The organism is Kitasatospora sp. NPDC093550 (assembly GCF_044764985.1).
Lineage (GTDB): Bacteria > Actinomycetota > Actinomycetes > Streptomycetales > Streptomycetaceae > Kitasatospora.
Window position 1 is genome coordinate 57,672 of the sequence record NZ_JBIWJF010000001.1, and the last position, 115,343, is coordinate 173,014.

Genomic DNA, 115,343 nt, shown 5'->3' on the forward strand with positions numbered 1-115,343 from the left:
GGCGGGACCAGAAGATGACGAACTGCCCGGCCCGCAGATCCACGGACACGGCCCTCGACTCGTCCGGCCGCCAGTCCGGGTCGATCTGGAGCTCGCGGTAGTCGTAGCCGAAGAAGCCGCGCGGGACGCCGTTCTTCAGCAGGGAGACGTTGTGGTCCGGGTCGTAGCGCATCGGCTTGGTCTCGTCGTAGTGCATGGTGCGGTGCGTGCCGGGGATGAACTGCAGTCCGCCCATGTCGGCGGTGGCGTCGGTGAACGCGCACCACACGGTGAGGGAGCCGCCCGGGTCGGCGCCCGCGGGCCACTGGATCTGCGGCCGGCCGGAGGCGTTGGCGAAGGTCGCGGACTGGTGCCAGTCCGTGCCTTCGCTCCCCGGGTACTTGGGGAAGAAGTCCGAGCGCCAGCACAGGACGTCGGGGCCGAGCAGGGAGGCGACCCGGTCCACGATGCGCGGCTGGGTGATGTGGTCGGCGAGGAACGCGTTGTCGAGGTGCCGGTCGTAGTTGCACGGGCTCGTGGTGCCCGAGCCGTCGGTGGCGTTCCGGTACACCGCGTTGCTGTGGTCCGTGAGGTCCTGGCGGGTCCGGGCCCACTCCCGCGCGATCTCCTGGGGCTCGTAGAGCGTGAAGGGGCCCGCGTAACCCTTCCGGTCGAACTCCGCCACCTCGTCGGCGGTGAGTCGGAAGTCGTGCTGTCGAGCGGACATGTCTCTCCTCGGTCGTGGCCCGACCTCCGGGAGACCCGGCCCGAGCGCGGAACGGAAGGGGCCCACGTGCCCGGGGGCGCGTGGGCCTCTTCCGTTCCGCGACGGCCGGCTCGGAACGGCCCGTGGGGCCCGTGCCCGTCACCTCGGAGGTCGTCGCCGTGTGGTTCGCGTCAGCCCGTCACCGGGTCGGCCGCCGGCGCGGCCGGTCCGGCCGCTCGCGCCCCGTCGCCGGCGGGGGTCGCGGTCGGCGGGGCGAAGGCGCCCGGCCGGCGCAGCTCGTCGATCAGTTCGTCGACGCGCTGCCTGGTGAGGTGGCGCATCGCGTACAGGTGGACGTAGGTGCGGGCGACGCCGTCGACCCGCACGGTCTCGCAGGCCAGGGAGTAGCGGCGGACGATGTCCGGGTTCGGCCGGCGGAACCGTACGGTCAGCGCCTGCGGGCTGCGGGCCACCCACAGGTCCCGGCCCAGCTCCTCCTGCAGCGCGAGGAGCCGCCGGTGGGTGTGGGCGGCGAGGGCGTCGCACTCGGCCGCGGTCCGGGCCTGGTCGTCGTAGGAGTTGTGGGCCAGGTGGTCCCACATCAGCAGCGAGGAGAAGCCGTTGCGGGAGCCGGCGAAGGTGGTGTCGGCGGCACCGATGTACTCGGAGGCCCCGGGCGGGGCCATCTGCAGGCCGGTGCGGGTCATGAACACCCCGCACGCCCACGGCGTGCCCATCCACTTGTGGCCGCTCATGGTCAGTGAGTGCAGGTCGGAGAGCCGGAAGTCGAAGACCGGCGGTACCTGCTCCACCAGGCCCGCGTCCCGGGCCATCTCGAGGTAGGGCGTGTAGCCGGCGCCGAGGGCCCCGTCGACGTGCAGCCAGAATCCCGACCGGTCGTCGTGGTCGCCGTCCTCGTCGTCGTGGTGGAGGCGCCGGTTGTCCAGGCCGTACTCGGCGCAGATGCCGCGGACCGTGCGGGCGACCGCCTCGACGTCGTCGTACGCGCCCTTGAAGGTGGACCCGTAGTTGAGACTGACCAGGACCGGGTAGCCGCGGGCGGCGAAGAACCTCACCAGGACGGCGAGCCGGTCGACGTCGATGGCGCCGTCCTCGGTGGAGGGCACCTTCCGCGGCCAGGGGGTTCCCGGCGCGAGGGGGTTCTCGTCGGGGTAGCGCGTGGAGCCCAGGTCGTGGAAGGTGTCGATGCCCAGCGCCCGTACGGCCTTGGTCAGCGAGTAGTGGGTGTCCTCGGAGAAGAACGCCACCGGGTGGAAGGCGTTCGGGCCCTCGCCGCGGGGTGCCCGCTCGACACCGTCCCCGCCCGGCTCGCGGCGGTGGGCGCGCAGCGGCTTGCCCGACAGGTAGTCCCGCGCGTTCCACAGGCCGTACAGGTTGCCCTCGCTGGAGCCCATGGTCAGGACGTAGCCCCAGTACGACTCCGGATCCCGCGGGTCGTGCGGCCACTTCGCGTGCCACAGCGAGGCGAAGTAGTCCAGCACGGCCCGTTCGAGCACCTTGGAGTTGAGGGTGTACGAGCTGGACTGGTACGGGTCCCCGACGTTGTTGAGGTGCCGGTTGAGGTAGTGCCCCAGGCGTCGTTCGTAGTCGAGGTCGCTGGTGACCTGGTAGCCGGCGAAGTCGCGTGTCCGGGCGTCGATGTGACGGCGGAACAGTGACTCGGCCTCGGTGTACTGCTCCGCGTCCAGCCCGGTGGGCGGCAACTGGACCTTGTGGTGGGGGACTTCGGGAACGTCGAGGTAGGCGGCCCGGGGGTCGCTGGACGGCGGAGTGCCGTAGGGGCGGCCGCCGAGGACCCGAACGCCGCTGAAGGTCTTCTGCCAGGGGGTGTCTTCGGGGCCGAACGGTATGTCCGCGTGGATTTCGGCTTCACGAGCCATGGGATGCTGATCCTTTCACTGCGCGGCTCCCGGGTCGGGCCGCGGTCACGACGCGGTCCGGGAGAGGCTGCCGGAAGGGTCCTGGACCGGGACGGCGGACGGCGGCGTCGGCAGGGATCCGCCGCCCAGGCGCGCGTACCGGGCCGGGCGGGCCGAGCGCAGCCAGGAGGCGAAGGCGACGCCCCCGACGACGACGACCAGCAGGAGCCACGGCAGGGCGGTGACGACGGGATCGGTGGTCCCGGTCAGCACGTCGAAGTTCGACACCACCAGGACCGCCGCGGTGATCAGCCCCACGGCGCCCAGCCCTGGCGCGACGACGGTCTGCCAGCGCCCCTCGCGCCGGTTCCGGAAGTAGCCGATCACGGCCACCGAGGCCAGGGCCTGCAGCAGGATGATGCCCAGGGTGCCGAGGCCCAGCATGCTGGTCGACATGTTGACGTACGGGTCGAGGCCCGCGGCCGCGAACAGGGTGACCGTCACCGTGCTGAAGACGGACTGGATCACACTGGCCCGGTGCACGGAGCCGTGCCCCGTGTGCGTGGCGTTGAGGGCGGCCGGCAGCAGCCCGTCGCGGCTCAGGGCGTACATGTAGCGGTTGGCCGCGTTGTGCAGCGCCAGCCAGGACGCGAACAGGCTGGTGCACAGCAGGACCTGCATGGCCAGGGTGGCGGGGTGCCCGAGGTAGTCGTCGCTGAGCCGGAAGAACAGGTCGCCGAGGTGGTCCGTGGCTTCGGCGCGCACCCGCTCCGGCCCGATGGCTCCGACGGCGACCCAGCTGGTCAGGGCGTAGAACCCGGCGACGACCAGGACGGCGATGACGGTGGCGCGGGGCACGCTGCGGTGCGGTGACTTGGCCTCCTCGCCGTACAGGGCGGCCGATTCGAAGCCGAGGAAGGAGGCGAAGCCGAACATCACGGCGACGCCGAGCCCGGGGGCGAGGACCTCGTGGGGGGCGAAGGAGGCGGACGGCAGCGCCGCACCGCCGTGGCGGACCAGGACGGCGATGTTCAGCGCGACCAGGATGGCGATCTCGCACACCATGCAGACGGACAGGAGCCGGGCGCTGAGGTCGGCCTCCCGGTAGCCGAGCAGGGCGACCAGCAGCAGGCCGACTCCCGCCCACACCTGCCAGGGCAGGTTCAGCCCCTGGTCCGCGGCCACGCGTTGGGTGAAGTAGGCGAACGCGCCGAGCACGCCGACCGTGGCGGCGTTGTAGGCGAGCACCGCGAGCATGCCCGCCCCGGCCGCCACGCGGCGGCCGAGGCCGTGCGCGATGTGGGTGTAGAAGCCGCCCATGTGGCTGATCCGCCGTGCGATGGCGGCGTAGCCGGCGGAGAAGCACAGCAGGGTCAGGCCCGCGAAGATGAACATGGCCGGCACACCGGGACCCGTACCGATGGCGTAGGCGAGCGGGACGGTGAACACCATCGCGGCCAGGGGAGCGGCCGCGGCGATGATGATGAACACGATCTTCGGGGTGGTCAGCGTGCGCTCGAAGCGTTCGCTCCCCCCGGGCAGGGAAGTGCCGGTCATGAAGGTCTCCAGATGAGGGGCGACGGCCCGGAACCGAGCGGTGGATCACGCTCGTACGGGGGCGGGTGGGCGGAAGGGCCGGTGCGGCGGGTCGGCCGGAGGGTCTCGGGGCGTGCGGTCGCTCGACGGCCGGCCGGCCCCGAGCCGTGCGTGTCGGTGCCGGATCAGTGCCGGATCGCCACGGCGAAGGACAGATCCGCCCGGGTGTGGATCCGGACGGGCACCGATTCACCGCGGTACGTCGCGGTCAGCGCGCCCTCGGGCCCGCCGAGGCGGATCTGCCAGAACAGGAATTCCCCCAGCGTGCCGAGGGAGTTCATCGCCTTGAAGGCGGCCTCCTTGGCGGCGAACAGGTCGCGCGCGCTGTAGGGCCCGGCCGGGGCGAGCAGCAGGCGCCGCTCCTGGTCCCGCAGGATGAACGCGGCCATGCGCGGGGTGATGGCCGCGGGCTCGATGTCGACGCCGACCGCTTCGGCGCCGGGGACCACCACGGCGACCGCGAGCCGGTCGGTGTGGGAGATCGAACCGGCGAACCCCTGCGGGAAGAGCGGCCTGCCGTCCCGGCCCCGCGGCACCGTCCGCTCGGCCGAGCCGGCCGCCGCCAGTGCCGCGGCGGCCGCCCGGCGGCCGGCGGCGAACTGTTCGGCCGGCCCGTGGGGCGGTGCCACCCGCGATGTCTCCATGGACATCTGCGGTGCCACGCCCCGCGGACCGGCCGTCTCGACGATCACCGTGGAGCCCTCAGCCCCGCTGCGCCACGACGTGGCGGGCCAGTGAGTCGATCGAGCGCAGCACCTCGGGCCGGACGTCGTCCTGCCACTCGAAGCCGAACGCGTCCTCCATCACGACCAGCAGGGCGACCAGGGCGGTGGAGGGGACCCCGGCCTCGCGGAGCGAGACGGTGTCCTGCAGCCGGGCGACGAAGGAGGGGCCGCCGAACACGCCCTCCAGCAGCTCGCGGATCCGCTGCCGCACCTCCGCCGTCGTGTCAGGCATGGGCTTCCGATTCCTCGATGAACTTCCGCACGATGTCCTGGAAGCCCTCGATGTCGTCGAGGAAGGGCACGTGACCGGCCTTCGGCATGATCACGCAGCGGCCGTTGGGGAACAGCGCGGCCAGCTCGTGGCCCGCCGTCGGGCCGAGCAGGATGTCGTCGTCGCCCAGGGCGATCAGCGTCGGCGCCTGGATGCGGGTCAGCAGCTCGGAGCTGGGGTCGCCCTGCTGGGCCAGCGTCAGGCCGTTGTTGAGCTCCTCGGGCGTGGACATGGCCAGGAAGCTCTCCCGGAGGCCGAGGAAGCCCGGCACGCCGTACTCCTCGATCATCTGGGTGCTGACGAACTCGGGGTACATGTGGCTGAACAGCACGGGGATGTCGTGGCTGTTCAGCGTCTGCAGCCAGGCGCGCTGGAGCATCCGGTGCCGCCGCATCTGCGGGCCGACGACCGGTCCGGCCAGCACGAGGCCCCGGACCCGGTCCGGGTGGGCGAGGGCCACGTCACGGGCGAGCTGGGTGGAGGCCGAGGAGGCGAGCAGATAGGTGGAGTCGATCTCCAGGGCGTCGAGCAGTCCGATCAGGTCGGCGACGTGCTCCTCCCAGGTCGGCTCCTTCTCCAGGCGCGTGGAGCGGCCGTGGTTGCACAGGTCGTAGCTCACGACGCGGTGGTCCTTGGCGAGCTCGGCGGTGTAGTCCCGCCAGAACGGGGCGGTGAAGAAGAAGTTGTTGAGCGTGGTGATGGCGATGCCCTCACCGGTGGACTCGCTGTAGAGCTCGACGCCCTCCCTGGTGCGGATGAGCGGCGTGCCCTCGCGGTAGCTCAGGTCGTGGTAGTACGGGTCGTCCTGCACGGCGTCAGCTGACATGGTGTTCCGGCCTTTCGTTGGTGGTGACTGTTTCGGCGCCCGGGAGGACGCGTGCGAACGCGGCGACGACGTCGGCCGCGTGGACTTCCTCGGTGATCTCGCCGCAGGACCGGCCGCAGTACAGGGCCATCTCCTCGATGCGGCCGGTGGTCGCGTCGGTGGGCACGGCCGCGCTGAAGCGCGGCACCAGGTACGGCTTCCCCTCGACCACCGTCCTGCCGATGAACTTCGCGGGCAGGCCCGGGTCGGCGGTGACGGCCGTGGAGAGCACCCGGTGCCGTCGGCCCGGCCAGCCGATCTCGTAGACGTCGCTGATCACGGTGTCGGTCGCCGCCGCCGCGGTCACCGCCGACTTGAAGTCGGCGTGCGCCCGCGATTGGCGGGCGACGACGAAGGCGGTGCCGAGCAGCACCCCGTCGGCGCCGGCGGCCAGGGCCCGTACGGCCTCCTCGGGCGAGCCGATGCCGCCCGAGGCGACCAGGCAGGCGTCGGGCAGCAGCGCCCGCAGCGCGCCCACCAGGTCGTCGCGTCGCGACGTGCCGAGCAGGTGGCCGCCCGCCTCGGTGCCCTGGGCCACCACCACGGCGCCGCGCTCGGCCGCGTGGACGCCGTCCCGGACCGTACCGACCTGCACCACCAGCTGCCTGCCCGCCGCGGTGACCCGGTCGAACACCGCGTCCTCGGGCAGGCCGAAGAAGGACAGGTGCACGCGGGACGGTGTCTCGTCGAGCACCTGGGCCACCTGTCGGTCCAGCTCGTCGGGCCCGACCACCTCGGGGATCAGGTTCACGCCGACGGGCCGGTCGGTGCCGGAGACCAGCCGGGCGAGCACGGCCGACAGCGCGCTGCCGGCCAGCTTGTACCCGCCCACGCAGCCGGCGGCGCCCGCGTCGGACACCGCGCAGGCCAGCTCCGTGCCCGCGACCCCGCCCATGCCCGACTGGAGCAGGCTCACCCGCAGGCCGAGCACGCTTGCCGCGGAGCGCATCAGAGCAGGCTCTCGACCGCGGACGCGGCGGCGTCGGCGCTGCCGAAGCGCTCGGTCAGGACGTGCACCCAGCGCTCCAGGCCGAACGCGAGGCAGCTGGTGTGCGCCGTCTCCCCGCCGGCCAGGATGTCGCACCGCTCGCCGAAGAAGTTCCGGTGGTAGTTGACCGAGCCGATCGCCAGGCCGTTCACGACGAACTCCTCCTTGACCGGGAACAGCCGCTGCATCTTCGCCTTGCCGCTGTTCTTGTCGAAGAAGGGGTCGGTGGCGACCTCCAGGCGGAACTCCAGGCCGAGTTCGGCACACAGGGCGGTCACCGCGTCCTTGGCCCGGAGCAGGTGGTTCTTGGCCACCTCCTCCGACGCCACGCAGACGATCTCCCGCATGGAGAAGCCGAGCAACCGCTGCAGGCCCTCGTAGTGGGTCTCGTTGCGGAAGCAGGTGCCGACCGTCGTGCGCATCGTCCCCTCGGTGGGCAGCGCGGAGCCCGCCAGGTTGACGTAGATCGAGTAACAGGCCGCCGAGGGCAGCGCGAACGCGGTCGGCTCCATCACCTCGGCGGGGATCCGCTCCAGCGGCCGCTGCTCCTGCCGGAGCAGGCCGCCGAGGCGCTCGGGGTCGAGCCGGGTCGCCGCGAGGCCCAGGTGGGGGAAGTTGTCGTAGTAGTCGAAGCTGTCGAGGTTCTCGGTGCGCATCAGGAACGGGAACCGGAACTCCGGCGCGCTCCAGCCGTCGGCCATGTGGCGGAACACCGCGTCGATCGCCCGCAGCACCCGCAGCTGGCTGCCGTCGAGAACTCCCAGGCCGTTGTCGGTCACCGTGGTCATCAGGCTGCTTCCTTCGTGAAGAATCGGGCGTTCACCGCGCTGAGGGTGCGGAAGTCGTCGAGGTCCAGGTCCTCCGGGTCGATCGACTCCCCGGTCAGCTCTTCCAGCAGGAAGATGAACTCGACGAAGGCCAGCGAGTTGATGGCGCGGCTGTCGATCAGGTCCAGGTCGTCGGTGAGCCCGTCGAGCTTGGGGTTGCGGGCCGAGATGAACTCGCGCACCGCCTGCATGGGTTCGGTCGTCACTTGATCAGCTCCCTGCCGACGCCTGCCTTCGACAGGAACTTCCGGGTCCGCTTCAGTACCTGCTCGTGCGCCTCGACGCGGGCAGGGTGTTCCAGCGCCCGCCGCCGCAGCGCGAGGGCGTCGGGGATACCGGCGTCGCGGTAGGCGGCCGGGTTGTAGAGGGTGGCGATGCTGTACTGCAGGTAGCCCTCCAGGTACTCGGCGATCAGCGGCACCTCGGCCGGGTCGCGCTTGGCGACCTGGGCGAGCAGGTTGGTGAAGACCATCCGGCCGAAGGCGACGTGCCGGCTCTCGTCCTGGTGGTGCACGCGGTTGATCTCGCGGGCGATCCGCGGCAGCGACTCGTCGGTCGCCATGTGCGCGTTGTAGTAGTCGACGATCTCCTCGAAGATCAGGATGCGCGCGAACACGATCAGCTCGCGGGCCACCGAGGAGAGGTGCTCGACCGAGTCGGCCTTCAGCGCGGGCTGCGCCGGGTAGAGCCGGCCGCCGTAGCGCAGGCAGAACTGCGCGAAGAACCACATGTGCTCGTTCTCCTCACCGATGAAGTGGTGGAGGAATTCCGAGACGTCCGCGTAGGTCCGTTCGTGAATGCGCAGGACGACGTCGTTGAGCAGCTCACGGATGCCGTGGATGTTGAGGCTGAAGAAGTTGATCGCCTCGTACTTGGTGAGCGCGATCTGCTGTTCGCGGGTCAGCTCGTCCCACATCTCGGTGCCGGCCAGCGTGGTGAGGCTCTCGCTCATCCACGGCAGGCCCGCCTCGATGCTCTCGGGCCAGTCGAACATCGAATAGGGGTTGTAGTAGCCGGATTCGGCCAGGTTCTCCAGCCGTTGCAGATCCAGCACGACCGGCTCGATTTCACGTACCGCCATTTTCACTTGCCCTTCCGAACGCAGTGGTACAGGAGTTCAGATTCAGCTCAGCGACCGGACGTCCGCGCGCACCTCGACCGGCTTCCGGGAGCCGCACTCGTGGTGCCCGAAGGACGCGTTGCCGGAGGCCGTCGACGGGATCACCTTGTTGTAGACCGACCCGAGGCACAGCTCCTGGAAGGCGCCGGTGTCCGGCGACAGCCGGGCGGCCAGCTGGGCCTTGGCGATGTCGACGGTCCTGAGCGCGCCGTCGTCGTCCACGACCTCCACGCAGGCGTGCGGCAGGTCGAGGGCGCCGCCGAGCACGCCGCAGAACCAGCCCCGCTTCGCCTCGGCCTGGTACCCGGCCGCCCGGAACCGCTCGGCGAGCAGGAGGCTCGCGGCGATGCAGCTGGTCGCGCCCAGCGAGTGCACCAGCCGGTGGTCGGCCTGCATCGCGACGGGGATCATCTGCCAGCGGTAGCCGGAGTCGAGGTAGTCGCGGGTGATGCCGCGCAGCTGGGTGGAGACCAGGGGGGTCCGGGCGCCGAGGGTGGTGATCGTCGCCTCGTAGCGGGCCGATCCCGCGCTCGCCCGGGGTGCCTCTCCGCCGCTCTGGCGCCCGCCGAAGCGGGCGGCGTCGGGCGCGGCGAAGCGCCAGGGCGCCTCCCCCTCGCACTCGGTGCACTCCAGGGTGACCTTGAAGTCCCAGGACTTCTCGCGCAGCAGGTCGTCGACCGGGCGGCCGGCGAAGCGGAACAGCATGCGGAACGCGAGCTCCGGCTGGGTGTTCCCCCGGCCCGAGTACATCCCGAGGTTGTAGAGGTCGCTCACATCGAAGTGGCGCGTGCCCGACCGGAGTTCGAACGGCAGGCCCGCGTCGACCAGCCGGTCGATGTCCGCCGGACCGCACCTCAGCATTTCCTGCGCCGTCGATTCGGGCTGGGTCTTCTCGGAATACTCGGCGGGAATGAACTCGATGGATTTCGCCACCGTTTCCCAGGGTGTTTCGGGGGTGGCGGATTGACGCAGCACAGCCTGTTCCTCCAGGAAAAAGATCCGGCCGACGGCTCGGCGTGCGTTCACTTCCACAACGCCAAGGCAACGCGACTGAACCGACTTTAGCCGCCGGGGTTGCGCTGCGGAACGGTGCTTCCGCACGCCCGTTCATGCGTTTCGCACACCCGGACTGGAGAAATCAATGCGGGCCGTACCGGGGCGGGTGGATACCGGGAGAATGGCCGGGCGGCGCCGGGGAAATGCGCCGGCGGAGAAAGCCGGAAGGCCGGCGGTCGTTGTCGCAACGACCGCCGGCCTCGGGGAGCGGCAGGACTTCGTGGGGTGGGGTGCCGGTCGGGGCCGTCACCCGCCCGCGTACGCGTGGTCGGCCAGGTCGATTCCGGCGCCGTTCGCCAGGGGGACGCCGTCGAGGAACTGCTCGGGCAGGTCGAAGCCCTCGACGAGGGTGGTCATGTGGGGGGCGAGGTCGTCGAGCAGGGAGTCGGCCAGGAGCGGCAGTCGGCGGACGTGGTCGGCGCTGAGGTGGTCCTCGGCGAGGAGGTCGCCGGTGTGGGCGCCGAGCTGGTCGAGCAGGAAGAGCGTGCACAGCCGGTGGAGCAGGTACCGGGCCCGGGGGTCGACGGCCCGCTCCACCGCCGCCAGGAAGGCGTCGGCCGCGCGCAGCGCCGCGTGGGCGGAGACCATCTCCAACGCCGCCGAGGAGGCCTTGTTCCAGCGGGCGACCGAGCCGTCGGCCCGGTTGAGGCGCAGGGCGGTCTTGGCGCGGGACTGCCAGATCGCCTTGGCCCGGGCGAGCAGCGTCCGCAGGAAGACGAGGTCGGTCAGGTCGTCGTGGCCGGCCTCCGGGGCGGTCGAGGGGGCGGTCGTGGGGGCGTTCTCCTGGGGGCCGAGCAGGAGTTCCGCCGCGGCCTTGGTCCAGATCAGCAGGTTGTCGCCTTCGGCGGTGATCGTTCCCTCGATGTACGGGGCGTACTCGGAGAGGGCGTTGACGGCGAACAGCCCCTGGGCGCCGCAGCGTTCGCGGCACTCCGCGGCGATGGCGCGGGCCTGCCAGGTGATCCAGGCCTTGGCGACCGCCACCTGGCGCTCCGCGTCGGCCTGGTTCTCGGCGGTGTGCCGGGCCCACTCGGAGAGCGTCGAGCGGTGCAGGAAGGTCATGGCGTAGGCGGTGGCCGTGGAACGCAGCAGGCGACCGTGGTGCGTGCGGTGGGCGTTGACGGGGATGCGCTGGCCGGCCCTCGGCCCGGAGGTGTGGCGGTGCTGGCCGTAGCGGACGGCGATGCCCACGGCCGCCCGGGAGGCGCCGACGGCGGCGCCGCTCATGCAGAGCTTTCCGACGGTGACCCGGCCGATGGAGTGCAGGAAGCGCTTGCGGCGGCTGCCGAAGGCGCTGGTCAGGATGGCGTCCCGGCCGAGCCGGCCGTGGTCCGCTTCGAGCAGGGCCTCGCGCGGCAGCCGGACGTGGTGGAAGGCGGTGAGGCAGTGGTCGACGGGGGCGCCGGACCGGAACGGGAGCTCGCGCACCTCGACGCCCGGCAGCAGGCCGCGTTCGTCGCTCAGCGGCGTCAGGAACAGGAACACGCCCTCGTCCTGACCGTCGACCAGGAGACGGGCGGCGACCACCGCCGACTTGGGGCCGCCGACGGTACTGGTGTTGGGCATGAACTTCCGGGCGCCGGGGTGCGGGGTGTGGAGGACGAAGCCACCGCTCTCGCGGTCGAACTCGGCGGTGGTCTCCAGGCTCACGCTGTCGTTGCCGTGGTCGAGTTCGGTGCACAGGAAGGTGCCGATGCGGCGCATGGTGGTGAACTCGGACAAGTCCCGGCGGACATCGGGGTCGTGGTCCAGGAGGCTGCCCAGGAACAGGTTGTAGTGGATGCTCGCCACCGTGCACAGGCCGCCGCCGCCGTTCACGATCGCGGCCCACTCGTGCAGGCTCGCCAGCAGGGCGGGGTCCGTGGCGAGGCCCTCGACGTCGTCGACGGTGCTGTTCACCAGCCGTAGCCGTTCATAGGACTCGGCGACCTGTTCGGCGGGTGAGCGGTCGGCGTGGTGGCGGAAGGTCGGGCGGCTGATCAGCCGCCGCCATCTGCCGTGCACCCTCTCCCGCTCGCCGCCGTGGCCGAACAGCAGGCGGGCCAGTTCCCGGGCGGTCGCGGTGTCCGCGGCGTCCGCGGTGTCCGCGGCGTCCGCGGTGTCCGGTTCGGCGACGGATGAGGTGGTGAGAACGCGCAGGTCGTGCGGCGGGTTGCCGCCGACGGTACGGCGTGCGCGCTCGGGTGTGGCGCGGATGCCGGGCTCGGTTGCCACAAGGGCCATGGGATTCCCCCCGTTGACGCTGATCTTGGTCAGGGCAGCGGCCAAGAAGATACGAGGCGATCTCTTTTCCTCACAAGTAATGGAAACGTTATAATTTTGCCTGATCTTGCATGTCCGGCGGCCCCCGCAGTGCTATGGGGAGGCGGGTAAAGACGTGGCTGCGACGGCGCGGGGTGGCCGGCCGGACGGCGTGTCCTCGGCGAGCCCCCGCGTCCACCGGCGCCGGTGCGTCCGCGGCGGATCGGGGCCCCGGGCCGACCCTTCGGGCCGGAGCGGCACGGCGGGGGAAAAAATACGGACCGACCCGTCTTGTCCCAATGAAGGGCGCGGGTGAATTATGTACGCATCAGGGTGCGCACCGGCATCAGTTGTGAGGACTGGACGTCCACGGACGGTGGGTGGACGTGACGGTGGCGGGCCCTGGTTTTCCTTTTTTGCTAGAGCGCTTATCAAGCAACGCGGAGGTATGCCGTGGCGCTGCAGGAACGGGCCATCAGGACGAGGCGCGCGATTCTCGTCGCGGCTGCCGAAGTCTTCGCCGAGGTGGGATACGAGGCGGCGACGATTTCCGAGATCCTCCACCGGTCCAAGGTGGCCAAGGGGTCCTTGTACTTCCACTACGGATCGAAGGCCGAGCTGGCGCAGGCGGTCCTCGCCCAACAGCTCACGGCGATGCCGACTCCGCCCCCGCAGGAGCTGGTGCTCCAACAGGGCCTGGACGAGGCGTTCCTGCTCGCCCACATGCTGTCCATGGGAGACCCGGTGGCCCAGGGCAGCATCCGGCTGACGGTGGACCGCGGGGCCCCCAGCGGCGGTCTGGACCGGCGCGTGCCGATGCGCGGGTGGATCGAGCACAACGGCGACATCCTCGCCCGCGCCAAGGAGAACGGCGAACTGCTCCCGCACGTCGACGTGGCGGCCGCGGCCCGGATGTTCGCCGGGGCGTTCACGGGTGTGCAGATCCTGTCCGAAATCATGACCAATCACGCCGACCTCCCCGAGCGGGTGTCGGACCTGGAGCGCTCCCTGATGGCGGGCGTCGCGATTCCGACGGTGCTCGCGCAGCTCGACATGGCCCCCGATCGTGGGCTTCGCGTGTACGAGGCTGCACTGAAACTTCGCAAGGAGCGCGAGGCGGAGGAGGCGGCCCCGGCCGTCGCGTGCGCGGCCGACTAGGGTCTGTCCGGCGCGCGGGACGACGCGACGGTGCGGCCCGCTGGGGCGCACGATCCGCCCGCGGGCGGGGGAGCCCCGGCCCGCGGCCGGACCGCGCCCCGGGCCGAGGCGTGGTGACACGCAGGAACGACCAGGGGAGAGACGACGATGGAAGCCACTACCTGCCCGTACGCCCTCGATGTGACGGGGCGTGACCTGGCCGGAGAGGCGGCGGTGTTACGCGCCCAGGGCCCCGCCGTGCGGGTGGAACTGCCGGGAGGGGTCGTGGCCTGGGCCGTGGTCGGGCAGCGACAGGTCGAGCGACTGCTGACCGACCCGCGGGTGTCCAAGGACGCCCGCCGGCACTGGCCGGCGTTCATCCAGGGGAGGATCACCGAGGAGTGGCCGCTGTACCCCTGGGTGGCGAACGAGAACATGCTCTTCGCCTACGGGGACAGCCACTCCCGGCTGCGTCGGCTGGTCGCCGGGGCGTTCACCGCGCGGCGTTCCGAGAGGCTCCGGCCCCGGATCGCCGAGATCACCGCGGAACTCCTCGACGGGATCGCCGGTGCACCGGCCGGAACGCCGGTCGACCTGCGCAGCGCCTTCGCCGAGCTCCTGCCCATGCGGGTCATCTGCGAACTGTTCGGTGTCCCGCAGGGCGAGGCCACGGAAGCCCTGTGCGTCGCGCTGCACAAGGTCTTCAGCACCACCATCCCCGGGCGGGAGATCGAGGCGGCCCGGCTGCGGTCCTTCGCGCTGCTGGCGGAGCTGGTGGAGGCCAAGCGGGCCGAGCCCGGGAACGACCTGACCACGTCGCTGATCGAGGCGCGCGACCAGGAGGACCGGCTGAGCGAGGAGGAACTGCTCGGCACGCTCTTCCTCATGATCGCGGGTGGGCAGGACACCACCGCCGCGCTGATCACCAACGCCGTCGGCGCGCTGCTGAGCCACCCCGACCAGCTGGAGCACGTCCTCGCCGGCCGGGCGACCTGGCAGGACGTGTCCGACGAGACCATGCGGGTGCACACGCCCGGCGCGTACTCGCCGATGCGGTTCGCGGTGGAGGACATCGACCTGGACGGCGTGCTGATTCCCCAGGGGGATCCCATCCTGGTCTCGTTCGCGGCAGCCGGCCTGGACCCCGAGCGCTACGGCCCCGACGCCGATCGCTTCGACGTGTTGCGCCGGGACCGCGACCTGCTCGGGTTCGGGCACGGGGCGCACCGCTGCATGGGCGCTCCGCTCGCCGAACTGGAGGCGACCACCGCGGTCGCCGCCGTGTTCGAGCGCTTTCCCCGGCTCCGACTGGCCTGCTCCCCGGAGGAACTGCGGCCCATGCAGAGCTTCCTGATGAACGCCTACCGGGAGCTGCCGGTGGTCCTCTTCTAGACCGCGCCTGGTGCAGCCGCACCGATGAGGAGGTGTCCTCGTGCCCGACCGGGCATCAGGACACCTCCTCCTTCGCGTGTCGGACCCGGTGCGGTCGCCGGTTCGCTGAACCGGGGTCCGTCCGCCCGCCCGGCGGTGGGCATCGACCAGGGCGGGCGGGGTGGGACCCCGGAGTCGGGAGGGTGGGCGGCCGTGCGGCCCCTCGTTCGGACCCGGTCGGCACGTCCGTCCCGCCGCGTCACGCGGCCCGTCCGGCTCCCGGTGAAGACCCACCGGAATCTAACCCACGCCGTCGTCGCCCGTCCCGCGGCCGGGTGCGGGAATTCCTCACGAGCCGCGGTGCGGTCCTCCCGCGGCCGCGCCTGTTCGACTGTCCGGATCAGGCAGTTGAACACGTGTGCGCACCGCTGCCGGTGCCCGCTCGTCGGGGTGCCGGCGGGGTGCGGACGTCGACAGCGGACGGTCGGCGCTGTTAGTTTCAGAACGTGCTCGGAAATTCCGTGGAAGCGGTGCCGGAGCGCGGCCTTCTCGACCCGCCCCCGGTCGAGCCGGCCGCGCCGGCCCGAGCGGCGGAGGCCTCGCTGGACGCGGTGAATTCGGACCCGGCCACCGAGTTCCGCGAATCCTGATTTCGCCCAGGATTCGCTTTCCGCTCATCACACGAAGGAGGTCGGGGTCAAGGTCCCCCCCTGGGACACTTCCGGCGGCGGCGGCGGTTCTATGGACGACGCCACCGAACTGCCGCAGAATGACGGAAGGCGGTGACAAGACAGGGGGATCTGATATGGGAATCGATGTCTTGGTGTCCGATGAATTGCATCTTTCTCGTTTCTCACTCGCTGCATTACTGGAGCAGGAGGAGGAGATCCGAGTCGTCGGGTCCGTGGACAGCACCTTCGACGCGCTGGAGTTCGCCGAGCAGCACAAACCGGATGTGGTGATCATCAGCTTCGAGGGCGAGGACAGTGACGCGGTCGCCATGTCCGAGCGGATGGCGACCCTGGGATGCCGGAGCATCCTGCTGACCACCGCGGTGACCAGGCCGGTCGTGCGTCAGGCCTTCGCGGCCGGGATCGGCGGAGTGGTCGAACGGAGCATGCCTCCGCGCCAGTTCTTCGAGGCGATCCGACGCGTGCACCACGGCGAGCGCGTCTTCGACGCGGAGCTGACCGTCGCCGCCCTGAGCAACAGCGACTGTCCGCTGAGCAAGCGGGAGTTCGCCATCCTCGAGCGCGTCTCCTGCGGCGACACGGTGGCGGAGATCGCGGAGCGGATGCACCTGTCGCAGGGGACCGTGCGGAACTACCTCTCCTCGATGGTGGCGAAGCTGGGGGCGCGCAACCGGATCGACGCGCTGCGCATCGCCAGGGGCGCCCGCTGGATCTGAGGTCCGGAATCCGCCGGCTCGCCGGCCGGGACATTCCGATGAATTCGTGAACGACTCGACCGGACGGTCGGTTTGAGGACGTGCGGTGCCCGGTGACCACCTGGTGTGCGGTGGTCACCGGGCACGACTGCGTTCGGCGCGGACGTGTGCCACCGCCGACGAGCGCAGGGGCGGTCCGGAGAGGACCGCCCCTGATGGACCGCAGTCTGCGGTGCCCCCCACCCGCTCAGGAGGGGGTGGGAGCGTCGAGCCTCGCGCGGAGGCCGGCGACGGCGGCGGCGACGAACGGCCGGCTCCGCATGAGCCGGCAGTGGGCCGCGCCGATGCGTCCCGTCCGGACCAGGCCCTGCCGTTCGGCATCCGCTCCCACGGCCGGGAAGTGCGCCCCGTTGTCGTCACCGACGTCGGGCGTCTCGACCCAGACCCGTTCGGCGTCGACCAGGTAGGGGAAGCGACGCAGCTTGCGGCGCTGCTCGGGGACCAGCGATTCGGCGTAGTGCAGGAAGGAGTTGCGGTTGTGCCCGACGCCGAGCAGCAGGATGTGGGCGTCCAGGTCGTGCATGCGGTCGAACGGTGAGCCCGGGCCGACCGCGAAGGCCAGCGGCTGGATCCGGGTGATCTCCTTCGCATGTGCTCCCAGGGCCGCGACGGAGGCCTGGGGGTGCGAGCTGCGCAGCCGACCGGGCGTGGCCAGGACGGCGGTGGGCAGGGCGCCCATCGCGGTCGGGAAGTCGTCGTCGAAGAGGGGCACGGCCGCGCGGTCCGCCTCCACGCGCGGACCCGCCTCCGGCCCGGCGCCGGGGTGGGGGTCGCGGATCTCGCCGGTGAAGGTGGGCACGACCAGCGTCCCGTCCGGTCCGAGGTGCTCACGCAGGGCGGTCAGCAGCGTGTCGACGCCACCCGTGACGTGGCCGAAGGCCGACAGCGAGGAGTGGACGATGACCACGCCGCCGGCGGGCAGGCCCAGGTCGCGCAGGCCCGCCCGGAGGTCGTCGCGGGTGAGCGAGGGGGCGGACGGGTCGGTGGCGTTCACAGCGGTCATGCTGCGCTCCTTTCGAGGACGGGCTGGGCCGGCCGGGGAAGCGGGTTGCCGTCGAGTGGGTCGGGCTGGGCCGGAGGCAGGACGAACCCGGCCATTCCCGTGGTGACGACCGCCATGACCACCATCATGGTGAACATCGACTCGTCCAGCACACCGAGGGTCAGGCCGGCGTTGAGGATGACGAGTTCGGTCAGGCCGCGGGTGTTCATCAGGAAGCCGAGCCGGCCGGCGTCGCGCCGGGACAGGCCGATGAGCCGTCCGGAGCCGAACCCGGCGAGCAGCTTGCCCAGGCAGGCCACGCCCAGGATAGCGGCGAGTTCCCACAGGCCGCTGCCGCCGAGGCGGGTGATGTCGACCGACAGCCCGGTGGCGACGAAGAAGACGGGCACGAGCAGCGTGGTGATCTGGCGGACCGGCCGGTCGAGTTGCTCGCTCAGCGCGTGCGGCTGACGGGGCGTCGCCAGGCCGAAGGCGAAGGCGCCGAAGATCGGGTCGAGCCCGATGGCCGCGGCGGCCCAACTGGTGACCATGACGCCCGAGACGACCACGGGCAGGACGTACCCGGGCAGCTTGCCGTCGACGGGCCGCATCAGCAGGTTCAGCAGCGGCCTGACCACGAGGGCGAGGACGGCGGCGAGGAGGGCGGTCAGCGCGGCGACCTGGGCGAGCCGGCCGGGGCCGTGCGCCGCGGCGATGACCGAGACGAGGATGAGGAGGACCCAGGCGATGAGGTCCCCGGCCGCGGCGCTGGCCAGGGCGATCGATCCGACCCGTGAGCGGTGCAGCCCGCAGTCGGCGATGATCCTGGCCAGGACCGGGAACGCCGTCACGGCCATGGCCGCACCGACGAAGAGCAGGAACGGGAGCGAGGCCACGTGGTGGCCACCGACGGTGTCGTGGTTCGTGTAGAGCCAGAACGCCAGGGCGGCGCCGCCGAGGAAGGGCAGCGCGGTGGCCGACAGCGAGACGGCCAGCACCTGGCCGGACTGCCGGCCGATCTGCCGCAGGTCCATCTCGCGGCCGACGGCGAACATGAACAGCAGGATCCCCACCTGCGCGATCGCCGACAGGGAGGAACGCGTCGCCGCGGGGAACAGCAGGTGCGAGGGGTCGCCCGGCAGTCGGCCGAGCAGGCTCGGGCCCAGCGCGAGCCCGGCCACGATCTCCGCCACCACGGGGGGCTGGCGCAAGCGGCGCAGCAGCGGTTTGAGGAGGGCACCGAGCAGGAGGACGAGCGCCAGGTCGGCGAGGACGAGAGTGGCGGGATTCAGCATGGTTGGGTGTCTCCGGAATTCAGGTCCGTATGAGCCGGGCGTAGTCCGGCAGGCCGTTCCACTTGAACGGGGCCTCGACGGCCGGTCCCCGGGCGCCGACGTTGGTGTAGTCCCACAGGGGGATGACGGGGAGGTCCCGCAGGAGCACCGTCTGGGCCCGGGCGGCGAGTTCGTGCGCCCGGGCGGTGTCCGGCGCGCCGTGGACGGCGGCGAGCAGCCGGTCGAACTCCGGGCTGTCGTACCCGGTGTCGTTGGCCGCGCCGTCCCTGGCGAACAGGGGCTCCAGGAATCCGGTCAGCGAGGGGTGGTCGCCGCGCCAGCCCTTGCGGAACGCGCTGCCCAGCGTTCCCGCGAGCACGCGGTCGCGCACCTCCTTGAAGGTCGGCAGCGGCCGGCCGAGGACCGCGATGCCGAGCGCGGTCGAGATGTCCCGGGCGACGGCGTCGATCCACTCCCGGTGGCCGCCGTCCTCGTTGTAGGCGAGGGTGAGCGTGCCGGTCCACGGGGACAGGGCGTCCGCCTGCCGCCAGAGGGCGGCCGCGCGCTGCGGGTCGTGGCGCAGCACCTCGCCGCCGGGCAGGTCGGCGCGGAACCCCGGAAGGGTCCGGGCGGTGAAGTCCTGTGCGGGGTGGCGGGTTTCGTGGAAGAGCTCGCGGGTGATCCGTTCGCGGTCGATGGCGTGGGACAGCGCGGCCCGCCGCAGTCGTCCTTCCGCTCCGCCGAAGTGCGGCAGACCGTGCGGGACGGCCAGCGACTTGTTGAGGGCGATCGGCTGCTCCACCGCCCGCTCGCCCAGTTCCCGCCGGTACACGGCGAGTCTGCTGTCCGGGATGGCGTCGAGCACGTCGAGGCGGTGCTCCAGCAGGTCCGCGTAGGCCGTCTCCAGGTCCTGGTAGACGACGAAGGAGACGCCCTCGTTGAGGGCCGGGTTCGGGCCGCGGTACGACGGGTTGGGGACCAGGTCGATCCGTCCCGGGGCCGCGCCGTCCGCGAGCAGGTAGGGGCCGTTGCCGACGGGCCTGGCTCCGAAGGCGACGCGGTCGCCGGCGAAGAAGGCCGCCGGCAGGGGCTTGAAGGCGAGGAAGCCCAGGCCGGTGACGAAGTCGTTGCGGGGACGTCGCAGCCTGATGGTGAGGGTCAGGTCGTCCCGGGCCGCGAGGCCCGACATCGTGGTGGCGCGCGGCGGGTCGGCGGCGACGTCCTCGTAGCCGTCGATGGGGGCGTAGAACCCGCTCAGGAGCTGGCCGTTGGTGCTCAGCGCGCCGAAGTTCCACGCGTCGACGAAGCTGTGCGCCGTCACCGGGCTGCCGTCGGTGAAGGTCCAGCCGGGCTTCAGGGTGACGGTGAAGTGCTGGTTGTCGCGGGTGGACAGCGTGTCGGCGAGGGCCGGTACCGGGTGGCCGTCGCGGTCGTACTCGTACAGGCCGGTGAACAGCAGGTCGACGATGCGCCCGCCGTACCCCTCGACCGTGTCGGTGGGGATCAGCCCCCGCTGCGGTCGTCCGGTGTTCACCGTGATGGGTCCGCTTCCAAGCATGTGCTGGTTCCTCGGTGGCGTGTGGATGAGGGGCCGGGCCGGGGACGACCGCGGTCACGGGTCGACGCGCGGTCGGCGGGTGCCGGGGCCCGGACGGGGCGCGGTCGGCGGGTGCCGGGGCCCGGACGGGGCGCGGGTCAGGGCGTCACGACTCCGCGGCCGGTCAGGCGACACCCACCGCCTCGGTGAGTCCCCGTGCCGCGGTGCTGAGCAGGTGCTCCAGGTCGGCCTCGTCGGCGCCGCGGACCACCATGACGCCGTCGAAGTCGGCGGACGAGATCCGTCGCGCGGACTTGTCGCGGCGGTTGTAGGTCCGCTGGCGCAGCCGGGACGCCGCCGGGACGAGGCTGCGCGCGTACTCCGGCAGGTAGCCGGCCGGGACGGCGACCCATCCGACCAGACCGCCGTCGGGGCGCAGCCGCGCCGGATCGGGAAGGTCCCGTCCGAGGGTCGCGTCCAGGAGCAGGTCGAAGGTGTCCACGCCGAAGTAGGTGTCGAGCTGGTCGACGATGCCCAGGCCACCGGGGCGGGAGGCGACCTCGCACAGCACCGGGCCCCGCGGCGTGTCGAAGACCTCGCAGTGGAAGTAGCTGTGGATGCCGGGGGAGAGCAGGCCGAGCTCGCTCAGCACCCGCTCGGTGAACCCGCGCAGCCGTTCGGCCTGGGCCGAGCGCTGGTCGACCATCCGGCTCCACGTGGGGGAGGCGAAGTCGAGCATGTCCGAGCGGTGCCGGCTCACGGTCTGCAGGTAGACCCGGCCGTCCACGACCAGCCCGTCGACCTGGAAGATCTCCCCGTCGATGAACTCCTCGGCCTCCAGGTTCGCGGGGGTGTAGAAGTTCGGCTGCAGCCCCGCGCGCAGGACCTCCAGCAGTCCGGCCTCGTCATGGACCACCCGGGTGCCGACGGAGCCGCCGCCGCTGCGGGGCTTGACGATCAGGGGGTAGCCGAAGGCCTCGACGGCCTGGCGCAGGTCGACTCCGGTGCTCACCGGCATGAACCGGGGCACGGCTACGCCGGCGGCGGCCAGGACGCGCTTCATGACGACCTTGTCCCGGAAGGCGACCGCGGTCTCCAGACCCAGGCCGGGCAGGCCGTAGTGGGTGCGCAGGTGCGCCGCCCGCAGCACGTCCACCTCCGACAGCGCCACGATGGCGTCGCAGGGGCCCGATTCGATGATGCGGGCCGCCTCGTACTCCACGGAGCTGTCGACGTCGTACCTGTCGAACAGGCGGACCCGTTCGGGGGGCACGCCGTGCCCCCCGGAACGGACCCCGCTCTTCTCCGGATGGCACAGGAGCCACACCTGGTGGCTGTCCGCGAACCGCCGGTAGGAGAACTGCTCCAGCGGGTGCCGGCAGAGGCCGATGATGCTGCCCATCAGTGGTCCAGCTGCTTCGCGTAGGCGTAGTCGTCGGCGAAGGCGTCGAGCGACTTGGCGTACACCGGCGTCCGGTTGAGGACGGAGCTGATCCGGCGGCTGTACTCCTTGGCGGTGTCGTGCATCGAGTAGTACATGTCCCACCCCCACAGCCCGGCGAAGTAGCGGCCGCCGGACTCGAAGTGGATCTGCGGGAGGAACGTCGTCCACTCGAAGGCCTCCACCGGGGACCGCCGCGCGGGCGAGCCTCCGATGAGGTCGATGACGACGCTCCCGGCCGGCAGGTCCGTGCCGGTCTGTTCGGCGGTGAGGATGTACTCGGTGCTGCCGGGCGTCTCGGCGCCGTTGACGACCAGTCCGGCGCCGGCCAGCCGGTCCCGCAGTTCGGCCGGGACGGTCTGGTCGCGCCCGAGCACCGTGAACGGGATCTGCTCGGCCCGCAGGTGCTCGAAGGCGCCCATGGAGGTGTTGCCGTACCCGAGCACGAGGGTCGAGGGCGCGGCGCCGGCGTGCAGGCGCCGGTAGAGGTCGACCCCGTACTTGGCTCCGCCGATGCCGACCTCGCGGATCTGGCCGATCACCCGGGCCGGGCGTTCCCGCTCCTCCGTCAGCAGCGCCTCGGTGTCCCCGTGCTGCGCCGCGCCGTCGAGCCGCAGCTGGGTGGAGCCCGAGACCAGGCTGCTGCTACAGGCCATGACCGTGATGCGGGAGCTCGCCTCGACGGTGTCCGACTCCTCGTGCGCGCTGTAGGTGACGTGCAGCGGCTTGCGGCCGAAGCGCATCGCGGCGCGGAGCAGTCCGTTGAGGTACTGCTGGTCGGTGGAGGCGTGGACCTCCACCACGGGGTGGTCCCCCAGCAGCTCGGGCCGGGCGGCGGCGCCGGCCCGGAGGCCGGCCAGGTAGGCGCGCGTCAGCTGCTGCGGCTCCGAGACGGTCTCCATGCCGATCAGCCGGACCGCCTTCTCCTCCAGGAGGCGCCTGCGCTCCGGGAAGCAGTAGAGGTGGCCCATGGAGAACAGCGTCGTCCCCGGGGTCAGCCGGGCGATCTCGGCGGCGGACGGGCCCTTGAGCTTGACCACGAGGTCCTTGCCGGCGTAGCAGGACGGGTAGGGCTCGACCCGGGCCCCCTCCATCTCGTAGTGGACGTCGAGGTAGCCGATCCCCTCTCCCAGTCCCTGCTGGACGACCACGTCGTAGCCGCTGGCCAGGTAGGCGCGCACGTCCTGGGGGACCAGGGTGGCCCGCGGGTCCAGGCCGAGCGGGTTCTCCTCGCAGTCGCTCTCTTTGGCGAACAGAACGGTTGTCACGGCGGGGTCCTGTCAGTCGGTGTAGACGGCGGCGGTGGTCTCGTAGGTCTTCTCCTCGAGCCAGTCGCGGACGCTGGCGAAGGTGAGGTTGATGATGATGCGTTCGGCGCCTTCGGTCTGGATGGGGACGGTGCGGTGGAGGCTGGTGTCGGTCTTGAAGATGTAGGACTCGCCGGGGCCGTGGTGGTAGGTGCGGATGGTGCCTTCGGCGAGCTTCTGGTGGACGGCGGGGTTGTCCTTGTTCCAGGGGGTGTGGGGGCAGGACTGGAGCATGCCGCCGTGTTCGATGGCGGGGGCTTCGGCGATGAAGATGAAGGCGAATTCGTGGTCGCCCCAGTGCCATCCGTGGGTGTCGCCGACGCGGTTCTGGTGGGTGCCGGTGATGGCTTCGTCCTGGTAGGTGGCGTTGAGGAGGGGGCTGCCGACGACGGTGGAGAGGAGGGTGCGGAATTCGGTGGAGTGGTAGAGGGCGGTGAAGAGTTCGCTGTGTTCCTGGAAGAGGGAGTTGGGGAGGCTGCCGAGCTTGCGGGGGGTGTTGCCGGTGACGGGGACGGTGATGTCGATGCGGCGGGTGTTGAGGTCGGCGAGCTTGCGGGCCTCGTTGCGCAGGGCGGTGACGAGGTCGGTGGGGAGCAGGGCGGTGGTGCGGGCGTAGTGCTCGGCGGAGTACTGCATGCGGGCGGTTTCGAGGGCGGGGGTGGGGGTGGGGTCGTCGGTGAAGTAGCGGTCGACGCGGGTGATCCGGTCGGGGTGGACGTGGGGGGCGTGGGTGTTGCCGGCGGCCAGGAGGGCGCGGGCGGCTTGGCGGGTGGCGGTCACGGTGTCGACGGGGGTGTCGATGACGGTCATCGGGGTTGTCGCTTTCTGGGTGTGGCGGTGGGCCGCCGTGGGTTTCCGGGAATTCTCCGCTGAGGCGGGAATGGTGATTGCCGGGTGGTCCGGTCGGTGAATTCGGGACCGGGGGCAGGGTGTCCGGCGGGTGCGTCGCGGGCCTGCTGACGGGTCGGGCGGTGCGCGGCCGACGAAGGGACTCTAGGCGCGTGAAACAGCCCTTGGCAACCGTGGGAACCGGAAATCGAACGCTCCTGGATCATCATTTCCCGCGGCGTGGTGGAGAACTGAGGAATTCACGGACCGGCGTGAGGAATCCACTGTTCCGAGGCCGCTTCGGGAATACCGCGGCGTGCGGTCGTCCGAAGTCATTCGTCCGGGGTCATTCGTCCGGGGTCAGCAGGTGGGACAGGCGCTTGCGGGCGAAGTCGACGAAGTCGACGGCGGGCACCAGTTCGCACGGAGCCGATCCGATCACGCGGCGGCGGGTCAGTCCCAGTGCGGCGAACTCCGTGCCGATCAGGGGGAAGTAGGTGTCGTTGTCGTTGCCGACGTCGAGCGCCTCGCACCACACCCGCTCACCGTCGACCTCGTACGGGAAGCGGCGCAGCTTCTTCCGGTGCGCGGGCACCAGGGATTCCGCGTGGTGCAGGAAGGAGTTGCGGTTGTGCCCGACCCCGAGCAGCAGGATGGACCCGCCCAGCCGGTGGATCTCCCCGAAGGGCGAACCGCTCCCGAGGGCGTAGCCGAACGGCTGCCGGGCGCAGATCGCGCGCGCGTCCGGGCCGATGGCCGCCAGGGACGCCTGGGGGTGCCGGCTCCGGACCCGGTCCGGGTGCGCCAGCACGGCGCTGGGGATCGCTCCCATGACCGTCGGCAACGCGTCGTGGAAGAGCGGTACGGCCGCGCGCGCTTCGAGCGTCTCCGGGTCGTCGAAGGCGCGGCTGTCGGGGCAGGGGTCGGCGACCTGCCGGGTGTAGGTGGGCACGACGATCGTGCCGCTCGGGCCCACCGCCGCGAGCAGGGCCCGCACCACCGCGTCGGCCCCGCCGTCCACGTGCCCGAAGGCGGACAGCGACGAATGGATCATCAGGACGGACCCGGGCCGCACGCCCAGGGCCTCCAACTCGTCCCGCAGGGCCGTCTCGTCCAGGGGCGCGGCGGGTGGCGCGGTGTTCATCTCGTTGCCCTCGTCTTCTGTCGTCGCCGTTCAGCGCTTGGTGATGTGCGGGTAGTCGGGCAGGCCGTTCCACCGGATGCGGACCGACACGCCGTCGCCGCGGCAGCTGACGTTCAGGTAGTCCCAGAGCGGAATCACCGGAAGGTCGCGCAGCAGGGTGCTCTGTGCCTCGCCGATCAGCCGACGCGCCTCGGCACCGTCCGACGCCGAGGCGGCGGCGGACAGCAGCGCGTCGAAGGCGGGGCTGGCGTAACCGAAGTCGTTGGAGGCGGCGCCCCGGGTGAAGACCGGTTCGAGGAAGTCGAGCAGCGCCGGGAACTCGCCGCGCCAGCCCTTGCGGTAGGCGGCCCGCAGGGTCCCGGCCTCGGCCCGGTCGCGGATCTCCCTGAACGTGGGGTAGCCGGCGGCCGTGACCTCGATGCCCAGACTCGCCTCGATCTGCCGGGAAACGGCCGCCACCCACTCCTCGTGGCCGCTGTGGTCGTTGTACGCGATCGACAGGACGCCCTCCCACGCCGCGATGCGGTCGGCCTCCTCCCACAACGACCGGGCGGCCGCCGGGTCGTGGCCGAGCACCTCGCTGCCGGGCAGGTCGGCGTCGAAGCCGGGCAGCACCTGGGCGGTGAAGTCCCGGGCCGGCCGCCTGGTGCCGTGGAACACCTCCCGGGTGATGCGCTCGCGGTCGATCGAGAGCGAGACGGCCCGCCGGCGCAACCGGCCCTCCTCGCCGCCGAAGTGCGGAAGGCCCTGCGGGATCGCCAGCGACTTGTTGAGGGCGACCGGCCGCACGATCGCCCTGTCCCCGAGCTCGTCCAGGGCCCCGGGCAGGGCGTCGGCCGGGACGATGTCCAGGACGTCGAGGTTCCCGCGCCGGACGTCCGCGAAGGCGTCCGACAGGTTCGGGTAGGACACGAAGGTGATCCCGGCGTTGCGCGCCCGGTCGCTGCCCGGATATCCGGGAACGGCCTCCAGGTCGATCCGCGAGCCGTTCCGCCAGGGCGCGCCGCCGGCCGGCCGGTACGGTCCGTTGCCGATCGGCCGCTCCGCGAACGCCTCGGGCCCGCGCGCGAAGAAGGCCCGGGGCAACGGCCGGAACGGCAGCAGGGCCAGCCGGGCCGCGAAGTCCGCGCGCGGCCGCCGCAGGAGGACCGTGAAGGCCAGGTCGTCCTCGACGGTCAGGCCGGACATCGTCGAGCCGAGCGGCCGCCGCGCCGCCACGTCGGGGTAGCCGGCGATCGGCGCGAACGCCGTGCGCTGGGCCTGCCGGTTGGTGGACAGCGCGCCGAAGTTCCAGGCGTCCACGAAGCTGTGGGCGGTGACCGGCGTCCCGTCCGTGAACGTCCAGCCGGGACGCAGGGTGATCAGGAAGCGCCGGTTGTCCTCCGTGGTGACGGTGTCGGCCACCTCGGGCACCAGGACGCCGTCGGCGTCGTAGCGGTACAGCCCGGTGAAGAGCAGGTCGACGACGCGCCCGCCGTAGCCCTCGACCGTGTCGGTGGGGATCAGCCCGCGCTGGGGCTCGCCGCCGTTCACCGTGATGAAGCCCGGGCGCCGGGCCGGTTCCGCGGTCGGGTCAGACACGGACCGCCCCGACCTTCTGGGCGTGGGAGAAGTCCGCGAGGAAACGGTCGACGGAGACCGCGTAGTCGGCCTCGCCGAGCAGCACCGCCTTGATCATCGCACTGTAGGCGCACGCCGACTCGTGCATGGAGTGGTACATGTCCCACCCCCACAGTCCGGCGAAGTAGCGGCCGTTCGACTCGAAGTGGATGTCCGGGAGGAAGGTGGTCCACTGGAACGCCTCGACGGGGGACCGCTGCTGCGGGGAGCCGCCGATCAGGTCGATGACCACCGAGCGTTCGCGCAGGTGGAGGTCCACCTGTTCGTCGGTGAGGAGGAAGCCGCCGTCCTCGCGTTCCGCGCCGTTGACGACGAGCCCGGCCGTCCGCAGCCACCGCGGCAGCTCCTCCGGAGAGGTCTGCCGGCGCCCCAGGACGGTGAACTCGACACCGGCGCCGCACAGGTGGGCGAAGGCGCCCATCGCGACGTTCCCGTAGCCGAGGACGACGGCCCGCGGATCGGATCCCGCGTGCAGGCCGCGGTACAGGTCGATGCCGTACGTGGCGCCGCCGACCCCGACCTCCCTCAGCCGGCCGATCGCCCGCACGCTGCGCCGCAGCTCGTCGGCGTGCAGCCGGTCCGCGCGCGGGTCGGCTTCGGCGGAGGGCTCGTCGAGGTCGACGAGTTCACCGTCGGCGGTGTACAGGTAGGTGCCGGTCCGGGTGACGCTGAGCCCGGCGGCGGGGGCCGGTCCGGCGGCCGGTGCCGGGCTCCCCTCCAGCGGCCGGACCGTCACCGGGCGCCCGCCGAGCCGCATCAGCGCCCGCAGCAGCCCGTTGACGAAGTCCTGGTCGACCGAGCGGTCCAGGTGCACCTCGGTCGCGTCGGCGAGGAGCAGACGGTCGGCGCGGGCGCCGGCGCGCAGACCGGCGACGTACGGCGCGGTGGGCTCGGCGGGGCGCTTGATCGATTCCATCCCGATCAGCCGGACGCCCTTCGCGGCGAGCTGCCGCTCGCGCTCCGGGAAGCAGTACAGATGGCCCATCGAGAACAGCACCGTCCCGGGGGTGAGTTCGGCGATCTCGTCCGGGGCCGGCCCCTTGAGCCTCACCACGATGTCCTTGCCCGCGTAGCAACCCGGGAAGGACTCGACCCGCGCCCCCGCCCTCTCGTACTGGACGTCGAGGTAGCCGACTCCGCGGCCGATGCCCTGCTGGACGACGACGTCGAATCCGGCGGCCAGGTAGGCGCGCACGTCACCGGGGACCAGGGTCGCCCGCAGGTCGTGGCCCCCGGGGTTCTCCTCGCAGTCGGATTCCTTGCCGAACAGGATGGTTGTCACGCTCTGCTCCTCGTCGTGGGGTGGTTCTGGATGGTCCGGCGGTCGGGCCGGGCCGGGCGGGGCGGCGGCTCGGCGCTGCCGCCCCGCCCGGCTCAGGAGGAGACGGGTCCGGCCACCACGAGGCTGTCGCGGCACCACGCGTCGATGCGCCGGTACAGCTCGGCCGTCTCGGCCTCGTCCCCCACCTCGACCACGAACCGCCGCAGCACGTCCGCGCTGGACGAGGCCCCGGTGTAGACCTGGCCGAGCTTGGCCATGACGTCGCAGCTGACGACCCCGGGCAGCTCGCAGTCCACGCTCGCGCTCAGGAGCCGCCCCGTGGGCGCGCTCTCCAGGAAGAATCCGTAGCGCCCGCGGTCCCCGACGGTCCCGTCCGACATCGCCAGGACCTCCTCGCGCAGGCCGCACTGGAGGAGCGTGTGGGCGTGGAAGAGGTTGACGCCGGTGGCCAGTTCGTGGCACTGCCGGATGCCCCCGCCACCCGCCCGGGCGGCGATCTCGCAGAGGTACACCTCTCCGGTCGCGGTGACGAAGAACTCCGCGTGGAAGACGCCGTCCCCGGCGTCCGGGAGTGCCGCGACGGTGCGGGCGACCTGCTCGACCAGCAGCGCGGACAGCTCCGAGTCCGGCGCCAGCATGGTCGAGGTGAGCGGCTGGGAGCCCTGGTAGCCGAGCGTGCTGCCGCCGTACCGGGAGACGCGGACGGCGTGGACGCCACCCGCGACGGCGAGGCCGTCCACGTGGAACATGGTCCCGTCGACGAACCGCTGGACCAGCATCGGCGACGACAGCCCGAGCGGACGGGCGGCCAGCCAGTGACCCAGCTCCTCCTCGTTCCCCAGCACGTGCGTGTCCCGGGACCCGGAGCCGCCGACGGGCTTGACGACCACCGGCGTCCCGAGCCGCTCGGCCGCCCGCGCCACCTCGAAGGTCGAGGCCGCGACCACGAATTCGGGGACCGCCACGCCGCTCGCCGCGGCCCGGTACATCCGGTCCTTGAAGCGGTAGGCGTGTGCCGACTCCACGTCCTGGCCGGTCTTGACCCCCAGGAGCCCGCGCAGCTCCGCCGCGCAGACCAGGCCCTTCTCGTCCAGGCACACCACGTGGTCGACACCGAACCTGCGGTGCCACTCCAGGGCCGTCTCGACGGTCCTGCGGCTGTCGAAGACGTCGTCGATCCAGCGCCAGTCCTCGGCGCGTCCGACCGCCTCGGCGAAGGCGCCGGGATGGCGTTCGTTCGCGGCGTTCCGGGAGGCGATGAGCACGACTCGGAAGCGGTCCGCCAGCCAGTGCACCACGGGAATGGTCTCGAGGTCGTACCCCGTGAGCACGAGGACGGTTTCAGTGGCGGTCACGGCGGGGTCCTGTCAGTCGGTGTAGACGGCGGCGGTGGTCTCGTAGGTCTTCTCCTCGAGCCAGTCGCGGACGCTGGCGAAGGTGAGGTTGATGATGATGCGTTCGGCGCCTTCGGTCTGGATGGGGACGGTGCGGTGGAGGCTGGTGTCGGTCTTGAAGATGTAGGACTCGCCGGGGCCGTGGTGGTAGGTGCGGATGGTGCCTTCGGCGAGCTTCTGGTGGACGGCGGGGTTGTCCTTGTTCCAGGGGGTGTGGGGGCAGGACTGGAGCATGCCGCCGTGTTCGATGGCGGGGGCTTCGGCGATGAAGATGAAGGCGAATTCGTGGTCGCCCCAGTGCCATCCGTGGGTGTCGCCGACGCGGTTCTGGTGGGTGCCGGTGATGGCTTCGTCCTGGTAGGTGGCGTTGAGGAGGGGGCTGCCGACGACGGTGGAGAGGAGGGTGCGGAATTCGGTGGAGTGGTAGAGGGCGGTGAAGAGTTCGCTGTGTTCCTGGAAGAGGGAGTTGGGGAGGCTGCCGAGCTTGCGGGGGGTGTTGCCGGTGACGGGGACGGTGATGTCGATGCGGCGGGGGTTGAGGTCGGCGAGCTTGCGGGCCTCGTTGCGCAGGGCGGTGACGAGGTCGGTGGGGAGCAGGGCGGTGGTGCGGGCGTAGTGCTCGGCGGAGTACTGCATGCGGGCGGTTTCGAGGGCGGGGGTGGGGGTGGGGTCGTCGGTGAAGTAGCGGTCGACGCGGGTGATCCGGTCGGGGTGGACGTGGGGGGCGTGGGTGTTGCCGGCGGCCAGGAGGGCGCGGGCGGCTTGGCGGGTGGCGGTCACGGTGTCGACGGGGGTGTCGATGACGGTCATCGGGGTTGTCGCTTTCTGGGTGTGGCGGTGGGCCGCCGTGGGTTTCCGGGAATTCTCCGCTGAGGCGGGAATGGTGATTGCCGGGTGGTCCGGTCGGTGAATTCGGGACCGGGGGCAGGGTGTCCGGCGGGTGCGTCGCGGGCCTGCTGACGGGTCGGGCGGTGCGCGGCCGACGAAGGGACTCTAGGCGCGTGAAACAGCCCTTGGCAACCGTTGACACCCGAAGTCGAACGCTCCTAGGTTTCCGGAACGGTTGCCGGTCGGGCAGCCTGCGGCCGCGTCGAGTCGAATTTACTCCCACCATTTCCCAGGGCAGGAGTGGAGAGATGAAGAATTCACCATTACCCGTGAAGAATCCACCGTTTTACGGCTACCATGAGAACGCTTCGGGATCAGTGATCCTCACGTACCGCTGTCGGAAAATCGGGGTCCTGCGTTCGGCCGACCAGATCCGCACGTTCCGCTGGGAGCTGGCCGCATCGACGGACCGTCAACTGGTGATCGCGCACTGGGCGCGACTGCCCGGCTCCCAGACCCCCGGCTGACGGGCGCACCCGCACCGACCGTGCGGTCGCACCGTGACGCCGCCCTGCCGGACCCCGGATGCCCACTCGAAAGGTAGTCACCCATGCCCCCTTCCCAGAAGACGGACATCCTGCTGGTCGGCAGGTACCTGAAGGCCGTGGAGGCGCTCCAGGAGCGCGGCCGGCGCGTCGTCAACGTCGTGACGCCGGCCGACCTGGAGCGCCTGCGCCACGTGCCCCGGCACGACCTCGTCGTGGTGGCCGACGCGGGCAACGCCGAGGACGTCCTGGCCGGGCTCGCGCGCGAGGGGATGGACCCGCGCGACTTCGCCGCCGTCCACAGCATGCGGGAGTTCACCCTGGTGTGCGCCAGCCTGCTGGCCCACGTCGGCGGCGGTGCGGGCGTGCCCGTGCAGACCGCGGTCGCCCTGCGGGACAAGGCGGTCCAGAAGCACCTGGTACGACGGGCCGGGCTGCCCGCCGCGCGGTGCCGGGTGGTGGACCGGCCCGAGGACCTCCTGCGCGACGGGCGGCCGGGCCCGGAGTTCCCGCTGGTGGTCAAGCCGCTGGCCGGAGCCGGCACCCGGGACACGCACCTGGTGGCCGCACCGGACGAGCTGCCCGACCTGGCGTCCCGTCTGGGGCACGGCCCCTGGCTGGTCGAGGAGTTCGTGGCGGGTCGCGAACTGCACCTGGACGGGATCGTCCGGGACGGCCGGATCTCCTTCCTGGCCGTCTCCCGGTACCTGCGGAACGTCATCAGCATCAAGGAGGGCGCGGCGGTCGGGTCCGTCGCGCTCCACCCGAGCGCCAACCGGGCCCTCTACGACCGGGCCCGGTCCCTCGCCTCGGACGCGCTGGACGCCCTCGGCCTGCGGGACGGCATCTTCCACCTGGAGGCGTTCGAACAGCCCGACCGGCTGGTCTTCAGCGAGTGCGCCGGCCGGATCGGCGGCGGAGTCATCCGGGAGTGCCTGGCCGCCGCGGCCGGAGTGGACCTGCTGGAGGAGTGGGCCCAGGTCGTCCTCGGCCTGCCGGCCACCGGGAGCTCCTGGGCGCAGGAGTCCTACGGTTGGATCAACCTGGCCACTCCGTCGGGACCGTTGGTCCGGCTGCCCGGGCGCGAGGAGCTGCTCGCCCGTCCCGGCTGCGTGGCCGCCGGTGTCGACCACGACGCGGCCCGGGGACCACTGCCCCCGTCGTCCCAGAGCTCGAACCTGCGGCTGGGGTGGGCGCTGGTGGCCGGCCCCGACGAGCAGACGGTCGCACAGCGCCTCGGCGAGGTCTCGGCGTGGTTCCGGGCGGCCTGCACCGACCAGGCCGTGGTCGCCGCGTGAGCAGCGCTCCGTCCACCCCGCGCACCGGGTCCGCCCGCCGCCTCTCCCGGCTGCTGCCCGAGCCGGGGCCGGGACGCACGCTGTACTACGCCTCCCTGGTCAGCACCCTGGGGACGGGCATGTACCTCGCCAGCAGTGCCATCTTCCTCGTGAGCTGCGCGGGTCTGAGCGCGGCGTCGGTGGGGCTCGGTCTGACGCTGGGCGGCGGCGCGGGGCTCGTCGCCGGCATGCCCGTCGGTCGGCTGGCCGACCGGCGGGAACCGCGGAACCTCTTCATCGCGGTCGCCCTGCTCCAGGGCGCGGCCATGGTCGCCCTGCTCTTCGTGCACTCCCTCTGGGCGTTCGCCCTGGTGAGCGCGGTGACCGGGGCCGGGGGCACCGCGCAGAACGTCGCCCGCAACGTGCTCATCCGGGCCGCCGCACCCGAGGGCGCCAGCGTGCTCCGCGCCCACATCCGCTCGATCGCGAACGTGGGCATCACCGCCGGCGGTGCGGTGGCCGGCGTCGTGATCGCGTGGGGCGACAGCTCGCTCTACCCGGTCCTCGTCGTCGGCAACGCCGTCTCCTTCGTCGGGTGCGCCCTGCTGGGGGCCCGACTGCCCGCCACCCGGCGGGCCGTCACCGCCCAGGAGCCCACCGCGCGGACGCGGGGCTCGGGCGTCCTGCGCGACCGACCGTACCTGGCCGTCACCGCCAACGCGGCGGTGCTGATGTTCCAGGTCCCGGTGCTGCCGCTGATCCTGCCCCTGTGGGTCTACCAGCACACGTCGCTCCCGCACTGGCTGGTCGCGACCGCCATCCCGCTCAACACGGTCATGGTCGCGGCCCTGCAGGTCCGCCTCTCCCGGAAGGCCGGTGACAACCGGAGCGCGGCGGCGCTGATGCCTCGCGCCGGGGCGGCCTTCCTCGCCGCGTTCGCCCTCCTGGGGTTCATCGGCGGGGTGCCGGCGTGGGGCGGGGCCTGCCTGCTCGTCGCCGCGGTCGTGCTCTACACCCTGGGCGAGATCTGGCAGTCCATCGGCAGCTACGAGTTGAGCCTGAACCTGGCACCGCACCGGTCCCAGGGCGAGTACTTCGGGTTCTACACCACCGGGATGCAGGTGGGGCGGGTCGTCTCCTCCACCGTGGTCACCTTCCTCTGCCTGGGCCTCGGAACGGTCGGCTGGTGGCTGCTCGGCCTGCTCATGCTGGTCGCTTCGCTGCCCATGCCGGCGGTGGCCCGCCGAGCGGAGTCCGCCGTCCCCGCGGAGGCTCCCGGCACGGCGGGTGCCGCGACCTCCGGCGGGATCACCGGCGAGGTCGTGGGATCCACGGCGGGCTCGGACTGAACGGTTCGCGCGGGTGCGCGTGTTCAACCGTTCAGCACCGCCAGTTGAACACCCGCGCCGGCTGCCCGCCCCGGTCGAAGGATGACACCGAACAGGGGCACCGCTAATCTGAATTCCACCGAAAGGCCTTTCCGGTGACGGCGGCCCGGAAAGCGCGATCGACGCGGTTCACGGGGTGTCATTACGGTGCTCTGCCGCGCGGGGACGAATCCTTCTCGGGACGAATTCTTCTCGATGCGTTCGACGCCTATGCGTCGGCCGTGTGCGGCAGGCGCGGCGGATTCTCCGCCGGACGTTCGACCACATCGGATTCGCCCCCCCTCGCCGACTCCTGGAAAAGCGGAGTCGCGTTCACACTCCAGGGCACCGTCCTTCCCCCGAGGACGGTGCCCTGGCCGTATCAGTGGACGAGAAGTCGGATGACGGCCGCCAGGCCCACCAGGATGATGGTCGCGCGCAGCGCGGGCGGCGGGAGGCGCCGGCCGATGCGGGCGCCGAGCTGTCCGCCGAGGGTGGAGCCGACGGCGATCAGCCCGGCCGCGGCCCAGTCGACCTGCGAGACGAACAGGAAGAAGACGGCGGCGACGCCGTCGATGACGAAGGCCAGGACGTTCTTGGCGGCGTTGATCCGCTGCATGTCGTCGGTGAGCAGCATGCCCATCAGTGCCATCATCAGCACCCCCTGGGCCGCGCCGAAGTAGCCGCCGTAGATGCTGGTCAGGAAGATGCCGGCGATCAGGAGCGGCCCCTCGGTCGCGGCCCCGCCGTGGCCGTCGTCGCGGCGGGCGGCCGCCGCCCGGGCGATCCGGGGCTGGATCACCACCAGGACCAGGGCGAGCAGGATCAGGGTCGGCACGATCGTGGCGAAGGCCTGGCTGGGCAGGTTCACCAGCAGGTACGCGCCGATCACCCCGCCCACCAGGGCGGTGCAGCCGAGACGACGCAACCGCCGTCCCTGGCCGGCTAATTCGCGCCGGTAGCCGAGGGCGCCGCTGAGCGTGCCGGGGACCAGGCCGATGGTGTTGGACACGTTCGCGGTCACGGCCGGCACGCCGAAGGCGAGCAGGACCGGGAACGTGATCAGGGTGCCGGACCCGACGATCGTGTTGATCGTTCCGGCGCCGACTCCGGCGAGGAGAACGGCCACCGCCTCCCAAACTGACATCTGCCATCCCATCGCTCGGTCCTGTCGGCCTGTGCCGGGGTGATCATGCCGGAGGGGCCGCGGCGGAGCCAGTGTCGTTCGGTGGCACACGGGCGGCAGGCCTTCCGAGGGGAACGGGCCCGCGGTGACGTGGACTTGGCCACGGAGCGCGGCGCTTCACCCCCGCGTACCGGGGCTGGTCTGGACCGCCCGGTCGAAAATGGGCGGCCGCACTCCCGGGCAACCGATGCTGTCCCGAGCGGTGTCAGGGGCCGTCACAGCCGCCTGATCTCGGCAGTTCGCCGGTCGGCCGGGTGTCCACCGGTGTCGTACGCAGGCCTGTCGGGCAGTCCCGGGAGCCCCAGTTTTCACAAACTAGTCCGAGCAGTCGGTTTAGTTTGGTAGCGTCGGCGTGCTGGAGAACTCTGAACCGACCATGCCAGAGGAGAAGTTGATGCTCGGTGCGTCACGGGGAGACGCGATCACGTCGGCGCTCGGCACGTCCGGGAGGCCGACCACGGAGCGGGTCCCCATCGGTTCCCTGGTCGCGTCGGACTCCCCGAGGACGGCGGGGGAGAGCCCGGAGCACGCCGAGCTGCTGGCCGAGGTGCAGAGCCGGCTCCCCCCGATCGTCGTCCACCGGCCGACCATGCGGATCATCGACGGCATGCACCGGGTGCAGGCCGCCAGGCTGCGCGGAGAGGACTCCATCGAGGTCCGGTACGTCGGCGGTTCGGTCGAGGACGCTTTCGTCCTGGCCGTCCAGCTCAACTCCGAACACGGCATGCCGCTGTCGCGGCAGGACCGGGTCGCCGCGGCCGAGCGCATCATCCGCAGCCACGTTCACTGGTCGGACCGGCGCATCGCCGGCGCGACCGGTCTCTCCCCGGCCACGGTCGGCGCGCTGCGCCGGCGATCGACCGGCCGGGTCGACCAGGTGGGCGTCCGGACCGGACGCGACGGGCGCTCCCGCCCCGTCAACAGCGCGGCCGGCCGGCACCGTGCCGTCCAGGTCATCGCGGAGCGCCCGAACGCCTCGCTGCGCGAGATCGCCCAGGAGGCGGGGATCGCTCCGGCGACCGCCAGGGACGTCCGGCAGCGCATCCGCGACGGCAGGGACCCGGTGCCGCCGAAGTTGTACTCCGCTCCGCAGTGCGGCGGAGCGTCGAGCGAGCACGAGCTGCCCGCCCGGGTGCCGGTCCAGGCGGCCGACCGCGGCGTCCGCCCCCGCTCGGAGCCCACCGCGATCCCGGGCGGCGGACAGTTGGTGAACCTGCGCAAGGATCCCTCGCTCCGCTTCTCCGAGGCGGGTCGGGCACTGCTGCACCTGCTGGCGGCGAGCACGCTGGACGACGAGCGGCGGCGGTGGCTGATGGCCGCCGTGCCGCCGCACCGGTACGCCGACATCGCGCGGGTCGCCCGGGAGTGCGGAGAGCGCTGGCTGAGCTTCGCCGACGGACTGGAGCGGGGGAACGGCGCACGCCGGAGCGCTTCCTGACGCCACGCCCGACCGATCGGGCCGCGGGGTGGCGGTCCGTTCCCGCTCCTCGTCGGGGCCGCGCCGGGCCGGAGCCGGTCCGGCGCGGGCCCCGGCCGCTCCCCGTCCCCTGGTGATCGTTTTCGCCCCCGGTCCCCGCCGTGAACCGTCCGGGCTCATACACTTGGCGTGTCCACCGCACGACTTGATGATGTCGCGGGGGCCTCACCGGCCCGGCGGGGATCGTGACGCGAGGGGGCGGAGATGTCCACGGGTGCGGGCGGCGCACGCGGAGACGACGACATGTCGGCGCAGGACCGGTTCGAGCAGTGGCGGGAGGTCATCGGCAGGACCCGCGAGTGCGAGGCGACCAGCGCCCATGCCGCCGACTTCACGGGGCAGGTGCGACGCGTCGAGCTGGGCCCGGTGGCCCTGTTCGGATCGTCGTTCCAGTCGGCGCGGTTCCGGCGCGACGAGCGCATGGTGCGGCGCTCCGACGCCGAGCTGTACCACCTGACGCTGCTGACGAGCGGCTGCCAGGAGATCGGGCGCGGTGCCGACCAGCGGGAGACGTTCCGGCCGGGAGACCTGTCGTTCATCGACAGCTCGCATCCGTACGACTCGCTGGTCTACGGCGTCGGCCGCGCCGGCCGGGGGGAACCCCGGGTCGGCGGCGTGGGCGTCGACCTGCCCGCGGCGCTGCTGCCCGTCCGCCCGCAGCAGTTGCGCGACCTGCTCGGCCGCAGACTCAGCCGACGGGAGGGCCCGGGCGCGCTGCTCGGCGAGTTCCTCCTCGGCCTGGACCGCCAGGCCCCGAACCTGCGGCCGGCCGACGGGCCCCGGCTCGGAGCCGTCCTGGTCGACCTCGTGGCGGCCTGGCTCGCCCGGGAGCTCGACGCCGAGACCGCGCTGCCGTCGGAGACCCGTCGGCGGGTCCTGGTGGAGAACGTCCGGGCGTTCATCCGGCAGAACCTCCACGATCCCGACCTGACCCCCGCCACGGTCGCCGCCGCGCACCACGTCTCCGTCAGCTACCTGCATCGCCTCTTCACCCAGGAGGCCCGGGGCGAGACCGTCGCCGCGGCCATCCGCGCCCAGCGGCTGAGGAAGGCCCACCGCGAGCTGGCCGACCCCGCGCTGCGCGCCGTACCGATCCACGCCGTCGCCGCCCGCTGCGGCATCCCCCGGGCCGCCGAGTTCAGCCGGGCCTTCAAGAACGCGTACGGGCTCCCGCCCCGCGAGCACCGCCACCGGGCCCTGGCGGAGCCCGGTGGCGGGTAGTCGCGGAACGGGAGTCGGTGCCGCTGCGGCGGGGCGCGGGAGCTTGCGGGCCGCAGCGGCGCAGGGCCGTGGCTACGCCTTCAGCCGGGCCACCGCCTCCGCCAGGACGGGGAGTCGCTTGCAGAACGCGAACCGGACCTGGGTGCGGCCGGCCTCCGGGTCGTCGTGGAAGACCTGGTTCGGAATGCCCACGACGCCGCTCCCGGTGGCGAGTTCGCGGCAGAACGCCATCCCGTCGACGGCGCCGAGGCGGGCCGCGTCGGTGGTGACGAAGTAGGTGCCCTCCGGCCGGAACACCTCGAAGCCGGCGGCGGCCAGGCCCTCGCACAGCAGGTCGCGGCGGTGCCGGAAGTCCTCGCGGAACGCGGTGAAGTAGCTCTCGGGGAGGGCGAGCGCCTCGGCCACCGCGTACTGGAAGGGGCCGCCGCCGGCGAAGGTGAGGTACTGCTTGGCCGTCAGGACCGCGGTGACCAGCTCCGGCGGGGCGGTGACCCAGCCGACCTTCCAGCCCGTGAAGGAGAAGGTCTTGCCCGCCGAGGAGATCGAGACCGTCCGCTCGCGCATGCCGGGGAACGAGGCGAGCGGCAGGTGCTCGGTGTCCAGGGCCAGGTGCTCGTAGACCTCGTCGGTGACGACCAGCAGGTCGCGTTCGACGGCCAGTTCGGCGATGGCGGCGAGCTCCCCGCGGTTCAGCACCATGCCGGTCGGGTTGTGCGGCGAGTTCAACAGGAGGAGCCGGGTCCTCGGGGTGACGGCCGCCCGCAGGGCCGCGAGGTCCGGCCGGAAGGACGGCGCGCGGAGCGTGACGGGGACCCGGACGGCTCCGGCCATCGCGATGCAGGCCGCGTAGGAGTCGTAGTAGGGCTCGAAGGTGATCACTTCGTCGCCGGGTTCGAGCAGGGCGAGCATCGCGGCCGCGATGGCCTCGGTCGCGCCGGCGGTGATCAGGACCTCGGTGTCCGGGTCGTAGGAGAGCCCGTAGTGGCGCTGCCGGTGGCCGGAGACCGCCCGCCGCAGCTCCGGGACGCCCCGGGCCGGCGGGTACTGGTTGCCGCGCCCGTCGCGGATCGCCCGGACCGCGGCCTCGGCGATCTCGGCCGGGCCGTCGGTGTCGGGGAAGCCCTGGCCGAGGTTGATCGCCCCGGTGGCAGTGGCCAGGGCGGACATCTCAGCGAAGATCGAGGTGCCGATCCCGTCCAGCCGGCTGTTCAGTATCCGGCGGGGGCCTGCCGAGGTGGTTCCCGGGCCGGTCATGCGGTCGGCTCGCGGTCCGCCCTGGCGCAGACGGCCCAGGTGCGGTGCGGGATCCGGAGCACCTCGCCGGGGAAGGACTCGGCCAGGACCGCGGTGAGCCGCTCGGTGAACTCCGCGACCTTCTCCGGGGTGAGACTGGCCCCCACGCCGGCGCTGGCGCGGATCCGGCCGACCCAGTCCGCGGGCGTGTAGGGGACGTCCAGGTCGAAGGAGAAGGTCTCGATGCCGGTGAAGCCGGCCGAGGCCAGGTCGGTCAGCCAGCGCGGGTAGAGGCCGGTTCCGCCGCCCATGGTCCAGGCGGGGTTGAAGGCGGTGATGAGGTCCTCGGTCGCGGCCACCACGTTGCCGGGCAGCGGCAGCCAGTCGAAGTGCGGGATGGTGACCAGCCCGCCGGGGCGCAGCAGCCGGCGGATCTCGGCCGTCGCCCGCGGAGCGTCGAACCAGTGCCAGCACTGGCCGGCCGACACGACGTCGAAGCTGCCCGCGGGCAGGCCGGTCTCCTCGGCGGCGCCGACGTGGTAGTCGATCTCGACGCCGGCGGCGCGGTCGAGCTGCCGGGCCTGTTCGAGCAGCGGCGCGGCGGGGTCGAGGCCGGTGACCTCGGCCCCGGCGAGCGCGAACAGCCGGGCCAGGCTGCCGGTGCCGGTGCCGAGGTCGAGGATCGTCTGGCCCGGCAGCCCGATGCCGTACGGCTTCAGCCGGGTGATCAGCTCGGTCGGGAAGCCGGCCCGGTGGCGGCTGTAGTCCTCGGCGGTGCGGCCGAAGTCCGGATGGAAGTCCCGGGTCATGTGTTCCTCCCTGAGGGGTGTGACGGTGGGGCAGGTGAGGGCCGGCGCGGACCGGTTCCGGCCGGCGCGGGCCGGCTCAGGCCGGCTCGGGCTCCAGGGCCGGTGCCGCCGCCGGCCGGGTGCGCTCCGCCCAGCGGGCCACGGCGGGCGTGGCGAGACCGGCGGCGGCCAGCAGGACGGCCAACACCCCCCAGCCGAACCAACCATGATCGATAATCATAAACGTGGTGACGGCGGGCGTGACGGCGGTGCCGAGTTGCGAGGTGAGGCCGAACAGCCCCTGGTACTGGCCGTGGGCGTGCTCCGGTGCGAGCTCGTACGAGAGCGCCCAGGAGCCCGCGCTGTAGAGGAGTTCGCCGATGGTGTGGGCCACCACGCCCACCGCGAGGACCGCGACGGCGGCCACGGGGGACGGCCCGGATCCGAGGGTGAACAGGACGCAGCAGGCCGCGAGCCACAGCCCGGAACGCCGCATGGCCCGGGCGCCGCCCCGGACGTCCTCGGCGCCGCGGCTCACGGGTATCTGGCAGAACACCACCAGCACGGTGTTGACGAGCAGCAGGCCGGCGAAGACCGAGGTGGGTGCCTGGGTGCGCTCGGCGATCCAGATCGGCAGCGCCACGTTGAGGATGCCGGTGTTGGTGATCAGGACCGCGTTGAGGAGGCCGATCGCGGCGTACGGGCGGTCGCGCAGCACCGGCCAGCGGGCGCCCCGCGCCGCCCTGGGCGCGGCCGGCGGCGCGGTGAGGGCGAGCAGGATCAGGCCGGCCAGCACGAACATCGCACCGGCGCCGAGGAGTTCGGCGGTGTACCCGGCGGGGGTGTCGCTGCCGAGGGCGGCGCCGCCGACCAGGGTGCCGACGGAGAAGCCCACGTTGGTCGCCGAGCGCAGGTACGCGCGGGTGCGGACCCGGTCCGGGCCGGGGACCACGCCGGCCACCAGCGCCCCGCGCGCGGCGGCGGACCCGGACTCCGCCACGGCGACCAGCCCGGTCGCGACGAGGAGGCTGGTCAGCCCGCCGACCAGCGGGTAGCTCCAGAGCGCCACCCCCTGCAGCACGACGTACCAGATCGAGGCGGTCCGGGCGCCGATCACGTCCGCGAGCCGGCCCGCGGGGACGCTCGCCACCATGCCGGCCACGGCGGCGACGGTCAGTCCGAGGCCGACCCGGGCGGCCGGGATGTCGACGGAACGGGTGAAGTAGAGGACGGAGACGGTCACCACGGTGCCGTGGCCGATGCTCCTGGCCACCGTGCTCAGGGCCAGCACCCAGACCGTCCGGGACCATGGCAGCACCACCTGGAGAATTCGTGCCGATCTTCTCTGGAGTTCCATGAAGTCCTTTTTCTCCCGTTCACTGAAAAACTGTTCGTGCCGCCAAGCCAGGTGCGCTGGAAAATTTGTCTACCTTGCTCATTCCGGTCGCTGGTACCGTGTCCCGCGAGCGGGCCCGAGGTTTTCGGAGAACGCTCGCGAGGAAGTGATCCCGACATCTTCGGAGCCGCCCCCATGTCGTTCTCCCCTTCTGTTCTCCACATCGGCTGGATGAGCCGCGCGGTGGCGGCGCTGCTCCGGGCGGGCGCGCGGGTCACCTGCGCGGTGGCCCCCGGCGACGCCGCCGCGGCGCGGGCGGCGGGCGTCGCGACGGTGGTGGTCCCGGACCCGGCGAGCACCACCGGCGTCCTCGCCGGGCTGGCCCGCAACAGCCTTGCCATCAGCGACTTCGAGGCGGTCTGCAGCGGCCTCGAGTTCTGCCTGGAGAACGCGGCGGCCATCTCCGACCTCGGTGGTCTGGGCTCCCCCTCGCTCGGGCGGGTGCTCGGGATGCGGGACAAGTTCGTCCAGAAGCGGGCCGTCCGGGAGGCCGGGGTGCGCGCCGCGCGGTGCACCCTGGTCGACGATCCGGACGAGCTGGAATCGGCCTCGCCGGAATTCCCGCAGGTGCTCAAGCCGCTGGCCGGCGGCGGCGCCCGGAACACCTTCCTGATAACCGGCCCGGAAAGCCTCCGGGAAACGCTGGAAAAGGCCCGGGACGGCGGCAGCGGGCCGTGGCTCCTGGAGGAGTTCGTGCCCGGTGCGGAGTTCCAGGTGGACGGGGTGGTGTGCGCCGGGGAGATCCGTCTGCTGTCGGTGTCCCGATATGTGCAGAACCTCATCCAGGTGCACCGGGGCGGGATCGTGGCGCACATCGTCCTGCCCCCGCTCGACTTCCCCGAGCTCCACGCGCGCATCCGGGACGTGGCGGAGCGGGCGCTCAAGGCACTCGACTACCACGACGGCGTCTTCCACCTGGAGGTCTTCGAGCACGCGGAGGACGGGGAGATCGTCTTCGGTGAGTGCGGGGCACGCGTCGGCGGTGGCAGGACCGACGAGGTGGTCGAGCGCGCCTTCGGCGTGGACCTGCACGACGAGTGGGCCCGCGCGGCGCTCGGGCGCCCGTCCGCGCTCTCGCACGACGCGCCCTCCGGCGACGCGTCCTTCCGCGGGGCGGGCGCCGACGGGGACGAGCCCGTCCACCGGGCCGGGGTCGCCTTCGGCGGGGTGAACCTGCCCGCGAGGTCCGGTGTCATCGGCTCGGTGCCCTCCGTCGAGGAGGTGCTGGCCCGGCCCGGGGTGGAGTACGCGGAGGTCACCGCCGCCCCGGGCACCGTGGTGCCGGACGCGACCGCGGCCTCGTACGTCCGGGCCGGGGTCGCCGTGGTCTCGGGCGCGGACGACCGGGACGTGGAACGGCGCATCCGCGAGCTGACCGACTGGTTCCTCGGTGCGACCACCCTCGCGTCGGACGGGACGGCCGGGGTGAACGGGACCGCCGGGGTGAACGGGACCGCCGGGACGGACGGGGCGGCCCGGCGGGGGTGAGCAGGCGGCTCGCCCCCGGTGCCGCCGCGCCCGACGGCGCGGGGCGGTACCGGGGGCGAGCCGGTCGCCGGGCCGGCGCCGGTCATCGCGCCGACTCCCGGACCAGGCGGTCCATGATGAAGGGCAGGACGCCGCCCGCGCGCAGGTACTCCACCTCGCGGGCCGTCTCCACCGCGGCGGTCGCCTCGAACACGGCCGTCGAGCCGTCCCGGCGGCGCAGCCGGACCGTGACCGGGCCGTGCGGGCGGAGCGCGGACAGCCCGGCGAGGTCCAGTTCCTCCGAGCCGTCGATGGCGAGGGTCGCGCGGTTCTCGCCGTCCGGGAAGCGCAGCGGGAGCACGCCCATGCCCACCAGGTTGCTGCGGTGGATCCGCTCGAAGCCCTCCGCCAGCACCGCCCGGACACCGAGCAGGGCGGTTCCCTTGGCGGCCCAGTCGCGGGCGCTGCCGCAGCCGTACTCGCGTCCGGCGACGACCACCGTGGGGGTTCCGGCGGTCCGGTACCGCTCGGCCGCCCCGTGGACGGACAGCAGCTCCCCGCTGGGGTGGTGCCTGGTCCAGGGGCCCTCGCGGCCGTCCGCCATGGCGTTGCGCAGCCGGGGGTTGCCGAAGGTGCCGCGGAGCATCACGTGGTGGTTGCCCCGGCGGGCGCCGTAGCTGTTGAACTCCTCCTCGGGGACGCCGAGTCCGGACAGGTGGCGGCCCGCTTCCGAGTCGGGTGCGATGCCGCCGACCGGTGAGATGTGGTCGGTCGAGACGCTGTCGCCCAGCACGGCGAGCACCCGGGCGCCGGTCAGTTCGTCGGCGGCCGGGAAGCCGTGCCGCGGTTCGATGTACGGCGGTTCGAGGATGTAGCTCGACTCCTCGGGCCAGCGGTAGAGCTCGCCGGTGGGGGCGTCCAGCGCCTGCCAGCGCTCGTCGCCGACGAAGAGGTCCGCGTAGGCGGTCTCGAAGAGTTCGGGCCCCGAGGCCGCCCGGACGACCGCGGCGACCTCCGTCGGGTCGGGCCAGAGGTCGCGCAGGTGCACCTCGCGCCCGTCCGGCGCCACGGCGACCGGCTCCCGGGTCAGGTCGCGGTCGACGGTGCCGGCCAGCGCGTAGGCGACCACCAGACCGGGCGAGGCCAGGTAGGCGGCCCGGACCTGCGGGTGGACGCGGCCCTCGAAGTTCCGGTTGCCGCTGAGGACGGCGGCACCCGCGATGCCGTCCTCGGTGACGGCGCGCGCGGCCTGCGCGGTGAGCGGTCCGCTCATGCCGTGGCAGGTGGTGCAGCCGAACGCGACCACGTGGAAGCCCAGCCGTTCGAGCGGGGCGAGCAGTCCGGCCCGGCCGAGGTACTCGGGCACCGTGCGACTGCCCGGGGCGAGGCTGGTCTTGACCCACGGGGGCACCGTCAGCCCGAACTCCACGGCACGCCTGGCGATCAGGCCGGCGGTGACCATCGAGCCGGGGTGGGAGGTGTTGGTGCAGCTGGTCAGGGCGGCGATCAGCACCGAGCCGTCGACCGGCCCGGCGCTCCGCACGGCGTCCGTCGGCCGTTTGACGGCGCTCAGGCTCTCCGGGACGGCGGCCAGCGGCAGCCGCTGGTCGGGCCGGCTCGGGCCGGCCACGCAGGGTTCGGCGGCGCCGAGGTCGATCACCAGCTCCTCGGCGTAGCGCACGGCCGCCGAGTCGTCGCCGCGGTGGAACAGCCCCTGGGCGCGGCAGTACCGTTCCACCAGCGCGACCTGCTCGGCGGTGCGCCCGGTGGCCCGCAGGAAGCGCAGGGTCTCCTCGTCCACCGGGAAGAACGCGGTGGTGGCGCCGTAGTCGGGCGCCATGTTGGCGATGGTGGCGCGGTCGGGGACGGACAGGCTCGCCACGCCCGCGCCGACGAACTCGACGATCGCGCCCACCACGCCGTGGGCGCGCAGCAGTTGGGTGATCGTCAGGACCAGGTCGGTGGCGCTGGTCCCGGGACGGGGCCGCCCGGTCAGCCGGACGCCGACCACCCGGGGCGGCGCCATCAGGACCGGCTCGCCGAGCAGGACGGAGGTCGCCTCGATGCCGCCGACGCCCCAGCCGAACACGCCGACGCCGCCCACCATCGGGGTGTGCGAGTCGGTGCCGAGGACGGTGTCGGGCCGGGCGAGCGGCCGGCCGTCGGAGCCGGGGGCGGTGCGGACGACCTCGGAGAGCTTCTCCAGGTTGATCTGGTGGATGATGCCCTTGCCCGGTGGCACCACCCGCAGGTCGGCGAAGGCCTGCTCGGCCCAGCGCAGCACCGAGTAGCGCTCGCCGTTGCGGGCGTACTCCAGGTCGGTGTTGACCCGCAGCGCGCCGGGGGTGCCGGCCGCGTCCACCCGGACGGTGTGGTCCACCACGAGGTGCGCCGGCAGCACGGGGCTGATCCGGTCCACGGCCAGCCCGCGCCGGGCCGCGGCGGTACGCAGCGCCGCGAGGTCGAGCACCACCGGGACGCCGGAGAAGTCCTGCAGGACCACGCGCGCGGGCCGGAACGGCAGGTCGCCGGTGGGGCTGCCGTCGGCGCCCCAGCGGGCGACCCGGTGGACGAGGGCCGGATCGGCCTGCCCGGTGGCGGCCAGGTGGGCGGTGTTCTCCAGCAGGATCCGGGCGGTGTACGGCAGGGCGGCGAGGTCCACGCCGGCCGACGCCGCGAGTGCGGGCAGGCCGTAGTGGGTCGCCTCGGGCCCGGTACCCGGCAGGGCGCTCGGGAGGGGGCTCGTCAGGGCGCTCGGAGGCGGGCTCGGCAGCCGGTCGGCGGGAGGCTGGGTCATGGCAGCTGGCTCACGTGTCCTCTGGGTGGGCGGCGGTCGGTGGGGTGGCGCGGTGCTGTGCGGGTGGCGCGGTGGCGCGGTGGCGCGGTGGCACGGGGGCGCCGGGGGCGGGCGCGGGGGTGCACGGGTGCCGCTGGTGTCAGGTGCCGCTGGGGGAGCCCTCGGGCGCGGGCTCCAGCGACCCGAGCAGGGCCGTCTGGTCGAGCTTGCCGTTCGCGGTCCGGGGGAGGGCGTCGAGCCGGCGGACGGTCGGCGGCACCATGTAGTGCGGGAGCAGGTCGACCAGCGCCCGCTGGAGCCCGGCCGGTTCGGGGGCCGCCGCGTCACCCCGGTAGAACAGGGCCAGCCGGTCCCACCCGCCGTTCGCGCCGGGGACCGGGACGACCGCGCACTCCCGCAGTCCGGGCAGCCCGAGGGCGACCTGTTCGATCTCGGCCGGCTCGACGCGGTACCCGGAGATCTTGATCTGCCGGTCGGCCCGGCCGAGGTAGTGCAGGACGCCGTCCGCGTCCCGCCGGCCGAGGTCGCCGGTCCGGTAGAGCAGCGTCGCGGCGCCGTCGACGTCCGCGGTGACGAACTTCTCGGCGGTCGCCGCCGGATCGCCCAGGTAACCGAGGGCCAGTCCCTCGCCCGCGACGCAGATCTCGCCCGGCGCGCCGTCCGGGACGGGTGCGCCCCGGTCGAGCAGGACCACCGAGGTGCCGGGCACCGGCCGGCCGATCGGGATGCCCTCCGTCCCGGCCCAGTCCGCCGGGCGCACCGCCCGGGTGGTGACGAACACGCAGCTCTCCACCGGCCCGTAGCCGTTGACCAGCCGGATCTGCGGATGCCGTTCCTGGAAGGCGCGCACGTGCGGCACGGACAGCCGTTCACCGCCGGTCATGACCTGCCGGACCCCGTCGAAGCAGTCCACGTCCTCGTCGACGAAGAGGTTGAACAGCGAGGCGGTGAGCCACAGCGTGTCCACCCGGGCCGAGCCGACGAGTTCGCGCAGGTCGCCCGCGAAGAGGTAGTCGTCCTCGACGATCACGCAGGTGCCGCCGGTGGTGAGCGAGCCCCACAGCTCCAGCGCGAAGGCGTCCCAGGGCACCGGGGCGGCCTGGGCCATCACCCGGCCCCGGCCGAAGTCCGCGAAGGTGCGCCCCTCGAAGAGCCGGGTGGTGGCCCGGTGCGGCGACAGCACCCCCTTGGGCGTGCCGGTCGTCCCCGAGGTGAAGAACACCATGGCGACGTCGTCCGGGCTCACCGCCACGGGCCGCGGCCGGGCGCCGGACCGCGCCGCGGCGGACAGCCCCGGCTCAGGGGTCCAGAGCGGGACCTCCACCCCGGGCTGGGCGCGCTCGGCGACCAGCAGCGGGGCGTCCAGGGCGCCCACCACGGCGGCGACGCGCTCGGCCGGCCAGCGGTGGTCCAGCGCCGAGTACCCGGCGCCGCACTTGAGCACGGCCAGCAGCACGGCGACCAGTTCCGGCGAGCGCGGCAGCAGGACGGGCACCAGCCGGCCCGGGCCCACGCCGCGGGCCTGGAGGGCCGCGGCGTAGGCGTCGGCCGCGGCGTCCAGCTCCGCGTAGTCGATCCGCCGCCCCTTGACCACCAGCGCGACGGCGTCCGGCCGTTGCCAGGCCTGCCGGGTGACCGCCTGGTGGATCGTCCGCCGCGCCGGGCCGGGACGGGACCCGGCGACGGCGGAGTCGGCGGGGACCGCGGAGTCGGCGGAGACGGCGGGGACGGCGGAGTCGGTGGAGGGATCGGACATGGTGCCCACCTTCGAGGAGTCGGATCGGTTCGATCTGTTCGGTGACCGGACGTCAGCCGGTGAGCCATTCCAGCCAGGCGCCCAGCGTGAGCAGCGGGAACGCGAGCCCGGTGGCGGTGGCGTCCGCCGCGGCGATCCGGTCCGGCAGGGCGTCGAGGACGTCCGGCCGCAGGCCCGCGGCCACCAGCCGGTTGCGGTGCCGCACCAGGTCGGCCCGGACCCGGTCGACCCGCGGGCCGGTCAGCCAGGCGTCGACCGGGGCCCGGAACGGCTTCTTCACCTCGTCCCGGAAGTGCGGCAGTTCCGCGGCGTAGGCCCGGCGCAGCGGCACCTTGGTCTGGCCGTCGCGGACCAGGGCGTCGAACGGCAGGGACGCGGCGAGCGCGGGCAGCCCGCCGTGCAGGAACGGCGTGCGCCCCTCCACGCCCCGGGCCATCAGGAGGTGGTCGGCCCGGCGCAGCAGCGGTTCGAGGCTGTGCTCGTACTCGAACTCCCGGACCACGTCGCCCACCGGGCGGGCGGCGGCGGCCGGCAGCGCCTCGACCAGGGCGCTCCGGGCGCCGTCGTACGCGGACGCGCCGACCAGCGCGCGGAGCAGTCCGGCGCGCTCCGTGGGCAGGTAGAAGTCGGCGGCGCCGGCCACCGCGTCCAGGCCCAGGTAGCTGCGGTACCCGCCGAACACCTCGTCGGCGCCCTCGCCGACCAGCAGGACGACGATCCCGCTCTCCGCGGCCAGCCGGGCCAGGGCCGCGTACATGGGCACGCTGGTGAGCGCGGTCGGTTCACCGAGCGAGCGGACGGCGTCGGGGATGCCGTCGAGCAGGTCGTCCGGGCCGAAGCCGACCGACCGGTGCCGCCAGCTCTCCCAGGACCGCCCGGGCAGTCGCAGGGCGGCCAGGTCCCGGATGCCGTCGCCGTTGCCCCGCGGCAGCACGCTCACCGTGGACAGCTCGCGCACCCCGCGGCGGGCCAGCTCGGCGGCGAGCACGGTCGAGTCCAGGCCGCCGCTGAGCGCCAGGCCGAGCGGCCGGTCGGAGACCAGCACGCGGTCCACCGCGCGGGTGACGGCGGCGCGGATCGCCTCCGGTCCGGCCGGTCCGTCCCACCGGGCCGGCAGCGGCCCGGCGCAGCCGCCCGCGAGCTGCTGCACCCGGCCCTCCTTGAGCAGCAGCCGCGCGCCGGGCGCGACCGGTTCGATGCCCTCGAAGAAGGTGCCGCCGTCGACCACCCGGCCGAACAGCAGGAACTGGGTGACGGCCTCGGGCCGGACCGGGGTGGGGCCGAACAGGTCCAGCAGCGCCGGGAGTTCGGAGGCCACGGCGACCCCGTCCGGGTGCCGGCGCAGGTAGAGCGGCTTGATGCCGAGCGGGTCCCGGGTGACCTCGACGGCGCCGTCCGGGGTGCGGCGCAGCAGCGCGTACATCCCGTCCAGGTCGGCGGGCCCGTGCCCGTCCACCGCCTCGGCCTCGTCGAGGCCGCCCCGCGGGACGTCCACCCGGCTCCCGCCGGTCCACGCCCCCGGACCGACCGCGTACACCTCGCCGTTGAAGGCGAACGCGGTCGCGTCCGCGGGCGCGGAGAACGGCACGGACGCGGACGGGCGGCTGCGCACGCGCAGCCGGCACATGGCGACCGCCGAGCCGGCGTCACCGACCACCCCGTAGCCGTCCGGGCCGCGGTGCATCAGCTTCTCGACGGCCAGTGCGGCCAGGCGGTCGGCGGGCGGGCGCCCGGCCCCCGACGCTGCGGGGGCCAGGCACACACCGACGACTCCGCACACCGGTCAGGCGTCCTGTCGCGCGGGGCCGGCCTCGGCGGTGTACATCCGGGTCGCCGGAGCCTGGCCGAAGTCGGTCGAGGACAGCAGGCGCAGCGCCCGCTCGCCGACCGCCGCGCTCTCCACCAGCGCGACGATGTCCTCGTGGTCGAAGCGCTGCTCCTTGCCGCGGCCGCGGTACCACTGCAGCAGCAGCTCGGAGTCGATCTCGCCGTGCGGCAGCAGGGAGTCGGTGAGCACGTCCCCGGCCAGTGAGAAGTCGATGACCTTCGTCTCGGCGTCGTAGAAGCGCTCCAGCTCGCCGCGCTCCCGGCCGGTGGCGATCATGCGCTCGTCCATCGGGTAGAGCCCGAGCTTGATCGAGGCGCGGAGCTGCCCGCCGTCGGCGAGCAGGTCGAGCATGCCCTCGATGCCCTTGCGGGCCTCCGTCTCGGCGAACCGGTTCACCAGGCGGTCGTTCAGCACGAAGTCCTGGGTGCCGCGCAGGTGCTCCGGCGCCGGCCGGGTGATGTCGTGCTGGAGCACCTCGCAGGAGCCGGCCGGCAGGGCGGCCCGCAGGTCGGTGACCATGCGCTCGGAGAAGTCGAGGACGGTGACCACGGCGCCGTGCGCGATCAGGGCCTCGACCAGGTCCTTGGTGGAGGCGCCCACCACGGTGCAGCGCGCCCCGCGGGGGATGCCGGTGGTGAAGAGGGAGATCTCCTCGTCGCTCGGCTTGGCGGTGGTGCGGCCCGACTCCCAGAAGAGCGAACCGATGAGGTCCCAGGCGGACGACTTCTCGTTGACGGTCTGGCTGGTCATGCGTGGCTCCCGAGGGGGTCGAGCAGGCTGGAGTTGTAATCGCCGGCGAGGACGTGGTTGAGGTAGGTCCCGGCGCCGCCCACGACGCGGTAGCCGTGGGACACACCGGAGGGGATGAAGACGGAGGCGGGGCTCTCCACCGCGAAGACCCGGTCGCCGAGGGTCACTTCGACGGACAGGCCCTGGTAGCCCTCGTCCTCGCCGAGGAAGACGAACAGGCTGTCGCAGTGGTGGACGTGGGTGTCGACGTGGCCGCGGCCGTAGTCGTCGAGGTGCGGGATGCGTCGGGCGATGCAGTACTGCTCGGCGCCCGGCACGAAGCGGTTGTCGACGAGGACGAAGCGGTCGCCGGGGCCCTTGCGGTGGTAGCGGAGCTCGGTGGCCGAGATGATCTTCGGGTCGACGATCCAGTCGGCGGGCTCGCTCGACACACCGGTGGGCCGGGTGGTGCTGGAGCGCCCGAGCACGGACGGCTCCATCCACTCGTACGATCCCGGCTCGCGCTCGACGGCGGCGACGTGGAGCTTGGCGACGTGGTGGAAGATGTCGCGGCCGACCACGGGCCGGCGGTGGTCCGGCATCGAGCGCGAGTAGGCGCCGACCCGGCGGCTGAGCTCGGTCAGCACGGTCGCCTCGGCCAGCGGCCGGGTGCCGCGGTAGTGCAGGTTGACGGCGAGGGCGGCGTAGTCGGTGATGCCGGCCCGCTCGCCCAGGCCGTTGACCGAGGTGGAGATCCAGGTGGCGCCGGAGTCGACCGCGGCCAGCGCGTTGGCGAGCGCCAGGCCCCGGTCGTCGTGCAGGTGCACCTCCACGTCGGTGCCGGGACAGAGCCGCTTCAGGGTGGCGATCCGTTCCCTGACCTGGTGCGGCTCCAGGAGGCCCAGGGTGTCGGCGAAGCAGATCCGCTCGGCCCCGGCCTCGGCGGCGATGAGGTAGGCCTCGGTGAGCTCGCCCGGGTCGGTGCGGCTGCTGTCCTCGACCGTGAACCGGACCCGCAGGCCGAGCCCGCGGGCGTGCGAGACGGACTGCTCCACCCGGTCGAAGAGGTCCTTCAGGGTGCGTCCGGGCAGTCGGGACCGCCGCGTCACGTCGTTCACGCCGAGGAAGATGCCCACCCAGGCGGCGCCGGTCTTGGCGACGGCCTCGATGTCGGTCACCTCGGCGCGGGCGTGCGCCAGCACGGGGACGTCGCCGGCCGCCTCCACCACCGCGGAGACCCGCAGCAGTTCGTCGGGGCCGATGGCCGGGTGGCCGCACTCGATGGCGTCGACACCGGAGCGCACCAGCAGCGAGGCGACTTCGACGCTCTGGTCCCGGGTGAAGCGGCCGTGCGCCGACTGCATGCCCTCACGCAGGGTGCTGTCGATGATGTACGTCACAAGGTCTCCTGCAGATCGTCGGTGAGCCCGGGTCAGGCGGTGCCGAGAGCGGCGAGGTCGTCGAGCAGGAAGCTGTCCTTGGCGCGGAACTCCGGGTCCGAGGCGTCCGCGAAGACGACCACCATGCCGCGTCGGTCGTCCGGGGAGGTGTTGGCGGCGCTGCCGTGGGCGAAGAAGCGGTCCCACATCACGGCGTCGCCGGGGGACAGGTCGAACTGGACCGGCTCGCGCAGGCCGTCCTCGGCCACGTCGAGGCTGGCGTGCCAGCGGTAGTGCGGCCGGTCGCGGTGCGGGATGTGCCCGCCGGCGTGCGACGCGGGACAGCCGAACAGGCCTCCGTTGGCGGGCGAGACCGGGGTCAGCGCGTACCAGACGCTGAACGCCTTGGGGTAGGTGTACGTCCACAGCGCCTGGTCCTGGTGCAGCGCCACCTCGGTGCCGACCAGGGCGGGCTTGAGGAAGGCGGCGTGGAAGACGACGGCGGCCCGGTCGCCGACGACCTGCCGGGCGAGGTCGGTGGCACCCGTGCGGTTGAGGATCGGGCCCCAGACCTTCGGGTCGTTCCAGATCAGCCGGCGGAGCTTGCGCAGCCGGCGCACCCCGTCCGCCTCGTCGTACTCCGCCTCGTACCCGGGCGCCACGTCGTCCGCGGCGTCCAGGGCGTCGAAGAAGTCGACGGCCTGGCGGTGGTCGTCGGTGCCGAGCATGCCGGGGAGCAGGTGGTACCCGTCCCGGTGGTAGGAGTCGATGTCGATGGTGGGCATGTCGGGTCGGGATCCTGTCTGTGGAAGGGTCAGGAACGGGCGGACCGGAGGACCTCGCGCATGGGCAGGTCCGGTCGACGTGCGAGTGCCGCGATGGCGGCGGTGAAGGCTCCGGCGAACTCGCGGACGGTCTCGTCCGCGTACTCGGACCGGTAGTGCAGGGCGGTGAAGTGCAGCGTGGCGCCGTCCCGCAGCAGCCACATGTGCAGGCCCGGGGAGTCGGCCGTCTCCGGCAGGGCCACCGGCTCGACCACCAGGTCGCCGAGCCGCAGCGACCTGCCCCACAGCTCGTTGAACATGAAGTAGACGCCGGGCTCCTTGCGGAAGCCGCTGGGCACCTGGGGCCACATCGCGCGGCGGACGTACCAGGCCGGCATGTCGCCGTGCAGGGTGGCCGCGAGCGCCGTCTCCGTGACGAGGCCGACGAACCGGTCGAAGGGCAGGTCCAGGTCGACGTCGGTGGTCGGGAAGACGCCGTTGGCGAACCAGCCGACGGTGTCCTGGAACTCCGGCTCCAGCCGGTTGGCGGAGCTGGTGAGCAGGGTGACCCGGGAGCGCCCGGTCCGGTGGGCGACGAGGGCCTTCAGCGCGGCGATGGTGACGCAGTACGGCGTCGCCCTGAGCGTGCGGCAGACGGCGTCCAGCGCCTCGGTGACCTCGGCCGGCACCTCCAGGTGGAGGGCGGCCGGGTCGGACAGCCCCTCGTCGGCGCGGTAGCCGGGGAGGCGGGTGGCGATCGACGAGGGGTCGCTGCCGAGCCGGGACTTCCAGTAGTCGGCCACCTGGTCGACGCGGCCGCGCTCGTAGCGGTCCCACTGCCCCGCGGACCAGTCCGCGTAGCTGCCGGCCGCGGTGAGCTGCGGCTCCTCCCCGGCGAGCAGGGCGGCGTACGCGGCGCCGAGGTCGGCGGTGAGGACGTCCAGGGACCAGCCGTCCGCGCCCATGTGGTCGAAGACCAGCGCCAGGTGGGCGTCCTCGGGGCCGGACCGCACCAGGTGCGCCCGGACCAGCGGTCCGGCCGCCCGGTCGAAGGGCCGGCGGACCTCCAGGTCGAGGATCCGCAGGGCCTCCGCCGAGCGCTCCTCCTCGGGCAGGCGGCGGACGTCCTCCACGTACAGCTCGACGGGGGCGTCGGGCCGCACGTGCTGGCGGACGGTGCCGTCCTGCACCCGGAACGCCGTGCGCAGGGACGGGTGTCGAGTGATCAGCGCGTGGAGCGCGCCGTGCAGCGCCGTCAGGTCCAGCGGGCCGCGCAGCCGGTAGGCCACGTGGAACTGCAGGGCCGGCGCCTCCGGGTCGTCCAGGCTGGACAGCAGGGCCCACTCCTGGGCCATCGAGGCCCGGCCCTGGTGGTCGAACGCCGTGCCGGGGAGGTCTTCTGACGTGCGGTCGGCTCGACGCGCCTCGTCCACGCGGTCCGCGAGTTCGCGGACGGAGCCGGCGGTGAACACCGACCGGGCGGACACCCGGACCCCGAGCTGCTCGGCGGTCCGCTTGATCACCCGGAAGGCCAGCAGGCTGTTGCCGCCGAGGTCGAAGAAGTTGTCGGTGGGGGCGACGTCCCGGGTCTCCAGCACCTCGCGGTGGATCCGGAGCAGGGCGTCGAGGGTGGAGTCGGCGGGAGCGGGGGATTGATGCACTGTCACGGACGGGTCTCCAGCTTGGGGTTCCCGAATGCGGACCGGTAGAAGTCCGCAAGGAGTTCGACTGCGGAGTCCCGCAGGAATGACGTGTGTCCGCCCTCGGTCAGGACGCAGGAGAAGTATCCGGCGGTCCGCCGCGAGAGCATCCTGGTGCGCTCGCCCTCGGGGACGACCGTGCTTTCTCTGGCTATCACCGATAGCACGGGTATTCCGAGAAATCCGAGGACATCGATCAGATGGCTGTAATCATAATGCCATTTGAGGAAACTCGCCTCTGCCCATTCGTCGGCCTCGTAGCGCTCCATGAGCGGTTCGAAGGCCTGATCGAGGAGGGCGACGCTGGCAATCCTTTCAGGCCCCAGGCAAACACCGATCAAAGCCGCGACCAAGGCTCCGTAAGAATGTCCGACCACATGCACCGGACGGGGCAGGGAATCGGCGATCCGTTGCACATCCGCGGCGAAATCCAATGGCGAATAACCCCAGGCCGGAGCCGGGCTCGCGCCGTGCGCGCGAAGTGCCGGGTAGACCGCGACCGCGCCGGCCGGGCAGAGCGCGTCGCCGAGGGGGCGCAGCGCGGTCTTGTCGTCCCCGAAGCCGTGCAGCAGCAGCAGGGAGCCGGGGGCGGCGCCGCCGGAGGCGGTGCCGGGAACGCGGTCGAAGTCGAGCAGCCGGACGGATCCGATCGCCGCGAGCTCGGGCGGTGCGGCGGGTGGCGGTGCGGCGGGTGGTGTCGGTGCTTGCCGGGGGCGCTGGGGGGCGCCCGGGGTCATCCGAGCTGCGAGGTCGGTCGGCCGAGGCCGGGCGGAACCGTACCGGTCGGCCACACGCCGCCGCGGTAGGAGCCGGCCGCGGTCGCGCCGTACAGCGACGCGTACCCCTCGGGCAGCGCGGGGCTGCCGGGGAAGGCGAGCCAGAGCCGCAGCAGCAGGCGGCCGCGTCCGCCGCCGTCGCCGGTGAAGGCGGTGCGGGCGTGCAGGACGGAGAAGTTGTTGATCAGCTGCAGGTCGCCCTCGCGCAGCTCCATGTCGAGCGCGACGCCGGGGCGCCGGAGGATCTCGTCGACGGCGTCCATCGCGGCCAGCTGCCGCTCGGTGAGCCGGGGCGCGCTGTCGTGCCGCTGCGAACCGGTGATGAAGCGGCGCACGTAGCGCATCGCGAAGTCGCCGTCCGTCCGGCTGAACACCGGGATTCCCGACCACGGCTGCTCGCCGGGCTGCTCCTCGCCGCGCCGGTCGTTCGGGAAGGGCTCGTACAGCTCGGCGAGCAGTTCGGGGTGCTCGGCGAGCAGCAGGTCGTGCACCGTCCTGGACGAGGCGAGCCTGCTCAGGCCGCCGGAGCGGGCCGGGCGGATGCACAGCAGCCCGATGACGTCGGTGCGGTCGACGTGGAAGGGGAGTTCGGCGGAGCTCTCGTAGCCGCGCTGGACGGGGCTGGAGATGTCGGCGCCGCGGTCCTCGACCCGGCCGAGCAGATCGCCCTTGCCGCTCTGCGAGACCGGCCGGCCGAGCAGTAGTCCGAGCAGCCAGTACGCCGTCTCGGCCTCGCGCGGGTCCTCGCCGGTCACCGGGAACCCGGTGACCACGACGGCCCCGGGGCCGTCCAGCCGGGCGCGGAGTTCGGCGGCGAACGCGGTGCTGTGCGGCAGATCTGCCGGTCGTGGTGCCGCGAGGTCGGGCCCGCGGTTCGCGGCTATTTCGGCGCGGGCCGCGCCGACGAGTTCGGCGGCTGCTTCGGGCGGTAACGGTAGCCGCCAGAGCCCTTCGTCCTTCGCGAGGGATTCCCCCCACCAGCCGTCGCCACATGCACGGGGTTGGTCCATTGCTGCCCCCAATACTGATGAAATTTATCGTCGGATTTGCGTGGTGATTCCGAGAAAAATAATCGACTCAGTTCGTGACATCGCTGCGGCTCGACACTAGGTCGGGCCCATCGAGGCGTCTATGTGACGTACGTCACTCGCTCGGAGTCAGCCATCCGTGGCCCGATCCCGGTGGATCATGTCTTGACCGCGTCAATCGCAAGATCTACCGTGGAACGCGAAAGGCGCCTCCCGAGCTTGGAGTTGCTCCGGTAGGAGCGCCGCTTTGCGGGAGTCACCGGGGGGTTGATGTGTTCTGCTCCAGACCCGGGCGCCGGCTGCCCACGAACGACTCGGTCCGGCCCGCGGGCCGTTGAATTCCGCCGAGTCGGGCCCCGCAGCGGGCCGTGCCGGCAGGGCGCTCCCGGGCGGTGGTCACCACCGCACCCCCACGACCCGTCTCCGGGCCGTCGTCCCCGGACGCCGCCCGGCCCCGCTCGGTCCCGCTCCGCTCCGCCTGTCAGCGCCGTCCGGTCGCCGATACCCCAGGAGAAGCATGTCCCGCCGCCTGTTCACCTCGGAGTGCGTGACCGAGGGCCACCCCGACAAGATCGCCGACCGGATCGGCGACACCGTCCTCGACGACGGCCCGTTCCGCTCCTCGCTCACCTGGGAGGACGGTGCCGTCCTCGCCGTGGACCAGCGCGCGCTGCCGCAGGAGCACCGGGTGCTGCGGCTGGAGACCGTCGACCAACTGATCGACGCCATCCGCTCCCTGGCCGTGCGCGGCGCCCCCGCCATCGGTCTGGCCGGGGCGCTCGGCGTGGCGCTGTCGGCGCACCGGCACCGCACCGGGGCCGACGGTGCGGTGGACGAGACGGCGGTGCGGGCCGACAGCGCCCGGATCGCCTCGGCCCGGCCCACCGCCGTCCACCTGGCCCGGGCCGTCGAGCGGGCGCTCGCCCGGCTCGCCGAGGGGCCCGAGGCCGTCCTGCGGGAGGCCGTGGCGATGCAGGCCGAGGACGCCGCCGTGAACCGGGCGGCCGTGCGGAGGGCCGCCGACCTGGTGGTGGCGCTCACCCCGGACCGGCCGCTGCGGATCCTCACCCACTGCAACACCGGCCGGCTGGCCACCGCTGCGGTCGGCACCGCCCTCGGCACGATCCTCGAACTCGCCGCCCGCGGACGGGTCTCCGACGTGCTGGTGGACGAGACCCGCCCGCTGCTGCAGGGTTCGCGCCTGACCGCGTGGGAGCTCGGCGAGGCCGGGGTGCCGTACCGGGTGTGCGTGGACTCGGCGGCGGCCGCCGCGATGTCCCGCGGGCTGGTGGACTGCGTGCTGGTGGGCGCGGACCGGATCGCCGCCAACGGCGACACCGCCAACAAGATCGGGACGTACGGCCTGGCCGTGGCGGCCGCCCGGCACGGCATCCCCTTCGTGGTGGTCGCCCCCGAGTCGACCTGGGACCGCGAGCTGCCCGACGGCAGCGGCATCCGTATAGAGGAGAGGGAGGCGGCGGAGGTCACCGCCGTCGCCGGCGCGCCGGTCGCCCCGGCCGGCGCGGCCGTCTTCAACCCCGCCTTCGACGTCACGCCGGCCGAGCTGATCACCGCCGTCGTCTCGGACCGGCAGGTCTTCCGGCCGGCGGCCACCCCGGCCACCCCGGCCACCCCGGCCACGGCGGGTGGGCCTCGGCCGGTGGGCGAACTGGGCGAACTGGGCGAACGCGTCACGGAGTTGCTCACCTCCTTCGCCGACCACCCGAAGCCCGGGATCGTCTTCCGGGACCTGGCCGGCGTCTACGCCGAGCCGGGCCTGGTCGGGCGGATCGCGGACGGGATCGCCGAGGCCTTCGCCGGGCGGTTCGACTCCGTCCTCGCCATCGAGTCCCGCGGCTTCGTGCTCGGCGCGGCACTCGCCGCCAGGACCGGGGCGCCGCTCGTCCTGGCCCGCAAGCCGGGCAAGCTCCCCGGCCCGGTCCACCGGGCCTCCTACAGCCTGGAGTACGGCGAGGACCTGCTGGAGCTGCAGAAGGGCGCCGTCCGGCCCGGCGAGCGGGTGCTCTGCGTGGACGACGTGCTCGCCACCGGGGGCACCCTCGCGGCCGCGACCGCCCTCGTCACCGACGCGGGCGCCGAGGTGGCCGGGCTGGCCGCGGTGGTCGAACTGCTCGGCCTCGGCGGAGCGCAACGGCTGTCCGCCCACCGCCTGCTGACCCTGAGCCGGGTGCCCGCGTGACCGCCCCCGCCGCGACCGCGGCCGCCTCCGACACCGAGCGCGCGACCACGGGAAGCCGGCTCGCCGAGCTCTCCCGCGACCTCTACCGGCGCGGCTGGATGCCCGGCACCGCCGGGAACATCTCCGCCCTGCTCCCCGGCGACCGCCGCGCCCTGATCACCGCCAGCGGGCGGGACAAGGGCGAACTGACCGCCGACGACATGGTCCTGGTGCACGCGGACAGCGGCCGGCCGCTCGCCCCGGGGGCCCTGCGCCCCTCCGCCGAGACCTCGATCCACGCCGCCGTCTACCGGACCACCGGCGCCGGAGCCGTGATCCACGTCCACGCGCCGTACGCCACCGCGACGGCCAGCCGGTACCGCGGCGACCGGGTCCGCCCGCTGCGGCTCGAACACTTCGAGCTGCTGAAGGGGCTCGGACTGGCCGACCCCGCCGGGACCGACCTGCCGGTGTTCCCCAACTGGCCGGACGTGGGCCGGATCGCCGACGACGTCGCGGACCACCTGGCCCGCACCCCGCAGGCCCCGCCCGGACTGCTCATCGCCCACCACGGCATCACCGCCTGGGGGCGCGACCTCGCCGAGGCCCGCAACCGGCTGGAGTGCCTGGAGGCGATCTGCCAGCTCCTGGTGCTCGGCACCGAGCCCGCCGGCCCGGCCACCCACGACCCCGCCGGCCCGGCCACCACCGACCCGATCGGGCGGGCCGCCACCGACCCCGCCGGCCGGGCCACCACCGACCCCGCCGAGGAGAACAGCCGATGACCCTGCTCCAGATCATGCCCGAGCACGCGCCCGGGGACGTCCTGCTGCGCACCGGCGACGAACACCGGATCGCCGCGGCGCTGCGGGAGTGCGGTGTCGAGTTCCGCCGGTGGGGCCTGCGGCGCGCGCTCACCGGCACCGACTCCGCCGAGGACGTCCTCGCGCTCTACCGCGCCGAGGTGGACGAGCTGTGCGCCCGCGAGGGGCTGCGGGTCGTGGACGTGGCCCGGCTCCTGCCCGAGCCGGGGCCGGAGTGGGAGGAGAAGGCGCGCCAGGCCCGCTCGACGTTCCTGGCGGAGCACCGGCACGCCGAGGACGAGGTGCGCTTCTTCGCCCACGGCGCGGGCTGCTTCTACCTCCACGTGGACGGCAAGGTGTACGCGGTGGTCTGCACGGCGGGCGACCTGCTCTCGGTGCCGGCCGGCACCCGCCACTGGTTCGACATGGGCGGCCGCCCGGAGTTCGCCGCCGTCCGCTTCTTCAAGGAGAAGGACGGCTGGGTGGGCGACTTCACCGGCGACACCATCGCCTCCCGGTTCCCGGACCTCGACGCGCTGCTGGCGGCGGACGCGTGATCACGGCCACCGCGCGGGCGGCCGTCCTCGACATCGAGGGCACCACCGGCTCCGCCGCGCACGTGTACGAGGTGCTGTTCCCGTACGCCCGGGTCCGGCTCGCGGACTGGTTCGCGAGCCACCGCGACGACCCGCGCCACGGCGAACTCCTCGCCGAGGTGGGCGAGGCGACCGGCACCGCCGTGGACGAGGCGGGGGCGGTCGCCGCGCTGACGGCCTGGGCCGACGCCGACGTCAAGGCCGCCCCGCTCAAGCGCCTCCAGGGGCTGATCTGGTCCGAGGGCTTCGCCGACGGCACCCTCACCGGCCACGTCTACCCGGACGTGCCACCGGCCCTGCTCCGCTGGCGGGCCGCCGGCATCGACTGCTACGTCTACTCCTCGGGCTCGGTGACCGCCCAGCGGGACTGGTTCGGCCGCAGCAACGAGGGGGACCTGTCCGGACTGCTGCGCGGCCACTTCGACCTGGCCAACGCGGGAGCCAAGACCGAGGCGGCCTCGTACCGGAGCATCACCCGGGCCATCGGCACGCCGCCGCACCTCACCGTCTTCCTCAGCGACCGCGTCGGCGAGCTCGACGCGGCCGCCGCCGCGGGCTGGCGGACGGTGGCGGTGCGCCGCCCCGAGGACCCGAGCACGCCGATGGGCGAACACCCGCTGGTGAGCGCCCTGGACCAGATCCGGCTGACCGCCCCCGCACCGGATCCCGTACCCGCCCCCGCACCGGCCGGGCCGACCGGCCCGGGCTCACCGACTCCCCGAGACGAGGACTCCCGCTCATGACCACACCAGCCGACCAGGTGGCCGAGATCGCGGTGATCGGTGGCAGTGGGTTCTACCGACTGCTCGAAGGCGCCGAGGAGATCAAGGTCAGCACGCCGTACGGCGACCCCTCGGAGACCGTCTCCGTCGGGACGGTGGCCGGCCGCAAGGTCGCCTTCCTGCCCCGCCACGGCCGGGGCCACGCCCTGCCCCCGCACCGGATCAACTACCGCGCCAACCTCTGGGCCCTGCGCTCGCTCGGCGTCCGCCGGGTGCTCGCCCCCTGCGCCGTCGGCTCGCTGCGGCGCGAGCTGGGCCCGGGCAGCATCGTGGTGCCCGACCAGCTGGTGGACCGCACCTCGGGGCGGGTCCAGACCTTCTACGAGGAAGGCGCGGTGCACGTCTCCTTCGCCGACCCGTACTGCGCCGAGGGCCGGGCCGCCGTCATCGGGGCGGCCGCCACGACCGGCGACGCCGTCACGGACGGCGGCACGATGGTGGTGATCGAGGGCCCCCGCTTCTCCACCCGCGCCGAATCCCGGTGGTACGCCTCGGCCGGCTGGTCGCTGGTCAACATGACGGGCCACCCGGAAGCCGTCCTCGCGCGCGAACTCGCGCTCTGCTACACCTCGGTGGCCCTGGTGACCGACCTCGACGCCGGGATCGACGCCACCGAGAGCGTCGACCAGGAGGAGGTCTTCAAGGTCTTCGCCCGGCACACCGAACGCCTGCGCGCGCTGGTCCTGGAAGCGGTGGCCGGCCTCCCCGCGGAGCGGAACTGTCCCTGCTCCGGCGTCCTCGACGGAGTGACGCTGCCCTTCGAACTTCCGTAACGCCCCAGGGCCCGTCCGGCGAGCGACCGCCGGACGGGCCCTCGGGCGTGTCCCGCGGAGCCTTGCCCACCCGCGCGCCCGGCGCGCACCGAACGACAGGGAGACAGATGCCGAACTCCAGGACAGCGGGGCTCTGGCGGTCGATGGTGCCGGAGCCGGGACCGGTCCGGCCGCTCGCCGTCGCCGCGCTCACCAGCCGGGCCGGCCGCGGCCTCTTCACCACGGTGCTGCCGCTCTACCTGACCCGGGTGGTCGGCCTGCCGGCCTCCCAGGTCGGCATCGGTCTGACGCTCGCCTCGCTGGTGGGCCTCGCCGCCGGGATACCGGCGGGCTACCTGTCCGACGTCCTCGGCCCGCGCGGGCTGCGGGCCGTCGCGCGGGTCGCCGAGGCGCTGCTGCTCTGCGGCTACGTGCTGTTCGACAGCTTCGCCGGATTCCTGGTGGTGGCCTGCCTGGTGACGCTCTTCGAGTCCTCCGGCCTCGCCGCCGAGGGCGCGCTGATCGCCGGATCCGCGAAGCCCGAGCAGCGGGTGCACACCCGCGCCTACCTCCGGGCGGTCAACAACGCCGGCTGGACGCTGGGCGCCTTCATCGCGGGCGGCGCCCTGCTGGCCGACAGCCGGCGGGCGTACCTGGTGGTGGTGCTGGTCGCCGCCGGGTGCTACCTGGTCTCCGCGGCGGCGACCATGAGGGTGCCGGCCGTCCCGCCGGTGCCGCGGACGAAGGACGGCCCGCGCTGGGTCGTCCTGCGCGACCGCCCGTTCGTCCTGCTGACCATGCTCAACGCGGTGCTCGGCATGAACCTGGGCCTGTTCACCGTGGCCGTGCCGCTCTTCATGACCACCCGCACCCACGTGCCGGTGGCGCTGTACTCGGTGCTCGTCCTGATCAACACGGTCGCGGCCACGGTCTTCCAGGTCCGCGCCAGCAAGGGCTCCGACACCGTGCCCGGAGCCGCCCGGGCCCAGCTGCGCGCCGGGATCCTGCTGGCCGGCTGCTGCGTGCTGTTCGCCCTCGCCGACGGGCGGGGCTCGTGGCTCGCCGCCGCGCTGCTGCTGGCCGGCGCCGCGGTGCACGTGGCGGGGGAGCTGTACCAGTCGGCCGGTGCCTGGGGGCTGTCCTTCGAACTGGCCCCGGAGCACGCGGTCGGCCAGTACCAGGGGATGTACGGGGTCGGCCGCGACCTCGGGCAGATCCTCACCCCGGTGGTCGCCACCGCCGCGATGGTCAGCTGGGGCTGGGCCGGGTGCCTGCTGCTCGGCGCGATGTTCCTGGCGGCGGGAGTCGCCGTGCCGCCCGCGGCCCGCTGGGCCGAACGCCGGACGGCCCGGATCGCGGCCCCGCAGGAGGCCGCCGTCTGACCGCCCGTGGCCCCGCCCGCGACCGCGCCCGCCCGTGATCGTGCCGCACGCGACCGCGCCCGCCCGCGACCGTGCCGCTCGTGACCGCGCCCGCCCGTGACCGTTCCCCTCCGGCGAAGTGAGAGTCGATGGCTGTCGTACTGTCAGTTTCGGGAAGTCCCTCGTCACACTCCCGCACCACCGGACTGCTGCGCCACGCGGACGCGGTGCTGGCCGCCCGGGGGCACACCGTCCTCCCGCTGGACGTCCGCGACCTGCCCGCCGACGCGCTGTTCGGCACCGACCCGGGCCACCCCGAACTGGCCCGGGCCGCCCGGCTGTTCGAGCTGGCGGACGCCGTGGTGATCGCCACCCCGGTCTACAAGGCGGCGTACTCGGGGCTGCTGAAGTGCCTGCTGGACCACCTCCCGCAGCACGCCCTCACGGGGAAGACCGTCCTGCCGCTGGCCACCGGGGGGTCGACCGCGCACGTCCTCGCCATCGACTACGCGCTGCGCCCGGTGCTGTCCTCGATGGGGGCGTTCCACGTCGTCCAGGGCTGGTTCGTCCTGGACCGCTGCATCACCGTCGACGAGCGGGCGGGCGTGACGGTCGAGGACGCGGCCGAGGCCGGGCTGCGGGAGGTGCTCGACCGCTTCTGCGCGGCGCTCGGCGGCCGGGTGCTGTCGCCGGCCGCCCCGGCCGATGCCCGCTGACCGCGGCGTGTGCCGCCCGCGATGTCCGCGGCACACGCCGTCGGTCGGCCGGTCAGCCGGCCGGGGCCGGGGTGGTGCCGGGGGCGTTCTCCGGCCCCGGCACCGGCCCCGACTCCGGAGCCGGCTCGACGCTCGCCGCGAACCAGTCCACCAAGTCCTGCAGGAGGAGGGACAGTTCCTCCTCGTCCGCCGCCGAGACCACCGCGTGTCCGGCCCGGGTCTGGGGAGCGGCGCCGACCTCGTTGCGCAGGCCCTCGTCCAGGGCGCAGAACACCACACCGGGACGGGCCATGACCTCCTCGCGGGCCGGCATCGCCCGGAGCGCCCCGGGCGGAGCCGGCAGGCACACCGCGCCGAACACGACGCCGTCCGGGTAGCCGGGCTCGGCGGTCAGGGCGGCCGGCCGGCCGAGCACCATGCGGGCCCACTCGTCCCGCAGGTTGACGCGGAAGGCGTGCTGGAAGAGGTCGTCGATCCACAGGCCGCCCACCCGGGCCGCGCACTCGCCGAACACGACGCTCCCGTCGGGGGCCTGGAAGGCTTCGAGGTGGAACACCCCGTCCTGGTACTCCAGGGCCTTCAACGCCGTGGCGGCGAGGGAACGCATCGACCGGTAGAGCTCCGGGTGCCGGTCGGGCCGGACGGCCGAGCTGCCGACCAGGCCGCCGTCGTGCATCCCGAGGACGTTCTGCAGGTACCGCGACACGCCCAGGACCAGCACCTCGCCGTCGCGCACCAGACCGTCGACGTGGAACTCCGTGCCGCGGACGAACTCCTCCAGCAGCCACGGGCCGCCGCCCGACGCGGACGCCTCTTCCAGGCATTCGCGGAGGTGATCGGGGCCGAGCGTGACGAAGGTGTGGTGCTGACCCTTTCCGTCGATCGGCTTGAGTACCCGGGGGAATTCCAGTGAATCGAAATCCAGGACCCCGGAGGAATCCACCGTCTCGCACGCGGCGGTCGCCACGCCCGCTCCCCGGACTTTCCGCTTCTGAATGAACTTGTCGCGCATGCCGAGCGATTTCACCGCAGCGCCACGGCTGAAACCGTAAAGGTCGGAAATGGCCGCGGCCGGCACGACGCAGAACTCCAGGACGCTGCAGACCGCGTCGAATTCACCGACCGGGACCTCGGCGCGCTCCAGGCCGCCGAGGATGGCCGATACGTTCGTCGGGTCGGTCACGGCGACCGTCGACACGCCTGCTGCCTGGGCTTTTGCGATGTCTCCAGGGGCCACGGCGCAGGTGACGCGCGCCCCGGCGCGGGTCAGTGCGGCCACCGCGCGGGGCATCCAGCCGATGTGGAGAACATGGGGGAGCTGCTTCATCGATATGCTCCAGAGTTCGGGAGAAACGCCTTCGCGGCGAAATTCCGATTGCCCGGTGGATGCTAACAGCCGGTCTTGTGGCGCGCCATCGCAAGCAATCGAAAAAATGCGAGTGACCCACGCCACACGGGGCTCCGGTATTGTCCGCTCGGCTTCTTGGGTAGCTTTGCCATCGCCGCCCGGGGAGGCGGCCGGCGGGTCCGGTGGATCCGGCGGATCCGGTGGGCCGATTGCCCGCCGAGGCCGGCCGCATTTCGAGGCCCGGTGGAACGAAGCCCGGTGGACGAGGCTCGGCAGAACAGCCTCCGAAGCCCCGGCATTCCAGGCCCGCGCGGCCGCATCCGACACCGCGCCACCGCATCGACAGGAGGACTTCGTGCCCACGGAACACGATCAGGACCCCGGTCCCACGCTCGGTGAGGTGCTGGGCTCGTTCCGGCCGGCCGGTCCGCCCGGAGCCGAGGTCCGCGACCGGCGCCGGCGGCTGGCGGACTTCGTCCGGGCCGCCGAACCGCGGGTCCACCGGGCGCCGGCGGCGGACCGGGAGCGGATGCGCCGGCTCCTGGGGTGGGACGACGAGTCGCTGCACCGGTTCGTCTCCTCCCCGATGGTCGTGCACACCTCGACCCACGCCAGCCTGAACGCCTACGCCCCGATGCTGGCGTTCCCCTGGTACGCGCTGCGGCTGATCAGCCGGGCGACCGGTGCCGCCGACGGCGGTACCCACCTGCGCACGCTGCTGACGCACAACAACGTCACCGACCACCGCTGGAAGCCCAACTCCTGGTGGCGCTGCGACCGCAACGGCCGGCTGGTGCGCACCCAGGTGCTCAGCCAGCGGCCGCGGTTCCGGCACCAGATCCTGCTGACCCAGCCCGTCCCGGAGATCACCGCGGACGACCTGGCCCCGACGGACGTCGAGGCGCTCGACCTCGCCCGCCACGCCACCAACTTCGCCTACTTCGCGATGATCTACCGGATCTCGCTGGAGCGGCAGCTCGGGCTGCACGTCCCGGGCGGGACCGTCGAGGTGCCCATCGACATGATGAACACCTTCTCGCTCACCACCGGCGACTACGACGGCTGGGTCGACGCCCTCTACGACGGCGGCCACGGCCTGCGCGGCATCGGCGCGGACAACAAGCTGCGGGACCTGCCGCGCGAGAGCGCCGCCGCGCTGGCCCCGCCCGAGGCGCTGGACCCGCGCTCGACGCTCATCTGCCCCAACTACATGAACCTCGGCCACTCCTACCGGATGTCCGTGAGCGCGACCATCGGCGCCGACCGGATGACCTCGTACGAGGCGGAGATGGGCGAGGTGCTGTCCCGGTTCTTCGGGGCGCTCGGCGAGGAGTTCGACCGTCCGCAGTTCCTGGGCGTCTCCCGCACCGAGATCGACCGGCTCGCCCCCCTGCCCGACCGGCTCGTGGCGGACCTCGCGGACCTGGGCGGCCAGCCGTCCTTCCCGCTCTACGCGGCGGCCTACGGGGAGCGCCTGGTGCCCGCGCTCGACGCGGCCCTGGAGCTCCCGGTGGGGAGCGTCGCGACGATCAGCGCGCGCACCGCGGGGGACCGGGCACTCGCCTGAACCCGCGCGCCGCCGCGGGCCACCGGGAGCCGCCCCGGGCCACCGTGGGCCACCGTCCGCCACGCACCGAGTCCCCATCGAGTACCCATCGATCGAGAGGAAGCACCGCAGTGACCAGTCTTGACCAGCACGGCGTCGTCATCCGCCGCAGCGAGCTGACGTTCACCGAGGAGGACGGCTGCCGGGTGAGCCGCCCGGTCGGCCCGCACGTGGACGCCCGCTTCGTCTCCGTCGACATCGTGCGCATCCCGCGCGGTGCCAGCTGGAAGCCGGAGGTCTACCGGCAGGAGGAGACCACCGCCATCGTGTTCGAGGGCACCGGCTCGGCCCAGGTGGGCGACGGGACCAGCCCGATGACCAAGGGCTCGACGGCCTACGCGCCGACCGGCCGGCAGCTCACCTTCACCGCCGAGAGCGACGAGCTGACCGTGTACTTCTGGCGGGCGGTGCTGCCCGAGGGCAGCCCCCGCGGCTCCGACCCGAAGCTCTTCAACACCGTGTACGACACCTCGAAGGGCATCCACAAGTTCGCCGGCACCGGCGAGATCGCGCCGGTGGACAACGAGCGGCGCGCCTACATGAACTTCCCGCACTGGCCCGGCAACGGCTGCGCCTACCTGTGCATCAACAGCGGCATGGGCGCTCCGGGCAACACCTTCAACATCCACGCCCACCCGGGCGCCGAGGACGCGCTGTTCGCCCTGGAGGGGAGCGGACAGTTCTTCCTCGGCGACCGGTGGCTCGACATGGAGCCCGGCGACGGCGTCTTCGCCCGCGCGGGCGCCCTGCACGGCACCCGCAACCCCGACCGGCCGGGCGCTCCCGAGCTGTTCGTCTCCGTCGGCGGGCCGGTCCCGTACGACCGGGACCTCTACCGTGCGGCGGGCCTGTCGCCCGAGCTCGTCTAGGACCCGTGCCCCCCGTGCCACCCGGGGCGGGCCAGGACGGTCTTCCCTGCCCTGCCCCGCCCCGGTCCGCCGGGGTGACGGTCCGTCGATCGAGCTGAGACGCAAGGCGAACCACCACCGGAACCAGAGAACAGACCCAGAGAACAGACCCAGAGAGAAGGTGCGTCCGATGCCCGTGGTCACCGTGGACTGGTGGAGCGGCGGCAAGCAGGAGAGCCGGCGCGAACTCGTCGAGGAGGTCACCGCGACCGTGTCCAGGATCGCCGGCTGCCCGCAGGACGCGGTCACCGTGATCATCCGCGACGTGGAGCAGAGCCACTGGGGCAAGGGCGGCCGACTCGCCTCGGACAACTGACAGTTCGACGTGACGCACGGCGACCGCCGGAGCGTCGGAAAGGCACAACGATGGCCGTTTCTGAACAGGTCGGTGCGATCGTCCGAGCGGCGGACCTCACCTTCCGCCCGGAGGCCGGGTGCTCGGTGGCGACCGCGGTCGGCCCGGACCTCGGCGCGAGCATCATCCGGCTCGACGTCGTCCGGGTCCCCGCGGGCGGACGGTGGGAGCCGGCGGAGTCGGCGGACGAGGAGAACGTCGTCGTCGTGTTCACCGGCTCCGGCGAGGCGCGCTCCGGTGAGGCCGGGGCGCGGGTGGCCAGGGCCGACGCGGTCTACGCCCCCACCGGCGAGCGGTACGCCCTCGCCGCGGCGGACACCGACGGTCTGACCGCCTACGTCTGGCGCACCCGACTGCTGCCCGGCCGCGCGCACGGGTCGCGGCCCGCCCGCTTCAGCAACCTGTGGCGCACCGACACCCAGCTGCGGGGCTTCGGCGGCACCGGCCAGGTGGCCGCGTCCGACCGGACCGCGACGATGAACTTCCTGTTCTGGCCGGGCACCGGCACCCCCCAACTCTGCCTGCACTGCGGAGTGATGCAGCCCGGCGAGTACTTCAACGTGCACGTCCACCCCGAGAGCGAGGAGGCGTTCATCGCCTTCGAAGGGAAGGGGCAGATGTACCTGGCCGACCGCTGGATCGACGTCTCGCCCGGGGACGCGCTGTTCGCGCCCCCCGGCGTCCCGCACGGCACCCGGCACGACGACGAGGACCCGGCCGCCGCCCGGTTCGCCACCTGCGGCGGCCCGACCCCCTTCGACCCGGTCCTCTACCAGCGCGCCGGAGTCCCGGCGCGGGTGAGGTGAGGCGCCGGTGTGCAGGATCTTCGGACACTTCGACGCCCGGGTCACCCCGCACGAGCTGAGGACCGTCTCCGCCGCCCAGCGCCACGGCGGGCCGGACAGCCAGGCCCGGGCGGTCGGCCCCGGCTGGGCGCTCGGCATCAACCGGCTGGCCATCATGGACCCGGTCGGCGGGCGGCAGCCGTACCGCCTCGGCGAGCACATCACCGTGGTGTTCAACGGCGAGATCTACAACCACGCCGAGCTGCGCCGGCGGCTGGTGGCCCGCGGCCACCGGATCGCCGACGACTGCGACGGCTCCGTCCTGCCCGCGCTCTACGCCGAGTACGGACCGGCCTTCACCGACCACCTCGACGGCATGTACGCCATCGCCGTGATGGACCTGCGCCAGGAGCCGACGCTCCTGCTGGCCACCGACGACCTCGGCATGAAGCCCCTCTACTACCAGTGGGACGCGTACCGCAGACAGCTGCACTTCTCCTCCGAACTGCCGGCGCTGCTCGCCTTCCGCGACGTGCGGGCCGCCGTCTGGGAGCCCGGCCTCGACGAGTACCTGTCGACGAAGACCCCGTTCGGCGAGCAGACCATGTTCGACGGGATCCAGGTGCTGCCGCCGGCGGCCACCGTGCGGGTCAACCGCTCGGGCGGGTTGCGGATCCACCGGCGGTCCGTCCCGGCGGACCCGGAGCCGTCCACCGGCCCGGGGACGAGCACCGACCCGGCGGCCGCCGCCGAGCGGGTGCGCGCCCTGCTGCGCGAGGAGACGCAGCGGCTGCTGCTCGCCGACGTCCCGGTGGCGGCGATCACCAGCGGCGGGCTGGACTCCAGCCTGGTCTCGGCGCTGGCCGCCGAGGCGGCCGACGCCCTGCACAGCTTCAACATCGCCTACACCGGCCGGTGGCCCGGCGACGAGCGGCACTTCGCCCGTGAGGTCGCTGTGCGCAACGGCACCCGCCACCACCAGGTGGAGATCGACCCGGAGACCTTCCCCGACCTGCTGCCCGACGTGGTCTGGCACCTCGGCCAGCCCAACGCCGACCCGATCACGCTCAGCACCTACGCGCTGTTCGCCGCGGTGCGCGACGCGGGCTTCACCGTGGCGCTCACCGGCGACGCCGCCGACGAGCTCTTCGGCGGCTACGACCGGATCCGCGCGGCCGTGGAGACCCCGGCCGGCGAGGACTGGATCACCGGGTACGTCGACGCCCTCGCGGCGGTGCCGGCCGCGCTGCGCGGCGAGCTGTACACCGCCGAGTACCGCCACTACGTCGCGGCCCGGGGGCCGGCCTCCGAGCGGATCGCCGGTGAACTGGCCGCCTCGGGCAGCGGAAGGATGGAGGCCCTGACCGCCTTCGAGGTCGGCCGGCGGCTGCCCGCCTACCACCTGCGGCGGGTCGACCACCTCAGCATGTCCGCCTCCGTGGAGGTGCGGCTGCCGTTCTGCCAGCCCTCGGTCCAGCGGTACGCCAGGTCGCTCCCGGCGGGCCTGAAGATCGCTCCCGGCCGGGGCAAGGACGTGCTGTACCGCGCCGCCGACGGACTGCTCCCCCGGTCGGTGCTCGACCGGCCGAAGCAGCCGTTCACCCTGCCGATCACCGCCATGATCGCGCCCGGCGGGGCCCTGTACGGCTTCGCCAGGGACGTCCTGTCCCCGGCCGCCCTGCGCTGCCAGGGACTGGTCGAACCGGCCCGGGTGGACCGGCTGTTCGACGAGCAGGCCACCCGGCCCTCGGACCGGTCCGCGCTGGCGCTGTGGTCCCTGATGATCCACCAGCTGTGGATCGAGCAGTTCTGCGCGGCCCCCGGACGGAAGGCGGACGAAGCGCCCGCCCTCCCCGGCGACGGGACGGCCGCGTGATCGGGTACATCGCCCAGGCGGACGGCGCGCCGTGTCCGACCCTGGTGCTCGACGCCGCCGAGCTGCGCGGGGCCTTGCCGTCCGGGGCCCACCTGCCCGGGACCGACCTGCCCGGGGCCGGGGCCGAGGCCGAACTGCGGGCGGCGCTCACCGGGGTACGGGAGTGGCTGGTGGCGACCGGGCGCGCCGACGTGCTCAAGATCGCCGTCGTGGCGCCGTCCCCGCACCCGCTGTTCGACCTGGACTACCGCTTCGTGCAGTGCCTGCCGGACCGGCTGGACGCGTTCGACTTCCAGGGCAGCTGCGGCCACTCGATCCTCGCCAGCCTGGTCGTCGCCCACGCCCGCCGGTGGCTGCCGCCCCCGGCGCCGGGCGACCGGGTCCGGTTGCGGATCCTCAACAACGGGGACCAGATCGTCTGCGAGGTCGACGAGTCGCGGCGCCAGGGCGGCAGCTTCACCATGTACTTCGTCCAGCCGCCGGGGCGTAGCACGAGCCGGGTCCTGATGACCGGCCGTCCGGTCGACCGGCTGACCACCCCCTCCGGCGGGTACGAGGCCTCCCTGGTGTCCCTCGGCAACCCCTACGTCTTCGTCGACGCGAAGGAACTGGGGATCGGATCGCAGCGCGAGCTGTTCGAGGCGGGCGACGAGGTCTTCGACGAGCTGCTGCGGATCCGCCGCTCGGCCTCGGCCCTGCTGGGCCTGCCGGACACCAGCGTCTTCCCCAAGGTCGCGATGGTGGGGGCCTACGGTCCCGGCCTGCTGAGCGCCCGCGCCATCAGCGTGCCGCGCTGGCACCCGACGCTGGCGCTGACCGGCATCACCTGCCTGGCCGCCGCGGTGACGGCCGCCGGCACCGTGCCGGCCCGGCTCTACGAGGAGACCGGGGGACGCCCGCCGCAGGTCGGGATCGCCACGCCCGGAGGCGGCGCCAGTGCGACCGCCAGGGTCGAGGACTCGCCGCGGGGGCCGGTCCTGCCGTGGGTGAGCGTGAGCCGGAAGCAGGCTCGGATCCGGTCCGGTCCGCTGGCGATCGCGCCGCCCGGCGGCGGGGACGACGCCGCGACCACGACGAGGAGACTGAACGGTGCCCTTCACTGAAGCCATGACCCGCGCGGACGCCGCGTCCCGACCCGACGACCGGGAGGCGCTGCGCGAACGGTACGCGCCGCTGTACCGGACGCTGGAGGCCGAGGCGGCCGCCGCGGACACCGCCGGCGAACTGCCCGAGCGGGTGCTCGACGCGCTGCGCTCGTCCGGGATCCTGGGCGCGGCCGTCCCGCGCGAGTACGGCGGCCAGGGCGGCGACGCCGTCCTGACCAACCGGCTGGTCGAGCAGGTGGCCGGCCTCGACCCCTCCGTCTCGATCATCCTGTTCCAGCACTTCGCGGTCAGCGCCCGGATCACCGAGTGGGGGACGCCCGCCCAGCGCGCCCGTTACCTGCCCCGGCTCGCCGACGGCTCCTGGCTCGCCGCCTCCGCGTGGAGCGAGAGCGGCGCCGGCGCCGACAAGCGCAACATCGCGACCAAGGCCGTCCGGGTCGCGGACGGCTGGATCCTCGACGGCGCCAAGGCCTTCACCACCGGCGCGGGCCTGGCGCAGGTCTACCTGGTCCTCGCCCAGTCGTCCGAGCCGGGTGCCGGAGACCTGGTGTACGGCAGCGACGGGCAGAGCTTCTACCTCGTCGAGGCCGACAACCCCGGACTGGCCGCGGACACCAGCCTGGACCTGGTCGGCATGCGCGCCTCCGCCACCGGCTTCATCGAACTGCGCGGCTGCGCGGTGCCCGAGGACGCCCTGCTGGGCCCGGTCGGGAAGGCGGCGACGATCATCGCCGGCGTGCGCGAGTCGGGAGCCACCCTGGGTGCCGTCGCGGTCGGCATCGCCGACGCCGTCTACCGGATGGCGCTCGCCAAGGCCCGTCAACAACGCCTGACGGAGCAGCCGTTGACCCGGCACCGGCTGTCCGACCTGTCCGCCCAGGTGGAGAGCGCCCGGGCGATCGTCGAGGCCGCGGGCCGGCGGGAGGGGCCGGACCCCGGCCTCACCACGCTGCGCAGCAAGGTGGTGGCCTCGACCCTGGCCGAGGAGATCTGCCTGCAGGTGCAGCGCTACCTCGGCAGCGCCGGCTTCGTCGCGGGCCACCCGGTCAACCGGCTGGCCCGGGACGTCCGGGCGGTCTGCCTGATGGGCCCGACCAATGACCTCTGCCGTCAGTTGATCTCCGTGGAGCAGCCCTCATGACCGAACACGACGTCCCGTACGACCTGGTGATCCGCGGCGGCCGGCTGGTCACCCCCGAAGGGGTCCGGCCGGGCACCGTCGCGGTGCGCGGCGGCCGGATCGGCGCGCTGCTGCCGGCGGACGCCCCGGTGACCGCCACCGCGACCATCGACGCGGCCGGCCGGCACGTGCTGCCCGGGGTGATCGACTCCCACGTCCACTTCCGCACCCCCGGGCTCACCCACAAGGAGGACTGGGCGCACGGCAGCCGGGCGGCGGCCGCGGGCGGCGTCACCACCGTGATCGACATGCCCAACACCCAGCCGCCGATGCACGATCCGAAGGACGCCTGGGCCAAGGCGGCGCTCATCGAGGGCACGTCCCTGGTGGACTACCGCTTCCACATGGGCGTGGGCGCGGACACCGTGGACGCCCTGGTCGACCTCGACCCGCGGGTGGCGACCTCCGTCAAGGTGTTCATGGCCGGCCACCACACCGCGCCGCACGTCATCCACGACCCGGCGGTGCTCGCCAAGGTCTTCGAGGTCGCGGCCGCCGGCGGACTGCGGGTGGTCCTGCACGCCGAGGACGGCGGTCTGTTCGACCTCCTCGACGGCTACCTCCCCAGCCCCACCAGCTACCGCGCCTACGAGCCCGCGCGCCCGCGCACCGGCGGGATCGTCGCCGTCGCCCGGGTCATCGAACTGGTCCGCGCGTACGGCACCGCGGCGCACGTCCTGCACACCTCCTCGGCGGAGGAGTGCGACCTGCTGATGGCCGCCCGGGAGGCCGGCCTGCCGGTCACCTTCGAGGCCACGCCCCACCACCTGTCCTTCACCCGCAACGACATCACCCGCCTCGGCGCCCGCATCCGGCTCAGCCCCGCCATCCGCGAGGAGCGCGACCGGGAACGGCTGTGGGAGGCGCTCATCCAGGACGGACTCGCGACCCTCGGCAGCGACCACGCCCCGCACACCGTCGAGGAGAAGACCAGGCCCCCGGCGGACGCGCCGCCCGGACTGCCCGGCGTGCAGGAACTGCTGCCCGCCGTCTTCACCGGGATGCGGCAGCGCTGGCCCGACCGCCCGGTCGACGACCTGCTGACCCAGCTCACCCGGTTGGCCAGCGCCCGCCCGGCCGAACTCTTCGGCCTGGGGCGCAGCAAGGGCCGCATCGAGGTCGGGTACGACGCCGACCTGGTCGTCTTCGACGCCGACGCGACCTGGTTCATGACGGCCGACGACGTCCGGTCCAAGTGCGGCTGGTCGGCCTACGAGGGCGCCACCCTGGTCGGCCGCCCGGAGACCACGATCCGCCGCGGCGAGGTCATCTGGGACCGCCGCACGGGCGAGTTCGGCACCCCGGACGGCCGCTGGCTCACCGGCGACGGGCACTAGCGGCGCCGGGCAGAAGGCGCGGCGGGGGGAGCGGGCCCGCCCGGCGCGCGACCCCCGCTCCCGGGCGGCCGGTCGCCCGCCCGGGAGCGCGCCGGACACGCCTCAGGACTCCAGGTAGCGCAGCACCGCCAGGATCCGGCGGCTGTAGCCGGTGGTCTGGCTCAGCTCCAGCTTGTCGAAGACGGCGTTCAGGTTCTTCTCCACCGAGCTCAGCGAGATGTGCAGCTTCTGCGCGATGGCGGCGTTGGTGTGCCCTTGCGCGAGTGCCTCCAGCACGGTGCGCTCGCGCGGGGTGAGCCGGGCCAGTGGATCGCCGTGCGCGGTGCGGAGGACCAGTCGGCGGACGACCTCCGGGTCGATCGCCGCGCCGCCCGCGTGGATCCGCTCCAGCGCGTCGAGGAACTCCTCGACCTGGGCCACCCGGTCCTTGAGCAGGTAGCCGACCCGCTCGGCGCCGGCCGCGAGCAGTTCGGCCGCGTAGTGGCGTTCGACGTACTGCGAGAGCACCAGCACGCCCACCTCCGGCCGGCGTTGGCGGATCGCCACGGCGGCCCGCAGCCCCTCGTCGGTGTGGGTCGGGGGCATCCGGACGTCGACGACCACGGCGTCCGGCTTCCGTTCCTCGACCTCCTGGAGGAGCGTCGCCGCGTCGCCGAGCGCGGCCAGGACCTCGTGGCCCTCCTCGACGAGCAGCCTGACCAGCCCCTCCCGCAGCAGGGTCGAGTCCTCGGCGAGGATCACGCGCACGGGATCTCCGCGGTGATGGTGGTCGGTCCCCCGACGGGGCTGTCGACGTGCAGGACGCCGTCCAGCGCGGCCACCCGGCTGGACAGCCCGGACAGTCCGCCGCCGGACGGGTCGGCGCCGCCGGTGCCGTCGTCCTCGACCCGGACGGTGAGCAGGGCGCCGTCGAGCGTCACCCGCACCGAGACGGCCGAGGCGGAGGAGTGCTTGGCGGCGTTGGTCACGGCCTCGGAGACGACGAAGTAGGCGGCCGTCTCCACGCTCTCGGGCAGCGGCCCGCGGACCTCGAACCGTGTCCGCAGCGGGATGCCGCACCGCTCGGCCACCCCGCCCAGGGCCTCCTCGAGGCCGAGGCTGTCCAGCGCCGAGGGGTAGACCCGCCAGGCCACCTCGCGCAGTTCGGTCAGCACGCCCCGGGACTCCTCGTGGGCCTGCCGCAGGAGCGCGCCCGCCTGCTCGGGGTCCCGGCCCCGGCGGGCCCGGCCCAGCAGCATGCCCAGGGCCACCAGGCGCTGCTGGACGCCGTCGTGCAGATCGCGTTCGATGCGCCGGCGCTCCGCGTCCACGGCCCGCACCACCGCGGCCCGGCTGGTGGCCAGTTCGTCGATCCTCCGCTGCAGCAGCTCCTGCTCGGAGGGGCCGAAGCACTCGCGGGCGATCCGGGCGTCCAGGGCGGCCAGCGAGCACAGGCCCTGCACGTCGAGGAAGAGCAGGACGCCGCCCAGCAGCGCCTGGGTGAGCAGTTGCTCCCAGCCGAGGGTTCCCCGGACCGCCCCGCCGACCGTCAGTCCTGCCAGCACGGCGCCGAAACCGAGCAGCCCGGTGACGACACCGCAGAGCAGTCCCGTGGAGCAGCGGAGCGCGAGGTAGCGCAGGAGCTTCCGGTCGGACGCCTGGTAGTGCTCGGGGAACCGGTCGCCGAAGAAGGCGGAGCGCCGGGTCCGTTCCAGGGCCGTCAGCCCGCGCGCCCCGGTCATCAGGGCGCCGAGGGCGCGCTGCCGACTGCGCGGCCGCAGCAGGAAGGGGCCGAGGACGGTACCGGCGAGGAGGAGGTACAGCGCACCGAACAGGGCGGTCAGGAAGCCGATCAGACTGCCGGTCAGGCGGCTGATCGGTCTGCCCGCGGCCCGGCGCGGCCAGGGCGTCAGGTGGTGGGCTGGGGGTCCCGCCGGATCTCCGCGCACGAAGCCCGAGCCTAGTGTCGCCGTACCGCCCGGGCAAGATCGCCGGGGCCGCGGCGGTCCCGGCCGCCGCCCTCGGGCAGGGCGGCCCCGGTGGCGAACTGTGCTGCCGCCGGGGCCGGTTGCGTTACGGGAAACCGTAACGGGGACGGCGGTTGACCGCATGGTGGCGGCCCGGTGGGCCCTCCTAGCGTGAACGTCATGATCGCAACCTTGGCCTCCGCGTCGCTCTCGACCGCCGCCTCCACCGCCTCCGCCGCCGCTGCCTCCACCGCCTTCACCGCGGCCGCTGCCTCCGCTTCCGGCGAGCCCGCCGGTGGCATCGCCGGCTGGGCCGTCGACGTCATGGGCACCCTCGGCGCCGCGGGTGCCGGCCTGACCAACCTGGTGGACACCGTTCTGCCGTTCATCCCCAGTGAGATCATCCTCCCGGTCGCCGGATTCGCGGCCGGGCAGGGCGAGCTGAGCCTGCCGGCCGTCATCGTCTGGACCACGATCGGTTCGATCGTCGGCTCCTGGATCGTGTACGCCGCCGGAGCCCTGCTGGGCCGCGACCGGACCCGCGCGCTCGCCGCCCGCGTCCCGCTCGTCAAGGCGCACGAGATCGACCGGGCCGAAGCGTGGTTCGAACGGCACGGCCGCAAGGCGGTGCTGATCGCCCGCATGGTGCCGGTGGTGCGCAGCCTCATCTCCGTACCGGCGGGGATCCAGCGCATGCCCCTGGCGGCCTTCACCGCCATGACCGCCGTCGGCAGCCTGGTGTGGAACACGGTGTTCGTGCTGCTGGGGTACTGGCTGGGCGACAACTGGCACCTGGTGGAGGAGTACGGGGGCTGGGTGTCGAAGGGCGTCGTGGCGGTGGCGCTGCTGGTCGTCGGCCGCTGGTTCCTGGTGCGGCTGCGCCGTCGGCCGGGCGCCCGGCACCGCGGCTGAGGCCCGTGCGGCCCCGCGGACCGGAGGGGCGCGAGCCGACTCACGGTGCGTCAGCCACGGCGGGGCGTACCGGAACTGACACTTGCGCGCCACGCGTGGAGCCCATAGCGTGGCGATACATCGGACCGATACATCGGGCCGATACATTCAACCGACGCACCGCCACATGACCCGCCGATTCGGCGACCGGAGCACTGGCGCAGCGGTTGCGTACGAGTCGGGCGTGGCCGAGCGCGGCGCGCGAACCGGCCCGTACCCGGGCGCAGTGTGATCGAGCCCCCCGTCGGTGACGGCGCGCCGGCGCGGTATCACCTCTGGAGACTGGGATGAACGTGGAGACAACGAAGCACCACATCGAGCCCGCCACCGGCCGGCTGGGCGTTCTGACCGTGGGTCTCGGCGCCGTGGCGTCGACCTTCATCGCCGGCGTCGAGCTGATCCGGCGCGGCCTCGCGGAGCCCGTCGGTTCGCTCACGCAGATGGGGACCATCCGCCTCGGCAAGCGGACCGAGGACCGGTCCCCGCTCGTCCGCGAGTTCGTGCCGCTGGCGGGCGTCGACCAGCTGGTCTTCGGCGCCTGGGACCCGATCTCCGACACCGCCTACGAAGCCGCGCTGAAGTGCGGCGTGCTCGACCGCTACAACCACATCGAGCCGATCGCGGCCCAGCTCAAGGAGATCGAGCCGATGCCGGCCGTCTTCGACCAGCACTACGTGCGGCTGCTCGAGGGCACCAACGTCAAGACCGGGGCGACCAAGCGCGAGCTCGCCGAGGCCGTCCGCCAGGACATCCGCGCCTTCAAGGCCGCGAACGACTGCGACCGGCTGGTGGTGATCTGGTGCGCGTCCACCGAGATCTACATCGAGCCCGGTGCGGCCCACGAGACCGTCGCCGCCCTCGAAGCCGCGATGGACGCGAACGACGAGAGCGTCCCGCCGTCGATGATCTACGCGTACGCGGCGCTCAAGGAGGGCGTGCCCTTCATCAACGGCGCGCCCAACCTCACCACCGACGTCCCGGCGATGACCGAACTCGCCCAGGAGACCGGCGTCCCCGTCGCGGGCAAGGACTTCAAGTCGGGGCAGACCCTGCTGAAGACCGTGCTGGCCCCGATGCTGAAGGCCCGCATGCTGGGGCTGGCCGGCTGGTACTCGACCAACATCCTCGGCAACCGCGACGGCGAGGTGCTGGAGGACCCGGACAGCTTCAAGAGCAAGGAGAAGACCAAGCTGGGCGTGCTGGAGCACATCCTGCAGCCGGGCCTCTACCCCGAGCTCTACGGGGACTTCCACCACAAGGTGCGGATCAACTACTACCCGCCCCGCGGTGACAACAAGGAGGGCTGGGACAACATCGACATCTTCGGCTGGCTCGGCTACCCGATGCAGATCAAGGTCGACTTCCTGTGCCGGGACTCCATCCTGGCCGCCCCCCTGGCCCTCGACCTGGTCCTCTTCATGGACCTGGCCCAGCGCGCGGGCCTCAGCGGCGTCCAGGAGTGGCTGTCCTTCTACTTCAAGAGCCCGCAGCACGCCCCCGCCGTCTACCCCGAGCACGACCTGTTCATCCAGCAGACCAAGCTGAAGAACACCCTCCGCTGGCTGATGGGCGAGGAGCAGATCACCCACCTGGGCATGGAGTACTACCAGGACTGACCCGGCCCGCCCCGCGCCCGCCGCCCCGCGCCCGCCGCCCATCGCCGACGGCCCGCCGCCGACGGCCCGCCGCCCGCCGCCTCCGGGGTGGCGGGCCCCGGCGTGTCCGGCGGGGAAGCCTCTCGGACTTGAGCTGAACACGCCTGATGCGCACCGTTCATGACGTCGCATCAACTGCGGGAACGTCGGGGCGGTGACCCGTGGATGCCGATACCCTCTACTCCTGTCACGGAAGGTCGGCGGCGTGGGCGGGAGAGACGTGGCGAGCGACCTGGCGGCGTTCCGCCGCATGGAACGGTACCTCCGGGGGGCAGCGGCCCAGGCCGACTTCCTGCTCGACCTGTCCAACGTGGTGCGCGCGACCGAACTCGGCGGCGCCGGCGAGCGGTCGCTGGAACGGCTGCGCCTGGTCCTCGCCGCGCTCCGGGAGTGGACCGGGGACCGCGAGGTCACCGTCCACGCGATCGCCGACGACAGCCTGATGCGCCCCGACCGGGACCGCGACTTCCCCGACCCCGCCGAGGGGGCGCTGCTGCGCGCGTGGCGGGACCGCGGACTGATCGCCGCGATCGCCAAGGCCGACCCGGACCTGCTCGACCACGCGAAGGTGCTCGGCACCAGGGTCATCAGCGCCGACCTCTTCCGCGGCCACCGGGGCGAGCACCCGTGGATCCAGGGCGACCGCGAGCACTTCCTGGAGCCGCTGCGCGGCCCGGACGGCTCCGTCCGGCTGGTGCCGCGGGACATGCGGGTGTTCGCCGACCGGGAGGTCTCGCGGGAGCGGGAGCGCGACGGCCTCAAGGCGCGGAACCTGCTGGACTTCCGTGGTCGCCCCCGCTCGGAGGTGCTGGAACGGTCCTGGCGTTGCCCGCGGACGCCCTGCAACCCCAGCCCGGCGCTGCGCTCCGGCAAGGTGGTCTGCCGCGTCCACGGCACCCTGCTGACCGACCTCGGCCCGCGCCGCCCCCGGCTGCAGCTCAAGATCCTGGTCGACGGTGTCTGCCGGGCCTGGGAGAACCTGACCGAGGACGACGGCCGGGAGTTCACCCTCGGGCGGGCCCACCTCGCGCGGATCGAGGAGCGGCACCTCTCCGACGACCGCCGGGGCCGGGTCAGCCGGCAGCACCTGGTCCTGCTCTCCAGCCGGGGCTCCCTCAAGGTCCTGGACACCAGCTCCGCGCACAGCCGGATCCGGACCCTGCGGCCCGGGCAGGAGCCCACGCCGTGGGTGCCGCTGCCACGCCCCGACCAGCCGGCGGGTGGCGCCGGGACGGGAAGCCGGGGGCCGGGCGGTGTGCGGCCGGAGGGCGCGGGGCCGGAGCGCCGGCTCCGGGGGTTCGGTCCCGACGACGAGATCGAGCTCGTCCCGGGGGTGGTCCTGCGGCGCAGCGGCCAGCGCTGGCCGGGGGAGCGGGACGAGGGCGTACGGGCGAAGCCGCCGCGGCGGCCGCGGGGCGGCGACGAGCTGACCAGCCTGGGCTGAGGCCGGGGCGGGAGTCGTCCGGACCGGCGCGGGCGTCACGGTGGTACGGGCGTCGCGGGGCTACGGGCGTCGTGGTGGGTACGGCTGGTGGGTGGGCAGGCCGTCGAACTGCCGTACGGGAGCGCGGGCTGATCCCGCGGCGCGCCGGGGCGGCAGTGGATGGCCGGTGGATCGGTGAGGGAGTCGAGTTGGAGCCACTGCGGGACGACGATCCCGAGATGATCGGTCCGTACCGGCTGTTCGCCCTGCTGGGCCGGGGCGGCTGGGGGAGCGTCTACTTCGCCCGGCGCCCGTTCGGCCGCGGGGTGGCGCTCAAGACGATCCTGCCCGAGCACCTGGCCGCCGACCCGGTGGGCTTCCGCCGCCGGTTCGCGCACGAGGTCGAGATGGTCAGCGCGGTCGACAGCCCCTACACCGCCCAGGTGGTGGACGCCGACACCCAGGCCGCCAGGCCCTGGATCGCCGCCCGCTACATCCGCGGCGTCGACCTGGCGGAGGCGCTCGACCACTGCGGGACGCCGTTGCCCCAGCGGACCTGGCGAGTGCTGGCGACCGGTCTGGCCGACGCGCTGCGCAGCATCCACGCGGCGGAGCTGGTGCACCGCGACCTCAAGCTGGCGAACATCCTGCTGGCCGGCGACGGCCCGTACGTCATCGACTTCGGGATCGCCCGGAACCTCGCCCCCGACGGCATCACGCTGACCGGCTCCGGCGTCGCGCCCCGCACCGCCACCTTCTCCTCGCCCGAGCAGCTCCGGGACGATCCGGCCGGGCCGGCCAGCGACGTCTTCGCGCTCGGCGTGGTGCTGGCCTACGCGGGACTGAACCGGCATCCGTTCGGGCCCGGCTCGGTGGCCCAGATCCAGTCGGGCATCCTGGACGGACGCCACCGGCTGGGCGGGCTGTCGGCCGTCATGAAGCGGATCGTCCTGCCCTGCCTGGACCCCGTGCCGGAGAACCGGCCCACGCCCGTGGAACTCGCCGGGATGCTGCCGCCGAGCGTCTCCCCGAAGGAGGAGGAGTGGCTGCCGCCGGGCCTGCGGAGCGTGATCGCCGGACTGTCGGACCTCGCCGTGGACCTCGAAGAGCCGATGCGGGAGCGGCGCCCCGGCCCGCCGCCGTCGGACCGCCCCGAGCCCGGACGCGCCGCCGCCCTCGTGACCACCGCGCCGCCCAGACGGCCGGCCGAGGGGGGCGACCTCCCGCCCGCGGTACCCGCGCGGTCGGTCCACGAGGCGACGACCCAGCCGCCGCCGAAGGGCCGTCCGGTCGCGCAGGACTCGCCGCAGGCCGGGCAGCAGGCGCCGCCCCCGTCGGCGTCCGTGCCCGTGCCCGTGCCAGCGGCCGCACCAGCGCCCGTGCCCGCGTCCGCGTCCGCACCGAAGGCCGGGGCCGCGTCCGCACCGAAGGCCGGGGCCGCCAAGGCGGCCAAGGGCCTGCCCGGTGCCCGGTACCGGGCCGCCGCGGAGGCCGGGGACCCCGCTGCCATGCGCGAGGTGGCCGTCGCGTACCGGGCCGTCCAGGACTGGCCGCAAGCGCTGTCCTGGTCGCTCCGAGCGGCGGAAGCGGGCAATCCGACCGGCGCGCTGGAGGCGGCGCTGCTGATCGAGCGGCGCTTCCCCGAGGCGTCGGAGCGCCTTCCCGCCCTCTACCGCCAGGCGGCCGGAGCCGGGGAGATCTACGCGATGATGCGCCTGGGCGCGCTGCTGGAGGGGAGCCCGGGCGGCCTGGCCGAGGCCCTCGACTGGTACGAGCAGGCCGCCGCGCGTCACCACCAGAAGGCGCCCGAGGCAGTGGCGCGCGTGCGCGCCGAGCTGGACCGGCTCCGCAAGCCGGAGCCCGCGCCCGAGCCGACCCCCGAGCCGGCGTCCGAGCCCGGGCCCGAGCCCGAGGACGAGGACGCGGCGCTGATCCGCAGGCACGAGGGCGCCGCCCGTGAAGGCGACGTCAAGTCCATGCTCGCGCTGGCGAGTTGGCACATGGGGGAGAAGCGCGCACAGGAGGGCCTCGCCTGGTACCGGCGTGCCGCGGAGGCCGGGCACGTCCACGCCATGGTGGTGACGGCCCAGTGGCTGGCCAAGGAACCCGGGAAGCAGGCGGAGGCCGTTGGGTGGTTCCGCCGGGCTGCGGCCGCCGGAAGCGCCGACGGGATGTTCGGGCTCGGGCGTTCGCTCAAGCACCAGGGCAACGTTCCGGTGGCGTTGCTCCACTTCCGCCAGGCCGCCGCCCAGGGACACCTGTTCGCGATGACGGAGGCGGCGGAGATCCTGGAAGGCATGGGCCAGCGTCAGGAGGCGCTGGAGTGGTACCAACGGGCCGCGGAGAAGCGGCACCCCAAGGCCGCTGCAGAGGCGGACCGCCTCCGCGCGGAGCTGTCGGCGGTGGACGCCGCCGCACCGCCGCCCGTGTCGGTCAAGCAGGCCGCGAAGGGGGCAGCCGTCAAGCCTGAGCCGGTCAAGCAGACCGCGAAGGCGGCCGCGGGGCGGGCGGTGCCGACGCCGACCGAGCCGGACGCGGGGGTGCGGATCACCCCCGCGACCTTGCGGGCCGCGGCGGCGGCGCACGAGCGGGCCGGCCGTCCGTCCGACGCCCTGCAGTCCCTGCTCCGGGCCGAACGGCTCGGCGACCTCACCGTCAAACGGGACATCGCCCGGCTCTACCTCGTCCTGCGCGACCAGCACAAGCGTCCCGTCGACCGCAAGCCGTTCCAGAAGCAGGCCGTGCGGAAGTACGCCGAGCTGGCCGAGGCCGGGGACGTCGAGGCGATGTTCACCCTGGTGGGGCTGGACACCGCGAACTCCCTCGCCTGGCGGCTGCGGGCCGCCGAGGCGGGCAGCACCCGGGCGATGCGGGACGTCGCGCGGGTCCAGTTGAAGGCGGGGACGGAGGAGCACGTCGAGGCCGCGCTGTCGTGGCTGACACGGGCCGCCGAGGCCGGCGACACCGAGGCGATGCTGGAGGGGGCCCGGCTGTTCGAGCGGCGCGGAGCGTACGGGGACGCCGTCGCCTGGTACCGCTGGGCGGCGGAGAACGGCGTGGAGAGCGGCGGAAAGGCGGCCGCGCGGGTGACGGCCGAGCACCCGGTGGCGGTCGCGGGATACCGGGTGACGACGCGGCTGGAGCGCCTGCGCAGCTGGGGACGCGCCATCTTCGAGTGACGGAGCCGGTCCGCCGCCCCGCGGCCACGCACCGGAGGGGACGAGCCGGGGAAGCCGGGCGGGCGAGGCTGCGCGCGGGAGGCCGTGCGCGCGAGGCCTGCGCGCTCTTATGACAACGGCATTGACGTGTGGCGGGGGCGCCGGTTTCATGGCTCGCACTTCCCGCCCGTGCCCGGCACTTCGGCGCGGGCGTTCCCCCACATGTGCACCCCCACGACCAAGGCGGTGATCCGTTGGCATCGACGGTGAAGGACACGGGCAGCGGTCCGAGAGCGAACGCGAGCGGGACCGGCGGCGGCATGCGGAAGTCGATCGGGCTGCTGGACGGCGTGGCGATCGCGGCATCGAGCACGGCCGCCACCAGCAGCATCGGGATCGGCCTGGGCCTGATGGCCGGGGTGGTCGGGCTGCACCTGCCGGCGATCATGCTGCTGGCGTTCCTGCCGGTGCTCGCGATCGCGGGCGGCTACGGGCGGCTGAACGCCGTGGAGCCGGACGCCGGCAGCAGTTACCGGTGGGTCGGGCGCACGCTCAGCCCGTGGCTGGGCTTCCTCACCGGGTGGGTGAACACGGTCGGCACGGTGGTGTTCATGGCGTACACCACGACCGTCACCGGCTCGTCGATCGTCCAGCTGCTCGACGAGGCGCACGTGCGCAGCGTGGCCGGACTGCGGCTGGACGCCGACGCGACGGTCCAGTGCACCCTGATCGGCCTGGTGGTCCTGGTCGGCGCCGCGCTGGTCGCGGTGCGCGGGCTGGACCTGGCGGCCCGGCTGCAGAAGGCGCTGCTGGTGTTCGAGTACGTGGTGCTGCTGGGCTTCTGCGGGTACGGGCTGTTCGCCGGCGACCAGCCGTTCTCGCTCCAGTGGTTCAACCCCTTCGACATCCCCTCCTTCGACGCCCTCGCGCAGGGCATGGTGCTGGCGGTGTTCTGCTACTGGGGCTTCGAATCGGTGTTCAGCGTCGGCGAGGAGGTGCGCGACCCGCGCGACGCCTCCCGGGGCGGCGTGATCGCCCTGGTGGTGATGCTGCTGCTGTTCCTGCTCGCCGGCACCGCCTTCCAACGGGTGCTGCCGATCGACGAGTTGGCCGACAACGGCGCGCACGGGCTGACCTACTTCGGCACCAGGCTCGCCCACCAGCCGCTCGCCGCACTGCCGTTGATCGCGCTGATGTTCTCCGCGGTGGCCTCGCTGCAGTCCTCGGTGATCCCGACCGCCCGCGGGACGTACGCGATGGGACGCGACCGGGTGCTCGGCCCGGTCTGGACCCGGCTGCACCCCCGGCACGCCACACCCGCCGTCGGCACCCTGCTGATCACCGGCATCGCCGTCGCGCTGGCGCTGGCCTCGATCGCCATCCCGACCGTCAACGACCTGATCTCGGCCGCGGTCAACGCGATCGGCATCATCGTCGCGCTCTACTACGCCCTGACCGCGATCGCCGCCGCCGTACGGTTCCGCGGGCTGCTGCGCACCGACCTGGCGCAGGGGCTGCGCGCCGTGGTCGGGCCGCTGCTGGGCGCGGCGGCACTGCTCGCCGTCGGCGGCTACCTGGTCTGGGACTTCTACGACTCCGCCGACCACTTCGAACTCTCCGCCGACAACGGGTGGTTCGAGCTGACCGTGGTGACGCTGATGATCGTCACCGGGCTGCCGTCGGCGGCCTGGGCCCGCTGGCGGCGGCGCGCGCCGTACTTCCTGGGAGAGGAGGGCCGCGACGTGGACGACTGAGGAGAGGGATCAACGTCCTTGCCGTGCCTAGCGGTTCACCAGAACAGAACGGAGCACCACCCATGACCGAGGCCGATCTGGTCTTCACCCGCGGACCCGTCCACACCGGCGACGCCGCCCGCACCCGGGCGAGCAGCCTGGCGGTCGTCGGCGAGCGCATCGCCGCCGTCGGACACGACGAGGTACGGGAGTTGATCGGGCCGGGGACGGAGGTCGTGGACCTCACCGGCAAGCTGCTGCTGCCCGGGTTCCAGGACGCGCACATCCACGCGGTTTTCGGCGGAACGGAGTTGGCGGTCTGCGACCTCACCGGGACGGTCGGCGTCGCCGACTACCTGGAGCGGATCCGGGCGTACGCGGAGGCGAACCCCGGGCAGGAGTGGATCACCGGCAGCGGATGGTCGATGGAGAGCTTCGACGGCGGCCTGCCCACCCGGCAGCTGCTCGACTCCGTCGTCCCCGACCGCCCGGTCTACCTGACCAACCGGGACCACCACGGCGCCTGGGCCAACACCCGGGCGCTGGCACTCGCCGGCCTCACCCGGGACACCCCCGACCCGGCCGACGGGCGGATCGAGCGCGAGGCCGACGGCACCCCGAGCGGCACGCTCCAGGAGGGCGCCACCGCACTCGTCGCGCGCCTCCTGCCGCCCTCCACCGCCGCCGACCGGCTGGACGGGCTGCTGCGCGCCCAGCGGCTGCTGCACTCGCTCGGCATCACCGGCTGGCAGGACGCGCTGCTCGGCGAGTTCAACGGCCAGCCGGACCCGTCCGACGCCTACCTGGCCGCGGCGCGCTCCGGCGCGCTGACCGCCCGGGTGACCGGCGCGCTCTGGTGGCAGCGCGACCGGGGCGCCGAGCAGATCCCCGAACTGGTCCGGCGGCGCGAGGAGTTGAGCCACGGGCGGTTCCGGGCCGGCTCGGTGAAGATCATGCAGGACGGCATCGCCGAGAACTTCACCGCCGCGATGACCAGCCCCTACCTGGACGGCTGCGGCTGCGCCACCGCCAACTCCGGCCTCAGCTTCGTCGATCCGACGGCGTTGCGCGGCTACGTCACCGAACTGGACGCGCTCGGCTTCCAGGTGCACTTCCACGCGCTCGGCGACCGGGCCGTCCGCGAGGCGCTGGACGCCGTCGAGGCCGCCCGCGCCGCCAACGGACGGCGCGGCGCCCGGCACCACCTGGCCCACCTCCAGGTGGTCCACCCGGACGACCTGGCCCGCTTCGCGCGGCTCGGCGCGATCGCCAACATCCAGCCGCTCTGGGCCGCCCACGAACCGCAGATGGACGAGCTCACCATCCCCTTCCTCGGCCCCGAACGCGCCGCCTGGCAGTACCCGTTCGGCGCCCTGCAGCGGGCGGGCGCCACCCTGGCGGCGGGCAGTGACTGGCCGGTCAGCAGCCCCGACCCGCTGGCGGGCCTGCACGTGGCGGTCAACCGGATGGAGCCGGAGGCCACCGACGGGCGGGTCTTCCTGCCCGAGCAGCGGCTCGACCTGGGCTCCGCGATCGCCGCGTACACGGCCGGGTCGGCGCACGTGAACGGGCACGACGACGCGGGAGTGCTGGCGGTGGGTCACCTCGCCGACCTGGTCGTGCTCGACCGGGACATCCTCACCGGGCCGCCGGAGGGGATCGCCCTGGCCCGGGTGCTGCGGACGTACGTGGGCGGGGAGTTGGTGCACGCGGCGGACTGATCCGGGGGGCGGGGGCGGGCGAGGGCGGGGGCGAGCGCCGGCCGGGACGGCTCGGTTCACGCCGCCCCCGTGCCCGCTCCCGGTCCCGCTCCCGCCGCCGTCCCCGTCCGCAGGCGGGGGCGGTTCAGTCCTCGCGGCTCCCGTTCCCGCTCCCGTTCCCGCCGTCCCCGCCCACCGCCCGCAAGCGGGCCTCCGCCGCGTCGAGGAGGAGGTCCAGGGCGTACGGGTAGCCGCTGCGGCGCATGTCGGCGGTGAGGAGGTCGGCGGTGGCGGCGATGTGCGGGTGGGTGGCGGCGTCGAGGCGGGCGTAGGAGGCCTGCCAGACCGCCCGGTCGGCGGACGCCGCGGGGCCCGGGAGGGCGAGGGCGGCGGCGTCCAGGGCGGCGAAGCCGAGGCTCTGGTCGACGAAGGCGTGGTAGATGCGGACGGCCTCCGGGTCCGGGAAGCCGGCCGTACGCAGGATGCCGAGGATCGCCTCGACGGCGGCGGTCTCGTGGGTGCGCCCGGTGGTGCGGTGGGCGGCGAGCAGGGCGGCCTGCGGGTGGGCCTGGTAGGCGGCGTGGATGCGCAGCCCGATCTCCCGCAGGTCGGCCCGCCAGTCGCCGGTGCACCGCCGGCCCTGCTGGGCGCGGCCGATGAGCTCATCGGCGATCGCGAGCAGCAGGTCGTCGGTGCTGTGGAAGTAGCGGTAGACCGCGCTCGGGTCGGCGCCGAGCGCGGCCCCGAGCCGCCGTACGGTGAGCGCCTCGGCGCCGTGCTGCCCGATCAGCCGCAGGGCGGTGTCGACGATCAGCTCGGCGGAGAGGACCACGCCCTGCTTGGTCGGGCGCCGCCGCCTCCGCTGCGGCTCGGGCACTACGCGGTCGGTCATGCCCGCCAGGCTAGGACAACGGGGTTGACGTGGAGAAGGGGTCGCGTCGGGGAGTGTTCGGACCACCCGGCGCGGCCGGCGGTGCCGGTCCGCCGCCCCCGTCGCTCGTGACCCCTGACCGAACAGGACGGTTCCGCCGGGGGTGCAGGGATCCCGTGAGCGCTTCGCGCGGTTCGGGCGGCTTGTGCGACCGCCCGTGCAGGCCGGTGTTCGGGGCCGGGAGGGGGGCGCAGCTGCCGGTATGCCGTCCGGCGATCTTCGGACTGTATGACGGGGTATCGGGGGACCGCGATCACCGTCGACCGGCTGGGCGTCCTGCCGCGCGCCCTGGTCTTCCTCGGCGAGGTGGTCCGCTCCGGCGGTACCCGCTACGCGGCCGCGCTGCCCGAACCGCTGCCGGGCCCGGCCGCCGCGGTGGCGCGCGGCTGGCTGGAGTCGGCGGCGACGGTGGTCGGCGACGCGACCGGGGACCGGTACGTCAAGAACTTCGGCCTCACGGACCTGGTCGGAGCCACCGGCTCGGCGGGCTCCGGCGGCCGCTACTACTTCGTCCTCCGCGCCGGCCCCACCCCGGGCCGCGCCGCCATCACCCTGCACAACCCCCACCACTCCGCCTCCGGGTCGGGCGGCACCGACCAGGACGAGCGCCACTTCACCGTCGACGTGCGCTGAGCGGGGGCCGGGGCCCCGTCCGGCGCGGAGTCGGCCCGGGCCCGGGGCGGATGCGCGGTGGGCCGGGCGGGGTCGGGCCCCAGGGGGCGGGGGCGGCGCGCTGAGGGTCGGGTGGGGCCCGGTGGGGCCCGGTGGGGCCGGGTGGGTGAGGCGGGTTTGGGCGGGGGGCTGCCACGGAACGACTTCCCGCCGTAGCGGCAGCGGCACCGGCTTGTGCCCGAACCGAGGGGTGGCATGGCGACCGAAGGTTCCCCGGAGGCTCCCCGACAGGCGCGGGCGCTGGTCCTCGCGCGCAATCCGAAGCTGTGGCTGTTCCCGAGCGTGCTGTGCGGTCTGCTGGCCGTGGTGCTCTCACTGCTCTACATGGGCGGCATCGTCAACCCGAACGGGCACCTGCACCGGCTGCCCATCGCGTTGGTGAACGCGGATCAGGGCGCGCCGCCGCCCGGGCAGCCGGCGAACCTCGGCACGCAGCTGACCGGCGCGATCGTGGCCGGCACGCCCGACAGCACCGTGGACTGGCGGCAGGTGGACGAGGCCGGGCTGCGCGAACAGCTCGCCTCCGGCAAGGTCTACGGGGCGCTGCTCGTCCCCAAGGACTTCACCGCCTCCGTCACCGCGCTGGCCACCGGCGGGGCCACCGAACGGCCGACCGTGACCGTGCTGACCAACCCCGGCCTGGGCAGCCTCGGCTCCTCGCTGGCCGCGCAGATCTCCCAGAACGCCGTTCGCCAGGCCTCCCAGGCGGCCGGCCGGCAGCTGCTGGCCGCCGTCCCGGCCGGGACCACCCCCGGCCCGGACACCGGCGCCACCGCACGGCTGCTGCTCGCCGACCCGATCGCCGTCCTCACCCAGGTCGGCCACCCGATCGGCAGCCACAGCGGCCTGGGCCTGAGCGCCTTCTACTTCAGCCTGCTGGCCGTCCTGACCGGCTTCATCGGCGGAAACATCATCCACAACGGCGTCGACGGCGCGCTCGGCTACAGCGACAGCGAGATCGGCCCCTGGCACACCCGCCGCCCGACCGTCCCGATCAACCGCACCCAGACCCTCCTGCTGAAGATGATCATGACGGCCGGGATCATGCTGCTCACCACCTCCCTGGTGATGCTCGGCACGGTCGGCATCCTCGGCATGGACGCCCCGCACCAGGCGATGCTCTGGCTCTTCACCTACTGCGCCAGCCTCGCCGTCGGCCTCGGGGTGCAGGCGATCAACGCCGCCTTCGGCGGGATCGGGCAGCTGGTGTCGATGTTCGTCTTCATCGCGCTCGCGCTGCCCTCCTCCGGCGCGACCGTCCCCCTGCAGGCGGTGCCCGGCTTCTACCGCTTCCTGAGCGTCTTCGAGCCGATGCGCCAGCTCAGCGACGGCATCCGGGCGATCCTCTACTTCGACGCCCGGGGCGATGCCGGGCTGGCCCGCGGCTGGGTCATGATCGCGATCGGTGCGACGCTGGCCCTGGCGTTCGGCTTCGCGATGACCCGCTACTACGACCGCAAGGGTCTGCACCGCTGGACACCCCAGCCGACGGACTGAGCATGAGAGTTGCTCATGGCATGAGGTCTCCTCGTGCCATGAGGCTTCTTCATGGCATGAGGGCTCTTCATGGCATGGGAGTCGCTCATGCATGAGCGACTCTCATGCCTTGGTCACGGTCACCCTGAGGTGCTTCATGATCGGCTGGTCGCTCTGCGTGCTGTAGTCGCCGATCGCGCAGAGCACGTTCAGCTCCGGCATGTACCCGGCCGCGCAGCCGCGCGGGATGTCGTACGGGACGGCCAGGTAGCCGGTCACCGAGCGGGTGCTGCCGTCCCGGGCGGTGCTGGTGACGTCCACCCGGTCGAACTCGGAGATGCCGCGCTCGCGCATGTCGTCCTTGTTCAGGAAGACCAGGGTGCGCAGGTTCCTGATGCCCCGGTAGCGGTCGTCGTCCGAGTAGATGGTGGTGTTCCACTGGTCGTGCGAGCGCATCGTGCCGAGCGCCAGGGTGCCCGGCTCGGGGACGACGTCGGGCAGCGGGGCGGTGGAGAACTCGGCCTTCCCGGAGTCGGTCAGGAAGACCAGTTCGCGGGCCGGCTGCTTGATCCGGAAGCCCAGCGGCAGCCGCACCCGCCGGTTGAAGTCCTCGAAGCCGTCCAGGACCCGGGCCATGGTGTCGCGGATCCGGTCGTAGTCCTCGATGTACCACTCCCAGGGGGTGGGGCTGTCCGGCAGCGCCGCGCGGGCCATCCCGGCGATGATCGCGGGTTCGGAGAGCAGGTGTGACGAGGCGGGTTTCTTCATGCCGGTGGAGAGGTGAACCATGCTCATGGAGTCCTCGACCGAGGTGGACTGCACCCCGGCGCGCTGGTGGTCCTTCTCGGTGCGGCCCAGGCACGGCAGGATCAGCGCCGCGCGGCCGTGCACCAGGTGGCTGCGGTTGAGCTTGGTGCTCACCTGGACGGTCAGCTCGCAGGCACGCAGGGCCTCGTAGGTGTAGGGCGAGTCCGGGGCGGCCAGCGCGAAGTTGCCGCCCATGCCGACGAAGACGGTGACCTCGCCGCGCCGCATCGCCTCGATGGTGCCGACGGTGTCCAGCCCGTGCGCGCGCGGCGGCTCGATCCCGCACACCTCGGCGAGCCGGTCCAGGAACTCCGCGGCGGGCCGGTGGTCGATGCCGCAGGTGCGGTTGCCCTGGACGTTGCTGTGCCCGCGCACGGGGGAGGGGCCGGCGCCCTCCCGGCCCAGGTTGCCGCGCAGCAGCAGGAGGTTGACGATCTCCCGGACGGTGTCCACGCCGTGCTCGTGCTGCGTGACGCCCAGGCACCAGCTGAAGATCGAGCGGTCGGCGTCGCGGTAGATCCGCGCGGCCTTGAGGATGTCCGCCCGGTCGAGGCCGCTCTGGCGCTCGATCTCCGCCCACGGGGTGGCCGCGCAGACGTCCCGGTAGGCCTCGAACCCGGTGGTGTGGCGGTCGACGAACAGCCGGTCCAGCGCCCCGTCGTCGGTCGCGGACTGCTCCAGGACGGCCTTCGCCATGCCGCGCAGCAGCGCCATGTCGCCGCCGATCCTCGGCTGGAGGTTCAGCGTGCTGGTGCGGGTGGACTTCGCCAGCGCCATGTCGGTGAAGTCGTGCGGGATGATCGTCCGGGTCGCCGCCGCCTCGACCAGCGGGTTGACGTGCACGATCTGCGCGCCGCGCCGGTACGCCTCGGCGAGCGAGGTGAGCATCCGGGGCGCGTTGGAGGCCGCGTTGACGCCCAGGATGAACAGCGCGTCGGTGACCTCCCAGTCCTTGAGGTCGACCGTGCCCTTGCCGGTGCCGAGCGAGGCCTGCAGGGCCCGGCCGCTCGCCTCGTGGCACATGTTGGAGCAGTCGGGCAGGTTGTTGGTGCCCAGCTCGCGGGCCATCAGCTGGTAGAGGAAGGTCGCCTCGTTGCCGAGCCGGCCGGAGGTGTAGAACGCGGCCCGGTTCGGGTCGTCCAGTCCGCGCAGCGTCCGGCCGACCAGCGCGAAGGCGTCCTTCCAGGAGATCGGCACGTAGTGGTCGGTGGCGGCGTCGTAGACCATCGGCTCGGTGAGCCGGCCCTGGTCCTCCAGCGCGAAGTCGCTCCAGTCGGACAGCTCGGTCACCGAGTGGGCGGCGAAGAACTCGCGGCCGACCCGCTTGCGGGTCATCTCCCAGGTGACGTGCTTGATGCCGTTCTCGCAGATGTCCAGGTGCAGGCCCTTGGTGTCGTCGGGCCAGGCGCAGCCGGGGCAGTCGAAGCCGCCGTCCTCGTGGTTCATCCGCATGACCGCCCGCGGCCCGTCCAGGTACGCGCCCTCGCGGGCCAGGAAGCGGGTCACGCTCTTGGCCGCGCCCCAGCCCGCGGCGGGGTGGTGGTACGGCCGGAACCGCGGCGCCCCGGCGGGGGAGGGGCCGACCTCCGGTTCGCGCCCGGGCCCGTCGGCCGGGGCGGGCGTGGGGGTGCCGGTGGCGGTCGGTTCGGCGTCGGTGGGGGTCGCGGCGTCGTCGGAGGTGGTCACGGGGCTCGCCTTCCGTCGCCCGGGGCGGGGCTCGGCGGGGAGTACGGAGCCCGGCGGACACCCGGCGTTGGGTCGAGGCTACGTCCGCCGGTCGGGCCCCGCCCGTCGAGCTGCCCGCGCGTCGAGGTGCCCGCCCGTCGAGGTGCCCGCCCGTCCGGCGGCCCGGAGCCGGGCGGGCCCTGCCGCGGCGGCCCGGGCGTGGCTACCCCACCGGAAGGCCGCCGAGGGCGGCGGCGAGGTCGGTGCGCCGGGCGACCTCCAGCAGCGCGCGGGCCATCACCGAGCCCGGCTCCCGGGCGGCGGTCACCAGCCCGATCGGGGCGCTGTGCGCCGGCTCCACCAGCGGTACGGCCCGCATCCCGCGCGGGACCCCGAACACGTGCAGCCACGCGTACGGCACGATGCTCGCCCAGTGCCCGGTCCGCACGTGGGCGAAGAGCGAGGCCACCGAATCCGTCTCGACCCTCGGCGTCGGCGCCAGCCCGAGACCCGCGAACACCTCGTCCAGCACCCGCCGGCCCTGCATGCCCGCGTGCAGCAGGCACAGCGGCAGCCGGGACGCCTCCGCCCAGGTCGCCCCCGGGTGGCGGGCCGGCTCGTCGGCGAGGCTGGTCAGCAGGACGTACCGCTCCTCGTACAGCGGAAACGTGCGCAGGTCGCCGGCGTCCGGCCCGGGCAGGTAGGTGATGCCCGCGTCGATCTCGAAGTTCCGCACCTGACGCAGGAGTTCCTCGAAGCGCAGGTTGGTGGACAGCTCCACGGTGACCAACGGGTGCGCGGCGCACAGCGGCCCGGTGAGCAGTGGCACCGCGCCCGAGGCGGTCGGCACCGAGCCGATCCGCAGCCGTCCGCTCAGACCGGTCCGCAGCGCGTCCACCTCGTCCCGCAGGGCGTCCCGGTCGGCCAGGATGCGCTGCGCCCACCGCACGATCCGCTCACCCTCGGGCGTCAGGCCCTCGTAGGCGCGGCCGCGCCGGACCAGCAGCACCTTCAGCTCGTCCTCCAGCTTGCGGACGGCCTCCGAGAGGGCGGGCTGGGAGACGTGGCAGACCTGGGCGGCGCGGGCGAAGTGGCGTTCCCGGGCGAGGGCGACGAGGTATTCGAGCTGGCGGAACTGCATCTACTCGGTCCGTCGGGCGGGAGTGGGGGAGGGGGCGGGGGCGGGGGCGTCCAGGGTGGGCGCGGCCCGGTCGGCCGTCTCCCGGCCGGCCGGTTCCGTGTCGATGCGGTCGGTGCGGGTGTAGACGTTCATCGAGTCGCCGCGCAGGAATCCGACCAGGGTCAGGCCGGTCTCCTCGGCCAGGTCCACCGCCAGCGACGAGGGTGCGGAGACCGCCGCGAGCACCGGGACGCCCGCCATCACGGCCTTCTGGACCAGCTCGAAGGAGGCCCGGCCGCTGACCATCAGCACCGTGCCGCGGGCCGGCAACAGGCCCTCGCGCAGGGCGTGGCCGACCACCTTGTCCACGGCGTTGTGCCGGCCGACGTCCTCGCGCAGGCAGAGCAGCCGGCCGTCCGCGTCGAACAGGCCCGCGGCGTGCAGGCCGCCGGTGCTGTCGAAGACCTTCTGGGCGGCACGCAGCCGGTCGGGCAGGGCGGACAGCAGTCCGGGGGTGACGCGCAGCCCGTCCTCGGCGACGCTCCAGGGCGCGGTGGTGCGCACCGCGTCCAGGCTGGCCTTGCCGCACAGGCCGCAGGAGGAGGTGGTGTAGAAGTTGCGCTCCAGCGAGGCGTCCGGCGCGGGCACACCGGGGGCGAGGACGACGTCGACGACGTTGTAGGTGTTGCCGCCGTCGGCGGTGGCGCCCGCGCAGTAGCGGATGCCCGCCACCTGGTGGGCGGCGTGCAGCACGCCCTCGCTGACCAGGAAGCCGGCCGCCAGGTCGAAGTCGTTGCCCGGGGTGCGCATGGTCACCGTCAGCGGGCGTCCGCCGACCCGGATCTCCATCGGCTCCTCCGCGGCCAGGGTGTCGGGGCGGTACGAGGGCGTGCCCTGGCGCAGGCGCAGCACTCTGCGTGGAACGGTCACTCGGCCCATGGTGGTCGGCTCCTCGGCGGGATCGTGGCGGACTGCGGACTGCGGACTGCGGACTGCGGACTGCGGACTGCGGACTGCGGACTGCGGTGTGCGGACCGCGGTGCGCGCCGTGTCGTGGACGACGTCGTCTATGGCGTCGTCTACGGCGTCGTCGCGGACTCTACGGATGAATCCTCGCTCGTCCGGTGGCCGGGTGCGCCGCGCGGTCCGGTTCGGGCAGGTGACGGCGGCTGTGCGCGGCCGTGACGCCCAGGCAGCACAGGCCCACCGCGGCCATGCCGGTGAGCAGCACCGGGTAGGAGGCGTGGCCGGCCGTGCCGGCGAGCAGCAGCGGGGTGAGGAAGCCGGTGGAGGTGGTGCTCTGGTAGAGCGAGGCGGCGCTCGGGCCGGTGGTGGTGCTCGGGCCGGTACGGGTGTTCGGGCCGGTGGTGGTGCGGGCGGGGCCGGTGGGCGTGCGGGTCAGCCGTTCCACCTCGTGCAGGCCCGCGCCGAGCGTCAGCCCGTACCCGGTGCCGAGGACGAGGGCGGCCGCGACCACCAGGGCCACCGAGTCCCGCTCGGCGGCGAGGGCGCCGACCAGCAGCCCGGCGATCACGGTGGCCATCGCGGTGAGGGTGGCCCGGGCGCTGTCGCGGTCGTCCAGCCGGGCCGCGAAGGGCTGGGCGAGCACGCCCATGGCCAGGGTCAGTGCCGCCACCAGGCCGCCGAACAGCGGCGCGAAGCCGGGCACCCGGTCGGCGACCAGCGGGGGCAGGACGACGTACGCCACGGTCGCGGAGCCCAGGACGGCGGGGCTGGCGGGCAGCACGACGTAGCGGAAGCGGGGGTGCCGGACGGCCGCGCGGTGCTCCTCGCCCTGGCCGGCCGGCACCCCGTGGCCCCGCCCGCCCGGCATCCCGTCGCGTACCCCGTCGCGCGCTCCCTCGCGCCGCCCCGCGGCGTGCTCGGGGCGGGGGCCCGGAGCGGTCTCCGCGAGGTGCCGGGTGGCCCGGAGGACCAGCAGGCAGCACAGGGCGTGGGCGAGCGCGGGCAGGGTCGTCGGGCCCGGCAGCCACTCGGCGAGCACCCCCGAGGCCAGTGCGCCCGCCGAGAACCCGACCCCGGTGGCGTACATCGCGCGGCGGGCCGAGGCCGCGGGCGGTACGGACGGTCCGGACAGCTCCCGGAGCCAGGTCGCCCCGGCCAGGAAGACCAGTCCGGCGGCGAACCCGGTGGCCAGCCGGGCGGCGTACACGGCCGGCTGGTCCGGTACGGCCAGGACGGCGCTCGCGGCGGCGGACAGCACCAGCGCGCCGCGCACCACCCGCCGACGGCCGTACCGGTCGGCGGCGGGGCGGCCCACCAGCAGGCCGGGGACCAGCCCGACCAGGTAGACGGAGAACATCGCCGCCAGCGACAGCGCCGACCAGTCGGTGCGCGCCCGGTAGACGGTGGCCAGGGCGGTGAACTGGTTCGCCCCCCAGGCGGCGACGGCCACGGCGGCCGCCGCCGGAAGCCAAGGGGTGGCCGGGGGTGCCCCGGGGGAATTCCCCACGCCCGCGGTGCCGGAACGCGTGCGTGGGAATTCCCCGTCGTCGATTCCGTGGGAGGTGGCCTCGCCGCCGGGATTCTTGTCGCCGCCGGCCGGGCCGTCGATGGTGCTCATGTGCTGCTCGGCCCCTGTTCAGGGTTGCCCGGATCTCTCCCCACCAGTGTGTTGTCCGAGGCCGCGGCGCGTCAAAGAGGCCATTCCTGTGACGTGATAGGCGGCGCCTTTCGACGCTCCTGAAATGGCGAAGGGAACGGCTGGGGAAAGGGCTGGGGAAAGGGCTGGGGAATGGCGGATGGAGTGGCTGTGGAATGCCGGAACGAAGGGTGGACCGGATTTCCCGGAAGAGCGATCGGGATCGGGAATTCCGGCCTAGTCCGTCGTCCGCCCCACCGACAGCACGACCGCGCTGGTCGCGCCGCCCGGCGTCTCGTAGTCCACCCTCTCCCCGGCGTGGCGCCCGAGCAGCGCCTTCCCGAGCGGGCTGTCCGCGGTCACCAGGGTCAGTTCGCGCTCCTCGGCGAGCTCCGCGATCTCGACGGTCTCCTCCTCGCCGTCCGCGAACCGCACCGTGACGGTGGACCCCACTCCCACCACCTCCGTCGACGGCGCCCCGGCGACGGACGCCTCCCGCAGCCGTCCCTCCAGCTCGGCGATCCGCCGGTCCAGCCGGGTCACCTCGGACGCCCGCTGCAACTCGTCCGCCGCGTCCGCGCGGTCCCCCACCGGCTCCACCCCGCGCAGCGTCGCGGCCACCTCCCCCCGATCCGCGCGCAGCTGCGCCAGTTCCTCCTGCACCGCGCGCAGGCCCTCGGCACTGATGGGTTCGGGACCGCCGGTCATGCCTGCTCCCGGGTTGCTCGTCGAACACGTGAACCGTCGAACACGTGGACACCGGACGCTCCCATTACCCCACCGCCCCGGACCCCGGGCAACTCCTCCCGCCGTCGCCGACGTTGCCGCCGCCGCCTTCGCCGCCTTCGCCGCCTTCGCCGCCTTCGTCAGCCGAGGAGGACGTCGGCCCGTCCGTGCTCGGCCGGCTGCCGCGGCACGACCGGGTCGAGGAATCCGCTCGGCGCTCCGTGCCACGAGACGGAGAGCGCCTCGCGCGCCCGGGTGCAGGCCACGAAGAGCAGGTTCAGCTCGCCGTTGAGGTCCTCCTGGTGCTGCTGCGGGTCGACGTCCACCGGGGTGATCGCGGTGCGCATGGGCACCACGCCGTCGCTCACGCCCGCGACGGCGACGCAGCGGAACTCCAGCCCCTTCATCCGGTGCATGGTCCCGATCCGCACGCCGGGGGCGGGCGCGTTGCCGAGCAGGCAGGCGGGTGTCCCGGCCCGCTCCAGTGCCTGGGCGATGTCGCGGCCGAACTGGACGGTCCGGGCGGCGACGCCGATGTCCTCCGGGCTCACGCCCGAGGCGGTCCACTCCGCGACCCGGGCGACGACCGCCCGGATCTCCTCGGACCTGTCGGCGTGCCCGTGCGTCTCGGGGTGCGCGCCGTGCAGGGTCGAGTGGTAGCCCGCGAGGGACTCCTCCCCGCCGTCCATGTCGTCCGGGCGCTCGCCGGTGAGCAGGGACGCCGACCAGCTGAGGATCTCCTGCGTGGTGCGGTAGTTGATCCGCAGGCGGGAGGACCGCCCGACCACCTGGATGCCGAGCGAGCGCAGCGAGACCTTGTTGCCGTAGATCCGCTGGTGCGGGTCGCCGGCGAGGAACAGGTCGTCCGGCCCGGGCGCGACGAGCGCCCGCAGGAACCGCCACTGCGCGGGGTGCAGGTCCTGGGCCTCGTCGATCACGACGTGCCGGAACGGGCGCTCCCCCCGGTCGTCGAGCGCCCGCGCGGCCTTCGCGCAGACCTGCAGGAACGTCCACTCCCCGGCCTGCCGCAGCTCCTCCTCGAACGCCGCCACCGCGCGCCACAGTTGGGCCTTCTTCAGCGGGCCGAGCGCGGTGCCCCGGCCGGAGCGCGACGCCCGCAGGTACTGCTCCGGGCCCTCGATCGCCTGGGCCAGGACGACCTGGCGCCACTCCTGGTCGAGGAAGACGTCGGTGAAGTCGACCCCGAGCCGGCGGGCGACCCGACCCCAACGGGCCAGGACGGCACGCTGGTTGAAGAGGATCTTCAGCGGAGCGCCGCCGCGCGAACGGCGCAGGACCTCGTTGGCCAGCGCGTCCACGGTGACCACCCGGACCTTCGCCCGGATCCGCTCGTCCGTGACGAGCAGGGCCAGGCAGCGCTCCAGCTCCGCCGCCAGGTCCTTGGTGTAGGTGGTGAGCAGCACCGAGCCGTCGGGGGCGTCCGGCGGCAGCCGGCGCGCCAGGTGGTACGTCCGGTGCAGGGCCACCACGGTCTTGCCGGTCCCCGGGCCGCCGGTGACGCGGGCCGGTCCGTTGTACGACTCCCGGTGGGCGATCCGGTACTGGGCCGGGTGCAGGAAGATCCGCCAGGCGTCGAACGGGCGCTCCAGGATCTCCGCCAGCTCCTCGGGGCAGGACACCAGGGCGACCCGGCCGCGTGCGCGGGCCATCGCCGAGACCAGCCCGTCCGCGGGCTGCGCGGCGCTCACCGGCGCCGCCGCCCGCGCGTACGCCTGGACGATCTCGCGGTCGATCTCGGCCGGCTCCATGCCGCTGGCCAGGCCGATCAGGACGTCGAACTGCTGCTCCGGCAGCACCCGGTGGAGCGCTTCGAGGTGGGCTTCGTCAGGCAGCAGCCGGATGATCGGCAGGATCTCCTCGTCGATGCCCAGGCTGCGCAGGACCTTGTCGGACCGGTCGGCGAACAGCCGCCGGGGCTCGTCGGACGCCCGCGTCCGCAGCGACTCGGTCGCCCGTTCCAGCGCGACGTCGTTGCGTATCTCGACGCCCTGCGTCGCGGCGTTGACCGAGGCCCGGTGCTTGGACGCCCAGTCGTTCGCCTTGTCGTGCGGGAGGACCTTCAGCAGCAGGTAGCCGTCACCCCGGTCGGCCTTGAGGACGACGCCGCGCCAGAAGTCGGTGATCCGGATGGTCCGGATCCGGGCGTCCCGCTGGTGCGTCAGCTTCTCCAGGTGCGCGCCGGCGTGCGTGGCCCCGGTGAACTTCTCGAAGGTCTCGAAGACCCTCCGCTGCACCGACTTCTCCAGGCCCGCGAACTCCATCAGGAAGTCCCGGTGCATCCCCAGCGTCGCCACCCAGGCCCCCTCGTGCATCCGTCCGCTCGCGCAGTGCGATCACTGTACTGGCCCCGGTGATCACTCCGGGCGCGAACGGACGACGGGCGCACGCGCCCTCCCGGGACCGGTCGGCGGCCCACCGGCGCGGGCTGCCGACCGGTCCCGCGGGTGGGCCCCGGGTGGGCCCGCGGGTCGGCTGCGAGTGGGTGCGGCCGCGGGTCCGGAGGGTGGCGGTGATCACCTTTGCGGACGGGGCGGCGGGGGAAAGCGCAGGTCGGCGGGGCGGGGGAGACGGGGGAGGGTGGGACCGGCCGTTGGGGCGCGGGCGGGCGAAGCTACCATGTGGGCAACACCCTCAGCTCGAAAGATGGACTTGTGACTGTCAACGACGACGTGTTCACGGACTGGAAGAACCGCGAGGAGATCGCGGAGTCGATGATCCCGATCATCGGGCGGCTGCACCGGGAGCGGGACGTCACCGTCCTGTGCCACAGCCGTTCCCTGGTGAACAAGTCGGTGGTCAGCATCCTCAAGACGCACCGCTTCGCCCGGCAGATAGCCGGCGAGGAGCTCTCGGTCACCGAGACGATGCCGTTCCTGAGCGCGCTCACCGCCCTGGACCTCGGCCCCTCGCAGATCGACATCGGCATGCTGGCCGCCACGTACAAGGCGGACGACCGCGGACTGTCGGTGGAGGAGTTCACCGCCCAGGCCGTCGCGGGTGCCACCGGTGAGAACAAGCTGGAGCGCCGTTCCGCCCAGGACGTCGTGCTGTACGGGTTCGGCCGCATCGGCCGGCTGGTGGCGCGGCTGCTGATCGAGAAGGCCTCGGCCAACGGTCTGCGGCTGAAGGCCATCGTCGTGCGCAACGGCGGCGGCGACGACCTGGTCAAGCGCGCCTCGCTGCTGCGCCGTGACTCCATCCACGGCCAGTTCCAGGGCACCATCACCGTCGACGAGGCGAACAACAAGATCGTCGTCAACGGCAACGAGATCACGGTGATCTACTCCGACGACCCGACCAAGGTCGACTACACGGAGTACGGGATCAAGGACGCGATCCTGATCGACAACACCGGCAAGTGGCGTGACCGCGAGGGCCTGTCCAAGCACCTGCGCCCCGGCATCGCCAAGGTCGTGCTGACCGCCCCGGGCAAGGGCGACGTCCCGAACATCGTGCACGGCGTCAACCACGACATGATCAAGCCGGACGAGCAGATCATCTCCTGCGCCTCCTGCACCACCAACGCCATCGTCCCGCCGCTGAAGGCGATGGAGGACGAGTACGGCGTGGTCCGCGGCCACGTGGAGACCGTCCACTCGTTCACCAACGACCAGAACCTGCTGGACAACTACCACAAGGCCGACCGTCGCGGCCGCTCGGCGCCGCTGAACATGGTCATCACCGAGACCGGTGCCGCCTCGGCCGTCGCCAAGGCCCTGCCGGACCTCAAGGCGAGGATCACCGGCAGCTCGATCCGCGTGCCCGTGCCGGACGTCTCCATCGCGATCCTCAACCTGCAGCTCAAGCGGGAGACCAACCGCGAGGACGTCCTGGAGTACCTGCGCAACGTCTCGCTGACCTCGCCGCTGAAGCGCCAGATCGACTTCATCGACTCGCCCGACGCGGTCTCCAGCGACTTCATCGGCTCGCGCCACGCCTCGATCGTGGACGCCGGCGCGACCAAGGTCGAGGGCGACAACGCGATCCTGTACCTGTGGTACGACAACGAGTTCGGCTACTCGTGCCAGGTCGTCCGGGTCGTGCAGTACATCTCGGGTGTCGAGTACCCGACCTACCCGGCTCCGGCGGTCTGATCCGTCGAAGGGCTCAGGCGGCGGGGCGGTGACCATGGCGGTCGCCGCCCCGTCGGCGTTCCGGGGCTTCCGGGGCTTCCGGGGTGTTCCGGGGTGTTCCGGGGCTTCCGGGGACGTCCCGGGGCGGTAGCGTGCGGGGCGGGCCGGGGTGTCGGGCCCAGCGCTTCGGGCTCCGGGCTCAAGGCGTAGGGCTTCGGGCGGCGGGAGGGGTGGGGCGGATGGCGGAGGGGTGGCCGACGGTCGAGCTGGACCCGGTGCGACGGCTGCGGGTGATGGCGGCCGCCGGGTCCGGGCGTCCGCTGTTCGCCGAGCGGCGGCTCGCGGCCGGCTTCGAGGAGGTGTGGTCGGTCGCCGGTGACCTGTCCGGTGAACTGCCCGGGCTGATCAGCGGGTTGCGGTCCTTCGAGGTCAGGGACCGGGACGACGGCTCGGGCAGGTCGGAGGGGCTCGCGGTGAGCGTCCTCGGGCACCGGGAGCGGTTCGAGATCGTGCTGCGCAGCGGCTGGTGCCTGATGCGGAGCCGGGTGCTGCTCGGCGGGATGGCCGCCGTGCCGGACGGCGAGGGGACGCGCTTCGCCCTGCTCGCCGCGCTGCGGGTGCCCGGTGCGGGCCCCGCGCAGCGCTTCTTCGGCGGGCTCGTCGACCGGCGCGGCGAGGTGCTGCTGGACCGGTTGGAACGGCGGATCGGATCAGCGGCGGACCGGCGCGGCGAATAGCCGGCGGACGGCGGCGGCGACCTCCTCGGGCCGCTCGTGCGGCAGGAAGTGTCCGCAGCCGGGCAGGACTTCGGCCGTCAGGCGGTCGGCCGGGGCGCCCGCGGTGGAGAGCAGCGCCGGGTGGATCACCGGGTCCAGCGCGCCGCCGAGCAGGTGGGTGGGGACGGTCAGCCGACGGTGCCGGAACCGGCCGAGGGCCAGCCGCGGGATGTCCCGGACGACGAAGCCCCAGTGCAGCCGCTCGGCGGCGTAGGCGGCCTCGGGCGTGCTGCCCGCGGTCACGTACGAGGCCAACTCCTCGGCGGGCCAGGGGGTTTCGGTGGACGGTACACCGCGGCGCAGCAACTGGGCGAGCAGGCCCGGGTAGCGCCGGACGACCCGGCGGCCGACGCCCGGGTACTCCAACAGCGCGGTGTACCAGAACCGCCAGGCCGTACCGAGCAGGGCGCGTTGCCTCGGCCACGGGTGGGTCATGTTGAGTGCGAGCAGGCCGGTGAACCGCTCGGGTGCGCGCAGCGCCAGCTCGAAGCCCGTCCAGGCGCCCCAGTCGTGGCCGACCAGACCGACCCGGTCGAGGCCGAGCCGGTCGAGGGCGGCGAGGACGAGGCGGGCCCGGTCCTCGGTCGTGTAGCCGCTGCCGCGGGGGGCCTGCGACCAGCCGAAGCCGGGCAGGTCGAGGCAGAGCAGGCGGAACTCGCCGCTGAGGAGCGGGAGGAGGTGGCGCCAGGCGTACCAGTGCTGGGGGAAGCCGTGCAGGAGGAGGAGCGGGGTGGGGCGGGCGGTGCCGGTGCCGGTGCCGGTGTCGGCGCCGCGGCCGACCCCGGGACCGGTTTCGGCGAGGTGGAGGCGGATGCCGTCGGCGTCGAGGTCGTGGTGGCGCACTCCGGGCACGGCGGGCAGGGCGGGCGCGGCCGGTCGGGCGGGCAGGGGGTGGGTCATCGGGGTCTCCCTCCTGGGGGTGGTCTCAGGAGGGGAGAGGGCGGAGGAGCGCGTCGCAATCCCCGGGATCCCGGATTCTCTCCGGGTTCAGCGGGATTCGGCGTCCCATGCGGCGCGGAAGCCGTGGCGGGCGCGGAAGAGTCGTGAACGGACGGTGCCCAGCGGGAGTTCGAGGATCTCGGAGACGGACTTCTCGTCCAGGCCCTCGACGTGACGCAGGGTCAGGACGGCGCGGTGGTCGGGCGGGAGTCGTTCCAGGACGTCCCGGATGTCGGTGGCCAACTCCGGGTCGTGGACGTCGGGTCGGTCGGGGTCGGCTTCGGGGCGGGGGGAGCGACGGGTGGCGAAGCGCACGGCCTCGCGGGCGGCGATGGCCCGGGCCCAGCCGAACAGGGCTTCCGGCTCGCGCAGTTGGCGCAGGTTCCGGACGATCGCGATCATCGCCTCCTGGGCGGCGTCCGGCGCGTCCTGCAGGGCGATCGGGGCGCAGACCCGGCCCACGTACGGCATGAGCAGGCTCAGCAGCTCGTCGAGTGCGAGGGCGTCGCCCTGCTGGGCGGCCCGGACCAGTGGGATGAGGTCCGGTGGCCGACTGTCCGCACCTGTCATGTCGTCCCCCCGTCGGTGGTCGTCGCCCCGGGGGGACGGTACTGGATGGGCGGGTGGGGCGTGGCGGCGGGCGCGGGTGGTCGGGCGAGGCCGGGGTCGGGTGGAGGTGAGGGCGGGGGTGAGGGAGGGCACCGGGCGCGGGGGCCGGAGGTGGGGGTGGCAGTGGGTGGCGGCGGACCTGCGGCTATGTTGAGTGGTCACTGACAGCCGGAGGGAGCGGGCGATGGGGATGGGTGGTCGGCGGAAGGCCGCCGCGGTGGCGGCGGGCGTGCTGATGGCGGTGCTGGCCGGGTGCTCGTCCGGGGGCTCGAAGAGCGCCGCGGGTACGGCGTCGGGGGCGGCCCCGGGAGCGGCCTCGGGAGCGCCGAGCGCGGCTGCGGCGAGTACGGCCGCCGGTAGCGCCGGGGCCTCCGCGCCCGGGACGGCGGCCGCGTCCCCGGCCGGGTCCGGGGCGGCCTCGGCACCCGCGCCCGCCGCCCCCGTCGCGGCGCCCACCGCGGACCTGGAGGCGGCGCTGCTGGACGACAAGCTGGTCGCCCAGGTGCTGCCGGACGCCAAGGTCATGACCGGGTGGGAGGAGGAGAAGCGCAAGGTCGACACGGCCGACCACACCGTCACCTGCACCGCCGCCACCTCCTGCGCGGGCAAGCCGCTCAGCGCGTCGGTCCGCTACTCCTCGGGCGACGTGGTCACCCGCTTCATCGTGGAGACCCTGCCCAGCCGGGACGCGGCCAAGAAGCGGCTGGCGGAGACCTACGCCTCGTACGCCGCCGGACCGTTCAAGAAGATCGACACCCCGGCGCTGGGCAGTGAGAGCCAGGCCTTCCAGGGGCCGTTGGCCGAGGGTGAGGGTGTCGGGATCGTGACGCGCTCGGGCACCGTGGTGGCGAGCGTGACCACCGAGGGCGGTCCGGTGGACGTGGCCGCGACGCGCCGGTTCGCGGTGATGCTCGTCCAGCGGGTCGAGCAGGCGCAGGCGGGCAAGACGCCGGACGCCGGGCTCGGTTTGCGCTGAGGACCGGGCTCGGGCGCCGGATGGGCTGAGGACCGGCCTCGGGCGCCGGGCGGGCGGACGGCGGTGGGGCGGACGGCGGTGGGGCGGACGGCGGTGGGGCGGACGGCGATGGGGCGGACGCCCCGCCCGTCAGGGGTGGCTCGGCTCGTGCGGGCCGGGCGCGAACCAGCCGTCCACCGCGCAGTGGGCCACCCGCCAGCCCGGCAGCGGACCGTCCGGGCCGGTCAGCCCGGCGCAGGCGTCGGCCAGGGCGGCCTCGGCGGTGAACAGGTGGTCGGCGAGAGTGAAGACCACCCCGTCCACGGTGCCGGGGCCGACCAGGATCCGGGCGTGTTCGAGCCGGACCGGGCCGCGCAGCCCGCGCTCCAGCCCGTCCCGTACGGCCTCGGGGGCGGGTTGGGCCGGCGGTGCCGGTCGGGCCGGTCGAGTCGGCGGGGCCGGTCGGGCCGGACGGGTGGGCGGGGCCGGCCGGGGCGGTCGGGTCGGCTGGTGCGCGCTCCGGGCATCGTCGGGAGCGCGCAGGTGGAAGCGGATGGCGTGCACGGTTCCCAGACTGACGGATCGTCGGCCCGCGCAGGGCCGCGGACGGTGGCAGATCGCTGTCAGGCAGCAAGATGTCACCCCCCGCACCTCTCCGTGCCGGTGCCCCTCGCGTCGCTGACCGGGGAGGGCGCTGGGCTGGGCAAACGGATGTCAGTCGAGCGTGATATGTACTCATCTCGGGTGGCCGTGGTGCGGCCATGCGAAAGATGCCGATGACGTTCGAGGGGGCCGACACATGCCGCTGTTCCGACGCCGCCCAGGCGGGGAGGGCGCGCAGGACCGGGCGGGCCGGCGCGGGTTCGGGTTCGGCCGGCGGTCGGCCGGCTCGGCCGGGGCGTCCGGAGCGGTCCGCGGTGCCGAGCCGCGGCTCGACCCGGCCCTCGGGGACGAGGCCGTACGCCTGGTGCTCGGACACGCCGCGGCCGGGGACTGGGCCGCGCTTCGCCCCGCCCTGGCCGCCGTCGAGGACGGCGCCGAACTGACCCACCTCGCCGGGGCGATAGCCGACGTGCCCGGGGTCGAGGAGTGGACGGCCCGGGTCCTCGCCGAGGCCCCGGACGACACGGTGGCGCTGCTGGTGTCCGGTGCCCGGCAGGTCACCTGGGCCTGGGAGGCACGCACCGGCGCCCGGGCCAAGCACGTCGGCGAGGAGCAGTGGAAGCTGTTCCACCAGCGACTGGAGGCGGCCGAGGAGCAGCTGCTGGAGGTGGCCGAGCGCGAGCCGTCCTGGCTCGCCCCCTGGTACTTCCTGCAGATCAGCGCCCGCGGTGCCTCGCTCGGCCGGGAGATCGCCGACTGCCGCTTCGAGGCCGCCGTCCGTCGCGCCCCCGGCCACCCGGGCACGCACCGGCAGCGGTTGCAGCAGCTGTGCGCCAAGTGGGGCGGCTCGCACGAGGAGATGCACGCGTTCGCCCGCTCGGCGATGCTGGCCGAGCCCGAGGGCGGCCACCTCGGCGAGCTGGTGGCGGTCGCGCACCTGGAGCACTGGCTGGACCTCCCGGACGGCGAGGACCACGCCTACCTGACCAGCCCGACCGTCCTGGCCGAGCTGCAGGAGGCCGCCTTCCGTTCCGTACTGCACCCCGACTTCGTCCCGGTGCGCGGCTGGCAGGGCGCCTTCAACACCTTCGCGATGGCCTTCTCGCTCGCCGACCAGCGCAAGACCGCCCGCCTGCTGTTCGACGCGCTGGACGGGGTCGTCACCGAATCGCCCTGGCACTACCTCGCGGGGGATCCGGTCAAGGTCTTCCGGGTCCACCGCGACCGCTGCGCCGTCTCGTGACGCGCACCGTGTCCGCGGCGCGCACCGTTTCCGCGACGCACGCCGTGCCAGCGGTGCACGCCGTGTCCGCGGTGCCGACCGCGGACTGACGCCAAGCCGTCCCCGGCGCGGAGCCGCGCCCCGTCGAACCAACCCGCCCCGCGATCGAAAGAGCCTCCGGTGTCCCCAACCGACAACCCGACGAGCGCGCACACCTTCCAGGTGGACCTGCGCGGCCTGGTGGACCTGCTCTCCCACCACCTCTACTCCAGCCCGCGGGTCTACCTGCGCGAGCTGCTGCAGAACGCGGTGGACGCGATCTCCGCCCGCCGCGCCCTCGACCCCGACGCGCCGGCCCGGATCACCGTCCGCGCCGACGGGGACCTGTCCGTCACCGACACCGGCGTCGGCCTGACCGAGAAGGACGTCCACACCTTCCTCGCCACCATCGGCCGCAGCTCCAAGCGCGACGCCGACGGCCGGCTGGACGGCGCCGGGCTGGCCGCGGCCCGTGGCGACTTCATCGGCCAGTTCGGCATCGGCCTGCTCGCCTGCTTCGTGGTCGCCGACGAGATCACCGTGGTCACCCGCTCCGCCGCCACCCCGGACGCCCCGGTCATCGAGTGGCGCGGCAGTTCGGACGGCAGCTACACCATCCGCACCCTGCCCGCCGAGGCCAAGCCCGAGCCGGGCACCACCGTCACCCTCGCCCCGCGCGCCGACGCCGTCGAGTGGACCCGCCCCGGCCGGGTGCTCACCCTCGCCCGGGACTTCGGCAGCCTGCTGCGCCACGACGTCACCGTGATCGACGCGGGAGGCACCGAGCACCGGGTCAACCGCACCCCGCCGTGGGCCGAGCGGCACGCCTCCCCGCTGGCCAAGCGCGACGCGCTCGCCGAGTACTGCCGCTCCGCCTTCGACTTCACCCCGCTCGACACCATCGAGCTGGACCTGCCGCTGGTCGGCCTGCGCGGCGTCGCGTACGTGCTGCCGGACGCGGCCCCGCCCTCCCGCCGCAACGGCCACCGGGTGCACCTCAAGGGCATGCTGCTCTCCGACCAGGCCGACGAACTGCTGCCGGACTGGGCGTTCTTCGTCCGCTGCGTCGTCGACACCGACGGCCTGCGCCCGACCGCCTCCCGCGAGGGCCTGTACGCCGACGAGACGCTGGCCGCCGTCCGCGACGCCCTCGGCGCCCGGATCCGCGACTGGCTGACCGGCCTGTCCGCGAGCGACCCGGCGCTGCTGCACCGCTTCCTCTCCGTCCACCACCTGGCGGTCAAGGAACTCGCGCGCTACGACGACGAGTTGCTGCGGATGATGCTGCCCTGGCTGCCGTTCGAGACCACCGACGGCAACGTCACCCTGGACGAGTTCGCCCGCAGCCACCCGGTGGTGCTGGTGACCCGCACGGTCGAGGAGTTCCGCCAGGTCGCCCCGATCGCCGGTGCGGCCGGCCTCGGGGTGGTCAACGGCGGCTACACCTACGACCGCGACCTGGTGCACCGGCTGCCCGAGATCCGCCCCGGCGTCTCGGTCTCCGACCTCGACCCGGGCACCGTCACCGCGCACCTGGACACCGTCGACCCGGCCGCCGAACTGGCCGCGAACGCCTTCCTGGCGATCGCCCGCGAGGTGGTCGGCCGGTTCGACTGCGACGTCGCCCTGCGCAGCTTCCACCCGACCAACGCGCCCGCCCTGCTGCTCGACAACCGGGAGGCCCGGCACGAGCGTACCCGCGCCCAACTCGCCGACGAGGCGGACGGGTTGTGGGCGGACATCCTCGGCTCGCTGCGCGCCGAGGTGCCCCGCGCCCAGCTGGTGCTCAACCACCTCAACCCGCTGGTGCGCCGCGCCGCGACGGTGACCGACCGCGAGCTGGCCGTCACGGCCGTCGAGGCGCTGTACGGGCAGGCCGTGCTGATGACCCGCCGCCCGCTCAAGGCCAGCGAATCCGCCCTGCTCAACCGGTCGTTCATCAGCCTGCTGGACCACGCGATGCTCGGCCACGAGGCGGCCGGGGCGGGCGCGGCCGGCGGCGTGGGCGGGAATGGCGGGGCGGGCGGCGGCGTGGGCGGGAACGGCGGGGCGGGCGGGAACGGCGGTGCGGGCGGCTCGGGTCGTGACGGCTCTGGTCAGGGCGGCGGCCCGGGTCGTGACGACTCAGGTCGTGGTGGCTCCGACGATGCGAAGGAGGTCTGACGGTGCTGGACACCCCCGACGCGGTGATGGCCGCGCTGCACGAGAACGACTCCCGTCCGTACGGCCGCACCCGGACCGTCACCGCCGAGGAACTCGTCGACGCCGCCGAGCAGTTCGAGGAAACCAGGGTCCGCTCGATGGCCCTCCTGGAGCTGATGGAGGCCTACGAGTACGACGGCGAGAGCAACAAGAACCCGGTCGTCTTCGCCCGGCTGCTCAAGCTCTGGGACCAGGACCCGGACGGCTTCGGCGACTGGGCCCGCCACCAGGTGTTCTGGCGCTTCAAGTGGGTGGCCGCCTCGCTGCGCGACAACCCGGACGTGCCGCTGACCGCCGTCGAGCGCTGGCTCACCGAGCTGCGCGACCGCTACCGCGCGGCCGGCTTCGGCCTCCAGCCGTACTACGCCGAGCGCTACCACCTGGCCCACCACACCGGCACCGGCGTCCAGGACGCCTACGAGCTGTGGGCGGCCCGCCCGCGTTCCGAGATGAGCGACTGCCACGCCTGCGAGACCCGGGCCCGCGCCCAGCACCTCCTCGACCTCGGCGACGACGCCCGGGCGCTGGAGGTGCTGGCCCCGGTGCTGGGCGGCCGCAGCACCTGCGAGCTGGAGCCCTACGTCAGCCAGTCCGTCGCCCTGCTGCCGCTGCTGCGCCAGGGCCGGCTCGACGAGGCCCGCTCCGGACACCTGACCGGTTACCGCTTCGCGCGCGGCAAGTCCTCGATGCTGACCTCCGTCGCCCGGCACATCGAGTTCTGCGCCCTGTCCGGCAACGAGCCGCGCGGCCTGGAACTCCTCGCCGAGAACCGCGACCTGTTCGCGGTCACCGGCGAGGCCCGCGGCCGGCTGGACTTCCTGACCGGCATCGAGGTGCTGATCGCCGGGTTGGCCCGGGCCGGCCACGGCGGACTCGCGGTCAGCGGCCCGGCGGGCACCACCTGGACGGTGGACACCCTGCTCGCCCACCTGCGCGCCGAGGCGGACGCGCTGGCCGCCCGTTTCGACGCGCGCAACGGCACCGACGCGGTCAGTGCCGCCCGGCGCGCCCGGCTGTCCGTCGAGCCGCCGCTGGCCGAGCCGCTGGCCCTGGGCGTGCGCGCCGCCGTGGCGCCCGAGCTGTCCGGCGCCGCCCCGGCCGTCGCGCCCGCGCCGCGTAGGGCGGTCGAGGCGGAGCCGGAGGACTTCACCGCCCTGGTGGTCCGGGCCCGCGAGCTGGAGCTGCTCGGGCACCCGGACTCCGACCGGCTCTGGAAGCGGGTCGCCGAACGCGCCGCCGCCCCGGACTTCGTCCACCCCGAGGGCACGGCGGTCGGCAGCCCCGAGCGGCTGCGCGCCGAACTCGCCGAGCAGCGCGCCCACGAGGCGCTGCAGCGCGAGCAGCACGCCGAGGGCAAGGCTCGGCTGCTGGCCGCGGCCGAGTTGTTCGAGGCGGCGGGGATGCCGGGGGCGGCGCTGATGGTCCGCACCCGTACGCTGATCTCCGACCTCGACGAGGGGGCGGAGGGCGCGGACGGCGCCGAGAACGCCGAGAACGCCGAGAACGCCGAGAACGCCGAGAACGCCGAGGGTGCGGGCGGTGCGGGCGGTGGCGCGGGCAAGGCGGCCGACTGGGTGGCGCTCGACGCGGCGCTGGCCCGGGCCGAGGAGCTGCGGGCGGCGGGCGAGCTGACCGACGACGACTACCTGATCGTGTTGCAGACCCGCGCCTACGCCGCCCACCACGACCTGGTCGAGGCGCTGCCCGAGCCCTCCGCCGAGACCGCCGGGCGCTTCGAGGCGGCGGTCGGCGGCTACCACCGGACCGCCGTCGAGCTGGGCTCCGCCCGACGGGCCGCGACGTCGCGGCAGTACACCGCCGACGCCGCGGCCCGGCAGGGTCGCCTGGCCGAGGCGGCCGCCGAACTGCGCGAAGTCCTCGCCCAGTTGGACGCGGCCGAGCTGCCCTGGCACACCCCGCGGGTGCTCGGTCTGCTGGGCCAGGTGCTGCTGCAGAGCGGCGAGCCGGGCCAGGCCGTCGAGGTGTTCCACCGGGCGCTGGCCGAGGCCGTGCGCTGGGGCGACGACTCCTACCCGTACGCGCCGACGTACATGATGCTCGGCCACTCCTGCCTGCAGTCGGGCGACCTCGGCGGCGCGGTCCGCGCGCTGTCGGAGGCGGCCGCGCGCTACGACCGCAAGGGCGCGGAGGCCGCCGAGGAGGCCGCCCGGGTGCGGCTGCAGCTGGCCGACGTGCTGCGCGACACCGGTCGGGCGACGGACGCGGTCGCCGTCCTGGAGTCGGTGCTGCTGGACGCGTCGGCGGCCCGGCTGGACGTGCGGATGCTCGCGCAGACCCGGCTGGACCTCGCCCGGGGCCTGGCCGAACTGGAGGAGTACCGGGACGCGGCCGAGGAGTACCTGCGGCTGGCCGACCTGGTGGCCGACTGGGAGGACCAGGAGACCCACACCATGGTCGCCTGCGAGGCCACCCTGGCGCTCGCCCAGGCGGGCCGTCGGGACGCCGCCGAGGCGGCCCTCGCCCGGGCCCGCGAGGCCCACGGCAAGGCGCCGCAGGTCGATCAACTGGCCGCAACGCTCAGGGAGTTGGCCCGGATCACGATGCGGGCGGAGGGTGCGGAGGGGCTGGCCGGCGCGCTGGCCCTGCTGACCGAGGCCGACGAGGTCGGCGCGACCGCGGAGGAGCGCGGACAGGAATACAACTCCTGGTACCTGCGCGGTGGTTCGCACTACGAGCGGGCGCGCTGTCTGGCCGTCGCCGAGCGGTACGAGGAGGCGCTGTCCGAGGTCGAACGGGCGATCGCGGTGTACGAGCAGGGCGGTGAACGGGCGGAGGCGCCGCGGGCGGAGTCCGTCCGGCTGGCCGCGCTGATCGAGGGCAGTGACCTCGGCCGCACCGGGGCGGCGGTGGCCCGGCTGTCGGCCGGAATCGCCCGCTGCGAAGCCGCCGGGCTGCCGGAGGCGGCGGAGGTGCTGGCGGAGCTGCGGGAGCGGTTCGCGGCGTCGGGGTGACGTCGTGGCGTCGTGACGCCGTCGCGTCTTGCGCCGTGAAGGCGTGAAGGCGTGGCGTCGTGGCGTCGTGATGTCGGGGTTCGTGACGCCGTGACTCGTTGGGCGGTGCGGCAGTGAGGCGGGCTCCCGGGGCGTGTGCCCCGGGAGCCCTGCCGTGCTCGGGTCGGTCAGCAGGGGCCGTCGTCGGCCCAGACGCCCCACTGGCCGCTGGCGGTCGGCACCTCGTTCAGCGTCCACCACTTGGCGTGGTAGTTGTGCCCGTTGTACGAGACCTTGTTGCCGGCGGTGTAGGTGGTGCCCGCGTTCCAGGCCGGGGCGGTGCAGGTGCCCGGGCTGGTCGGCGGCGTGGTCGGCGGCGTCGTGGGGGGAGTGGTCGGCGGGGTCGCCCCGGCGAACTTCACGGTGTACTTGGTGAAGTCCCAGTCGTTCTGCGCCACGCTGGAGCAGGAGCCGGACAGCCCCGGGTCGACCGGGCCCTGGCACTGCCGGTCCCGGTTGACCGACCAGTAGGTGTACCGGGCCAGGCCGTGCGCGGTGGCGAAGTCCAGCACCGTCTGGAAGTCGGCCTGGCGGAAGTACTCGGCGGCGTCGGTGCGCCCGTTCATCATCGACACGCCCTCGTGGGCGTACGCGGTGGCCTCGCTCCAGCCGAAGGTGGTCTGCAGGATCCGGTTGAACTTCACCAGGGCATCGGTCTGGGCCGCCGCGCCGTTGAAGCCGCCGTCGAACGGCATGATGGAGTAGTTGTTCGGCGTGAAGCCCTGCGACTTGGCCTCGTTGAGCATCTGAGTGCCGAACCAGCCGGTGCCCGCGTTGGTGCCGGCGGTGGTGATGGAGACGTACAGGCCCGGGTTGTTCTGCTGGAGGATCCGTGCGGCGCCGATCTCGTTGTGGATGGCCGCGGTGTTCTCGTACTCGGGCTCCTCCAGGTCGAAGTCGATCGCCTTGAGCTGGTACTTGGTGATCACCTTCTGGTAGCCGGCGGCGGTCGCCTCCGGCGTGCCGCAGACCTGGCCGAGCTTGGTGCCGCCGTACCCGCCGACCGAGACCGAGACGTCCCCGCCCTTGCCGCGGACGGTCTGGATGACGTTCGGCATGGTGGTGTCGGTGTCGATCGAGGAGGTGCCGCCCCAGGCGGGGGAGCAATTGTTGCCCTGGGCCAGGATGAACGCGAGTTGGAAGGCCTTCTGGCCGGTGGCGTCCATGACGGTGGCGGCGTCCGGGGGACTGTTGTCCTCGGGCATGAGGTACGGCGCCGAGGCGTACCAGTTGCTGCCCAGGCCGGCGGTGCTGGTGACCGCGCTGTCCGTGGTGGCCGCGCTGTTCGCGGCGGCGGAGCCGGTGCCGGCCAGGGCGGCCCGGTGGGAACGGCGGCGGTGCCCGGGGGCGGGGTGTGAGGTGCTGCCGCCCGCGGTGGCCGTGGCGGATGCGGTGGGTGGGACGTGTGTGGTTGCGCGTTCCATCGGAGGCCTTCCAGGAAACGGCGGTGGGGGAAGTGCCCGTTCGCGCCGGAGGTGGGGGTGGCGCGATGGCAGGCCGAACTGCCCGGGGGCGTCGGGTGGTTGCCGCAGGCTCCCACTGGTATAGACCTGTCCCGGAGGGCGGGTCAAGACCCGGCGGAGGGCGAGTGTGAACCGCCGGGAACAGGAGCCTGTTGTTCCGGATTCCGATCCGTTGACGGCTTTCGAAGTTGGTCTAGACAAGCTCTCGAACGGTCGGTTAGCTTTTCGAACCGCGAGATCTCGTGAGTAAGTGCACAGCCTCTCCAATCCACCCTCCCGAGGAGGAAAAATGGTTCAGGCGGTTCTCAACCTGGTCGACCGCGTGGTTTCCGGCGGCCGCAAGGCGAATGTCGCGGACGCGTACTGCGCCTGCCCGGCCGGCACCACCACGCACTGCAGCGGCGAAAACCTGTACGTCACGGAGTGCTGCTCCTGGAACTGTGCGGTCAAGCCGTCCTGTGTCACCTACGTCATCGTCGGCGGCTGCTGACCCGTCCCGGTTCGCCGACCGAACCGGCCGGCTGACACACGGCCGCCGGTGCCCCCGCCCTGCGTCGGCGGGGGCACCGGCGGAGGGGGATCCATGACCGCATACCTGTTGCTCGGCTGCCGCGCCGTGATCGCGGTGGTGTTCGCCACGTCCGCCCTCGCCAAGCTCCGCGCGCGCCGCGACTTCGCCTCCGCGCTGCGGGTGATGGCCGTCCTGCCGCCCCGGCTGACGGGCCTGGCGGTGGTCGGCGTACCCGCCGCCGAGGCTGCCCTGGCCCTGCTGGCCTGGGCACCCGGACCCATAGCGACCTGGGCCTTCTTCGCGAGTGGCGGCCTGATCGCGCTGTTCACCGCCGTCCTGGTCCGGCTCCTGCGGCGGGGCGCCGACGTCTCCTGCTCCTGCTTCGGCGCCTCCGGCGTGCCCGTGAGCAAGGCTCATGTGGGACGCAACCTGGTCCTGATGGCCGTCGTCGGTGCGGGCCTGGCGGCGAGCGCCGCGCCCGACCCCGGTGGCCTGGGGGCGGCCGGGGCGGCCGTGGCGCTGCTCGCCGCCGCGTTCGCCAGCGCGCTGATCATCGCCACCGACACGCTCGTCGAACTCTTCACGGCGGCGCGCTGAACGGTGCCGTGCTGAACGGTGCCGTGCTGAACGGTGTGGCGCTGGAGGTGTGGCGCTGAACGGTGCCGCGCGGCCCGGCCCACCCCCACGGGACCCCCTTTTTTACCGGAAACCGCCGGAAATTCCTCCCGGTACCCGATCGAACCCAGGAACGAGGCGCGGAATCGCCATGGCCATGCTTTTCATCGTCATTATCGGCTGTCTTTCCCTGTTCAATCTGGTGTTGACGCTCGCACTCGCGCGGAAAATCAACACGCGTGGTTCCGCACACGGTTCTCCGGCGTCGTTCGGAAACATCAGGACGGGCGTCTCGGTTCCCGACAACCGGATTCCGGACGGTGCGCCGGTGCCGGAATTCCGGGCGCCCACCGCGGGGGGCGAGGTCACCAGGGCGGACCTGGTCGGGGCGCCGGCGGTGGTCGGCTTCTTCTCCGGGACGTGCGGGCCGTGCCTGGAGCAGGCACCCGACTTCGTCAAGGCGGTCACCGGCTACCCGGGCGGGCGCGAGCGGGTCCTCGCCGTCGTCAAGGGCAGCGGCCCGGTGGTCACCGAACTGCGCACGCTGCTGGAGCCGGTGGCCCGGGTGTCGGTGGAGACCTCCGGAGCCGGGACCGACTCCACCGCCGAGGCGTTCGGGATCGTGCGCTGGCCCAGCTACGTCTCGGTCGACGCCGACGGCCGGATCACCCATCACCTGGTCCCGGGTGAGCTCGTCATCCCGACCGCCGCGCGATGAGTGCGGCTCATCCTCCGGGCGCGCGGGGTGCGGCGGGCCCTGGCTCCGGTCCTGGCTTCGGCCCTGGCTCCGGTCCCGCTCGTGGTCGGGGCCCCGGTGCTGTCCGCGGTGCCGGTCCCGGGCGTGGCCCGGTGACACCCGGCGCCGGGCGGGCACTGCGCTCGGCGGTCGCCGCGTGCGCGCTCGCCTGGCGGGCCGGCCGGACCACGCTGCTGCTCTCGCTGCTCTGCGGCCTGGTCGCCGGTCTGCTGCCCGCCGCCACCGCCCTGCTGGTGAGCCGCCTGTTCGACGCGCTCACCGGAACCGCGAACGGTCCCACCACCGGGACCTGCGTCCTGCTGGTCGCGGCGAGCCTGGGCATGGCCCTGGCCCCCGCGCTCGGCGAGTACACCCGGGCGCGCTCCAGCCGGGCGATCCGCCTGCGGGTGCAGGAGGAGCTGTTCGACGCCGTCAACCGGCTGCCCGGCCTGCGGCCCTTCGAGGACCCGCAGTTCCAGGACCGGCTCCGCCTCGCCCAGCAGGCCGGCGGCGTCGCCCCCGACATCCTGGTCGGCGCCGCCTTCGGCAGCCTCCAGGCACTGCTCACCGTCATCGGCTTCCTCGGCACGGTCTTCGTCGTCAACCCGCTGCTCGGCGCGCTCACCCTGCTGCTGACGCTGCCCCTGGTACGGGCACAGCTCGCGGCCGGACGCCGCCGGGCCGCCGTCCTGGGCGCGACCATGTCCCGCAACCGGCGCCAGTCCTTCTACAGCAGCCTGGTCTCCGACGTCGACGCGGTGAAGGAGATCCGGCTGTTCGGTCTGCAGGACTTCCTGCGCGGGCGCGCCCGGCACGAACTGCGGGCGGTCTGCGGCGCCGAGGAGCGCACCGACCGGCAGAACCTCGCCCGCCGGCTGCCCGCCTCACTGCTCGGCGTCGCCGTCTACGCGCTCGGCCTGGTGTGGGCGGTACGGGCCGCCAGGCACGGCGAACTCTCCCTCGGCCAGGTCTCGGTCTGCCTGGCCGCCGTGGCCGGCATCCAGACCGGGGTGGGACAGCTCGCGGCCGGCGGCGCCTCCGCGTACCAGGCCGCGCTCACCTTCGACCACTACCGCACGCTCGGCGAGGCCCCGCCCGACCTCGCCCCGGCCACCGACCCGCGCCCACCCGCCGCGCTGCGCGGCACCATCGAGTTCCAGGACGTCTGGTTCCGCTACCACCCCGACGCGCCGTGGATCCTGCGCGGCGTCGACCTCACCCTGCGGGCCGACTCCGTCACCGCCCTGGTCGGCCTCAACGGTGCGGGCAAGAGCACCCTGGTCAAACTGCTCTGCCGGCTCTACGACCCGGACCGGGGCCGGGTGCTGTGGGACGGCGTCGACATCCGCGAGTTCCCGCCCGACGAGTACCGGCAGCGGATCGGCGTCGTCTTCCAGGACTACTGCCGCTACGACCTCACCGCCGGGGAGAACATCGGCCTCGGCCGCCTCGCCCACCTCGACGACCGGGCCCGGATCGCCGACGCCGCCCGCGCGGCCGGCATCCACGACCGGGTCCAGCGGCTGGACGGCGGCTACGGGGCCCTGCTCAGCCGGATCTTCCTGCCCGAGGGCGTCACCGAGGCGGGCTGGGGCCACTCGCTGTCCGGCGGGGAGTGGCAACGCCTCGCCGTGGCCCGGGCGTTCATGCGCGGCGACGCCGACCTGATGATCCTGGACGAACCCAGTGCGGGCCTCGACGCCGCCGCCGAACAGGAACTCCACGAGAACCTGCGGGAGTTGCGCCGGGGTGCCACCAGCCTGGTCATCTCCCACCGGCTCAGCGCCGTCCGGGACGCCGACCGGATCGTCGTCCTCGGCGCCGGCCGGGTGGTCGAGGAGGGCACGCACGACGCGCTGATGGCCCTCGGCGGCCGCTACGCGGACCTGTTCACGCTGCAGGCGTCCGGCTACCAGGACGCGGTGGTGGACGCGGTGGTGTCGGGACGGACGGGGTCGTGAGGCGGGGCAGTGCAGCGGGGACCGGGAGCGGGACCGGGAGCGGGGCCGGGACCGGGGCCGGTCCCGGGGCGGGCGTTGGTGGTTGGGGGGCGGTCCGGTCGGTCCGTTGAGTGGGGAAGGCGCGGGGACGGGGATGGAGACGGTGACGGTGACGGGGATGTTGCTGGCGGTGGGCGGTGCGGGACTGGTGACCCTGGTGGGCCTCGCCGGGCTGCTGCGGGTGGCGCTGTCGGTGGTCGAGGTCTCGGGGCCGAGCATGACTCCGGCCCTGCGGCCCGGGCAGCGGGTGCTGGTGCTGCGTCGCGGCCTGGCCCGGCTGCGCGCGGGCCGGATCGTGGTGGTCGCGCCGGACGGCCTCGCCGCGGCCGGCGGTGGCCCGCTTCGACGGCGGCCGGGTCGGCTGTTGGTGAAGCGTCTGGCGGCGCTGCCCGGCGACCCCGTCCCGCCGCCCGTTCGCCCGGTCGTCGCGGGCGGGACGGTGCCGGGCGGGCACGTGGTGCTGCTCGGTGACAATCCGGAGTTCAGTACGGACTCCCGGATGTGGGGCGCCGTTCCGGCGCGCAGCGTCGTGGGCGTGGTGCTCGACGGCGTCCGGCTGCGGGGCTGAGCGGGCGCCGGCCCTGGCGCCGGACCGGGCGCCCGCTCGGGCGCCGCACCCGCCGCCGCACCCGCCGCCGGCCCCGCAGCGGACTTGCGGTGGGCCTTGCGGTGGGTCCGGCCCGGTCAGGGGCGTACGAGTCCCGGGGGTGCCGGGACGGGCCCGGCGGCCTTCAGGGTGCGCAGGACGGGGGC

At 73.5% G+C, this 115,343-nt stretch carries 95 protein-coding genes (2 of these 95 cut by a window edge); 44 read left to right on the plus strand and 51 right to left on the minus strand.

Going from position 1 to position 115,343, the window contains the following annotated elements; genetic code table 11:
• From ACIRD3_RS00240 to ACIRD3_RS00295, 12 genes are all read right to left on the minus strand, one after another.
• Positions 1–706: the 5' portion of a chlorinating enzyme gene (locus tag ACIRD3_RS00240; RefSeq protein WP_402209253.1), read on the minus strand. 260 nt of this gene lie to the left of the window's left edge; only the first 706 of its 966 coding nucleotides appear in the window; it begins with the start codon at positions 704–706; the stop codon falls past the left edge of the window.
• Between the two features lie 170 nt (positions 707–876).
• On the minus strand, positions 877–2,586 hold the full coding sequence (locus ACIRD3_RS00245; RefSeq protein ID WP_402209255.1) for a pyridoxal-dependent decarboxylase: 1,710 nt from the start codon (positions 2,584–2,586) through the stop codon (positions 877–879).
• A 45-nt stretch (positions 2,587–2,631) separates the two neighbouring features.
• Complete coding sequence (locus ACIRD3_RS00250; RefSeq protein ID WP_402209257.1) at positions 2,632–4,122, minus strand: APC family permease; 1,491 nt, start codon at positions 4,120–4,122, stop codon at positions 2,632–2,634.
• A gap of 164 nt (positions 4,123–4,286) precedes the next feature.
• On the minus strand, positions 4,287–4,790 hold the full coding sequence (locus ACIRD3_RS00255; protein WP_402209259.1) for a 4'-phosphopantetheinyl transferase superfamily protein: 504 nt from the start codon (positions 4,788–4,790) through the stop codon (positions 4,287–4,289).
• A gap of 73 nt (positions 4,791–4,863) precedes the next feature.
• On the minus strand, positions 4,864–5,118 hold the full coding sequence (locus ACIRD3_RS00260) for a hypothetical protein (RefSeq protein ID WP_402209261.1): 255 nt from the start codon (positions 5,116–5,118) through the stop codon (positions 4,864–4,866).
• On the minus strand, positions 5,111–5,983 hold the full coding sequence (locus ACIRD3_RS00265; RefSeq protein WP_402209263.1) for an alpha/beta fold hydrolase: 873 nt from the start codon (positions 5,981–5,983) through the stop codon (positions 5,111–5,113). Before ACIRD3_RS00265 ends, ACIRD3_RS00260 begins: the two co-directional genes overlap by 8 nt.
• Complete coding sequence (locus tag ACIRD3_RS00270; RefSeq protein WP_402209265.1) at positions 5,973–6,971, minus strand: NAD(P)H-dependent flavin oxidoreductase; 999 nt, start codon at positions 6,969–6,971, stop codon at positions 5,973–5,975. Before ACIRD3_RS00270 ends, ACIRD3_RS00265 begins: the two co-directional genes overlap by 11 nt.
• On the minus strand, positions 6,971–7,798 hold the full coding sequence (locus ACIRD3_RS00275) for a hypothetical protein (RefSeq protein WP_402209267.1): 828 nt from the start codon (positions 7,796–7,798) through the stop codon (positions 6,971–6,973). Before ACIRD3_RS00275 ends, ACIRD3_RS00270 begins: the two co-directional genes overlap by 1 nt.
• Positions 7,798–8,043, minus strand: coding sequence for an acyl carrier protein (locus ACIRD3_RS00280; RefSeq protein WP_402209269.1), 246 nt, complete (start codon positions 8,041–8,043; stop codon positions 7,798–7,800). Before ACIRD3_RS00280 ends, ACIRD3_RS00275 begins: the two co-directional genes overlap by 1 nt.
• Positions 8,040–8,918 (minus strand): diiron oxygenase, encoded by an 879-nt coding sequence (locus ACIRD3_RS00285; RefSeq protein WP_402209271.1) that lies wholly within the window; start codon positions 8,916–8,918, stop codon positions 8,040–8,042. The genes ACIRD3_RS00280 and ACIRD3_RS00285 overlap by 4 nt, the downstream gene beginning before the upstream one ends.
• 42 nt (positions 8,919–8,960) lie before the next feature.
• Positions 8,961–9,890 carry a hypothetical protein gene (locus ACIRD3_RS00290; protein WP_402209273.1) on the minus strand — a complete coding sequence of 310 codons (930 nt, stop codon included), beginning with the start codon at positions 9,888–9,890 and terminating at the stop codon, positions 8,961–8,963.
• 369 nt (positions 9,891–10,259) lie between these two features.
• The gene (locus ACIRD3_RS00295) at positions 10,260–12,227 is read right to left on the minus strand and encodes an acyl-CoA dehydrogenase (RefSeq protein ID WP_402209275.1); all 1,968 of its coding nucleotides are present in this window, start codon (positions 12,225–12,227) and stop codon (positions 10,260–10,262) included.
• A gap of 480 nt (positions 12,228–12,707) precedes the next feature.
• On the opposite strand from ACIRD3_RS00295, the gene ACIRD3_RS00300 reads away from it, so the two are divergent.
• The 4 genes from ACIRD3_RS00300 to ACIRD3_RS00315 all read left to right on the plus strand — a co-directional run bounded on the left by ACIRD3_RS00300 (position 12,708) and on the right by ACIRD3_RS00315 (position 16,170).
• Positions 12,708–13,412 carry a ScbR family autoregulator-binding transcription factor gene (locus ACIRD3_RS00300; protein ID WP_402209277.1) on the plus strand — a complete coding sequence of 235 codons (705 nt, stop codon included), beginning with the start codon at positions 12,708–12,710 and terminating at the stop codon, positions 13,410–13,412.
• Positions 13,413–13,559: 147 nt separating this feature from the next.
• The gene (locus tag ACIRD3_RS00305; protein ID WP_402209279.1) at positions 13,560–14,783 is read left to right on the plus strand and encodes a cytochrome P450; all 1,224 of its coding nucleotides are present in this window, start codon (positions 13,560–13,562) and stop codon (positions 14,781–14,783) included.
• 485 nt (positions 14,784–15,268) lie between these two features.
• Complete coding sequence (locus ACIRD3_RS00310) at positions 15,269–15,412, plus strand: hypothetical protein (protein WP_402209281.1); 144 nt, start codon at positions 15,269–15,271, stop codon at positions 15,410–15,412.
• 155 nt (positions 15,413–15,567) lie between these two features.
• Positions 15,568–16,170 carry a response regulator transcription factor gene (locus ACIRD3_RS00315; protein ID WP_402209283.1) on the plus strand — a complete coding sequence of 201 codons (603 nt, stop codon included), beginning with the start codon at positions 15,568–15,570 and terminating at the stop codon, positions 16,168–16,170.
• Between the two features lie 226 nt (positions 16,171–16,396).
• Here ACIRD3_RS00315 and ACIRD3_RS00320 read toward each other — a convergent pair whose 3' ends face one another.
• The 11 genes from ACIRD3_RS00320 to ACIRD3_RS00370 form a co-directional block, all read right to left on the minus strand.
• Positions 16,397–17,212 (minus strand): aminoglycoside N(3)-acetyltransferase, encoded by an 816-nt coding sequence (locus ACIRD3_RS00320; RefSeq protein WP_402209285.1) that lies wholly within the window; start codon positions 17,210–17,212, stop codon positions 16,397–16,399.
• Positions 17,209–18,486 carry a cation:proton antiporter gene (locus ACIRD3_RS00325; RefSeq protein WP_402209287.1) on the minus strand — a complete coding sequence of 426 codons (1,278 nt, stop codon included), beginning with the start codon at positions 18,484–18,486 and terminating at the stop codon, positions 17,209–17,211. The genes ACIRD3_RS00320 and ACIRD3_RS00325 overlap by 4 nt, the downstream gene beginning before the upstream one ends.
• Positions 18,487–18,505: 19 nt before the next feature.
• The gene (locus ACIRD3_RS00330) at positions 18,506–19,999 is read right to left on the minus strand and encodes an ABC transporter substrate-binding protein (RefSeq protein WP_402209289.1); all 1,494 of its coding nucleotides are present in this window, start codon (positions 19,997–19,999) and stop codon (positions 18,506–18,508) included.
• 187 nt (positions 20,000–20,186) lie between these two features.
• Positions 20,187–21,404, minus strand: a complete 1,218-nt coding sequence (locus tag ACIRD3_RS00335; RefSeq protein WP_402209291.1) for an acetyl-CoA carboxylase biotin carboxylase subunit family protein — start codon at positions 21,402–21,404, stop codon at positions 20,187–20,189.
• Positions 21,404–22,711 carry a hypothetical protein gene (locus ACIRD3_RS00340; RefSeq protein ID WP_402209293.1) on the minus strand — a complete coding sequence of 436 codons (1,308 nt, stop codon included), beginning with the start codon at positions 22,709–22,711 and terminating at the stop codon, positions 21,404–21,406. The genes ACIRD3_RS00335 and ACIRD3_RS00340 overlap by 1 nt, the downstream gene beginning before the upstream one ends.
• A gap of 12 nt (positions 22,712–22,723) precedes the next feature.
• The gene (locus ACIRD3_RS00345) at positions 22,724–23,560 is read right to left on the minus strand and encodes a hypothetical protein (protein ID WP_402209295.1); all 837 of its coding nucleotides are present in this window, start codon (positions 23,558–23,560) and stop codon (positions 22,724–22,726) included.
• A 364-nt stretch (positions 23,561–23,924) separates the two neighbouring features.
• Positions 23,925–24,722 (minus strand): aminoglycoside N(3)-acetyltransferase, encoded by a 798-nt coding sequence (locus ACIRD3_RS00350; protein WP_402209296.1) that lies wholly within the window; start codon positions 24,720–24,722, stop codon positions 23,925–23,927.
• 30 nt (positions 24,723–24,752) lie between these two features.
• Positions 24,753–26,303, minus strand: a complete 1,551-nt coding sequence (locus tag ACIRD3_RS00355; protein ID WP_402209298.1) for an ABC transporter substrate-binding protein — start codon at positions 26,301–26,303, stop codon at positions 24,753–24,755.
• Positions 26,296–27,624, minus strand: coding sequence for a hypothetical protein (locus ACIRD3_RS00360; protein WP_402209300.1), 1,329 nt, complete (start codon positions 27,622–27,624; stop codon positions 26,296–26,298). Before ACIRD3_RS00360 ends, ACIRD3_RS00355 begins: the two co-directional genes overlap by 8 nt.
• Before the next feature lie 92 nt (positions 27,625–27,716).
• A complete protein-coding gene (locus ACIRD3_RS00365; RefSeq protein WP_402209302.1) occupies positions 27,717–28,979 on the minus strand; it encodes an acetyl-CoA carboxylase biotin carboxylase subunit family protein in 1,263 nt (420 codons plus the stop codon).
• 12 nt (positions 28,980–28,991) lie between these two features.
• Complete coding sequence (locus ACIRD3_RS00370; protein ID WP_402209304.1) at positions 28,992–29,828, minus strand: hypothetical protein; 837 nt, start codon at positions 29,826–29,828, stop codon at positions 28,992–28,994.
• Positions 29,829–30,154: 326 nt separating this feature from the next.
• Here ACIRD3_RS00370 and ACIRD3_RS00375 point away from each other — a divergent pair, with 326 nt between their 5' ends.
• The 3 genes from ACIRD3_RS00375 to ACIRD3_RS00385 all read left to right on the plus strand — a co-directional run bounded on the left by ACIRD3_RS00375 (position 30,155) and on the right by ACIRD3_RS00385 (position 33,017).
• Entirely contained in the window at positions 30,155–30,373 is a 219-nt protein-coding gene (locus ACIRD3_RS00375) for a hypothetical protein (RefSeq protein WP_402209306.1), read from the plus strand.
• Between the two features lie 83 nt (positions 30,374–30,456).
• The gene (locus tag ACIRD3_RS00380) at positions 30,457–31,689 is read left to right on the plus strand and encodes an acetyl-CoA carboxylase biotin carboxylase subunit family protein (RefSeq protein WP_402209308.1); all 1,233 of its coding nucleotides are present in this window, start codon (positions 30,457–30,459) and stop codon (positions 31,687–31,689) included.
• A complete protein-coding gene (locus ACIRD3_RS00385; protein WP_402209310.1) occupies positions 31,686–33,017 on the plus strand; it encodes an MFS transporter in 1,332 nt (443 codons plus the stop codon). The genes ACIRD3_RS00380 and ACIRD3_RS00385 overlap by 4 nt, the downstream gene beginning before the upstream one ends.
• Positions 33,018–33,417: 400 nt before the next feature.
• On the opposite strand, the gene ACIRD3_RS00390 is transcribed toward ACIRD3_RS00385, so the two are convergent.
• Positions 33,418–34,182: a sulfite exporter TauE/SafE family protein gene (locus tag ACIRD3_RS00390; RefSeq protein WP_402209311.1), complete on the minus strand. Its 765-nt coding sequence runs from the start codon at positions 34,180–34,182 to the stop codon at positions 33,418–33,420.
• Positions 34,183–34,615: 433 nt separating this feature from the next.
• On the opposite strand from ACIRD3_RS00390, the gene ACIRD3_RS00395 reads away from it, so the two are divergent.
• Positions 34,616–35,659, plus strand: a complete 1,044-nt coding sequence (locus ACIRD3_RS00395) for a ParB N-terminal domain-containing protein (protein WP_402209313.1) — start codon at positions 34,616–34,618, stop codon at positions 35,657–35,659.
• 243 nt (positions 35,660–35,902) lie between these two features.
• Complete coding sequence (locus ACIRD3_RS00400) at positions 35,903–36,919, plus strand: helix-turn-helix domain-containing protein (protein WP_402209315.1); 1,017 nt, start codon at positions 35,903–35,905, stop codon at positions 36,917–36,919.
• 72 nt (positions 36,920–36,991) lie between these two features.
• Here ACIRD3_RS00400 and ACIRD3_RS00405 read toward each other — a convergent pair whose 3' ends face one another.
• From ACIRD3_RS00405 to ACIRD3_RS00415, 3 genes are all read right to left on the minus strand, one after another.
• Positions 36,992–38,173: a pyridoxal phosphate-dependent aminotransferase gene (locus ACIRD3_RS00405; RefSeq protein ID WP_402209317.1), complete on the minus strand. Its 1,182-nt coding sequence runs from the start codon at positions 38,171–38,173 to the stop codon at positions 36,992–36,994.
• The gene (locus ACIRD3_RS00410; RefSeq protein ID WP_402209319.1) at positions 38,170–38,961 is read right to left on the minus strand and encodes a class I SAM-dependent methyltransferase; all 792 of its coding nucleotides are present in this window, start codon (positions 38,959–38,961) and stop codon (positions 38,170–38,172) included. The genes ACIRD3_RS00405 and ACIRD3_RS00410 overlap by 4 nt, the downstream gene beginning before the upstream one ends.
• 76 nt (positions 38,962–39,037) lie before the next feature.
• Positions 39,038–40,297 (minus strand): MFS transporter, encoded by a 1,260-nt coding sequence (locus ACIRD3_RS00415; protein ID WP_402209321.1) that lies wholly within the window; start codon positions 40,295–40,297, stop codon positions 39,038–39,040.
• A gap of 174 nt (positions 40,298–40,471) precedes the next feature.
• Between ACIRD3_RS00415 and ACIRD3_RS00420 the strand changes: the two genes are divergently transcribed.
• The gene (locus ACIRD3_RS00420) at positions 40,472–41,824 is read left to right on the plus strand and encodes an ATP-grasp domain-containing protein (protein ID WP_402209323.1); all 1,353 of its coding nucleotides are present in this window, start codon (positions 40,472–40,474) and stop codon (positions 41,822–41,824) included.
• 82 nt (positions 41,825–41,906) lie between these two features.
• On the opposite strand, the gene acnA is transcribed toward ACIRD3_RS00420, so the two are convergent.
• From acnA to ACIRD3_RS00465, 9 genes are all read right to left on the minus strand, one after another.
• Positions 41,907–44,600 carry an aconitate hydratase AcnA gene (gene acnA, locus ACIRD3_RS00425; RefSeq protein ID WP_402209325.1) on the minus strand — a complete coding sequence of 898 codons (2,694 nt, stop codon included), beginning with the start codon at positions 44,598–44,600 and terminating at the stop codon, positions 41,907–41,909.
• Positions 44,601–44,739: 139 nt separating this feature from the next.
• Positions 44,740–46,356 (minus strand): amino acid adenylation domain-containing protein, encoded by a 1,617-nt coding sequence (locus ACIRD3_RS00430; protein ID WP_402209327.1) that lies wholly within the window; start codon positions 46,354–46,356, stop codon positions 44,740–44,742.
• A gap of 52 nt (positions 46,357–46,408) precedes the next feature.
• On the minus strand, positions 46,409–48,118 hold the full coding sequence (locus ACIRD3_RS00435; RefSeq protein ID WP_402209329.1) for an asparagine synthetase B family protein: 1,710 nt from the start codon (positions 48,116–48,118) through the stop codon (positions 46,409–46,411).
• A gap of 21 nt (positions 48,119–48,139) precedes the next feature.
• Positions 48,140–48,934 carry a hypothetical protein gene (locus ACIRD3_RS00440; RefSeq protein WP_402209331.1) on the minus strand — a complete coding sequence of 265 codons (795 nt, stop codon included), beginning with the start codon at positions 48,932–48,934 and terminating at the stop codon, positions 48,140–48,142.
• A complete protein-coding gene (locus ACIRD3_RS00445) occupies positions 48,931–50,313 on the minus strand; it encodes a hypothetical protein (protein WP_402209332.1) in 1,383 nt (460 codons plus the stop codon). Before ACIRD3_RS00445 ends, ACIRD3_RS00440 begins: the two co-directional genes overlap by 4 nt.
• A 32-nt stretch (positions 50,314–50,345) precedes the next feature.
• Positions 50,346–51,077, minus strand: coding sequence for a phytanoyl-CoA dioxygenase family protein (locus ACIRD3_RS00450; protein ID WP_402209333.1), 732 nt, complete (start codon positions 51,075–51,077; stop codon positions 50,346–50,348).
• 29 nt (positions 51,078–51,106) lie between these two features.
• Positions 51,107–52,723, minus strand: coding sequence for a condensation domain-containing protein (locus tag ACIRD3_RS00455; RefSeq protein ID WP_402209334.1), 1,617 nt, complete (start codon positions 52,721–52,723; stop codon positions 51,107–51,109).
• Entirely contained in the window at positions 52,720–53,493 is a 774-nt protein-coding gene (locus ACIRD3_RS00460; protein ID WP_402209336.1) for an alpha/beta fold hydrolase, read from the minus strand. The genes ACIRD3_RS00455 and ACIRD3_RS00460 overlap by 4 nt, the downstream gene beginning before the upstream one ends.
• Positions 53,490–54,542: a TauD/TfdA family dioxygenase gene (locus ACIRD3_RS00465; protein ID WP_402209338.1), complete on the minus strand. Its 1,053-nt coding sequence runs from the start codon at positions 54,540–54,542 to the stop codon at positions 53,490–53,492. Before ACIRD3_RS00465 ends, ACIRD3_RS00460 begins: the two co-directional genes overlap by 4 nt.
• A gap of 535 nt (positions 54,543–55,077) precedes the next feature.
• Between ACIRD3_RS00465 and mtnA the strand changes: the two genes are divergently transcribed.
• From mtnA to ssuE, 7 genes are all read left to right on the plus strand, one after another.
• A complete protein-coding gene (gene mtnA, locus ACIRD3_RS00470) occupies positions 55,078–56,760 on the plus strand; it encodes an S-methyl-5-thioribose-1-phosphate isomerase (protein ID WP_402209340.1) in 1,683 nt (560 codons plus the stop codon).
• Complete coding sequence (mtnB, locus tag ACIRD3_RS00475; RefSeq protein ID WP_402209342.1) at positions 56,757–57,524, plus strand: methylthioribulose 1-phosphate dehydratase; 768 nt, start codon at positions 56,757–56,759, stop codon at positions 57,522–57,524. The genes mtnA and mtnB overlap by 4 nt, the downstream gene beginning before the upstream one ends.
• Positions 57,521–58,099 carry a 1,2-dihydroxy-3-keto-5-methylthiopentene dioxygenase gene (locus ACIRD3_RS00480; protein WP_402209343.1) on the plus strand — a complete coding sequence of 193 codons (579 nt, stop codon included), beginning with the start codon at positions 57,521–57,523 and terminating at the stop codon, positions 58,097–58,099. Before mtnB ends, ACIRD3_RS00480 begins: the two co-directional genes overlap by 4 nt.
• On the plus strand, positions 58,096–58,881 hold the full coding sequence (mtnC, locus tag ACIRD3_RS00485; RefSeq protein WP_402209345.1) for an acireductone synthase: 786 nt from the start codon (positions 58,096–58,098) through the stop codon (positions 58,879–58,881). The genes ACIRD3_RS00480 and mtnC overlap by 4 nt, the downstream gene beginning before the upstream one ends.
• Positions 58,878–59,693: an S-methyl-5'-thioadenosine phosphorylase gene (locus ACIRD3_RS00490; protein ID WP_402209347.1), complete on the plus strand. Its 816-nt coding sequence runs from the start codon at positions 58,878–58,880 to the stop codon at positions 59,691–59,693. Before mtnC ends, ACIRD3_RS00490 begins: the two co-directional genes overlap by 4 nt.
• A gap of 107 nt (positions 59,694–59,800) precedes the next feature.
• Complete coding sequence (locus ACIRD3_RS00495) at positions 59,801–61,054, plus strand: MFS transporter (protein ID WP_402209349.1); 1,254 nt, start codon at positions 59,801–59,803, stop codon at positions 61,052–61,054.
• Positions 61,055–61,182: 128 nt separating this feature from the next.
• Complete coding sequence (gene ssuE, locus ACIRD3_RS00500) at positions 61,183–61,749, plus strand: NADPH-dependent FMN reductase (protein WP_402209351.1); 567 nt, start codon at positions 61,183–61,185, stop codon at positions 61,747–61,749.
• Positions 61,750–61,801: 52 nt separating this feature from the next.
• On the opposite strand, the gene ACIRD3_RS00505 is transcribed toward ssuE, so the two are convergent.
• Positions 61,802–63,202 (minus strand): acetyl-CoA carboxylase biotin carboxylase subunit family protein, encoded by a 1,401-nt coding sequence (locus ACIRD3_RS00505; protein WP_402209353.1) that lies wholly within the window; start codon positions 63,200–63,202, stop codon positions 61,802–61,804.
• 250 nt (positions 63,203–63,452) lie between these two features.
• On the opposite strand from ACIRD3_RS00505, the gene ACIRD3_RS00510 reads away from it, so the two are divergent.
• The 8 genes from ACIRD3_RS00510 to ACIRD3_RS00545 all read left to right on the plus strand — a co-directional run bounded on the left by ACIRD3_RS00510 (position 63,453) and on the right by ACIRD3_RS00545 (position 72,250).
• Positions 63,453–64,664, plus strand: coding sequence for a hypothetical protein (locus ACIRD3_RS00510; protein WP_402209355.1), 1,212 nt, complete (start codon positions 63,453–63,455; stop codon positions 64,662–64,664).
• A 110-nt stretch (positions 64,665–64,774) separates the two neighbouring features.
• Positions 64,775–65,572 (plus strand): cupin domain-containing protein, encoded by a 798-nt coding sequence (locus tag ACIRD3_RS00515; protein ID WP_402209357.1) that lies wholly within the window; start codon positions 64,775–64,777, stop codon positions 65,570–65,572.
• Positions 65,573–65,741: 169 nt separating this feature from the next.
• Positions 65,742–65,927: a 4-oxalocrotonate tautomerase family protein gene (locus ACIRD3_RS00520; protein ID WP_402209359.1), complete on the plus strand. Its 186-nt coding sequence runs from the start codon at positions 65,742–65,744 to the stop codon at positions 65,925–65,927.
• Between the two features lie 50 nt (positions 65,928–65,977).
• The gene (locus ACIRD3_RS00525; protein ID WP_402209361.1) at positions 65,978–66,772 is read left to right on the plus strand and encodes a cupin domain-containing protein; all 795 of its coding nucleotides are present in this window, start codon (positions 65,978–65,980) and stop codon (positions 66,770–66,772) included.
• Positions 66,773–66,779: 7 nt separating this feature from the next.
• On the plus strand, positions 66,780–68,627 hold the full coding sequence (asnB, locus tag ACIRD3_RS00530) for an asparagine synthase (glutamine-hydrolyzing) (protein ID WP_402209363.1): 1,848 nt from the start codon (positions 66,780–66,782) through the stop codon (positions 68,625–68,627).
• The gene (locus ACIRD3_RS00535) at positions 68,624–69,730 is read left to right on the plus strand and encodes a PrpF domain-containing protein (protein ID WP_402209365.1); all 1,107 of its coding nucleotides are present in this window, start codon (positions 68,624–68,626) and stop codon (positions 69,728–69,730) included. The genes asnB and ACIRD3_RS00535 overlap by 4 nt, the downstream gene beginning before the upstream one ends.
• Positions 69,717–70,874, plus strand: a complete 1,158-nt coding sequence (locus ACIRD3_RS00540) for an acyl-CoA dehydrogenase family protein (protein WP_402209367.1) — start codon at positions 69,717–69,719, stop codon at positions 70,872–70,874. The genes ACIRD3_RS00535 and ACIRD3_RS00540 overlap by 14 nt, the downstream gene beginning before the upstream one ends.
• A complete protein-coding gene (locus ACIRD3_RS00545; protein WP_402209369.1) occupies positions 70,871–72,250 on the plus strand; it encodes a dihydroorotase family protein in 1,380 nt (459 codons plus the stop codon). Before ACIRD3_RS00540 ends, ACIRD3_RS00545 begins: the two co-directional genes overlap by 4 nt.
• A gap of 102 nt (positions 72,251–72,352) precedes the next feature.
• Here the strand turns inward: ACIRD3_RS00545 and ACIRD3_RS00550 are convergent, their stop codons facing one another.
• On the minus strand, positions 72,353–72,997 hold the full coding sequence (locus ACIRD3_RS00550) for a response regulator (RefSeq protein ID WP_402209371.1): 645 nt from the start codon (positions 72,995–72,997) through the stop codon (positions 72,353–72,355).
• Complete coding sequence (locus ACIRD3_RS00555) at positions 72,988–74,178, minus strand: sensor histidine kinase (protein WP_402209373.1); 1,191 nt, start codon at positions 74,176–74,178, stop codon at positions 72,988–72,990. Before ACIRD3_RS00555 ends, ACIRD3_RS00550 begins: the two co-directional genes overlap by 10 nt.
• Before the next feature lie 198 nt (positions 74,179–74,376).
• On the opposite strand from ACIRD3_RS00555, the gene ACIRD3_RS00560 reads away from it, so the two are divergent.
• The 6 genes from ACIRD3_RS00560 (at position 74,377) to ACIRD3_RS00585 (ending at position 84,837) form a co-directional block, all read left to right on the plus strand.
• The gene (locus tag ACIRD3_RS00560; protein WP_402209374.1) at positions 74,377–75,108 is read left to right on the plus strand and encodes a DedA family protein; all 732 of its coding nucleotides are present in this window, start codon (positions 74,377–74,379) and stop codon (positions 75,106–75,108) included.
• 326 nt (positions 75,109–75,434) lie between these two features.
• Entirely contained in the window at positions 75,435–76,763 is a 1,329-nt protein-coding gene (locus tag ACIRD3_RS00565; protein WP_402209377.1) for an inositol-3-phosphate synthase, read from the plus strand.
• A 259-nt stretch (positions 76,764–77,022) separates the two neighbouring features.
• Positions 77,023–78,246 carry an FHA domain-containing protein gene (locus ACIRD3_RS00570; RefSeq protein ID WP_402209379.1) on the plus strand — a complete coding sequence of 408 codons (1,224 nt, stop codon included), beginning with the start codon at positions 77,023–77,025 and terminating at the stop codon, positions 78,244–78,246.
• Positions 78,247–78,434: 188 nt separating this feature from the next.
• Positions 78,435–81,404 carry a protein kinase gene (locus tag ACIRD3_RS00575; RefSeq protein WP_402209382.1) on the plus strand — a complete coding sequence of 990 codons (2,970 nt, stop codon included), beginning with the start codon at positions 78,435–78,437 and terminating at the stop codon, positions 81,402–81,404.
• 299 nt (positions 81,405–81,703) lie between these two features.
• On the plus strand, positions 81,704–83,137 hold the full coding sequence (locus ACIRD3_RS00580; RefSeq protein ID WP_402209384.1) for an APC family permease: 1,434 nt from the start codon (positions 81,704–81,706) through the stop codon (positions 83,135–83,137).
• Between the two features lie 62 nt (positions 83,138–83,199).
• Positions 83,200–84,837 (plus strand): amidohydrolase, encoded by a 1,638-nt coding sequence (locus ACIRD3_RS00585; RefSeq protein WP_402209386.1) that lies wholly within the window; start codon positions 83,200–83,202, stop codon positions 84,835–84,837.
• A gap of 124 nt (positions 84,838–84,961) precedes the next feature.
• Here the strand turns inward: ACIRD3_RS00585 and ACIRD3_RS00590 are convergent, their stop codons facing one another.
• On the minus strand, positions 84,962–85,708 hold the full coding sequence (locus tag ACIRD3_RS00590; protein ID WP_402209389.1) for a TetR/AcrR family transcriptional regulator: 747 nt from the start codon (positions 85,706–85,708) through the stop codon (positions 84,962–84,964).
• Positions 85,709–85,975: 267 nt separating this feature from the next.
• Here ACIRD3_RS00590 and ACIRD3_RS00595 point away from each other — a divergent pair, with 267 nt between their 5' ends.
• Both ACIRD3_RS00595 and ACIRD3_RS00600 read left to right on the plus strand, forming a co-directional pair.
• Positions 85,976–86,380, plus strand: a complete 405-nt coding sequence (locus tag ACIRD3_RS00595) for a hypothetical protein (RefSeq protein ID WP_402209391.1) — start codon at positions 85,976–85,978, stop codon at positions 86,378–86,380.
• Between the two features lie 234 nt (positions 86,381–86,614).
• Complete coding sequence (locus tag ACIRD3_RS00600; protein ID WP_402209393.1) at positions 86,615–87,916, plus strand: YhgE/Pip domain-containing protein; 1,302 nt, start codon at positions 86,615–86,617, stop codon at positions 87,914–87,916.
• Between the two features lie 102 nt (positions 87,917–88,018).
• On the opposite strand, the gene ACIRD3_RS00605 is transcribed toward ACIRD3_RS00600, so the two are convergent.
• The 6 genes from ACIRD3_RS00605 to ACIRD3_RS00630 form a co-directional block, all read right to left on the minus strand.
• Positions 88,019–90,388, minus strand: coding sequence for an FdhF/YdeP family oxidoreductase (locus ACIRD3_RS00605; protein ID WP_402209396.1), 2,370 nt, complete (start codon positions 90,386–90,388; stop codon positions 88,019–88,021).
• Positions 90,389–90,590: 202 nt separating this feature from the next.
• A complete protein-coding gene (locus ACIRD3_RS00610; RefSeq protein ID WP_402209399.1) occupies positions 90,591–91,508 on the minus strand; it encodes a LysR family transcriptional regulator in 918 nt (305 codons plus the stop codon).
• Positions 91,509–92,426 carry a formate dehydrogenase accessory sulfurtransferase FdhD gene (fdhD, locus tag ACIRD3_RS00615; protein ID WP_402209402.1) on the minus strand — a complete coding sequence of 306 codons (918 nt, stop codon included), beginning with the start codon at positions 92,424–92,426 and terminating at the stop codon, positions 91,509–91,511.
• 160 nt (positions 92,427–92,586) lie between these two features.
• Positions 92,587–94,071, minus strand: a complete 1,485-nt coding sequence (locus ACIRD3_RS00620) for an MFS transporter (RefSeq protein ID WP_402209404.1) — start codon at positions 94,069–94,071, stop codon at positions 92,587–92,589.
• Positions 94,072–94,326: 255 nt separating this feature from the next.
• Positions 94,327–94,797, minus strand: a complete 471-nt coding sequence (locus tag ACIRD3_RS00625) for a GreA/GreB family elongation factor (RefSeq protein ID WP_402209407.1) — start codon at positions 94,795–94,797, stop codon at positions 94,327–94,329.
• Positions 94,798–94,955: 158 nt separating this feature from the next.
• A complete protein-coding gene (locus ACIRD3_RS00630) occupies positions 94,956–97,130 on the minus strand; it encodes a UvrD-helicase domain-containing protein (protein ID WP_402209410.1) in 2,175 nt (724 codons plus the stop codon).
• 357 nt (positions 97,131–97,487) lie between these two features.
• On the opposite strand from ACIRD3_RS00630, the gene ACIRD3_RS00635 reads away from it, so the two are divergent.
• Positions 97,488–98,930, plus strand: a complete 1,443-nt coding sequence (locus ACIRD3_RS00635; protein ID WP_402209413.1) for a glyceraldehyde-3-phosphate dehydrogenase — start codon at positions 97,488–97,490, stop codon at positions 98,928–98,930.
• 218 nt (positions 98,931–99,148) lie between these two features.
• Positions 99,149–99,646: a hypothetical protein gene (locus ACIRD3_RS00640; RefSeq protein WP_402209416.1), complete on the plus strand. Its 498-nt coding sequence runs from the start codon at positions 99,149–99,151 to the stop codon at positions 99,644–99,646.
• On the opposite strand, the gene ACIRD3_RS00645 is transcribed toward ACIRD3_RS00640, so the two are convergent.
• Together ACIRD3_RS00645 and ACIRD3_RS00650 are read right to left on the minus strand one after the other, a co-directional pair.
• On the minus strand, positions 99,620–100,585 hold the full coding sequence (locus ACIRD3_RS00645) for an alpha/beta fold hydrolase (RefSeq protein WP_402209419.1): 966 nt from the start codon (positions 100,583–100,585) through the stop codon (positions 99,620–99,622). The two genes, ACIRD3_RS00640 and ACIRD3_RS00645, sit on opposite strands and share 27 nt — an antisense overlap.
• 87 nt (positions 100,586–100,672) lie before the next feature.
• Positions 100,673–101,194: an RNA polymerase sigma factor gene (locus ACIRD3_RS00650; protein ID WP_402209422.1), complete on the minus strand. Its 522-nt coding sequence runs from the start codon at positions 101,192–101,194 to the stop codon at positions 100,673–100,675.
• Between the two features lie 223 nt (positions 101,195–101,417).
• On the opposite strand from ACIRD3_RS00650, the gene ACIRD3_RS00655 reads away from it, so the two are divergent.
• Positions 101,418–102,209: a hypothetical protein gene (locus tag ACIRD3_RS00655; RefSeq protein ID WP_402209425.1), complete on the plus strand. Its 792-nt coding sequence runs from the start codon at positions 101,418–101,420 to the stop codon at positions 102,207–102,209.
• A gap of 129 nt (positions 102,210–102,338) precedes the next feature.
• Here the strand turns inward: ACIRD3_RS00655 and ACIRD3_RS00660 are convergent, their stop codons facing one another.
• Positions 102,339–102,752: a hypothetical protein gene (locus ACIRD3_RS00660; RefSeq protein WP_402209427.1), complete on the minus strand. Its 414-nt coding sequence runs from the start codon at positions 102,750–102,752 to the stop codon at positions 102,339–102,341.
• 235 nt (positions 102,753–102,987) lie between these two features.
• Between ACIRD3_RS00660 and ACIRD3_RS00665 the strand changes: the two genes are divergently transcribed.
• From ACIRD3_RS00665 to ACIRD3_RS00675, 3 genes are all read left to right on the plus strand, one after another.
• Positions 102,988–104,034, plus strand: a complete 1,047-nt coding sequence (locus ACIRD3_RS00665) for a hypothetical protein (RefSeq protein WP_402209430.1) — start codon at positions 102,988–102,990, stop codon at positions 104,032–104,034.
• Between the two features lie 159 nt (positions 104,035–104,193).
• On the plus strand, positions 104,194–106,215 hold the full coding sequence (locus ACIRD3_RS00670; RefSeq protein WP_402209433.1) for an HSP90 family protein: 2,022 nt from the start codon (positions 104,194–104,196) through the stop codon (positions 106,213–106,215).
• 2 nt (positions 106,216–106,217) lie between these two features.
• Positions 106,218–109,226, plus strand: a complete 3,009-nt coding sequence (locus tag ACIRD3_RS00675; RefSeq protein ID WP_402209436.1) for a hypothetical protein — start codon at positions 106,218–106,220, stop codon at positions 109,224–109,226.
• Positions 109,227–109,393: 167 nt separating this feature from the next.
• Here the strand turns inward: ACIRD3_RS00675 and ACIRD3_RS00680 are convergent, their stop codons facing one another.
• Positions 109,394–110,689: a carbohydrate-binding protein gene (locus ACIRD3_RS00680; RefSeq protein ID WP_402209438.1), complete on the minus strand. Its 1,296-nt coding sequence runs from the start codon at positions 110,687–110,689 to the stop codon at positions 109,394–109,396.
• Between the two features lie 328 nt (positions 110,690–111,017).
• Here ACIRD3_RS00680 and ACIRD3_RS00685 point away from each other — a divergent pair, with 328 nt between their 5' ends.
• The 5 genes from ACIRD3_RS00685 (at position 111,018) to ACIRD3_RS00705 (ending at position 115,158) form a co-directional block, all read left to right on the plus strand.
• The gene (locus ACIRD3_RS00685; RefSeq protein WP_402209441.1) at positions 111,018–111,218 is read left to right on the plus strand and encodes a hypothetical protein; all 201 of its coding nucleotides are present in this window, start codon (positions 111,018–111,020) and stop codon (positions 111,216–111,218) included.
• Positions 111,219–111,311: 93 nt separating this feature from the next.
• Positions 111,312–111,836, plus strand: coding sequence for a MauE/DoxX family redox-associated membrane protein (locus tag ACIRD3_RS00690; protein ID WP_402209443.1), 525 nt, complete (start codon positions 111,312–111,314; stop codon positions 111,834–111,836).
• Between the two features lie 169 nt (positions 111,837–112,005).
• On the plus strand, positions 112,006–112,572 hold the full coding sequence (locus tag ACIRD3_RS00695; protein ID WP_402209446.1) for a TlpA family protein disulfide reductase: 567 nt from the start codon (positions 112,006–112,008) through the stop codon (positions 112,570–112,572).
• A gap of 131 nt (positions 112,573–112,703) precedes the next feature.
• Positions 112,704–114,551 carry an ABC transporter ATP-binding protein gene (locus tag ACIRD3_RS00700; RefSeq protein WP_402209449.1) on the plus strand — a complete coding sequence of 616 codons (1,848 nt, stop codon included), beginning with the start codon at positions 112,704–112,706 and terminating at the stop codon, positions 114,549–114,551.
• 157 nt (positions 114,552–114,708) lie between these two features.
• Positions 114,709–115,158, plus strand: coding sequence for a S26 family signal peptidase (locus ACIRD3_RS00705; RefSeq protein ID WP_402210724.1), 450 nt, complete (start codon positions 114,709–114,711; stop codon positions 115,156–115,158).
• Between the two features lie 116 nt (positions 115,159–115,274).
• On the opposite strand, the gene ACIRD3_RS00710 is transcribed toward ACIRD3_RS00705, so the two are convergent.
• Positions 115,275–115,343 carry the end of an Lrp/AsnC family transcriptional regulator gene (locus tag ACIRD3_RS00710; protein WP_402209451.1) on the minus strand. Its footprint extends 981 nt past the window's final position, so 69 of the gene's 1,050 nt are visible here — the last part of the coding sequence; its start codon lies beyond the right edge, outside the window; its stop codon occupies positions 115,275–115,277.

Bases quoted from the DNA above. Each gene is read 5' to 3' on its own strand.
- ACIRD3_RS00440 (WP_402209331.1), bottom strand. From the start codon at position 48,934: ATGACCAGCCAGACCGTCAACGAGAAGTCGTCCGCCTGGGACCTCATC.
- ACIRD3_RS00345 (WP_402209295.1), bottom strand. From the start codon at position 23,560: ATGACCGTCATCGACACCCCCGTCGACACCGTGACCGCCACCCGCCAA.
- ACIRD3_RS00585 (WP_402209386.1), top strand. From the start codon at position 83,200: ATGACCGAGGCCGATCTGGTCTTCACCCGCGGACCCGTCCACACCGGC.
- ACIRD3_RS00685 (WP_402209441.1), top strand. From the start codon at position 111,018: ATGGTTCAGGCGGTTCTCAACCTGGTCGACCGCGTGGTTTCCGGCGGC.
- ACIRD3_RS00315 (WP_402209283.1), top strand. From the start codon at position 15,568: ATGGGAATCGATGTCTTGGTGTCCGATGAATTGCATCTTTCTCGTTTC.
- ACIRD3_RS00695 (WP_402209446.1), top strand. From the start codon at position 112,006: ATGGCCATGCTTTTCATCGTCATTATCGGCTGTCTTTCCCTGTTCAAT.
- acnA (WP_402209325.1), bottom strand. From the start codon at position 44,600: ATGACCCAGCCTCCCGCCGACCGGCTGCCGAGCCCGCCTCCGAGCGCC.
- ACIRD3_RS00645 (WP_402209419.1), bottom strand. From the start codon at position 100,585: ATGACCCACCCCCTGCCCGCCCGACCGGCCGCGCCCGCCCTGCCCGCC.
- ACIRD3_RS00490 (WP_402209347.1), top strand. From the start codon at position 58,878: ATGACCACACCAGCCGACCAGGTGGCCGAGATCGCGGTGATCGGTGGC.
- ACIRD3_RS00565 (WP_402209377.1), top strand. From the start codon at position 75,435: ATGAACGTGGAGACAACGAAGCACCACATCGAGCCCGCCACCGGCCGG.
- ACIRD3_RS00415 (WP_402209321.1), bottom strand. From the start codon at position 40,297: ATGGAACTCCAGAGAAGATCGGCACGAATTCTCCAGGTGGTGCTGCCA.
- ACIRD3_RS00560 (WP_402209374.1), top strand. From the start codon at position 74,377: ATGATCGCAACCTTGGCCTCCGCGTCGCTCTCGACCGCCGCCTCCACC.
- ACIRD3_RS00305 (WP_402209279.1), top strand. From the start codon at position 13,560: ATGGAAGCCACTACCTGCCCGTACGCCCTCGATGTGACGGGGCGTGAC.
- ACIRD3_RS00390 (WP_402209311.1), bottom strand. From the start codon at position 34,182: ATGTCAGTTTGGGAGGCGGTGGCCGTTCTCCTCGCCGGAGTCGGCGCC.
- ACIRD3_RS00640 (WP_402209416.1), top strand. From the start codon at position 99,149: ATGGCGGAGGGGTGGCCGACGGTCGAGCTGGACCCGGTGCGACGGCTG.
- ACIRD3_RS00265 (WP_402209263.1), bottom strand. From the start codon at position 5,983: ATGTCAGCTGACGCCGTGCAGGACGACCCGTACTACCACGACCTGAGC.
- ACIRD3_RS00680 (WP_402209438.1), bottom strand. From the start codon at position 110,689: ATGGAACGCGCAACCACACACGTCCCACCCACCGCATCCGCCACGGCC.
- ssuE (WP_402209351.1), top strand. From the start codon at position 61,183: ATGGCTGTCGTACTGTCAGTTTCGGGAAGTCCCTCGTCACACTCCCGC.
- ACIRD3_RS00410 (WP_402209319.1), bottom strand. From the start codon at position 38,961: ATGACCCGGGACTTCCATCCGGACTTCGGCCGCACCGCCGAGGACTAC.
- ACIRD3_RS00460 (WP_402209336.1), bottom strand. From the start codon at position 53,493: ATGACCCCGGGCGCCCCCCAGCGCCCCCGGCAAGCACCGACACCACCC.
- ACIRD3_RS00655 (WP_402209425.1), top strand. From the start codon at position 101,418: ATGGGGATGGGTGGTCGGCGGAAGGCCGCCGCGGTGGCGGCGGGCGTG.
- ACIRD3_RS00430 (WP_402209327.1), bottom strand. From the start codon at position 46,356: ATGTCCGATCCCTCCACCGACTCCGCCGTCCCCGCCGTCTCCGCCGAC.
- ACIRD3_RS00690 (WP_402209443.1), top strand. From the start codon at position 111,312: ATGACCGCATACCTGTTGCTCGGCTGCCGCGCCGTGATCGCGGTGGTG.
- fdhD (WP_402209402.1), bottom strand. From the start codon at position 92,426: ATGGGCCGAGTGACCGTTCCACGCAGAGTGCTGCGCCTGCGCCAGGGC.
- ACIRD3_RS00275 (WP_402209267.1), bottom strand. From the start codon at position 7,798: ATGACCACGGTGACCGACAACGGCCTGGGAGTTCTCGACGGCAGCCAG.
- ACIRD3_RS00580 (WP_402209384.1), top strand. From the start codon at position 81,704: ATGCGGAAGTCGATCGGGCTGCTGGACGGCGTGGCGATCGCGGCATCG.
- ACIRD3_RS00320 (WP_402209285.1), bottom strand. From the start codon at position 17,212: ATGACCGCTGTGAACGCCACCGACCCGTCCGCCCCCTCGCTCACCCGC.
- ACIRD3_RS00450 (WP_402209333.1), bottom strand. From the start codon at position 51,077: ATGCCCACCATCGACATCGACTCCTACCACCGGGACGGGTACCACCTG.
- ACIRD3_RS00620 (WP_402209404.1), bottom strand. From the start codon at position 94,071: ATGAGCACCATCGACGGCCCGGCCGGCGGCGACAAGAATCCCGGCGGC.
- ACIRD3_RS00665 (WP_402209430.1), top strand. From the start codon at position 102,988: ATGCCGCTGTTCCGACGCCGCCCAGGCGGGGAGGGCGCGCAGGACCGG.
- ACIRD3_RS00625 (WP_402209407.1), bottom strand. From the start codon at position 94,797: ATGACCGGCGGTCCCGAACCCATCAGTGCCGAGGGCCTGCGCGCGGTG.
- ACIRD3_RS00325 (WP_402209287.1), bottom strand. From the start codon at position 18,486: ATGCTGAATCCCGCCACTCTCGTCCTCGCCGACCTGGCGCTCGTCCTC.
- ACIRD3_RS00590 (WP_402209389.1), bottom strand. From the start codon at position 85,708: ATGACCGACCGCGTAGTGCCCGAGCCGCAGCGGAGGCGGCGGCGCCCG.
- mtnA (WP_402209340.1), top strand. From the start codon at position 55,078: ATGTCCCGCCGCCTGTTCACCTCGGAGTGCGTGACCGAGGGCCACCCC.
- ACIRD3_RS00610 (WP_402209399.1), bottom strand. From the start codon at position 91,508: ATGCAGTTCCGCCAGCTCGAATACCTCGTCGCCCTCGCCCGGGAACGC.
- ACIRD3_RS00405 (WP_402209317.1), bottom strand. From the start codon at position 38,173: ATGACCGGCCCGGGAACCACCTCGGCAGGCCCCCGCCGGATACTGAAC.
- ACIRD3_RS00465 (WP_402209338.1), bottom strand. From the start codon at position 54,542: ATGGACCAACCCCGTGCATGTGGCGACGGCTGGTGGGGGGAATCCCTC.
- ACIRD3_RS00245 (WP_402209255.1), bottom strand. From the start codon at position 2,586: ATGGCTCGTGAAGCCGAAATCCACGCGGACATACCGTTCGGCCCCGAA.
- ACIRD3_RS00400 (WP_402209315.1), top strand. From the start codon at position 35,903: ATGTCCACGGGTGCGGGCGGCGCACGCGGAGACGACGACATGTCGGCG.
- ACIRD3_RS00285 (WP_402209271.1), bottom strand. From the start codon at position 8,918: ATGGCGGTACGTGAAATCGAGCCGGTCGTGCTGGATCTGCAACGGCTG.
- ACIRD3_RS00380 (WP_402209308.1), top strand. From the start codon at position 30,457: ATGCCCCCTTCCCAGAAGACGGACATCCTGCTGGTCGGCAGGTACCTG.
- ACIRD3_RS00420 (WP_402209323.1), top strand. From the start codon at position 40,472: ATGTCGTTCTCCCCTTCTGTTCTCCACATCGGCTGGATGAGCCGCGCG.
- ACIRD3_RS00350 (WP_402209296.1), bottom strand. From the start codon at position 24,722: ATGAACACCGCGCCACCCGCCGCGCCCCTGGACGAGACGGCCCTGCGG.
- ACIRD3_RS00545 (WP_402209369.1), top strand. From the start codon at position 70,871: ATGACCGAACACGACGTCCCGTACGACCTGGTGATCCGCGGCGGCCGG.
- ACIRD3_RS00260 (WP_402209261.1), bottom strand. From the start codon at position 5,118: ATGCCTGACACGACGGCGGAGGTGCGGCAGCGGATCCGCGAGCTGCTG.
- ACIRD3_RS00375 (WP_402209306.1), top strand. From the start codon at position 30,155: ATGAAGAATTCACCATTACCCGTGAAGAATCCACCGTTTTACGGCTAC.
- ACIRD3_RS00270 (WP_402209265.1), bottom strand. From the start codon at position 6,971: ATGCGCTCCGCGGCAAGCGTGCTCGGCCTGCGGGTGAGCCTGCTCCAG.
- ACIRD3_RS00520 (WP_402209359.1), top strand. From the start codon at position 65,742: ATGCCCGTGGTCACCGTGGACTGGTGGAGCGGCGGCAAGCAGGAGAGC.
- ACIRD3_RS00480 (WP_402209343.1), top strand. From the start codon at position 57,521: ATGACCCTGCTCCAGATCATGCCCGAGCACGCGCCCGGGGACGTCCTG.
- ACIRD3_RS00395 (WP_402209313.1), top strand. From the start codon at position 34,616: ATGCTCGGTGCGTCACGGGGAGACGCGATCACGTCGGCGCTCGGCACG.
- ACIRD3_RS00525 (WP_402209361.1), top strand. From the start codon at position 65,978: ATGGCCGTTTCTGAACAGGTCGGTGCGATCGTCCGAGCGGCGGACCTC.
- ACIRD3_RS00250 (WP_402209257.1), bottom strand. From the start codon at position 4,122: ATGACCGGCACTTCCCTGCCCGGGGGGAGCGAACGCTTCGAGCGCACG.
- ACIRD3_RS00335 (WP_402209291.1), bottom strand. From the start codon at position 21,404: ATGGGCAGCATCATCGGCCTCTGCCGGCACCCGCTGGAGCAGTTCTCC.
- ACIRD3_RS00600 (WP_402209393.1), top strand. From the start codon at position 86,615: ATGGCGACCGAAGGTTCCCCGGAGGCTCCCCGACAGGCGCGGGCGCTG.
- ACIRD3_RS00595 (WP_402209391.1), top strand. From the start codon at position 85,976: ATGACGGGGTATCGGGGGACCGCGATCACCGTCGACCGGCTGGGCGTC.
- ACIRD3_RS00495 (WP_402209349.1), top strand. From the start codon at position 59,801: ATGCCGAACTCCAGGACAGCGGGGCTCTGGCGGTCGATGGTGCCGGAG.
- ACIRD3_RS00705 (WP_402210724.1), top strand. From the start codon at position 114,709: ATGTTGCTGGCGGTGGGCGGTGCGGGACTGGTGACCCTGGTGGGCCTC.
- ACIRD3_RS00650 (WP_402209422.1), bottom strand. From the start codon at position 101,194: ATGACAGGTGCGGACAGTCGGCCACCGGACCTCATCCCACTGGTCCGG.
- ACIRD3_RS00370 (WP_402209304.1), bottom strand. From the start codon at position 29,828: ATGACCGTCATCGACACCCCCGTCGACACCGTGACCGCCACCCGCCAA.